The sequence below is a fragment of the Kitasatospora sp. NPDC023118 genome, assembly GCF_055560875.1.
In genome coordinates, this window is the sequence record NZ_JBVHHW010000003.1 from 56,468 (window position 1) to 167,896 (window position 111,429).

At 72.5% G+C, this 111,429-nt stretch carries 108 protein-coding genes, 4 tRNA genes and 2 pseudogenes (2 of these 114 only partly in view); 52 read left to right on the top strand and 62 right to left on the bottom strand.

The window, feature by feature from the left end:
* Nucleotides 1–719, bottom strand: partial view of a nucleotidyltransferase domain-containing protein gene (locus ACZ3UD_RS04670; RefSeq protein WP_465582174.1) — the 5' portion only. 34 nt of this gene lie to the left of the window's left edge; the window shows 719 of its 753 coding nt (coding positions 1–719); it begins with the start codon at nt 717–719; the stop codon falls past the left edge of the window.
* A 122-nt stretch (nt 720–841) separates the two neighbouring features.
* Between ACZ3UD_RS04670 and ACZ3UD_RS04675 the strand changes: the two genes are divergently transcribed.
* From ACZ3UD_RS04675 to ACZ3UD_RS04685, 3 genes are all read left to right on the top strand, one after another.
* The gene (locus ACZ3UD_RS04675; RefSeq protein ID WP_465582176.1) at nt 842–2,053 is read left to right on the top strand and encodes a DNA glycosylase AlkZ-like family protein; all 1,212 of its coding nucleotides are present in this window, start codon (nt 842–844) and stop codon (nt 2,051–2,053) included.
* 22 nt (nt 2,054–2,075) lie between these two features.
* Nucleotides 2,076–2,834, top strand: a complete 759-nt coding sequence (locus tag ACZ3UD_RS04680; protein WP_465582178.1) for an SDR family oxidoreductase — start codon at nt 2,076–2,078, stop codon at nt 2,832–2,834.
* Nucleotides 2,835–2,974: 140 nt separating this feature from the next.
* Nucleotides 2,975–3,670: a tyrosine-protein phosphatase gene (locus ACZ3UD_RS04685; RefSeq protein WP_465582180.1), complete on the top strand. Its 696-nt coding sequence runs from the start codon at nt 2,975–2,977 to the stop codon at nt 3,668–3,670.
* 26 nt (nt 3,671–3,696) lie between these two features.
* On the opposite strand, the gene ACZ3UD_RS04690 is transcribed toward ACZ3UD_RS04685, so the two are convergent.
* Both ACZ3UD_RS04690 and ACZ3UD_RS04695 read right to left on the bottom strand, forming a co-directional pair.
* A complete protein-coding gene (locus tag ACZ3UD_RS04690) occupies nt 3,697–4,215 on the bottom strand; it encodes an RICIN domain-containing protein (RefSeq protein WP_465582182.1) in 519 nt (172 codons plus the stop codon).
* Entirely contained in the window at nt 4,208–5,302 is a 1,095-nt protein-coding gene (locus ACZ3UD_RS04695) for a low temperature requirement protein A (RefSeq protein WP_465582184.1), read from the bottom strand. Before ACZ3UD_RS04695 ends, ACZ3UD_RS04690 begins: the two co-directional genes overlap by 8 nt.
* A gap of 170 nt (nt 5,303–5,472) precedes the next feature.
* Here ACZ3UD_RS04695 and ACZ3UD_RS04700 point away from each other — a divergent pair, with 170 nt between their 5' ends.
* A complete protein-coding gene (locus ACZ3UD_RS04700) occupies nt 5,473–6,627 on the top strand; it encodes a hypothetical protein (protein WP_465582187.1) in 1,155 nt (384 codons plus the stop codon).
* A 102-nt stretch (nt 6,628–6,729) separates the two neighbouring features.
* Entirely contained in the window at nt 6,730–7,065 is a 336-nt protein-coding gene (locus ACZ3UD_RS04705) for a hypothetical protein (RefSeq protein WP_465582189.1), read from the top strand.
* A gap of 11 nt (nt 7,066–7,076) precedes the next feature.
* Here ACZ3UD_RS04705 and ACZ3UD_RS04710 read toward each other — a convergent pair whose 3' ends face one another.
* From ACZ3UD_RS04710 to crcB (ACZ3UD_RS04735), 6 genes are all read right to left on the bottom strand, one after another.
* Nucleotides 7,077–7,910, bottom strand: a complete 834-nt coding sequence (locus ACZ3UD_RS04710; RefSeq protein WP_465582191.1) for a TIGR02452 family protein — start codon at nt 7,908–7,910, stop codon at nt 7,077–7,079.
* Between the two features lie 198 nt (nt 7,911–8,108).
* On the bottom strand, nt 8,109–10,421 hold the full coding sequence (locus tag ACZ3UD_RS04715) for a DEAD/DEAH box helicase (RefSeq protein WP_465582193.1): 2,313 nt from the start codon (nt 10,419–10,421) through the stop codon (nt 8,109–8,111).
* A gap of 194 nt (nt 10,422–10,615) precedes the next feature.
* Nucleotides 10,616–11,344 (bottom strand): hypothetical protein, encoded by a 729-nt coding sequence (locus ACZ3UD_RS04720; protein ID WP_465582195.1) that lies wholly within the window; start codon nt 11,342–11,344, stop codon nt 10,616–10,618.
* Nucleotides 11,345–11,474: 130 nt separating this feature from the next.
* Nucleotides 11,475–11,849 carry a fluoride efflux transporter CrcB gene (gene crcB, locus ACZ3UD_RS04725; protein WP_465582198.1) on the bottom strand — a complete coding sequence of 125 codons (375 nt, stop codon included), beginning with the start codon at nt 11,847–11,849 and terminating at the stop codon, nt 11,475–11,477.
* Nucleotides 11,846–12,214 carry a DUF190 domain-containing protein gene (locus ACZ3UD_RS04730; protein WP_465582201.1) on the bottom strand — a complete coding sequence of 123 codons (369 nt, stop codon included), beginning with the start codon at nt 12,212–12,214 and terminating at the stop codon, nt 11,846–11,848. The genes crcB (ACZ3UD_RS04725) and ACZ3UD_RS04730 overlap by 4 nt, the downstream gene beginning before the upstream one ends.
* Nucleotides 12,211–12,723 (bottom strand): fluoride efflux transporter CrcB, encoded by a 513-nt coding sequence (gene crcB, locus ACZ3UD_RS04735; protein ID WP_465582204.1) that lies wholly within the window; start codon nt 12,721–12,723, stop codon nt 12,211–12,213. The genes ACZ3UD_RS04730 and crcB (ACZ3UD_RS04735) overlap by 4 nt, the downstream gene beginning before the upstream one ends.
* Nucleotides 12,724–12,793: 70 nt before the next feature.
* Between crcB (ACZ3UD_RS04735) and ACZ3UD_RS04740 the strand changes: the two genes are divergently transcribed.
* The 4 genes from ACZ3UD_RS04740 to ACZ3UD_RS04755 all read left to right on the top strand — a co-directional run bounded on the left by ACZ3UD_RS04740 (nt 12,794) and on the right by ACZ3UD_RS04755 (nt 13,552).
* Nucleotides 12,794–13,135 carry a metallopeptidase family protein gene (locus ACZ3UD_RS04740; protein ID WP_380609050.1) on the top strand — a complete coding sequence of 114 codons (342 nt, stop codon included), beginning with the start codon at nt 12,794–12,796 and terminating at the stop codon, nt 13,133–13,135.
* 114 nt (nt 13,136–13,249) lie between these two features.
* Nucleotides 13,250–13,322: transfer RNA gene (locus ACZ3UD_RS04745), tRNA-Glu, on the top strand.
* 55 nt (nt 13,323–13,377) lie between these two features.
* Nucleotides 13,378–13,451: transfer RNA gene (locus ACZ3UD_RS04750), tRNA-Asp, on the top strand.
* 27 nt (nt 13,452–13,478) lie between these two features.
* A tRNA-Phe gene (locus ACZ3UD_RS04755) sits at nt 13,479–13,552 on the top strand.
* Nucleotides 13,553–13,829: 277 nt separating this feature from the next.
* Here the strand turns inward: ACZ3UD_RS04755 and ACZ3UD_RS04760 are convergent.
* Nucleotides 13,830–16,253 carry a helicase-associated domain-containing protein gene (locus ACZ3UD_RS04760; protein ID WP_465582207.1) on the bottom strand — a complete coding sequence of 808 codons (2,424 nt, stop codon included), beginning with the start codon at nt 16,251–16,253 and terminating at the stop codon, nt 13,830–13,832.
* 212 nt (nt 16,254–16,465) lie between these two features.
* The gene (locus ACZ3UD_RS04765; protein ID WP_465582210.1) at nt 16,466–17,440 is read right to left on the bottom strand and encodes a hypothetical protein; all 975 of its coding nucleotides are present in this window, start codon (nt 17,438–17,440) and stop codon (nt 16,466–16,468) included.
* Between the two features lie 372 nt (nt 17,441–17,812).
* On the opposite strand from ACZ3UD_RS04765, the gene ACZ3UD_RS04770 reads away from it, so the two are divergent.
* The 3 genes from ACZ3UD_RS04770 (at nt 17,813) to ACZ3UD_RS04780 (ending at nt 19,550) form a co-directional block, all read left to right on the top strand.
* A complete protein-coding gene (locus tag ACZ3UD_RS04770; protein WP_465582212.1) occupies nt 17,813–18,358 on the top strand; it encodes a Uma2 family endonuclease in 546 nt (181 codons plus the stop codon).
* 353 nt (nt 18,359–18,711) lie between these two features.
* A complete protein-coding gene (locus ACZ3UD_RS04775) occupies nt 18,712–19,128 on the top strand; it encodes a prevent-host-death protein (RefSeq protein ID WP_380761639.1) in 417 nt (138 codons plus the stop codon).
* Nucleotides 19,125–19,550, top strand: a complete 426-nt coding sequence (locus tag ACZ3UD_RS04780; protein ID WP_465582217.1) for a cytotoxic translational repressor of toxin-antitoxin stability system — start codon at nt 19,125–19,127, stop codon at nt 19,548–19,550. Before ACZ3UD_RS04775 ends, ACZ3UD_RS04780 begins: the two co-directional genes overlap by 4 nt.
* A gap of 73 nt (nt 19,551–19,623) precedes the next feature.
* Here ACZ3UD_RS04780 and ACZ3UD_RS04785 read toward each other — a convergent pair whose 3' ends face one another.
* From ACZ3UD_RS04785 to ACZ3UD_RS04800, 4 genes are read right to left on the bottom strand one after another with little or no spacing between them, the layout of a single operon-like run.
* Nucleotides 19,624–19,767, bottom strand: coding sequence for a hypothetical protein (locus ACZ3UD_RS04785; RefSeq protein ID WP_465582219.1), 144 nt, complete (start codon nt 19,765–19,767; stop codon nt 19,624–19,626).
* 54 nt (nt 19,768–19,821) lie between these two features.
* Nucleotides 19,822–19,971: a hypothetical protein gene (locus tag ACZ3UD_RS04790; protein WP_465582222.1), complete on the bottom strand. Its 150-nt coding sequence runs from the start codon at nt 19,969–19,971 to the stop codon at nt 19,822–19,824.
* 47 nt (nt 19,972–20,018) lie between these two features.
* Nucleotides 20,019–21,065, bottom strand: a complete 1,047-nt coding sequence (locus ACZ3UD_RS04795; RefSeq protein ID WP_465582225.1) for an alpha/beta hydrolase family protein — start codon at nt 21,063–21,065, stop codon at nt 20,019–20,021.
* 27 nt (nt 21,066–21,092) lie between these two features.
* Nucleotides 21,093–22,004, bottom strand: a complete 912-nt coding sequence (locus ACZ3UD_RS04800; protein WP_465582228.1) for a zinc-binding dehydrogenase — start codon at nt 22,002–22,004, stop codon at nt 21,093–21,095.
* A 246-nt stretch (nt 22,005–22,250) separates the two neighbouring features.
* Between ACZ3UD_RS04800 and ACZ3UD_RS04805 the strand changes: the two genes are divergently transcribed.
* Entirely contained in the window at nt 22,251–23,285 is a 1,035-nt protein-coding gene (locus ACZ3UD_RS04805) for a LysR family transcriptional regulator (RefSeq protein ID WP_465582231.1), read from the top strand.
* On the opposite strand, the gene ACZ3UD_RS04810 is transcribed toward ACZ3UD_RS04805, so the two are convergent.
* From ACZ3UD_RS04810 to ACZ3UD_RS04820, 3 genes are all read right to left on the bottom strand, one after another.
* Nucleotides 23,200–24,408 carry a serine hydrolase domain-containing protein gene (locus ACZ3UD_RS04810; protein WP_465582234.1) on the bottom strand — a complete coding sequence of 403 codons (1,209 nt, stop codon included), beginning with the start codon at nt 24,406–24,408 and terminating at the stop codon, nt 23,200–23,202. The genes ACZ3UD_RS04805 and ACZ3UD_RS04810 overlap by 86 nt on opposite strands.
* Before the next feature lie 98 nt (nt 24,409–24,506).
* On the bottom strand, nt 24,507–25,475 hold the full coding sequence (locus ACZ3UD_RS04815; protein ID WP_465582236.1) for a hypothetical protein: 969 nt from the start codon (nt 25,473–25,475) through the stop codon (nt 24,507–24,509).
* Nucleotides 25,472–25,990: a SigE family RNA polymerase sigma factor gene (locus ACZ3UD_RS04820; RefSeq protein ID WP_465582239.1), complete on the bottom strand. Its 519-nt coding sequence runs from the start codon at nt 25,988–25,990 to the stop codon at nt 25,472–25,474. Before ACZ3UD_RS04820 ends, ACZ3UD_RS04815 begins: the two co-directional genes overlap by 4 nt.
* Before the next feature lie 141 nt (nt 25,991–26,131).
* Here ACZ3UD_RS04820 and hrpA point away from each other — a divergent pair, with 141 nt between their 5' ends.
* Together hrpA and ACZ3UD_RS04830 are read left to right on the top strand one after the other, a co-directional pair.
* Nucleotides 26,132–30,109 (top strand): ATP-dependent RNA helicase HrpA, encoded by a 3,978-nt coding sequence (hrpA, locus tag ACZ3UD_RS04825; protein ID WP_465582242.1) that lies wholly within the window; start codon nt 26,132–26,134, stop codon nt 30,107–30,109.
* A 106-nt stretch (nt 30,110–30,215) separates the two neighbouring features.
* Nucleotides 30,216–30,289 (top strand) — tRNA-Asp (locus ACZ3UD_RS04830).
* 367 nt (nt 30,290–30,656) lie between these two features.
* Here the strand turns inward: ACZ3UD_RS04830 and bldC are convergent.
* Both bldC and ACZ3UD_RS04840 read right to left on the bottom strand, forming a co-directional pair.
* Nucleotides 30,657–30,863: a developmental transcriptional regulator BldC gene (bldC, locus tag ACZ3UD_RS04835; protein WP_014137253.1), complete on the bottom strand. Its 207-nt coding sequence runs from the start codon at nt 30,861–30,863 to the stop codon at nt 30,657–30,659.
* A gap of 487 nt (nt 30,864–31,350) precedes the next feature.
* Complete coding sequence (locus ACZ3UD_RS04840; RefSeq protein ID WP_465582244.1) at nt 31,351–32,253, bottom strand: DUF8083 family protein; 903 nt, start codon at nt 32,251–32,253, stop codon at nt 31,351–31,353.
* A gap of 208 nt (nt 32,254–32,461) precedes the next feature.
* On the opposite strand from ACZ3UD_RS04840, the gene ACZ3UD_RS04845 reads away from it, so the two are divergent.
* Both ACZ3UD_RS04845 and ACZ3UD_RS04850 read left to right on the top strand, forming a co-directional pair.
* A complete protein-coding gene (locus tag ACZ3UD_RS04845; RefSeq protein WP_465582247.1) occupies nt 32,462–33,619 on the top strand; it encodes a Glu/Leu/Phe/Val dehydrogenase dimerization domain-containing protein in 1,158 nt (385 codons plus the stop codon).
* A gap of 383 nt (nt 33,620–34,002) precedes the next feature.
* A complete protein-coding gene (locus ACZ3UD_RS04850; RefSeq protein ID WP_380609035.1) occupies nt 34,003–34,254 on the top strand; it encodes a DUF3073 domain-containing protein in 252 nt (83 codons plus the stop codon).
* Nucleotides 34,255–34,410: 156 nt separating this feature from the next.
* On the opposite strand, the gene purM is transcribed toward ACZ3UD_RS04850, so the two are convergent.
* The 3 genes from purM to ACZ3UD_RS04865 all read right to left on the bottom strand — a co-directional run bounded on the left by purM (nt 34,411) and on the right by ACZ3UD_RS04865 (nt 38,441).
* Complete coding sequence (purM, locus tag ACZ3UD_RS04855; RefSeq protein WP_387618686.1) at nt 34,411–35,496, bottom strand: phosphoribosylformylglycinamidine cyclo-ligase; 1,086 nt, start codon at nt 35,494–35,496, stop codon at nt 34,411–34,413.
* A gap of 139 nt (nt 35,497–35,635) precedes the next feature.
* Nucleotides 35,636–37,219, bottom strand: coding sequence for an amidophosphoribosyltransferase (purF, locus tag ACZ3UD_RS04860; protein ID WP_465582252.1), 1,584 nt, complete (start codon nt 37,217–37,219; stop codon nt 35,636–35,638).
* 331 nt (nt 37,220–37,550) lie between these two features.
* Entirely contained in the window at nt 37,551–38,441 is an 891-nt protein-coding gene (locus ACZ3UD_RS04865) for a diacylglycerol kinase family protein (RefSeq protein WP_465582255.1), read from the bottom strand.
* A gap of 126 nt (nt 38,442–38,567) precedes the next feature.
* Here ACZ3UD_RS04865 and ACZ3UD_RS04870 point away from each other — a divergent pair, with 126 nt between their 5' ends.
* The 5 genes from ACZ3UD_RS04870 (at nt 38,568) to metG (ending at nt 44,224) form a co-directional block, all read left to right on the top strand.
* Complete coding sequence (locus ACZ3UD_RS04870; RefSeq protein WP_465582257.1) at nt 38,568–39,851, top strand: adenylosuccinate synthase; 1,284 nt, start codon at nt 38,568–38,570, stop codon at nt 39,849–39,851.
* Nucleotides 39,852–39,974: 123 nt separating this feature from the next.
* Nucleotides 39,975–40,577 (top strand): GNAT family N-acetyltransferase, encoded by a 603-nt coding sequence (locus ACZ3UD_RS04875; protein ID WP_465582260.1) that lies wholly within the window; start codon nt 39,975–39,977, stop codon nt 40,575–40,577.
* A gap of 722 nt (nt 40,578–41,299) precedes the next feature.
* Nucleotides 41,300–42,148, top strand: a complete 849-nt coding sequence (locus tag ACZ3UD_RS04880) for a helix-turn-helix domain-containing protein (RefSeq protein ID WP_465582263.1) — start codon at nt 41,300–41,302, stop codon at nt 42,146–42,148.
* Nucleotides 42,145–42,357, top strand: a complete 213-nt coding sequence (locus ACZ3UD_RS04885) for a DUF397 domain-containing protein (protein ID WP_465582266.1) — start codon at nt 42,145–42,147, stop codon at nt 42,355–42,357. The genes ACZ3UD_RS04880 and ACZ3UD_RS04885 overlap by 4 nt, the downstream gene beginning before the upstream one ends.
* A 133-nt stretch (nt 42,358–42,490) precedes the next feature.
* On the top strand, nt 42,491–44,224 hold the full coding sequence (gene metG / locus ACZ3UD_RS04890; protein WP_465582269.1) for a methionine--tRNA ligase: 1,734 nt from the start codon (nt 42,491–42,493) through the stop codon (nt 44,222–44,224).
* A gap of 66 nt (nt 44,225–44,290) precedes the next feature.
* Here the strand turns inward: metG and cutA are convergent, their stop codons facing one another.
* From cutA to ACZ3UD_RS04910, 4 genes are all read right to left on the bottom strand, one after another.
* Nucleotides 44,291–44,620, bottom strand: a complete 330-nt coding sequence (cutA, locus tag ACZ3UD_RS04895; protein ID WP_465582272.1) for a divalent-cation tolerance protein CutA — start codon at nt 44,618–44,620, stop codon at nt 44,291–44,293.
* Nucleotides 44,621–44,775: 155 nt separating this feature from the next.
* A complete protein-coding gene (locus ACZ3UD_RS04900; RefSeq protein WP_465582275.1) occupies nt 44,776–45,699 on the bottom strand; it encodes a class I SAM-dependent methyltransferase in 924 nt (307 codons plus the stop codon).
* 61 nt (nt 45,700–45,760) lie between these two features.
* On the bottom strand, nt 45,761–46,720 hold the full coding sequence (locus tag ACZ3UD_RS04905; RefSeq protein ID WP_465582278.1) for an NAD(P)/FAD-dependent oxidoreductase: 960 nt from the start codon (nt 46,718–46,720) through the stop codon (nt 45,761–45,763).
* Between the two features lie 119 nt (nt 46,721–46,839).
* A complete protein-coding gene (locus ACZ3UD_RS04910; RefSeq protein WP_465582281.1) occupies nt 46,840–47,856 on the bottom strand; it encodes a hypothetical protein in 1,017 nt (338 codons plus the stop codon).
* 165 nt (nt 47,857–48,021) lie between these two features.
* Between ACZ3UD_RS04910 and ACZ3UD_RS04915 the strand changes: the two genes are divergently transcribed.
* From ACZ3UD_RS04915 to ACZ3UD_RS04925, 3 genes are read left to right on the top strand one after another with little or no spacing between them, the layout of a single operon-like run.
* Nucleotides 48,022–49,077, top strand: a complete 1,056-nt coding sequence (locus ACZ3UD_RS04915) for an aldo/keto reductase (RefSeq protein WP_465582283.1) — start codon at nt 48,022–48,024, stop codon at nt 49,075–49,077.
* Between the two features lie 59 nt (nt 49,078–49,136).
* Complete coding sequence (locus tag ACZ3UD_RS04920; protein ID WP_465582286.1) at nt 49,137–49,409, top strand: type II toxin-antitoxin system Phd/YefM family antitoxin; 273 nt, start codon at nt 49,137–49,139, stop codon at nt 49,407–49,409.
* The gene (locus ACZ3UD_RS04925) at nt 49,406–49,810 is read left to right on the top strand and encodes a PIN domain-containing protein (protein WP_465582289.1); all 405 of its coding nucleotides are present in this window, start codon (nt 49,406–49,408) and stop codon (nt 49,808–49,810) included. The genes ACZ3UD_RS04920 and ACZ3UD_RS04925 overlap by 4 nt, the downstream gene beginning before the upstream one ends.
* Before the next feature lie 63 nt (nt 49,811–49,873).
* Here ACZ3UD_RS04925 and ACZ3UD_RS04930 read toward each other — a convergent pair whose 3' ends face one another.
* Nucleotides 49,874–50,443, bottom strand: coding sequence for a GNAT family N-acetyltransferase (locus ACZ3UD_RS04930; RefSeq protein ID WP_465582292.1), 570 nt, complete (start codon nt 50,441–50,443; stop codon nt 49,874–49,876).
* Between the two features lie 23 nt (nt 50,444–50,466).
* Complete coding sequence (locus ACZ3UD_RS04935) at nt 50,467–51,384, bottom strand: NAD(P)-dependent oxidoreductase (RefSeq protein WP_465582295.1); 918 nt, start codon at nt 51,382–51,384, stop codon at nt 50,467–50,469.
* A 97-nt stretch (nt 51,385–51,481) separates the two neighbouring features.
* Between ACZ3UD_RS04935 and ACZ3UD_RS04940 the strand changes: the two genes are divergently transcribed.
* The 3 genes from ACZ3UD_RS04940 (at nt 51,482) to ACZ3UD_RS04950 (ending at nt 54,294) form a co-directional block, all read left to right on the top strand.
* Nucleotides 51,482–51,829, top strand: coding sequence for a winged helix-turn-helix transcriptional regulator (locus tag ACZ3UD_RS04940; protein WP_465582299.1), 348 nt, complete (start codon nt 51,482–51,484; stop codon nt 51,827–51,829).
* A 79-nt stretch (nt 51,830–51,908) separates the two neighbouring features.
* A complete protein-coding gene (locus ACZ3UD_RS04945) occupies nt 51,909–52,412 on the top strand; it encodes a GNAT family N-acetyltransferase (protein WP_465582302.1) in 504 nt (167 codons plus the stop codon).
* Between the two features lie 67 nt (nt 52,413–52,479).
* Nucleotides 52,480–54,294 carry an NHL domain-containing thioredoxin family protein gene (locus ACZ3UD_RS04950; protein WP_465582305.1) on the top strand — a complete coding sequence of 605 codons (1,815 nt, stop codon included), beginning with the start codon at nt 52,480–52,482 and terminating at the stop codon, nt 54,292–54,294.
* A gap of 69 nt (nt 54,295–54,363) precedes the next feature.
* Here ACZ3UD_RS04950 and ACZ3UD_RS04955 read toward each other — a convergent pair whose 3' ends face one another.
* Nucleotides 54,364–55,674 (bottom strand): M18 family aminopeptidase, encoded by a 1,311-nt coding sequence (locus tag ACZ3UD_RS04955; RefSeq protein ID WP_465582308.1) that lies wholly within the window; start codon nt 55,672–55,674, stop codon nt 54,364–54,366.
* A gap of 248 nt (nt 55,675–55,922) precedes the next feature.
* The gene (locus tag ACZ3UD_RS04960; RefSeq protein WP_465582311.1) at nt 55,923–57,752 is read right to left on the bottom strand and encodes an acyl-CoA dehydrogenase; all 1,830 of its coding nucleotides are present in this window, start codon (nt 57,750–57,752) and stop codon (nt 55,923–55,925) included.
* A 216-nt stretch (nt 57,753–57,968) separates the two neighbouring features.
* Here ACZ3UD_RS04960 and ACZ3UD_RS04965 point away from each other — a divergent pair, with 216 nt between their 5' ends.
* Nucleotides 57,969–58,472, top strand: coding sequence for an SseB family protein (locus ACZ3UD_RS04965; protein ID WP_380609006.1), 504 nt, complete (start codon nt 57,969–57,971; stop codon nt 58,470–58,472).
* A 122-nt stretch (nt 58,473–58,594) separates the two neighbouring features.
* On the top strand, nt 58,595–59,554 hold the full coding sequence (locus ACZ3UD_RS04970; protein WP_465582314.1) for a pirin family protein: 960 nt from the start codon (nt 58,595–58,597) through the stop codon (nt 59,552–59,554).
* Nucleotides 59,555–59,627: 73 nt separating this feature from the next.
* Here the strand turns inward: ACZ3UD_RS04970 and ACZ3UD_RS04975 are convergent, their stop codons facing one another.
* From ACZ3UD_RS04975 to ACZ3UD_RS04990, 4 genes are all read right to left on the bottom strand, one after another.
* Nucleotides 59,628–60,449 carry a protein phosphatase 2C domain-containing protein gene (locus ACZ3UD_RS04975; RefSeq protein WP_465582317.1) on the bottom strand — a complete coding sequence of 274 codons (822 nt, stop codon included), beginning with the start codon at nt 60,447–60,449 and terminating at the stop codon, nt 59,628–59,630.
* A gap of 380 nt (nt 60,450–60,829) precedes the next feature.
* On the bottom strand, nt 60,830–61,222 hold the full coding sequence (locus ACZ3UD_RS04980) for a DinB family protein (RefSeq protein WP_465582320.1): 393 nt from the start codon (nt 61,220–61,222) through the stop codon (nt 60,830–60,832).
* Between the two features lie 49 nt (nt 61,223–61,271).
* Nucleotides 61,272–62,573, bottom strand: a complete 1,302-nt coding sequence (locus ACZ3UD_RS04985; protein WP_465582323.1) for an amidase — start codon at nt 62,571–62,573, stop codon at nt 61,272–61,274.
* Between the two features lie 37 nt (nt 62,574–62,610).
* On the bottom strand, nt 62,611–62,841 hold the full coding sequence (locus ACZ3UD_RS04990) for a hypothetical protein (RefSeq protein WP_380609000.1): 231 nt from the start codon (nt 62,839–62,841) through the stop codon (nt 62,611–62,613).
* Nucleotides 62,842–63,025: 184 nt separating this feature from the next.
* Between ACZ3UD_RS04990 and ACZ3UD_RS04995 the strand changes: the two genes are divergently transcribed.
* Together ACZ3UD_RS04995 and ACZ3UD_RS05000 are read left to right on the top strand one after the other, a co-directional pair.
* The gene (locus ACZ3UD_RS04995; protein WP_465582327.1) at nt 63,026–63,982 is read left to right on the top strand and encodes an LAETG motif-containing sortase-dependent surface protein; all 957 of its coding nucleotides are present in this window, start codon (nt 63,026–63,028) and stop codon (nt 63,980–63,982) included.
* Between the two features lie 100 nt (nt 63,983–64,082).
* The gene (locus ACZ3UD_RS05000) at nt 64,083–64,901 is read left to right on the top strand and encodes an LPXTG cell wall anchor domain-containing protein (protein ID WP_465582330.1); all 819 of its coding nucleotides are present in this window, start codon (nt 64,083–64,085) and stop codon (nt 64,899–64,901) included.
* Between the two features lie 178 nt (nt 64,902–65,079).
* Here ACZ3UD_RS05000 and ACZ3UD_RS05005 read toward each other — a convergent pair whose 3' ends face one another.
* A complete protein-coding gene (locus ACZ3UD_RS05005) occupies nt 65,080–65,718 on the bottom strand; it encodes an ATP-binding protein (RefSeq protein WP_465582333.1) in 639 nt (212 codons plus the stop codon).
* A gap of 229 nt (nt 65,719–65,947) precedes the next feature.
* On the opposite strand from ACZ3UD_RS05005, the gene ACZ3UD_RS05010 reads away from it, so the two are divergent.
* From ACZ3UD_RS05010 to ACZ3UD_RS05060, 11 genes are all read left to right on the top strand, one after another.
* Complete coding sequence (locus tag ACZ3UD_RS05010) at nt 65,948–66,748, top strand: hypothetical protein (RefSeq protein ID WP_465582336.1); 801 nt, start codon at nt 65,948–65,950, stop codon at nt 66,746–66,748.
* Between the two features lie 200 nt (nt 66,749–66,948).
* The gene (locus ACZ3UD_RS05015) at nt 66,949–67,698 is read left to right on the top strand and encodes a YcnI family copper-binding membrane protein (protein WP_465582339.1); all 750 of its coding nucleotides are present in this window, start codon (nt 66,949–66,951) and stop codon (nt 67,696–67,698) included.
* Nucleotides 67,699–67,774: 76 nt separating this feature from the next.
* A complete protein-coding gene (locus ACZ3UD_RS05020) occupies nt 67,775–68,461 on the top strand; it encodes an SCO family protein (RefSeq protein WP_465582342.1) in 687 nt (228 codons plus the stop codon).
* Between the two features lie 73 nt (nt 68,462–68,534).
* Complete coding sequence (locus ACZ3UD_RS05025; protein ID WP_465582345.1) at nt 68,535–69,071, top strand: copper chaperone PCu(A)C; 537 nt, start codon at nt 68,535–68,537, stop codon at nt 69,069–69,071.
* A gap of 13 nt (nt 69,072–69,084) precedes the next feature.
* Nucleotides 69,085–71,103, top strand: coding sequence for a copper resistance protein CopC (locus ACZ3UD_RS05030; RefSeq protein WP_465582348.1), 2,019 nt, complete (start codon nt 69,085–69,087; stop codon nt 71,101–71,103).
* Nucleotides 71,100–72,374 carry an iron uptake transporter deferrochelatase/peroxidase subunit gene (gene efeB / locus ACZ3UD_RS05035; RefSeq protein WP_465582351.1) on the top strand — a complete coding sequence of 425 codons (1,275 nt, stop codon included), beginning with the start codon at nt 71,100–71,102 and terminating at the stop codon, nt 72,372–72,374. Before ACZ3UD_RS05030 ends, efeB begins: the two co-directional genes overlap by 4 nt.
* 133 nt (nt 72,375–72,507) lie before the next feature.
* Nucleotides 72,508–73,443, top strand: a complete 936-nt coding sequence (gene pheA / locus ACZ3UD_RS05040) for a prephenate dehydratase (protein ID WP_465582354.1) — start codon at nt 72,508–72,510, stop codon at nt 73,441–73,443.
* A 521-nt stretch (nt 73,444–73,964) separates the two neighbouring features.
* A complete protein-coding gene (gene serS, locus ACZ3UD_RS05045) occupies nt 73,965–75,239 on the top strand; it encodes a serine--tRNA ligase (RefSeq protein ID WP_465582357.1) in 1,275 nt (424 codons plus the stop codon).
* The gene (locus ACZ3UD_RS05050; protein ID WP_465582360.1) at nt 75,236–76,069 is read left to right on the top strand and encodes an HAD family hydrolase; all 834 of its coding nucleotides are present in this window, start codon (nt 75,236–75,238) and stop codon (nt 76,067–76,069) included. The genes serS and ACZ3UD_RS05050 overlap by 4 nt, the downstream gene beginning before the upstream one ends.
* 190 nt (nt 76,070–76,259) lie before the next feature.
* The gene (locus ACZ3UD_RS05055) at nt 76,260–76,991 is read left to right on the top strand and encodes a FadR/GntR family transcriptional regulator (protein WP_465582363.1); all 732 of its coding nucleotides are present in this window, start codon (nt 76,260–76,262) and stop codon (nt 76,989–76,991) included.
* Nucleotides 76,992–77,072: 81 nt separating this feature from the next.
* On the top strand, nt 77,073–78,311 hold the full coding sequence (locus ACZ3UD_RS05060; protein ID WP_465582366.1) for a CynX/NimT family MFS transporter: 1,239 nt from the start codon (nt 77,073–77,075) through the stop codon (nt 78,309–78,311).
* Between the two features lie 4 nt (nt 78,312–78,315).
* Here the strand turns inward: ACZ3UD_RS05060 and ACZ3UD_RS05065 are convergent, their stop codons facing one another.
* The 8 genes from ACZ3UD_RS05065 to ACZ3UD_RS05100 all read right to left on the bottom strand — a co-directional run bounded on the left by ACZ3UD_RS05065 (nt 78,316) and on the right by ACZ3UD_RS05100 (nt 84,712).
* Nucleotides 78,316–79,032 carry an ABC transporter permease gene (locus tag ACZ3UD_RS05065; RefSeq protein ID WP_465582369.1) on the bottom strand — a complete coding sequence of 239 codons (717 nt, stop codon included), beginning with the start codon at nt 79,030–79,032 and terminating at the stop codon, nt 78,316–78,318.
* A 100-nt stretch (nt 79,033–79,132) separates the two neighbouring features.
* On the bottom strand, nt 79,133–80,050 hold the full coding sequence (locus ACZ3UD_RS05070) for an ABC transporter ATP-binding protein (protein WP_465582372.1): 918 nt from the start codon (nt 80,048–80,050) through the stop codon (nt 79,133–79,135).
* Nucleotides 80,051–80,073: 23 nt separating this feature from the next.
* Complete coding sequence (locus tag ACZ3UD_RS05075) at nt 80,074–80,973, bottom strand: ABC transporter permease (RefSeq protein ID WP_465582375.1); 900 nt, start codon at nt 80,971–80,973, stop codon at nt 80,074–80,076.
* Nucleotides 80,957–81,934 (bottom strand): ABC transporter ATP-binding protein, encoded by a 978-nt coding sequence (locus tag ACZ3UD_RS05080; protein ID WP_465582378.1) that lies wholly within the window; start codon nt 81,932–81,934, stop codon nt 80,957–80,959. Before ACZ3UD_RS05080 ends, ACZ3UD_RS05075 begins: the two co-directional genes overlap by 17 nt.
* A gap of 179 nt (nt 81,935–82,113) precedes the next feature.
* On the bottom strand, nt 82,114–82,716 hold the full coding sequence (locus tag ACZ3UD_RS05085) for a hypothetical protein (RefSeq protein ID WP_465582380.1): 603 nt from the start codon (nt 82,714–82,716) through the stop codon (nt 82,114–82,116).
* A 265-nt stretch (nt 82,717–82,981) separates the two neighbouring features.
* Entirely contained in the window at nt 82,982–83,113 is a 132-nt protein-coding gene (locus ACZ3UD_RS05090) for a hypothetical protein (protein ID WP_465582383.1), read from the bottom strand.
* Nucleotides 83,114–83,120: 7 nt separating this feature from the next.
* The gene (locus ACZ3UD_RS05095) at nt 83,121–84,365 is read right to left on the bottom strand and encodes a hypothetical protein (RefSeq protein ID WP_465582386.1); all 1,245 of its coding nucleotides are present in this window, start codon (nt 84,363–84,365) and stop codon (nt 83,121–83,123) included.
* Between the two features lie 32 nt (nt 84,366–84,397).
* Nucleotides 84,398–84,712, bottom strand: a complete 315-nt coding sequence (locus ACZ3UD_RS05100; RefSeq protein ID WP_465582389.1) for a hypothetical protein — start codon at nt 84,710–84,712, stop codon at nt 84,398–84,400.
* Between the two features lie 78 nt (nt 84,713–84,790).
* Here ACZ3UD_RS05100 and ACZ3UD_RS05105 point away from each other — a divergent pair.
* Both ACZ3UD_RS05105 and ACZ3UD_RS05110 read left to right on the top strand, forming a co-directional pair.
* Nucleotides 84,791–85,027 (top strand): annotated as a pseudogene (locus tag ACZ3UD_RS05105) (LLM class flavin-dependent oxidoreductase); the annotation flags it as partial.
* 416 nt (nt 85,028–85,443) lie between these two features.
* Nucleotides 85,444–86,313, top strand: a complete 870-nt coding sequence (locus tag ACZ3UD_RS05110; protein ID WP_465582392.1) for an LPXTG cell wall anchor domain-containing protein — start codon at nt 85,444–85,446, stop codon at nt 86,311–86,313.
* A 397-nt stretch (nt 86,314–86,710) separates the two neighbouring features.
* Here the strand turns inward: ACZ3UD_RS05110 and ACZ3UD_RS05115 are convergent, their stop codons facing one another.
* The gene (locus ACZ3UD_RS05115; protein WP_465582395.1) at nt 86,711–86,845 is read right to left on the bottom strand and encodes a hypothetical protein; all 135 of its coding nucleotides are present in this window, start codon (nt 86,843–86,845) and stop codon (nt 86,711–86,713) included.
* A gap of 150 nt (nt 86,846–86,995) precedes the next feature.
* Here ACZ3UD_RS05115 and ACZ3UD_RS05120 point away from each other — a divergent pair, with 150 nt between their 5' ends.
* Nucleotides 86,996–87,193, top strand: a complete 198-nt coding sequence (locus ACZ3UD_RS05120) for a hypothetical protein (RefSeq protein WP_465582398.1) — start codon at nt 86,996–86,998, stop codon at nt 87,191–87,193.
* Between the two features lie 45 nt (nt 87,194–87,238).
* Nucleotides 87,239–88,126: an LLM class flavin-dependent oxidoreductase gene (locus ACZ3UD_RS05125; protein WP_465582401.1), complete on the top strand. Its 888-nt coding sequence runs from the start codon at nt 87,239–87,241 to the stop codon at nt 88,124–88,126.
* A gap of 91 nt (nt 88,127–88,217) precedes the next feature.
* Here ACZ3UD_RS05125 and ACZ3UD_RS05130 read toward each other — a convergent pair whose 3' ends face one another.
* On the bottom strand, nt 88,218–88,454 hold the full coding sequence (locus ACZ3UD_RS05130; RefSeq protein ID WP_465582404.1) for a hypothetical protein: 237 nt from the start codon (nt 88,452–88,454) through the stop codon (nt 88,218–88,220).
* Between the two features lie 54 nt (nt 88,455–88,508).
* Complete coding sequence (locus ACZ3UD_RS05135; RefSeq protein WP_465582407.1) at nt 88,509–88,739, bottom strand: hypothetical protein; 231 nt, start codon at nt 88,737–88,739, stop codon at nt 88,509–88,511.
* Between the two features lie 164 nt (nt 88,740–88,903).
* Here ACZ3UD_RS05135 and ACZ3UD_RS05140 point away from each other — a divergent pair, with 164 nt between their 5' ends.
* Nucleotides 88,904–89,746 (top strand): HAD family hydrolase, encoded by an 843-nt coding sequence (locus ACZ3UD_RS05140; RefSeq protein WP_465582410.1) that lies wholly within the window; start codon nt 88,904–88,906, stop codon nt 89,744–89,746.
* 64 nt (nt 89,747–89,810) lie between these two features.
* On the opposite strand, the pseudogene ACZ3UD_RS05145 reads toward ACZ3UD_RS05140, so the two are convergent.
* The 12 genes and pseudogenes from ACZ3UD_RS05145 to ACZ3UD_RS05200 form a co-directional block, all read right to left on the bottom strand.
* Nucleotides 89,811–90,065: pseudogene (locus ACZ3UD_RS05145) on the bottom strand (phosphate ABC transporter ATP-binding protein); the annotation flags it as partial.
* 158 nt (nt 90,066–90,223) lie between these two features.
* A complete protein-coding gene (locus tag ACZ3UD_RS05150) occupies nt 90,224–92,032 on the bottom strand; it encodes a sensor histidine kinase (RefSeq protein ID WP_465582413.1) in 1,809 nt (602 codons plus the stop codon).
* A gap of 63 nt (nt 92,033–92,095) precedes the next feature.
* Nucleotides 92,096–95,677: a thiol reductant ABC exporter subunit CydD gene (gene cydD, locus ACZ3UD_RS05155; protein ID WP_465582416.1), complete on the bottom strand. Its 3,582-nt coding sequence runs from the start codon at nt 95,675–95,677 to the stop codon at nt 92,096–92,098.
* Nucleotides 95,678–95,681: 4 nt separating this feature from the next.
* Nucleotides 95,682–96,707, bottom strand: a complete 1,026-nt coding sequence (gene cydB / locus ACZ3UD_RS05160) for a cytochrome d ubiquinol oxidase subunit II (protein WP_465582419.1) — start codon at nt 96,705–96,707, stop codon at nt 95,682–95,684.
* 38 nt (nt 96,708–96,745) lie between these two features.
* Nucleotides 96,746–98,308: a cytochrome ubiquinol oxidase subunit I gene (locus ACZ3UD_RS05165; protein WP_465582422.1), complete on the bottom strand. Its 1,563-nt coding sequence runs from the start codon at nt 98,306–98,308 to the stop codon at nt 96,746–96,748.
* 354 nt (nt 98,309–98,662) lie between these two features.
* Nucleotides 98,663–100,024: an oxygenase MpaB family protein gene (locus ACZ3UD_RS05170; protein ID WP_465582425.1), complete on the bottom strand. Its 1,362-nt coding sequence runs from the start codon at nt 100,022–100,024 to the stop codon at nt 98,663–98,665.
* A 279-nt stretch (nt 100,025–100,303) separates the two neighbouring features.
* Entirely contained in the window at nt 100,304–100,483 is a 180-nt protein-coding gene (locus ACZ3UD_RS05175; RefSeq protein WP_465582428.1) for an LAETG motif-containing sortase-dependent surface protein, read from the bottom strand.
* Between the two features lie 119 nt (nt 100,484–100,602).
* Nucleotides 100,603–102,114: a sensor histidine kinase gene (locus ACZ3UD_RS05180; RefSeq protein ID WP_465582431.1), complete on the bottom strand. Its 1,512-nt coding sequence runs from the start codon at nt 102,112–102,114 to the stop codon at nt 100,603–100,605.
* Between the two features lie 12 nt (nt 102,115–102,126).
* Nucleotides 102,127–102,954, bottom strand: coding sequence for a response regulator transcription factor (locus ACZ3UD_RS05185; RefSeq protein ID WP_465582434.1), 828 nt, complete (start codon nt 102,952–102,954; stop codon nt 102,127–102,129).
* A 185-nt stretch (nt 102,955–103,139) separates the two neighbouring features.
* The gene (locus tag ACZ3UD_RS05190; protein WP_465582437.1) at nt 103,140–103,634 is read right to left on the bottom strand and encodes a carboxymuconolactone decarboxylase family protein; all 495 of its coding nucleotides are present in this window, start codon (nt 103,632–103,634) and stop codon (nt 103,140–103,142) included.
* An 89-nt stretch (nt 103,635–103,723) separates the two neighbouring features.
* On the bottom strand, nt 103,724–103,984 hold the full coding sequence (locus tag ACZ3UD_RS05195; RefSeq protein WP_465582440.1) for a hypothetical protein: 261 nt from the start codon (nt 103,982–103,984) through the stop codon (nt 103,724–103,726).
* Between the two features lie 137 nt (nt 103,985–104,121).
* Nucleotides 104,122–104,856: a helix-turn-helix domain-containing protein gene (locus ACZ3UD_RS05200; protein ID WP_465582443.1), complete on the bottom strand. Its 735-nt coding sequence runs from the start codon at nt 104,854–104,856 to the stop codon at nt 104,122–104,124.
* A gap of 249 nt (nt 104,857–105,105) precedes the next feature.
* Here ACZ3UD_RS05200 and ACZ3UD_RS05205 point away from each other — a divergent pair, with 249 nt between their 5' ends.
* On the top strand, nt 105,106–105,768 hold the full coding sequence (locus ACZ3UD_RS05205; protein ID WP_465582446.1) for a DUF4097 family beta strand repeat-containing protein: 663 nt from the start codon (nt 105,106–105,108) through the stop codon (nt 105,766–105,768).
* 213 nt (nt 105,769–105,981) lie between these two features.
* A complete protein-coding gene (locus ACZ3UD_RS05210; protein ID WP_465582449.1) occupies nt 105,982–107,688 on the top strand; it encodes a proline--tRNA ligase in 1,707 nt (568 codons plus the stop codon).
* Nucleotides 107,689–107,878: 190 nt separating this feature from the next.
* On the opposite strand, the gene ACZ3UD_RS05215 is transcribed toward ACZ3UD_RS05210, so the two are convergent.
* Nucleotides 107,879–108,304: a hypothetical protein gene (locus tag ACZ3UD_RS05215; protein WP_465582452.1), complete on the bottom strand. Its 426-nt coding sequence runs from the start codon at nt 108,302–108,304 to the stop codon at nt 107,879–107,881.
* Between the two features lie 332 nt (nt 108,305–108,636).
* Here ACZ3UD_RS05215 and ACZ3UD_RS05220 point away from each other — a divergent pair, with 332 nt between their 5' ends.
* Together ACZ3UD_RS05220 and ACZ3UD_RS05225 are read left to right on the top strand one after the other, a co-directional pair.
* Complete coding sequence (locus ACZ3UD_RS05220) at nt 108,637–109,869, top strand: cytochrome P450 (protein WP_465582455.1); 1,233 nt, start codon at nt 108,637–108,639, stop codon at nt 109,867–109,869.
* Nucleotides 109,870–109,877: 8 nt separating this feature from the next.
* Nucleotides 109,878–110,072, top strand: a complete 195-nt coding sequence (locus tag ACZ3UD_RS05225; protein ID WP_465582458.1) for a ferredoxin — start codon at nt 109,878–109,880, stop codon at nt 110,070–110,072.
* Nucleotides 110,073–110,077: 5 nt separating this feature from the next.
* On the opposite strand, the gene ACZ3UD_RS05230 is transcribed toward ACZ3UD_RS05225, so the two are convergent.
* Both ACZ3UD_RS05230 and ACZ3UD_RS05235 read right to left on the bottom strand, forming a co-directional pair.
* Nucleotides 110,078–110,587, bottom strand: coding sequence for a GNAT family N-acetyltransferase (locus ACZ3UD_RS05230; RefSeq protein ID WP_465582461.1), 510 nt, complete (start codon nt 110,585–110,587; stop codon nt 110,078–110,080).
* Between the two features lie 118 nt (nt 110,588–110,705).
* Nucleotides 110,706–111,429 carry the final stretch of a transglycosylase domain-containing protein gene (locus ACZ3UD_RS05235; protein WP_465582464.1) on the bottom strand. 1,364 nt of this gene lie beyond the right edge of the window, so only the last 724 of its 2,088 coding nucleotides appear in the window; the start codon falls outside the window, past its right edge — the gene reads right to left on this strand; it ends in the stop codon at nt 110,706–110,708.

Sequence of the window (111,429 nt, forward strand, 5' to 3'; positions counted from 1 at the left end):
TGGGTGGACGCGCCGGGTTCCTGGGGCAGGGCTTGAGGCGGGGTGTAGTGGGCGGCACGGACGCGGCGGAGCCAGGCTTCGACGGGGCGTGGGTCGGGGGTGACGGGCAGGACGCCGGGGCGGGCGAGACGTTCGGCGGCGTCGGCGAGCAGGGATTCGGCGGTATCCGGGCGGTCGGCGATGCGTTCGCCGAGGTCACGGACGTGCTCGGGGTCGGACAGCCGGATCAGGTGGTGGCCGCTCTCGTGCAGCCGGACGGCCTGTTCGACCAGCCGGACCAGGTGCCTGGCGTGCTTGGCGGCCCGGCGGCGGGTGACCGGGTCCCCGGTGTCGCGGGTCAGCAGTTTGCGGAACTGCTGGTCGGCGTAACCGAGATAGGCCTTGCGGACGGCCGGCCCGCTGAGGAACGTCGAGCGGATCCCGACCAGTTCGCGACCGAGCGGGGTCACGGTCTCGTACAGGTCCTCCGGCAGCCAGACGAGTTCGGAGGCGGTCGGGTTGCAGGACAGCGCCAGGCGGCACCACTTGGCGGCCTCGTGCAGGGTGACGTCCGGCGCGGTGGTGACGTGCGACTCGGCCGGGCGGTGCAGGCCGTGCAACTCCTCGGTGGGGGTGGCGAACAGGCCCAGCCGGTCGACGTCCGAGCCGGCGTGGGCGAAGCCGTACGCGGTGGAGCCGACGATGCCGGACAGCAGGACGGTGCCGGGCGTGGCGGACACGGACGGACTCCTCTCGAACGGACGGGCGGCTACCGCACCCGCTCCGGAATCCTCTCCGGAACCGGCCGCGCCGAGCGAGCGATTTCCGGTCCGGGGTCCGCCCGGCCGCCGATACTGGCCCCATGGAGCACGATCCCCACCGGCAAGCCGCCGACGTCGAGAAGCTGCGGGCCTGGTGGTCGCACCGGCAGTGGCTGGACCGCCCGCGCACCGGGGTGTCCGCCGCCGAGGTGCTGGCCGCCACCGGCTGGGCCCGCTCGGTGGGCGGCGCGGCCCCGTACCTGGGCCTGTTCGCCCGGGCCGGGCTCGGCCGGGCGGCGGTGGATGCGGCGGTGGCCGCCCTGGAGGTGCACGAGCTGCCGTCCGCGCGCGGCTGTACGTACGTACTGCCGGCCGCCGACTTCGCGCTCGGCCTGGCGGCCGGCGCGGCCGCCCCGGCGGGTGAACTGGCCGCGGCCCAGAAGCACCTGGGGGTCACCAGGGACGAGGTCGAACAACTCTGCCTGGCCGTCGAACGGGTGCTGACCGCGGACCGGCCGCTGGACCCGACCACGATCCGGGAGGCGGTCGGCGACGCGGTCCGCCCGCTCGGCGAGGCGGGCCGCAAGCGCGGACTGGCGACCACCCTGCCGCTCGCCCTCGGGCTGATGCAGTCGCGCGGGCGGATCCGCCGGGTGCCGGTCAACGGCCGTCTGGACCAACAGCGTTACGGCTACGTCGGCTGGGACCAGCCGGTCCGCGGCGACGCCGTCGACCTCGCCCGCCGCTACTTCTCCTGGGCCGGCCCGGCCACCCTCAAGCACTTCCGCTGGTTCTCCGGCTTCACCGCCGCCACCGCCAGACGGGCCGTCGCCGAGGCCGGACCGGTCCCGCTCGCACCCGGCTCCGATCTCCTGCTGCCGCCCGAACTCGCCGAGGAGTTCGCGGGGTTCGAGGTGCCGAAGGATCCGCACTACACCCTGCTGGCCGGCATCGACGGCATCCACCTGCTGCACCGCGACCTGCCCCGGCTGCTCGACCCCGCCGACGCGGCCCGCCCGCTGCCGGCCGGAAGGGCCGGACGCACCTTCGGCTGCGAGACCGACCCGCAGACCCACCTGGTGCTCGACCGCGGCCGGATCGTCGGGCTGTGGGAGTACGACACCGAACGCGCCGAGATCGTCCACCAGCTGTTCGTCCCGCCCGACGACGCGCTGCGCGAGGCGGTCGCCCGGACCTCGGCCTTCGTCCGGGACGAGCTCGGCGACGCCCGCGGCTTCAGCCTGGACTCGCCGAAGAGCCGGGCGCCGAGGATCGCGGCGCTGCGGGCGGCGTCCCCGGGTGCCCGCGGCTGAGCTGCCGGGTAGCGTACCGATCATGTCGACCACCACCGACGAAGTCCTGATCGTCACCGGCGCCGGCCGCGGCATCGGCGCCGCCACCGCCCTGCTGGCCGCCCGCCGCGGCTACCGGGTCTGCGTCAACTACCGTACGGACGAGGCCTCGGCGGCGGCCGTGGTGGACGCGATCCGGGCCGAGGGCGGCACCGCCCTCGCCGTCCGGGCCGACGTCACCCGCACCGCCGAGGTGGAGCGGCTGTTCACCACCGTGGACACCGAACTCGGGGAGCTCACCGGACTGGTGAACAACGCGGGCACGCTGGAGAAGCAGTGCCGACTGGAGGACATCGACGAGGACCGGCTGAACCGGATCTGGGCCGCCAACATCACCGGCCCGTTCCTGTGCGCCGCCCAGGCCGTCCGCCGGATGTCCACCCGCTACGGCGGGCGCGGCGGCGCGATCGTCAACGTCGGCTCGGCCGCCTCCCGGATCGGCTCGCCGAACGAGTACGTCGACTACGCGGCCGCCAAGGGCGCGGTGGACTCGATGACCCGCGGGCTGGCACTGGAGGTCGCCGCCGAGGGCATCCGGGTCAACTGCGTCCGCCCGGGCCTGATCCACACCGACATCCACGCGCTCGGCGGCGAGCCCGGGCGGGTCGAGCGGGTCGCGCCGAACCTGCCGATGCGGCGCGGCGGGCAGCCGGAGGAGGTCGCCGAGGCGATCCTGTTCCTGCTCTCCCCGGCCGCCTCGTACACCACGGGGGCGTTCCTGGAGGTCGCCGGGGGCCGCTGAGGCCCCCGCCGGGCAGACCGGCTTGCGGTTCCCAGGGGGCGGGACTCGGCGGTTCGGCGGTTTCCAGGGGGCGGGGCTTCAGCGGACGGTCCCCTCCGGTTTCCTTCCGCCGATCCGTCCTCGCCCGTACGGTGGAGGCCATGACCGACGCCTTCATCGACATCCCCGGTGTGCGCAACTTCCGTGACGCGGGCGGGATCGGCGCCCTCCGCCCGGGCGTGCTGTACCGCTCCGGGTCCTTCCACACGCTCACCGAGGAGGGCGCCCGGAAGCTCAAGGACCTCGGCCTGCGCACGGTGATCGACCTGCGCAGCCCGGTCGAGCTGGAGGTCTGGCCGGACCAGTGGCACGGCCTCGACCACGAGACCCTCAACCTGCCGACCCTGCCCGCCAAGCGCGAGGACGTGGACCGGCCCTGGCCCGAGGACCAGGCCGACCTCTACATCTTCATGCCGGAGACCGCCGGCCCCTCGCTCGCCGCGCTCATCCGGCACCTGACCGACCCGGCGGCGCTGCCGGTGCTCGTGCACTGCGCGGTCGGCAAGGACCGCACCGGGCTCACCATCGCCGTCCTGCAGTCCCTGCTGGGCGCCTCCGACGCCGACATCGCCGCCGACTTCCTGCTGTCCAACCTCGGCCTCGGCCTGGACCAGGGCCCCGTCCCGTACGTCGACGAGACCGGCTCCGAGCGGGTCTCCCGCCCGGTCAGCGCCGAGCTCATCGCCTCCTCCCTCGGCTGGATCCGCACCCACCACGGCACCGTCCCGGCCTACCTCCACGCCCACGGCGTCACCGAGGCCGAGCTGGACGCCCTGCGCGCCAACCTCTCGGTCTGACCGCAGAGGGCCCCACCGACTACCGATTACCAGCGCTCGAAGCGCCACCACTGGGTCGGTGCGTCGACGTCCTCCCACTGCTGGACGCCCGCGTCCGGCTCCGCCGGGGCGGTCAGCGGCTTGCCGCTGATGAAGCTGGTGACGGTGTACGTCCCCGGCGCGTCGACGTGGGCCTCCAGCAGCCACTCCTGGGCGCCGAAGGCGTTGGCGGACCACAGCTGGATCGGGACGCCGTCGTCCGGGGAGGCGCCGGTGACGTCCAGGCGCTTGCCGCCGGCGGCGCTCTCGATGTGGAACAGCGCGCCGCCCGGGTGCACGGCGGTGAGCTGCCAGAGCTGGGCGTCGGAGCCGTCCTCCGCGCCCACGCGGACGCGGGCGCCGCTGCGCCGGGAGCCTCCGGCGACCTCCAGCAGCAGGCCGCTGCCGACGTTGCGGATCCGGTAGCGGCCGTCGGTGATCGCGAGGTCGGCCGCGCCGTCACTCGCGCTGTCAGTCGCTCGGTCAGTCGCTCGGTCAGTCGCTCGGTCACTCGCTCGGTCAGTCATGTCCGAAGTCTCCCACCGGGCGCCGACAGGCGGACTCGTACCCGAATACAGCGGCCAGCACCGCCACCACGGCGCCCACCTGGTCCAGCGCCGAGACCGCGGTGCCCAGCGGGACGGTCGCCAGGACCGCGGCGGCGCCGATCAGCCGGGGCAGGTGGGGGCGCAGGCCGAAGAAGCGGCGCACGGCGGTGTTCACCACCAGGTACAGCGCGATGCCCCCGGCCAGCGCGAGGGCCTGCGGGAGGGTGATCGCCGCGTCGGGGTGGGCGACCGCCGACTTCACCCCGGCGGCGAACAGCAGCACGCCGAGCAGCAGCCCGAAGTGGCCGAGGTAGTAGACGGTGACCGCGGTCCGGTTGCGCTCGGCGGAGGGCAGCGCGGCCATGCGGTGCTCGGCGTGCGCGTCGTCGTCGTATCCGAAGTACGCCCACCAGAGGCCGACGCAGACGGTCAGGCTGAGCAGCGCGACCGCGATCAGCGCGGGCCCGAGCTCGGTCGTCCCGGCGCCGACGCCGACGGCGATCACCGACTCGCCGAAGGCGATGATCATGATCAGTCCGTGCCGTTCCACGAAGTGGTCCGCGCGTAGCCGGAACTCGAGCAGTCGGGCCACCCGCGGGGTGACGAACTGCATCGCGAACGCCGCTGTCCAGAAAACGAGTTGGAGCGTCCCGGTGAGGTATCCGCCGGTCACCACCAGGGCGCCGACGACCAGGTTGGACGCGCCCATCCGCAGCACCGCGGCAGGTGTCACCTCGGCGACGATGAACATCCCGGTGTGCAGGGCGACCACCACCAGGTACGCCCAGCCGAAGGCGGCACCGCCGCCCTCGAAGGCGTGCGGGACGGACAGCGAGATCACCAGGAAGGCGCCCATCGCCAGCATCAGCAGCCCGCCCCGCCCGTGGGTGCGCGGTGGCAGCGCGTTGGTCAGCCAGATGAAGGCGTCGTACATCCACCAGATCAGCCCCAGCATCACCAGCACCTGGGCGAAGCCGCCGAGGGTGAGGTGGTGGACCAGGCTGCCGGTGAGCTGGGTGATGGTGAAGACGAAGACGAGGTCCAGGAAGAGTTCCAGCGGCGCCACCTTCAGAGCGGGCTCCGAGAACTCCTCGGGATCCCGGGCATCAGAAGCATCAGAAGCATCAGGAGATTCAGGGGAAACAGGGGACGCGGTCACCGCGCGAGTATCCCGTCACCGAACCGGAGCCCGGGGGCGTTTCCGACGGACGGACTCCGCCGCCTATGCTGCGGCGGATGTCCACCGAGCAGAACCCCGAGCGGAACCCGCAGCAGATCCCCGGGCCGATCCCCGAACAGACCCATGGTCAGCTTCCGCCACAGCGTCAGCAGCCCACCCTCCTCGACGCGGTGGCCGAGTTGGAGGCGGTGGTCGCGGCCGGGGACGACGAGCGCTTCGGCCCGGCCCTGGGCCTGGTCGGCGGACTGTTCGGCCCCGCCGAGCCGGCCGAACGGCGGGCGGCCGGACCCCGGCTGGCCGCGCTGCTGCCGGACGCCCCGCCGTTCCCCCGGGCCCACCTGGCCATGATCACGGGCGCCTGCGTGGAGTACGGCGCCGACCCGGTGGCCTGCTCCGGCCCGGTGCTGGCCGGCCTGCGCGGGGCGCTGACCGGCGCGCAGCGGCTCGTCGAGCGCTGGGCGCAGACGGGTGGCGGCCCGCTGCCCGACTGGGAGGAGGGCGATCCGGCCGAGGCCCACGCCCGGATCGAGGACCCGGCTCACCTCGACGAGTGGAACGCTCACCTGGCCGTGGCCGCCTGGTGGACGCTGCACCTGTGGCAGCAGGCCGCCTGGGCGGTCTACGCGCACGCGTCGGTCCGGGCCGAGGCCCGCGCCTCGGGCGTCACGGCCGTGCTGCTGGAGCTGGCGGGCCGGTACGAGGGCGGGCAGCACGACCTCAAGGGCCTGGCCCACCTGGCGCAGGTGCTCGACGACGAGCCGCTGCTGGTGCTCGACCGCCCCACCGGCACCGGCTACCTGCTGCGGATGAGCGGCCTGAGCGACACCTTCCAGCTGCACACCCTGCTCGCCGACCTGCTGATCGGCGGCGGCCACCTGCCCGGAGCCCCGCAGGACCCTGAGGTGGTGGCGCTGGCCCGGACCGAGTTCCTGGACGGCCGCCGGCTGATCGCGACCGGCGCCTTCAACCTGGTCGCGCCGGACGGCTCCTGGCTCTGGAACGAGGGGACGCCCGACGACATCCCGGTGCTGGACGGGGTGCGCACCCTGGTGCTGGAGCCGCTGCCGTACGAGCGCACCTGGTCGGCCGGGCGGCTCATCCAGGAGATCCCGGGCGACCTGCGGCTGGAGCGGGTGCTCGACCCGGCGGAGGCGGCGCGGCTGCTGGCCCGGATGGTGCCGGGGATGTCGGTGGTGGGGGCCTTCGGGTAGGAGGCCCCGGCCGGCCGCCGCGTTCGCCGGGTTAGGGTCGGAAACCGAGCCGCCCCTCCGGCCGCGGCCGTTACGAGTGACGAGTGACGAGTGGAGTCGACGATGGCGAAGGTCCCGAACGTGCTCCCGGCCGCCGCGCCCGCGGCACTGACCGCGGCGAGCGGTCTGGTCGGCGGTTACGGCGTCGCCCGCTGGAGCGGCCGGCGCGAACTGGGCGGCGCGGTGCTGGCGGTGGCGGGTGCCGGGGCGGCCGCGCAGTGGCGCCGGAGCGCGGGCACGGCCACTGCGGCGGCGCTGACCGGCCTGTACGTGGCGGCCTTCGGCGGCTCGCATCCGCTGGCGAAGCGGATCGGCGCCTGGCCGTCCGTCTTCGCGGTCACCGGTGTGGTCGCGGCCGCCTCCACGGCCGCGACGGTGCTGGCCGCCCGCAAGCGGTAGTCGGCCCGCGCCTACCGGACCGCCGCACCGAACCGGGCCTCGAAGGCCGCCCGGTTCGCCGAGACCGGTGAGCGGTCCCAGACCGCGAACACCACCCGCTCGAAGGCGGCCCCGTACCGGGCCAGCGCACCCTCGAAGGCCTCGGCGACCTCGGCCGGGTCGTTGCGGAACACCCCGCAGCCCCAGGCGCCGAGCACCAGGGCGCGGACCTCGTGCCGGGCCGCCGCCGCGAGTACCCGGACGGCCCGCTCGGCGAGCACCCCGCGGACGTCCGTACCGGGCGAGCGCCGTTCCAGCTGACCGGCGTTGGGCGCGGGCGAGGTCAGGAAGGTGACCGGGTACGGCCGGGCCAGCAGGGCCCCGCGCCCGTCCCGGATCACCGGGACGTCCGGCGAGACGATCACCCGGTGGCTGTACCGCAGGTCGGTCGAGGCCCGGTGCGCCTCGTAGTAGTCGGGCGCCTCCAGCAGGCAGGAGTACAGCAGCGCGCTGCGGCACAGGTCCTCCTCCTGGGCGCGGGCGCCGCGCAGGTAGCCGCCGCCGGGGTTGCGCGCGGAGGCGAAGTTCAGCACCCCGACCGGCCCGGCACCGGCCGCGACCAGCCGCCGGGCGGCCTCGATGCTCCCCTCGGCCGTCACCTCGATCCGCCCGGCGGCCGGGCCCGGCCCCGGCTCCCCGGAAGCCAGCAACTCGTCCAGCGCCTGCGGCGCGTACGACACGGTGCCCGCCTTCGCCGCCGTCAACTGCTCCCCCACCGGCACGAGTTCGCCGTCGGCCGTCCGGTAGCTCGCCCGCTCGGCGATCTCCTCGTTCACCCGAGCCACGTCATGCAGTCTGCTGCTCATGTCCGTGACGCTACGGGACTACCGCCGTGCCGCGCCACAGGTTATTCTCACTTCCAGAACAACACCTCGGGGGGCGTGCACACGGAGGTGTCGGGGGGTATCGGGGGAACACGAAGGGCCCGCTCCGGGGGACGGAGCGGGCCCTTCGTGTGGCCGGTCAGTCAGTGCGGCCGGCGGTCAACCACCGGCCGTACGACGTCAGTTCTTCCAGCGCGGCTTGCGGTCGTCGCGGCCGCCGAAGCCACCGCGGTCGCGGTCGAAGCCGCCACGGTCCCGGTTGAAGCCACCGCGGTCGGCCTGCGGACGGCCGCCGGAGCGGTGGTCGTCGCGGCGCGAGAACGGACGGCTGCTGCCGCCGCGCTCGTCACGGTCCCGGCCGAAGGACGGGCGGTCGCCGAAGGACGGGCGGTCGCCGAAGGACGGGCGGTCGCCGAAGGAGCGGGCCGGACGGTCACCGAAGGAGCGGCCGCCGCGGTCGTCACGGTCCCGGTTGAAGCCGCCCGAACGACGGTCGTCACGGTCGAAGCCGCCCGAGCGGCGCTCGTCACGGTCACGGCCGCCACCGAAGCCACCGCGGTCGCGGTTGAAGCCGCCGGAGCGGCGCTCGTCACGGTCGAAGCCACCGGAGCGGCGGTCATCGCGGTCACGGCCACCGCCGAAGCCACCGGAACGACGGTCGTCACGGTCCCGGTTGAAGCCGCCGGAGCGGCGCTCGTCACGGTCGAAGCCGCCCGAGCGGCGCTCGTCGCGGTCACGGCCGCCACCGAAGCCACCGGAACGACGGTCGTCACGGTCCCGGTTGAAGCCGCCCGAACGGCGGTCGTCACGGTCCCGGTCGCGGTCACGGTCCCGGTCGCGGTCACGCGCGAAGGCCGGACGCTCGGTGCGCGCCTCACGGTACGACGGAGCGCGCTCCTCCGTCTGCGGCGCGGCCGCGGGGGCCTCGGCGGCGGCCGGGGCCTCGGTCGCGGCCTGCTCGCCCGCCTCCTCGGCGGCCGGGGCCTCGTCCTCGATGCCCAGCTCGGCCCGCTCGCGCGCCGCACGGGCGGCCAGGCGGTCGGCCTCCTCGCGCAGCTCGGTGGCGCGGCGCTGGGCCCGCTCCAGCTGGCGGGTCATGTCGGCGAGCTCGCGCTCGGCGGCACCGGCGATGTTCGCGGCGCTCTCGGCCTGCACCTCGGTGAGCGAGCGGGCGCCGGTGATCCGGGCGACCTCGGCGTCGAAGGCGTGGTCCAGGATGTGGCGGCTGGCGTCGACGCCCGCGTCCTCCATCAGGCGGAAGACGCCCCGACGCTGGTGCGGCAGCACCAGGGTGACGACGGTGCCGGAGCGGCCGGCCCGCGCGGTGCGGCCGGAGCGGTGCAGGTAGTCCTTGTGGTCGCCGGCCGGGTCCACGTTGAGGACCAGGTCGATGCCGTCGACGTGGATGCCGCGGGCGGCGACGTCGGTGGCGACGACGACGTTGACGTAGCCGTCCTTGAAGTCGCCGAGGACGCGGGTGCGGGCGCCCTGGGTCATGCCGCCGTGCAGCGCGTCGGCCTTCACGCCGGCCTCGATCAGCTGCTCGGCGACGCGGTCGGCGCCCATCTGGGTGCGGACGAAGATGATCGTGCGGCCCTTGCGGGCGGCGATCGCGTTGGTGATCGGCGCCTTGTCCTTGGGCTTCACCACGAGGATGTGGTGGGTCATGGTGGTGACGGCGCCGGCCGACGGGTCGACCTCGTGGGTGACCGGGCTGTTCAGGTAGCGCTTCACCAGGGTGTCGATCTCGTTCTCCAGGGTGGCGGAGAACAGCAGGCGCTGGCCGCCGGCCGGCACCTGGTCGAGGATCTCGGTGACCTCGGGCAGGAAGCCCATGTCGGCCATCTGGTCGGCCTCGTCGAGGACGGTGACCTGGACGTCGTCGAGCTTGGCCGAGCCACGGTTGATCAGGTCGCGCAGGCGGCCCGGGGTGGCGACCAGGACGTCGACGCCGCGCTCCAGCGCGTAGATCTGGTTCGACATCGAGGTGCCGCCGCAGACCACCTTGAGGCGCAGGCCGAGCACCGAGCCGAAGGGCTCCAGGGCGTCGGCGACCTGCATGGCCAGCTCACGGGTCGGGACCAGGATCAGACCGCGCGGGTGCTTGGCGCGGGTGCGCTCGCCGTCGGCCAGGCGGGTCAGCAGCGGCAGGCCGAAGCTCAGGGTCTTGCCGGAGCCGGTACGGCCGCGGCCCAGCACGTCCTTGCCGGCCAGGGCGTCCGGGATGGTCGCGGCCTGGATCGGGAACGGGGTGGTGACACCGCGCTTGGCGAGGGCCCGGACGACGTCGTCCGGCAGGCCCAGGTCACCGAAGGTGATGGTGGGCTCGGCGGCCTCCGCGCTCTCCTCGGCGGTGTCGGCGGCGATCTCCTCGGCCATCTCCGCGGCCTCGGCGATCAGTTCGGTGTTGTCGGTGTTGTCGGTGGCGTCGGTGACATCGGCGGCGGCCTCGTTCGCGGGCATGGCGAAGCGGGCGTCGTCAACGAGAGACATGCAAAACCTTCCGGAAGTGGCACGCGCCAAAGTCCGGGTTCTGTTTCACAACCGCCTCTATGCGGTCAGCCACGGATCGCCGGAACGCGCCAAGGGCGCCAGATGGGAATAGGGCGCCAGTCAAATGGATCAAACGAACGATCTACCACCATAGAGCACCCTCGGGATCGGAAGCAAACGCCCTGGCCAGCTTGCTAATGCGTACCCGCATGCGGACTCGGGGCCGCGGAACCGGAGCTTCCCGAGGAGGGTTCCGGGGCCGGCGGGACGGTCGCGGCGGGCGTGGTGTGCTCCGGCTCGGGGGAGCTGGACGGGCGGCCGCTCGGGGTGGCCGACGGGGTCCCGGCCGAACCGCCGCCGGAGCGGCCCTCGCCGGTGCCGCCCGTCCCGCCCGTGCCGCCGGGGCCCGCGGTGCCTCCGGTGCCGGCCGGGGTGCCGCCCGGGTGCGGCGCGGGGCTCGGCCCACCACTCGTCGAACCGCCGCCGCCCGGCGCGCTCTCGGGAGCACCCGCCCCCGGTACCGGGACCACGCCGGCGACCACGCCGTTCGCGCCCGGCGCGACCTCACCCGCCACGGCGGCCGTGGCCCCGGCGGGCGCGTTCTCTGCCTGCAAGCCCCCCGGGCGCTCCGGGTGCCCCGCAACGCCCCCCGGGTGCCCGGCGCCCGGCGAGGCCGAGGGGCCGACCGTCGCCCCCGGCTTGCCCGCCGGACCGGCCTGCCCGACCGGGGCCACCCCGCCGTGCTTCTCCTCCGCCGCCGGACCGACCGACATGCAGCCGGTCAGCCCCAGCCCGGCCACCGCCAGCACCGCCGCCGCCCGTACCGCGCGCGACCGCCGCACCGCCGTCTCCCGCAGCGCCGTCTCCCGCACCGGCGCGGCCACCCGCGCCCGAACCGCCCGCACCGCCCGTACCGAAGCCACCGAGCTCCCTCTCCACCGCCCCACCCGGGCCGCCCACTGGCGCGCGGCCGCTTCCGGTGCCCAACGCGCGCCGGGCGCGGCGGGACACGGGCTGCACGGCAGTTCTCGGGCGGCTCCCGGCCGGGCCCGCTCAGCCCCAGAGCGCCGAGGCCAGCTCCGCCCCCGCGTAGACCGCGGCCAGGCCGGCCGCCAGGCTGCCGACCACGTTCGCCACCGCGTACCGCACGGCGCCGGACCCGGCCAGTCGCAGCGTCTCGTACGAGAAGGTCGAGAAGGTGGTCAGCGCCCCGCAGAAGCCCGTCCCGACCAGCAGTTGGACGTGCGAGGAGGCCGCGCCGGCCGCTACCGCCCCGGTCAGCAGGCCGAGCACCAGGCAGCCGAACACGTTCACCGTGAAGGTGCCCCACGGGAACACCGAGTCGTGCCGGGACTGCACCGCCCGGTCGCTCAGGTACCGCAGCGGCGCGCCGACCACGGCGCCCGCCACCACCAGCAGCCAGTTCACCGCGCTCCCCCGCCCGCGCCGCGCTCGGCCGCACGGCCCGTGTACCGGACGACCTCGCAGTGGTCCAGCACCACCAGCCCCTCGGCCACCAGCTCCTCCAGCTGCGGCAGGAACGCCCGCACCCGCTCCTCCTCGTCCACGATCACCACCGCCACCGGCAGGTCCTCACTCAGCGACAGCAGCCGCGCCGTGTGCACCAGCGACGAGGCGCCGAACCCCTCGATGCCCCGGAACACGCTCGCCCCGGCCAGCCCAGCCGCCCGCGCCCGGTGCACGAGCTCGCTGTACACCGGGCGGTGGTGCCACATGTCGCTCTCGCCCACCAGCACGGTCAGCCGCAGCGCCGGCCCGCTCAGCCGGCTCACCGGGCACCCCCGTCGCGGACCGGGCGGTGGATCAGACGCCGGGTCAGCACCGCCGCCGCCCACACCGCGCCGAGCGCGCCCAGCAGGGTCAGCCCCAGGTACGCCAGCCCGGGCCCCAGCCGCCCCGCCTCCAGCAGCCGGCGGACGTCCACCGAGTAGGTCGAGAAGGTGGTGAACCCGCCCAGCACCCCGGTGCCGAAGAACGGCCGCAGCAGCGGATGCGCCGGACGCCCCTCGGTGATCGCCACCAGGAACACCCCGATCACCGCGCAGCCGACCACGTTGATCAGCAGCGTCGTCCACGGGAACGCCGTCGGCCCGGTCTCCCAGCCCAGCCCGGCCGCGTACCGGGCCACCGCCCCGATCGCGCCGCCCGCCGCGACCACCGCCACGGCCGGCCCCTGCCCGCGCAGCACCGGCGGCCGGCTCCGCACCGCCGCCGCAGCCGGCGACCCGGTCCGCACCGGGCCCTCCGCGGCGTCGTCCAACGCGTCCTCCGAAGTCGTCACGGCCCCATCAAACACCGGCGTCCGCTGTCTGGCACACCGTCACCCGAGGCCCGACAATGATCCGGTGGAGATGACCCGGGAAGAGTTCGAAACACTGGTCAGCGACGCCCTGGACCAGATTCCCCCGCAGCTCGCCGCCATGATGGACAACGTCGCGGTCTTCGTCGAGGACGAACCCGACCCTGACGACCCCGAACTCCTCGGCCTCTACGAGGGCACCCCGCTGACCGAGCGCGGCGAGTGGTACGCCGGGGTCCTGCCCGACCGCATCCTGATCTACCGCGGCCCCACCCTGCGCCACTGCGAGACCCGCGAGCAGGTGGTCGAGGAGGTCCGCACCACCGTCATCCACGAGGTCGCCCACCACTTCGGCTTCGACGACCACGAGCTGGACGAACTCGGCTGGTCCTGACCCCGCGCTTGGGCCCCGACCCCCACCCGGCCCAAACCCGTTTTGGCGATCCGCCCCGCATCCCATATGCTTCTCGACGTCCCCGAACGCTGGAAACAGCGGGACAGGCCGCAAGCCCTCATCGTCTAGTGGCCCAGGACGCCGCCCTTTCAAGGCGGTAGCACGGGTTCGAATCCCGTTGGGGGCACGCAGTACCGTAGTAAAGTGCAGTGCCGCAAGACCTTGGTGGTTCGCCACTACAAGGTCCCGTGGAGCAGTTGGTTAGCTCGCCACCCTGTCAAGGTGGAGGTCGCGGGTTCAAGTCCCGTCGGGATCGCTCGTCTCGCAAGAGACGGTGCAGTACGGCCAGGTAGCTCAGTTGGTACGAGCGTCCGCCTGAAAAGCGGAAGGTCGCCGGTTCGACCCCGGCCCTGGCCACATCGCCTGACCAGGCACGGTGCCCTCGAAGCAGATAGCTTCGGGGGCATTTTCGTGCTGTTTGACGCCAACGGAACGGCGGACGGTCACCATCCTTCCGCCCGACAGCGAGTACCAACAGTTCTGGACCGAAGGCCACTGACACGCTGCCCTCGCTGCCGATTCAACGCGCCCAGCGTGCTGAGCTCCTGCCCCGAGTCAGGGAGCTCCGAGGTGACTTCACCGCCACGGCGCGGCGCACGTCGCCCTGTCCGAGCGCTTGGGGCGATCCCTCTGGTCACCGGCCGGCCAGCAACGCGCTCGCCAGCGCGGTGGCGGTGCTCGGCCCCTTGCCGTGGCGCGGTCGTGCTCCGGACAGTGACGGCATGCGCTTGGGACCGCGTTCCCGGCGGGCCTTCTCGATGACCGTCGTCCCGGTCTCCGCCTCCAGCACGGGGGCGTAGCCGGCGGCCCGAAGCGCGGCGAGGGTCGCTTCGGGCTCGGCCGTGCTGATCAGCACGGTCGGCGCGATCCGTCGCAACCCGAGCCTGGACAGCGCACGAGCCGCGGCGAGCTCCGACACCAGTGCCTCGTCGTCGGAGCGGATGCAGCAGGCGGAACGCACCACTCGCATCCGGCCGTGGGTCCGCGCGGTGTCCTTGATCAGGTACTCCAGGGGCTGCGGAAGCGGCCGCCCGCCCTCGGAGACGTCGGCCAGCCGAGCCAGCAGGTCGGCGGCGTCCAGTCCGGAGTCCAACGCCCGGCGGACCGCCGCAGGGGTGATCCGCCACACCACGGCATGGCCCTCCGACTCCCGGTCCGCACAGGCGGCCAGCAGGTCGGTCAGCTCCGATGCGGCAGCTCCGGCGACCACGGCCGTAAGGTCCGCCTGGAACCGGGCGGTGGTCTGCGGCGCGGGCAGCAGCGCGTCCAGGGCTGTGGACAGCTGCCGAACCGCGTCATCCAGAGCAGGACGGTCGCGCAGCGCCGGCCCGGCGCCCGGAACGGCGGGGAAGTGACGGTGTGCACCCGCCCTCAGGAGCCCGAGCACGGCGTGCCCGAGCGAAGTCAGCGCTCCGTGGGCGACGACCCCGAACAGCTCCGCCTCCGCCAGGGTCGCCTCGACCCGCTCAGCCTCCCACGAACCTTGGGCGAGGGCGGCCGGGCGGAACCAGGCCGCCGTGGCGATGAGACCGGCGAGAGCGGTCGCCCGAGCGCGAGCGGACTTGCCGGTGGGGACTCCGTGCCCGGCCGGGAGGGTGGCCAGAGCCTCCAGCACGGCATGGCGCAGATCGACAGCCTCGCCGTCCTCCGGCGTGACCAGCGCGACCGGGGTGTCATCCTCGTCCGGCCAATAGCTGAACACCTCGGGCACCACCGCCCAGGTGGCGACGAGCGGCAGCAGCCGCTGAGCGGGTGGAGCCGCCAGCCACTCGTCGTACCGCTCGGTGGGCAGCACCCGGGCAGGTGGCTGGGATTCCGTCCGACGCGCGCGGCCCCGTCCTCTCGTCGGGGCCTCCGCTTCCTCGGCGCAAGGGGTGATCAGGTCCGCGTTGTTCGCCAGGTCGAGCCACAGCCGGACTTGTTCCTCCGGCATGCCGACCGCCTTCGCCAGCCGGCGGGTGTCCCGGACTGCGATTCCGCCCGCCTTGCGCACAGCGAGCGGCTGCACGGCCACCTGGCGGAGCATCAGCTCGACCCGGGAGGCCGCCTCGGCCAACGCCGCCTGCGCCTGGCTCTCGACTGCACCAGCCGGGATCTCCACCGTGCCCTCGACCGGGGGCGGGGCAGACTGGTAGCTCGGCGCGCGGTCGTGGTCGCGCAACGCGTCGGCCACCTCGCGCGGCAGTTCCGCCAGGTCCTCATCTACCGGAAGGACCAGGCCGCGGGCGGCCAGCCAGTCCGTGCCGGGATCTCCCGAGCCGCCTTCCCGGAAGGTGAACTTGCCTCCGGAGCCCGGGTAGAAACCGCCGTACCGGGAGACGAAGCAGTGCGTGCGCAGCAGTGGCGGGCCCGGGACCAGTTTGTCCAGCAGGTCCAAGGCCTCGGACGGCGCCTCGGCGGCCATGGCGCGCACGCGCTTCGCGTCTCTGAGCACGTCCACAATCTGCCGCTGCGCCTCGTCTCGGGTCCGCGCCTTCGCGAACCCCAGCCCCTGCGCGATGCGGTGAATCTCCGGAGCGTTGAAGGCCTCGGTGAGCAGCTGTTCGGCGGGCCGACCGTAACCGCCGCCTTCACCCGCCTGGCGGTGGACCAGGATCGGAACGACAACCCTGCTTCCGGACGAGGGCAGTACCAGGGCCCGCTCGGTCAGCCGGGACAGCGCGGCCTCGGCCGCGGACCGACCCGCGCCGTCGAGTTGCAGGAATCGGAAGAGCTGGTCCCGGGTCACGGACCGGTCAGCGGGGTCGACCGCAGGCGCGTCGAGCCGTGGTGAACGGCCGCCGTAGCCCATGAACAGGTGATGAGCAGGCGGAACAGCCGGTAGCGGACCGTGCAACCGCTCGGCCAAGGTCGCCACAGCGACCAGCAGTTGAAGGTCCCCGAGGCTGGTCTCGCTCAGCCCCAGAGCCGTGGAGGCGTCCGTCAGCAGGTGGCCGGCCAGGTCGCTCAGGCTCGCCACCCCGGCCGCGTAGGGAAGTTCGCGCTGCTCCAGCAGTTCGGTCAGCTGCGAAGGAGTACGGTCGGCCAGCCAGATCGCGAGGCTTCGTGCGGCTTTCACCGCCCCAAGCGTAGTGAATCGCCAGCGGGGACGGGACCAGAAGTTTGAAGCCAGGGACCATCCACCGTCGCTTGACGCCGACGCACACCGAAGTGGACGAGGCCATCCGATGACGCACTCTCCCCCAGCCTTCGGCTGGGTGGCGGTCCCTCCCGGCCGAAGGCGGGGGGCGTGCCCCCAGCGGACGGTGGTCCCTCACGAAGTGACGGGCGTCAGCCCCGCAGCGCCCGGTCGTCGAGCCGGCGCAGCAGGCCGGGCAGGTGCCGGTACTGCTCGCGGAGCGCGGCCACTCGCTGCCGGAACTGGAGGCCGCGCCCGACGTGGTCACAGGCGTCACGGAGTTCGACCAGGAGGGCCACGGCGACGTCGTAGCGGGCCGCCTGCTTACGGGCGACGTGGTTCTCGACCTCGCGCCAGATCGCTTCCTCGTCGGTAGCCAGAGCGGTCAGCTTCGTCGCCCGCGCCTCGGCTCGAACCCGCTCAGCGCGCTGCCGGCGTTCGGTGGCCCGCGCGTGCGCTGCGTCCAGCAGTTCTGCGGCCGAGCGCTGCCCCGGCACAGTCACGGCAGACGGTTCGCCGCGCAGCCGGCACACGAGTTCGGCTCCCAGCTGAGGCTCATCCCCCAGCGCGAGGCGCAACAGGAGGTCGTCCTTCTCCGTCTCGGGAAGTGCGGCGATCAGCGGCGCCAGCTCCTTCTTCCCGGGCCGCTTCCGAGGTGCGGGGGCGGGCGGGCTGGCCTGGGCGGCGACCGCCAGCAGGTCGGCGTCGACCCGCAGGAAGTCCGCGAGCGCCCGCTGCGGTGCGGTGAGCCGGTCGAGCCCGGCCGGGACCGGGGGCTCGACCGCTGCCCGGTACTCATCCTCGTCGTCCTCCTGGAGTGCCCAGGCGCCGATGGCGGACAGCCATGCGAGGTACAGGGCGCGGCAATCCCCGGCGGCCAGCTCGGCCCGCATCCCTGCGATGACACCGAGCGAGTCCTCGGCGCCCTCCTCCCAGTCCCCGCCCTCATCCTCGCTCCGCAGGTCCAGGACGAGGTGGGTCTTGGTCGTCCAAGCCTCGACGTACTCGTCGAAGCAGTACGGCTCCAGCGCCGACAGCGTGAGCTGTCCCTTGGGCACGCGCAGGATCACCTGGTGGGTGCCCCAGTTGGTCAGGTAGAGGTGAGCGTCGTAGAACTGCTCCACCATCCGCCGAGGGTCTCCGCGGAAGTTGCCCACTGATATTCGTTGGTGAAACTGGTCGCGGTGATCCGGGCCCGGGTGGACAGCGACCGCAGCTGCTCCTGCTCCTCGCTGGTCAGCGGCCGGTCGATCGCCAGGAACTCCTAGTACTGGTACTCACTCATCGCTGCGACCCTAGCGGGACCCCCGATCCCCGATGATGAAATCCGCCAAGCCCGAGGCAGACATACGCCCACAGTCAGCTGCCGCGCCGGCAGCTGACGGGACCGGCCCGTGCACTTCTCGGCTGAACCCGACGCGGAGATGAAGGACCCGGCCAACGGCGGACTCGCCGACTAGGCTGGAACATCGTCTGACTCACCCGGAAGGGCACCGCGCATGAACCCCGAGCACTTCGCGCTCCTTGAAGAGGCCCGCAGGAGCCTGCCAGACGGATTCAAGGTCGAACTCTCCGGCGACACCATCGTCATGATGGTCAGCCCCTCGGGTATTCACCAACGGAATCTCTTGGTGGTGCGCCGCCAGTTCGACGCGCACGCCCCGGCAGGACTACTGCCCAGCGAGAACACGGACCTCGTCTCGCCCAATGTCGGCAAGAGCCGCAATCCCGACCTGACGTACCTGCCGGACGATGCACTCACGACCAGGGACAACCAGGTTCCTGCCGAGGTTGCTGCGATTGCCGTCGAACTGGTCTCACCGTCCAACCCCGAGAACGACTGGGTGGGGAAGGTACGGGACTACCCGCTCATGAGAATCCCTCTCTACCTCGTGATCGACGCAAGGGAGAAGGCGGTCACGCTCTTCAGCCGACCCGACGGCACGAAGTACCACCGCCGCGAGGACATCGCGTTCGGCGAGACCATCCACATCCCGGAGCCGTTCGACTTCGAGCTGATCACGACCGGCCTGCTCCCCTACTGAGCACACCCAGCACATGCGAAGCTCCGCCGGTTGACGCCAACGCCGACGCCAACCGGCCCGAACGACGGTGTCCGAAGGCGGCCTTCCACGGACAGCAGGATCTCCCGAACTGGGGGCATATCAACGCCCCGGCTTGGCCTGAAAAGCGGAAGGTCGCCGGTTCGACCCCCGGCCCTGGCCACATCCTGACCAGGCACGATGCCCTCGAAGCAGATAGCTTCGGGGGCATTTTTGCGTTGTTTGACGCCAACGGGACGGCGGACGGTCACTGGCCTCTCACCCAAGGAGTACGTGACGTACTTGACGTACTTCACGGTCGGCGCGACCCTGATTCTCGGACGAGGAGGCTCCCCATGACAGCGGTCCACTACGAGAGCTACACCGAAGCCCGAGCGCACCTGAAGGACCTACTGGACGCGGCAGGGCAAGGCCGGGTCGCGACCGTTCGCCGGGACACCGGGTACGCGGCGGTAGTCGACGCGGGACGGCTGCGCCACGCCCTCACGCTGCTGTGCCCGTCCAAGGCCGAGGTGGTCGCCGAGGGCGGCGGCTGGTCGGTGTTCTTCCCTGGTCTCCCGGTCGCCGCGGACGGCGGCACGTTCGATGAGGCCATCGACGAGATGGTCGACGCGCTCCGCGAGTACGCGGAGGACTGGCAGGACCGACTCCTGAACGCCCCGAACCACCGCGACAACTGGGGCCTGGTCCAGCTGATCGGCCTCAGCGACGACGCACAGCTCCGCGACTGGCTGCTCGGAGTCGCGAAGTGACCTGGCCTCAGCCGACACGCGAACGGCACGAGCAGTTCTGCAAGGTTGAAGGCTGGGACCGCGTACGTGACGCGCGCGGCCGCACCGGCACCCACCACATCAGCTATGAGTTCGGGCTCCCCGACGGGCGGATCCTGCGTACTCGGGTATCGCATCCGGTCGACCGCACCGCGTACGGCGCGAGCATGTGGGCGCACATCCTCCGCGATCAGCTGGATGTGACGGAGGATGTCTTCTGGCCGTGCGTCCTGGACGGCACGCTTCCCGATCGAGGCGCGCCCGAGCCACCACGCGAGGCGCTTCCCGTAGATCTGGTCCACATGCTGATCAATCGCGTCGGACTCACCGAGGACCAGGTCGCCGAGCTGGACAAGGCCCAGGCGATCGCGCGACTCCAGCAGTTCTGGACCGAGGGGCACTGATTCCGGTCGCTGGATCGCGGCCCGGAGCCACCCGATCTCCCGCGGCGAGCCCCACGCGCGGGAAGGACGGGCGTCAGCCCCGCAGCGCCCGGTCGTGGAGCCGGCTCAGCAGGCCGGGCAGGTGCCGGTACTGCTCGCGGAGCGCGGCCAGCCGCTGCCGGAACTGGAGGCCGCGCCCGAGGTCACAGGCGTCATGGAGTTCGCCCAGGAGGGCCACGGCGACGTCGTAGCGGGCCGCCTGCTTACGGGCGACGTGGTTCTCGACCTCGTGTCAGATCGCTTCCTCGTCGGCGGCCAGGGCGGTCAGCTTCGTCGCCCGCGCCTCGGCTCGAACCCGCTCGGCGCGCTGCCGGCGTTCGGTGGCCCGCGCGTGCGCTGCGTCCAGCAGTTCTGCGGCCGAGCGCTGCCCCGGCACAGTCACGCGTCGACCCGCAGGGGTGGGTCTTGGTCGTCCAGGCCTCGACCCCGTCAGGCGAGCCGGGCGGCGAGCCAGTCGGCGGTGGCGGGGAGCCAGTCGGGGAGGGCGGTGCCGAGGAGGTGGTTCCCGTGGGGGACGAGGAGCAGCTCGGCGTTCGGGGCCTCTGAGGCGAGGGCGGTGGCGTTGGTGACGCCCGGGATGCGGTCCTCGCCGCCCTCGACCACCAGGAGCGGGAGGGTGATCACCGGGGCGAGGGCGGTCAGGTCGACCCGGGCCGCGAAGGCGCGGGCCGCCTCGGGGCCGCCGCAGCGCTGGGCGAGGGTCTCGGTGACGAACGGCACCAGGTGCTCCCAGTCCAGCCGGTACGGGCCGCTGACCGTCACCGCGGCGCGCAGCCGCGGCTCACGGGCGGCGGCCGTCGCGGCGTAGTAGCCGCCCAGGCTGAGGCCGATCACGGCGGCGCGGGCGGGGTCCAGGCCGTCGTGGTGGGCGATCGCGTCCAGGGCGCGGCCGACCACCCGCTGGTAGTCCGGCTCCGGCGCGCTGGTGGCGGCCAGGACGCCCTGGCCGGGCCCGTCGATCGCGAGCACCGCGACGCCCCGGGCCAGCAGGGCCTCGGCGACCGCGTGGAACTCCTCCTTGCCGGAGTCCATGCCCGGCACGACCACCACCACCGGGGCGGCCTCCCCTGCCGGGGCCGGGCGGCGCAGCCAGCCCGCGAAGCCCTCGCCCTCCACCCGCTCCGCGGTCGGCTCCAGCAGCGCCAGCGCCCGCCGCATCGCCGCGTCGGCCTCGGCGGCGAGCCGGGCGGCGGCAGCCCGGTCGGGGTGCGGCAGCAGCCCCGCGACGTGGAACCAGCGGGCGGCGTCGCGGTAGGCGGTACCGGCGGTGACGGTACGGCCCTCGGCGGCGGCGCGCTCGGCCAGGGAGGCGTACCGGCGCCCGGCGGCGGCGAAGACGGCCGGCCAGTCGTGGAGGGAGGTCAGCGGGGCGGTCACCCGGGCGTACTCGTACGGGTCGAGGCCGGCGCCGTGGACGCGGGGGCGGTTCTCCTCGATGAAGGCGGGCAGCTGGTCGGGGGTGTCGAGGAAGGACACGGTGGGGATTCCTTTCCGGAAGAGGTTTCAGGCGACGGTCAGTACGGCCTTGCCGCGGATCCGGCGCTCGCGCAGGTCGGTGAGCACAGTGGCGGTCTGCTCCCAGGGCGCGATCCGGCCAAGCTCCGGGGTCAGCCGGCCCTGCTCCGCCAGGCGCACCAGGGTGGCCAGGTCCTCGCCGTCGGGCACGTCGGAGTCGGCGTAGTGGAAGTGCCGCAGGGTGGCCGACTCGGGGCCCTTGAAGAAGTCGAAGAAGTCGAGCGTGGCGGGCGTCCGGGAGGCCTGGCCGAACCAGATCAGGGTGCCGCGCCGGGCCAGCCGGGCCAGCGCGAGCGGCAGGGCGGCGCCGCCGGTGGACTCCAGCACCAGGTCGTACGGGCCGCGCGCCGCACCGAGCTCGTGCAGCACCTCGGCCGCCCCCAGTTCGGCCAGCCGGCGGCCGCGCTCCGGGGAGGCGGTGACGACGGTCAGCTCGGCCCCGGCCGCGGCGGCCAGCTCGGTGAAGTAGTGTCCGACCCCGCCGGAGGCCCCGGTCAGCAGCACCCGCCGCCCGGCCAGCGCCCCGGCGGCCCGCAGCAGCCGCAGCGCGGTGAGGCCGGCCAGCGGCAGCGCGGCGGCCCGGACCGCGTCCAGGCTGTCGGGCAGCTCGGCGAGCGAGGAGGTCGGCACACACACGTACTCGGCCCACCCGCCTGCCGGCGGATGGCCGACCACCCGCCGGCACACCCCGGGCCCCGACCCGTCGGCGGCGGCCTGCACGACCAGCCCGGCGACGTCCTTCCCCGGCCGCCAACCGGGCCTGGGCGCCTCCAGCTGGAACGTCTCCCCCCGGTTCACCGAGAAGGCCTCCACCTTCACCAGCGCCTCCCCGGCCCCCGGCCGCGGCTGCTCCACCTCCGCGAACCGCACCGCCCCGCCCGCCGCCACCAGCGCCTTCATCCCCGCACTCCCTCCGCTCGATCGGACCCCCAGCTCACCGCGCCCGCCACCGACCGGTCCAACAACCGTCGACGGGTGACGACAACCGACGGTTGTCACGCGAGGAGGAAGGGGGTGCGACACGCGGCCGAAAGTCGCCGAACACCGCGAACGCGCCTCCCACGGCGCCTCCCACTCCGCCCCCCACTCCGCGCCCACCCCCCGGCGGGTAACCCCCGCCCCTCCTCCACCGCCTAAGGTGCCCGGGTGGATCTGGATCTGGCGCAGGTGCGGGCGTTCGTCGTCACGGCCGAGGAGTTGCACTTCGGGCGGGCGGCCGGGCGGTTGGGGATCAGTCAGCAGGGGCTGTCGAAGCGGGTGGCCCGGTTGGAGGCGGCGCTCGGGGTGCGGTTGCTGGAGCGGGACGCCCGGGGGGTGGGGCTGACCGGGGAGGGGCGGCGGTTCCTGGAGCCGGCGCGGCGGGTGCTGGCGCAGGGGGAGCGGGCGGTGGCGTCCGTGCAGGGGGCCGGACGGCCGCTGCGGGTGGATGTGTGGGGGCACCTGTACGCGCCGATGCGGACGCTGGCGCGGGCGGTGGACGCGGCGCCGGGGCTGGAGGTGGAGCCGGTGCCGGGGCGGGATCTGCCGTCGGTGGCGGCGGCGTTGCTGCGCGGGGAGTCGGACGCCGGGTTCGGCCGGGTGCACGCCCTGCCGGACGGCGCCGACGCCGGGCTGACGCACCGGCTGGTCCGTCTGGAGCCGGTCGACGCCCTGCTGTCCACCGACCATCCGCTGGCCGGCCGCGACACCCTGAGCCCGGCGGAGCTGCGCGGCAGTGTGCTGCGCTATCCGGCGGCGGTGGACCGGCTGGACTTCCTGACCCGCTTCGCCGCCCGTTTCGGCATCACCGACCGGGTCGGCTCGACCAATCTGGGCCTGGAGCACTTCGTCGACCAGGTCCGGGCCGATCCGACCTGTTTCTCGCTGGTCCCCGCCGACGGCCCGCTCCCCGACCGCCCGGGCGTCCGTACCGTCCCGCTGGCCGACCCGACCCCGCTCTACGCCTGGTCGCTGCTCTGGCGGGCCGACGCGGGCACCGACCCGCACCCCCGGCTGGAGCGGCTGCTGGAGGCGTTCACGACGGAGGCGGCCCGCAGCCGGTGGCTGGAGTACGACCCGGCCCGCGACTGGCTCCCGGACGCCGACGAGGCCGCGCTCACCCCGCCACGGCCTGGTACGCGAGCACCTCGAAGTCCCGCGCCACCGCCGGTGGGGCGGGGCTCTCGAACATCCGCTGGGTGAGCAGGACGCCGGTCAGCCGTTCGGCCGGGTCGTTGAACCACACCGTGCCGAGCCCGCCGTCCCAGCCGTAGCGGCCGGGGGCGGCGAGGCCGGTGCGGCTGGTGGCGACGGAGACGCCGAAGCCCCAGCCGGTGAGCTCATCGCGCCCCAACAGCGGTGCGGAGTCAGCGAGCTGGACTGCGCTGAGGTGGTTGGTGGTCATCAGCTCGACGGCCGGCCGGGAGAGGATCCGGACGCCTCCCGCTCCCTCGCCGCCGGCCAGCAGCATCCGGGCGAAGGCGAGGTAGTCGTCCAGCGTCGAGACCAGGTCGCCGCCGCCGTCGTCGAGGCGCGCCTGCCGGGCCCAGGCGCTGTCGGCCGGGTCGTCGTACGGGACGAGCCGGCCGCTCGCCCGGTCGCGCACGTACTCGACCGGGAGCCGGTGCAGTTGGTCGGCGGGGACGGTGAAGCCGGTGTCCCGCATGCCGAGGGGGTCGAGGACGCGCTCGCGCAGCACTTCGCCGAGCGGCTTGCCGCAGGCGCGGGCGAGCAGGATGCCGAGGACGGTCGAGCCGGTGTGGTAGTGCCAGCCCGCCCCGGGCTGATGCAACAGCGGCAACTCACCGAGGCGGCGCAGGAATTCGTCGGGCTCGGGGTAGTCCGTCCGGGGCGGCCGGACGTCGACGCCGCGTTCGGCCGTCGCCCGGGCGATCGGCGCGGACGGCGGGAGCATCGCGAAGCCGTAGCCGAGCCCGAAGGTGAGCAGGTCGCGCAGGGTGATCGGCCGGACGGCGGCCTCGGTGTCGTCGAGCTCGCCGTCCGGCCGGCGCAGCACCCGCCGGTCGGCCAGCTCGGGCAGCAGGTCGTCGACCGGGTCGTCCAGCCGCAGCCGGCACTCCTCGACCAGGGTGAGCGCGGCCACCGCAGTGACCGGTTTGGTCATCGAGGCGATCCGGAAGAGGGTGTCCCGCCGCATCGGGGCGCTGCCGGCCGTGTCCAGGCTGCCGAGCACCTCGACGTGGAGGTCGTCGCCGCGGGCCACGGCGGCCACCAGGCCGGGCACCTGGCCCTGTTCGACGTGCCGGGACAGGACCCCGTGCAGCCGGCCCAGCCGGCCCTCGGACAACCCCGTCGCACCGCTCATCGGCCACCGCCTCACCCGTCGTTGACGCCATGTCACCCACCGGCGTCCACTGTGGCGCACGGCACCGACAATCCGGGGCGGGAAACGGCGGTGGCGGCTCAGCTGGTGCGGAGCCAGTGGTCGGTGGTCCGCACGACCGAACCGTCCGCGGCGTAGGCGGTGAAGGTCTTGGCGTCGGAACCCGGCTTCGCCATGATGCCGTACCAGCGGAGCGTGGAGTCCCCGACCGCGACCGGCACCACCTCGGTGGAGCCGCCGGTCTCCCAGGTGATCACGACCTTCGCCACCTCGGGCCTGACCCCTTCGATCACCACCGGTGGCAGACCGGACCTCTTCCCGTCCTTGAGGCCGAGCGACGCGCCCGCGCCGGCGACTCCCCCGCCCTGCGGCCCGCCCGGCTCGTCGACCACGTGCACGGAGTCGTCCGCCTGCCGCTTGCCGTCCACGGTGTAGTAGAGGTTGGCCAGGTCGTAGTGCGGGACCCAGTTGCCGGCGTCGTCCTGCGGGATCAGCGATGGCGGGTTCGGGTTGCCGGTGGGGTTGCCGGTGAGCCGCTCCGCGCGCACCAGCTTGTCCTGCTGGAGGGCGTCCCGCACGGTGGTGGGGCCCGGCCACTCGGCGACCCAGGCCTGCCAGGTGTGGCCGTTCGCAGTGCCCTCGCCGACCTTGACGCGCATCGGGGTGAACGGGTCCCGCGCGGCCCCGGCCGGGGCGCCCGAAGCGGCCGGAGCGGTTGCCGTGGCCGAGGCGGACGGCGTCTCCGACGGCGTCCCGGGGGTAGCGGAAGCCGCAGCGGTGGAAGGGACCGCCGTGGAAGGGCCGCCCGCCACCGGCGAGGAGCCGCCCGTCGCCCGCCCGTACCCGCCGAACGCCGCGCCCGCCCCGGCCACCGCGACGACCATCGCCGCGGCCGCCGCCCCGGTCAGCAGCCGCCGGCGCCGCAGCCGGCGCCGCCCGCCGGCGACCAGCCGGTCGTACGGAACGGCCCCGATCTCGACGCTCCCGGCCAGGTCGCCCAGCCCGTACGACGCCGCGGCCTCGGCCCCGGCCATGTCCTCGTTGCTCATCTTCCGCCTCCGATGGTCGTCAGCCCGTTGAGTGAGGAGGCCTCCCGGAGCTTGGCCAGCCCCCTGGCCGCCTGGCTCTTCACCGTCCCGACCGAGCAGCCCATCGCCGCCGCGGTCTGGGACTCGCTGAGGTCCTCCCAGTACCGCAGCACCACGGCCTCGCGCTGGCGCGGCGGCAGGGCGGTGAGCGCGGCGAGCAGCACGGCCCGGTCGTCCGGGTCGGGCCCGCTCGGCGCGGGCCGTTCGGGGAGGGCGTCGACCAGGTGCTCGGCCGGTCTGCGCCGGAACCGCCGGGCGTGCTCGTTGATCAGGATCCGGCGCACGTAGGCGTTCGGGTCGTCGGCCGCCCGGACCCTGCCCCAGGCGACGTAGGCCCGCTCCAGCGCCTGCTGGACCAGGTCCTCGGCGCCGTGCCGGTCCCCCGCGAGCAGATACGCCGTCCGCAGCAACCGTGACCACGCACTGCCGGTGAACGCCCGGAACTCCTCGTCCCGTGCGGTCTTCTGGGCTCCCATGAGCACCTCCTCAACCCCCCGGAGCCCGGAACCCCCGCCGACCGTTGCCTGCCGTTCGCGATTCCGCGCCGGCGGCTGTGACACTGGAGGGGCTCGAAAACCGAGGTGCGCTCCGCCGTGCCTCCTTGCGAACCTAGAGGGATGCCCGCAGTGAGTTCTCCCGTAGTCCAGTCCGCCCCCGCACCCGCCGAGGGTCCCGGAATCGGTGAGCTGGCCGCCCGCCTGCCCGAGCTGACCCTGCGCGACGAGGTGCGGCTCGGGCGCCGGCTGGAGGGGGCCCGCCGGGTCCGGAAACCCGAGGCCCGGCAGAAGATCGCCGCCGAGATCGCCGCCGACATCGACCGGGCCGAGCTGCTGGTCGAGCAGCGCCGGAACGCCGTCCCGGAGATCAGCTATCCCGCCGAGCTGCCGGTCAGCCAGAAGAAGGACGACATCCTGGAGGCGATCCGGGACCACCAGGTGGTGATCGTCGCCGGTGAGACCGGTTCCGGCAAGACCACCCAGATCCCGAAGATCTGCCTGGAGCTGGGCCGCGGCGTGCGCGGCCTGGTCGGCCACACCCAGCCGCGCCGGATCGCCGCCCGTACGGTGGCCGAGCGCGTCGCGGAGGAGCTGAACAGCCCGCTCGGCGAGGCGGTCGGCTGGAAGGTCCGGTTCACCGACCAGGTCGGCCAGGACACCCTGGTCAAGCTGATGACGGACGGCATCCTGCTGGCGGAGATCCAGACCGACCGCGATCTGCGCCAGTACGACACCCTGATCATCGACGAGGCCCACGAGCGCAGCCTCAACATCGACTTCCTGCTCGGCTACCTCAAGCAGCTGCTCCCGCGCCGTCCTGACCTCAAGGTCGTGATCACCTCCGCGACCATCGACCCGGAGCGCTTCGCCCGGCACTTCGGTGACGCCCCGATCGTCGAGGTCTCCGGCCGTACGTACCCCGTCGAGGTCCGGTACCGGCCCGTCCTGGAGGAGGACGAGGACGGCGACGAGGCCGACCGCGACCGGGACCAGGTCCAGGCGATCTGCGACGCCGCCCAGGAGCTGCAGGACGAGGGCCCGGGCGACATCCTGGTCTTCCTCTCCGGCGAGCGCGAGATCCGCGACACCGCCGACGCCCTCACCAAGCTGAAGCTGAAGAACACCGAGATCCTGCCGCTGTACGCCCGGCTCAGCTCGGCCGAGCAGCACAAGGTCTTCCAGCACTCGCGCAGCCGCCGGATCGTGCTGGCCACCAACGTGGCCGAGACCTCGCTGACCGTCCCCGGCATCAAGTACGTGATCGACCCGGGCACCGCCCGGATCTCCCGCTACAGCCACCGCACCAAGGTGCAGCGGCTGCCGATCGAGGCGATCAGCCAGGCCAGCGCCAACCAGCGCAAGGGCCGCTGCGGCCGCACCTCGGACGGCATCTGCATCCGGCTGTACTCGGAGGAGGACTTCCTCTCCCGCCCCGAGTTCACCGACGCCGAGATCCTGCGCACCAACCTGGCCTCGGTGATCCTGCAGATGACGGCGGCGGGTCTCGGCGACATCGCCGCCTTCCCCTTCCTGGACCCGCCGGACTCCCGCAACATCAAGGACGGCGTGCACCTGCTGCACGAGCTGGGCGCGCTGGACCCGGAGGAGAAGGACCCGCGCAAGCGCCTGACCCAGCTCGGCCGCAAGCTCGCCCAGCTGCCGGTGGACCCGCGGATGGCCCGCATGGTGCTGGAGGCGGACCGCAACGGCTGCGTGCGCGACGTCATGGTGATCGCCGCCGCGCTCTCCATCCAGGACCCGCGCGAGCGCCCCGCCGAGAAGCGCCAGGCCGCCGACGACCGGCACCGCCGGTTCAACTCGGAGACCTCGGACTTCCTCTCCTACCTGGCGATGTGGCGCTACGTCCGGGAGCAGCAGAAGGAGCTCTCCTCCTCGGCCTTCCGCCGGATGTGCAAGGCCGAGTTCCTGAACTACCTGCGGATACGGGAGTGGCAGGACGTCTACACCCAACTACGCACCGTAGCGAAGCAGTTGGGTGTCACGATCGAGGAACCCCACCCCGACGCAGAGCCGGACGCGGACCGGATCCACCAGTCGCTGCTGGCCGGCCTGCTCTCCCACATCGGCCTGTTCGACGTGGAGAAGCGCGAGTACGGCGGTGCGCGCGGCGCCCGCTTCGCGGTCTTCCCGGGCTCGGGCCTGTTCAAGAAGCCGCCGCGCTGGGTGATGTCGGCCGAGCTGGTGGAGACCTCCCGGTTGTGGGCACGGATCAACGCCAAGATCGAGCCGGAGTGGGTCGAGCCGCTGGCCGGCCACCTGGTCAAGCGCAGCTACAGCGAGCCGCACTGGGAGAAGAAGGCCGGCGCCGTCCTGGCGTACGAGAAGGTCACCCTCTACGGGATGCCGGTCGTCGCCCAGCGCAAGGTCAACTACGGGCGAATCGACCCGGAGCTCTGCCGGGAGCTGTTCATCCGCAACGCCCTGGTCGAGGGCGACTGGGAGACCCACCACAAGTTCTTCGCCGAGAACCGCAAGCTGCTCGGCGAGGTCGAGGAGCTGGAGAACCGGGCCCGCCGCCGGGACATCCTGGTGGACGACCAGACCCTGTTCGACTTCTACGACGCCCGGCTGCCCGACGACGTCGTCTCCACCCGACACTTCGACTCCTGGTGGAAGAAGGCCCGGCACGAGCAGCCGGACCTGCTGAACTTCGAGAAGTCGATGCTGATCAACGACGCCGCGGACGGCGTCACCGAGGCCGACTACCCGGACTACTGGCAGCAGGGCAAGCTGCGCTTCAAGCTGACCTACCAGTTCGAGCCGGGCAGCGACGCGGACGGCGTGACCGTCCACATCCCGCTGCCGGTGCTCAACCAGGTCACCGCGGAGGGCTTCGACTGGCAGATCCCCGGCCTGCGGGAGGAGCTGGTCACCGCGTACATCAAGTCGCTGCCGAAGGCGATCCGGCGCAACTTCGTCCCGGCACCGGACTTCGCCAAGGCGGCACTGCGCCAGGTGACGGACCGCCAGGAGGCGTTGCTGCCGTCCCTGGAGCACGCCCTGAAGCGGCTGACGGCGGTCACCGTGCCGCCGGAGGCCTGGGACGACGAGCGGGTGCCGGAACACCTCAAGGTGACCTTCCGGGTGGTGGACGGCCGCCGCAAGCTCGCCGAGTCCAAGGACCTGGAGGAGCTGCGGCTGAGGCTCAAGCCGAAGCTCAAGGAGACCCTCTCCTCGGCGGCCTCCGGCCAGGGCATCGAGCAGGGCGGGCTGACCGCCTGGCCGGCCGGGCTGCCGGTGCTCCAGCGCACCTTCGAGCAGCGCTCCCGCGGCCACTCGCTGCGCGCCTACCCGGCGCTGGTGGACGAGGGCGCGTCGGTGGGCGTCAAGCTGTTCGACACCCCGCAGGCGCAGGCGCAGGCGATGTGGGAGGGCACCCGCCGCCTGCTGATGCTGACCGTCAACTCCCCGGCCAAGTCGATCCAGGGACGGCTGGGCAACCAGGCGAAGCTGGCGCTCTCGCACAGCCCGCACGGGTCGATCACCGCGCTGTTCGAGGACGTGGTGTCGGCCGCGACCGACCGGCTGATGACCCTGGCCGGCGGCCCGGCCTGGGACGAGGCGGCCTTCGGCAAGCTGCACGACAAGGTGCGCGCGGACCTGTACGACCTGTCCGCGGACACCACGCTGAAGACGGCCACCGCGCTGATCGCCTTCCACAAGGCCTCGACCCGGCTGAAGTCGGTGAGCAGCCCGGTGCTGCTGAACGCGGTGAACGACATCCGGCTGCACCTGGCCTCGCTGGTGCACCCGGGCTTCGTGACGGCCACCGGCTGGCAGCGGCTGCCCGACCTCAAGCGCTACCTGCTGGCGGTGGACCGCCGGCTGGAGGCGCTGCCCAACCACCCCCAGCGGGACGCCCAGCAGCTGCTGAAGGTCCAGCAGGTGCAGCAGGCGTACGGGGAGCTGCTGGCGGCGGTGCCGACCGGGCGGCAGCCGTCCGAGGAGGTGCGGGCGATCCGCTGGATGATCGAGGAGTTGCGGGTCAGCTTCTTCGCCCAGTCGTTGGGCACGCCGAGCCCGGTCTCGGAGAAGCGGATCATGAAGGCGATGGACGCCGCGCGGGCCGCGCTCTGAGCTGCGGGTGGGCCTTCAGGAGCCAGTTCGACCTGGGGGCCCACCATGGGCTACGATCTGTCTTGTTCGCAGCGCGGCAAGCGAGTGAACGAGATCAGAAAACTCTGGTCCCGTGGAGCAGTTGGTTAGCTCGCCACCCTGTCAAGGTGGAGGTCGCGGGTTCAAGTCCCGTCGGGATCGCCGCAGTGCGAGAGGCCCGGAACCGTCAGGTTCCGGGCCTCTCGCTTTTCGCCGTCCGGCTCATACCCCGGACCAGGTCCAGACCACAAGTGACGGACCGTGTGACCGTCGTCACCCGCCTCCTCCGGAGATCGGCCCCGGAACGGCCTCTCGGAGAGCACACTAATTTAATATGTAAAATTGCACTGCTATTCACTGTAAATCCCCCCCACCCCATGCGCATCAAATCGTTATGCGGAGTTCAACATTCCGAGGCCGGAAGGGATCCGGAAGGGATCCGGAAGCCGGCCCCCGGGCACGACAAAGGGGCCGCCAACCGGACCCGGCGGAGTCCGGTTGGCGGCCCCTTTGAAGAGCCTTTGGCCTATCAGGCCTCAGTGCGCTGAGCGGGAATCCCGGCCAGCAGAGCGCGCACCTCCGCCTCGCGGTAACGGCGGTGACCACCGAGCGTGCGAATCGACGTCAGCTTGCCGGCCTTGGCCCAGCGGGTGACCGTCTTCGGGTCCACGCGGAACATGGTGGCAACCTCTGCCGGCGTCAGCAGCGGCTCAGCATCAGGGGTACGAGCGGTCATGAGCGGCCTCCTCGGGAGAACCGAACCAGGGCGGTTCTATCCTTCAAATTCTGCACCTTGGCCCGCGATGCCCGAAATGGCATAGACGGGCCGAGTCGGTTATAGGACGAACGGCTTGTCCTGGTGTCTACAACTACACCATCCGTCCAGCCCTATCGACCAAACCGCCAAAATTGACCCCTCACGGGTTCAAGGCCGACGGATGGCGATGGACCACCCCATAACGGACAGTCACACGATAGTGACGTCCGGTTACGAGGGGACCAGACCCTCCGTTTCCCCGCAAAGCACGCATTGACTCCAGAACCACCCAAAAGTGGGCACGCTCACGTGAAGTTGGGCTGGTTGTCCCATTTTTGCACATAGGGGTAAGTTCGCGTCAACGGTGAGTAGTGTCACGTTCGACAGCTATTGACCCGAACCAGGACCTTGGTCATCGGCGTTGTGGACCAACGACCCCTCACAGTCATACACGGGCGGTCGGACGTCAGTTCGCGTACCGCAGCGCCTGCACCCGGCGCCACCGCACCGTCAGCTCCCCGTACACGCGCAAGGCCTCCGCGGTCTCCCCCGCCCGCAGCGCGCGCAGCCCCTCCTCCAGGTCCCCCGCCGAACGGTCCGCCAACAGCCGCTCCGGCCCCAGCAGATGTACCAGCCCCCCGTAGTCCAACTCCACCAGCGAGCGCGGGTGGAACTCCTCCAGCCACCGCCCGACCTGCTCCGCCCCCCGCACCAACTCCCCGTCCGGCACCCCCTCGCGCAGCACCCGGAAGGCCCGCGCCACCCGCCGCCGCGCCTGGGCCATCGGCACCAGGTAGAACAGCGCCGCCGGCCGCCCGCGCTCCCCCGCCACCCCTTCCACGCCCACACCGCCCGGAACGAAGCACCGGTCCTCGTCCCCGAACGGCAGGAACCAGCGCACCGGCACCTCCCACCGGCTGGTCAGGATCCACGGCCGGGCGTCCGGGTGCTCGACCCGCCAGCGCTCCCGGTCCGCCTCGGCGGCCGCCCGGGCCACCGGCGGCACCGCGGTGTCCAGCAGGGCCACCGGAGCCCCCGCCCGCAGTTCCTCCAGGGCCTGCCAGCTGCGCAGCCTGGTCGCCCACGGGCAGACGTACAGTACGCCGTCCACCACCCGCAGGTACGCCCGCCCGCTCTCCCGCTCCGGCAGCGCCCGGGGCGTCCGGGCGGCCAGCTCCGCGAGCGCCTCCCGCTGCTCCTCCAGCACCGCCTCGGCCACCGGCTGCGCCGCCGCCACGGCATCCGGTCCGTGCTCCGCCGCGTACACCTGCCAATGCGCCCGCTCGGGCTCCGGGTACGCGGCCAGCGGCTCGTAGACCCGCAGGTGGGCGGCGTAGGGCGGCTGTACGGAAGTGCGTACGACGGTCACGTCCTGCATGGTCGCACGCGCCGCCCGGCCCCGGGAGGGCGCGCCCCCGGAACCGTTCGCGCCCGCACCGCGCACTCCCTCTCATCTCACCCCTCGGACAACCGGCACAAGCTCGGACAAGAGGGCGGATCGGCGGCCCGCGCGCGACTACTCTTCGCCTTAGGCGCCCGCACCACAGCAGCGGGCCTTCGATACTGGAGTCACCACAGTGACCGACGTACAGACCCCCGCCACGCACTCCGCACCCGGCGTGCTCAGCAGGATCTTCCGTACCGAGCAGGACGGCGCCCCCGGCGACGGCCACGAGCAGGTCGTCCTCTGCCACGACCGCAGCTCCGGACTCAAGGCGATCATCGCCATCCACTCCACCGCGCTGGGCCCGGCCCTCGGCGGCACCCGCTTCTTCCCGTACGCCTCCGAGGAGGCGGCCCTGGAGGACGCGCTGAACCTGTCCCGCGGGATGTCCTACAAGAACGCGCTCGCCGGGCTGGACCTCGGCGGCGGCAAGGCCGTCATCATCGGCGACCCGAACAAGGACAAGAACGAGGCGATGCTCCGGGCCTACGGCCGCTTCGTGGAGTCCCTGCGCGGCCGTTACATCACCGCCTGCGACGTGGGCACCTACGTGCAGGACATGGACGTCATCGCGCGCGAGACCGAGTTCGTGACCGGCCGCTCGCCCGAGCACGGCGGCGCCGGCGACTCGTCCATCCTGACCGCCTTCGGCGTCTTCCAGGGCATGCGGGCCTCCGCCCAGGCCCGCTGGGGCCAGCCGACCCTGCGCGGCAAGCGGGTCGGCGTCGCGGGCGTCGGCAAGGTCGGCCACTACCTGGTCGGCCACCTGGTCGCGGACGGCGCCACCGTCGTCGTCACCGACCCCTTCGAGGCCGCCGTCAACCGCGTGCGCGCCGCCCACCCGGAGGTGGAGGTGGTCGCCGACACCACCGCCCTGCTCCAGGCCAAGCTGGACGTCTACGCCCCCTGCGCCCTCGGCGGTGCGCTGACCGACGCCACGGTCGCCGCGCTCGGCGAGTTCGGCACCTCCGTCGTCTGCGGCGCGGCCAACAACCAGCTGGCCCACCCGGGCGTCGAGAAGGACCTGGCCGGCCGCGGCATCCTGTACGCCCCCGACTACCTGGTGAACTCCGGCGGCGTGATCCAGGTCGCCGACGAGATCGAGGGCTTCAACTTCGAGCGGGCCAAGAACAAGGCCACCAAGATCTTCGACACCACCCTGGAGATCTTCACCCGGGCCGCCTCCGACGGCATCCCGCCGGCGGTCGCCGCCGACCGCCTGGCCGAGAAGCGGATGCGCGAGATCAGCGCGCTGCGCACGGTCCTGCTGCCGCACGCCCGTCGCGCCTGATCGGACCCGGTGCGGTGATCGGATGCGCGGGGGGTTCCACCCTATGGCCCCCCGCGCATCACGATGTGGAACCGGATTCTCACTTCTCCGCCCGAACGGGTGATCCGAAGTCCCCCCAGGGGGGATAATCAGTCTTGGAACGACGGACCTCAGACACCTCCGGACAGCGCGCAAATCGCCGCAAAACCTCCCCTGACCTGGGAAGACCTGGTCTCGGGTGCGGTCGGTGCGCGCCACGTCACACCGACGACGTACCGTCCAGCGGCGGAAACAGGTACCGTTAATGCTCCAAGGGACGGTCCTCCCATTCGGGCAGGCCGGTCCTGATCATGAACACGTGTCAGACTCGGGGCCGTGAGCCCCATCGTTGAGGGGGTCGACCCATGGGGCGCGGCCGGGCCAAGGCCAAGCAGACGAAGGTCGCCCGCGAGCTGAAGTACAACAGCGGCGGGTTCGACGCTAACCGTCTGTCCAACGAGCTGGGCGTATCGCCGTCCACGCCTTCGATCGAGCCGGAGCCGATCGAGGAAGAGGACGACGACCCGTACGCGGAGTACGCCGCCCGCTACGCCGTCGACGACGAGGACGACAACGAGCCGGGTACCGGGCCGTCGCAGGCCTCCCGCCGCTCGTAATCCACAGCTTCGCCGGACCGGTCCGGGCGCCCTGGGCGCCGGGCCGGTTTTCGGCGTTCCCGGACACCGTCCGTACCGTCCCCCTTCGGGGACGCAAGAGGGCCCCTCCGGCGCACCGGAGGGGCCCTCCCACGGGTCGGGGGCGGATCAGCCCGCTCAGCCCGCCGTGAAGCCCTCGTAAGCGTTGTAGAGGGCCGCGCCGCCCTCGTGCTCGTCGGTGCGCTCGACGATGTCACCGAGCAGCCAGGCCTCGACGCCGCGGTCCTCCAGCAGCGACAGCACCACGTCCACCGAGTGCGGCGGGACGACGGCGACCATGCCGACGCCCATGTTGAGCGTCTTCTCGATCTCCAGGGTGGCCACCTTGCCGACCTCGGCGACGGTCCGGAAGACCGGCAGCGGGGTCCAGGTGCCGCGGTCCAGGCGGGCGTGCAGGCCGTCCGGGATGACCCGGGCCAGGTTGGCCGCCAGGCCGCCGCCGGTGACGTGCGAGAAGGCGTGCACCTCGGTGGCGCGGATCAGCGCCAGGCAGTCCAGCGAGTAGATCCGGGTCGGCTCCAGCAGCTCCTCGCCGAGGGTGCGGCCGAACTCCTCGACCTTGCGGTCCAGCTTCCAGCCGGCCTCGTTCAGCAGCACGTGGCGGACCAGCGAATAGCCGTTGGAGTGCAGGCCAGAGGCGGCCATCGCGATCACCACGTCGCCGGCCCGGACGCGCTCGGCACCCAGCAGCGCGTCGGCCTCGACCACGCCGGTGCCGGCGCCCGCGACGTCGTACTCGTCCGGGCCGAGCAGGCCCGGGTGCTCGGCGGTCTCGCCGCCCACCAGGGCGCAGCCGGCCAGCGCGCAGCCCTCGGCGATGCCCTTGACGATCGAGGCGACCCGCTCCGGGACGACCTTGCCGACGCAGATGTAGTCGGTCATGAACAGCGGCTCGGCGCCGCACACCACGATGTCGTCCACGACCATGCCGACCAGGTCGTGGCCGATGGTGTCGTGCTTGTCCATGGCGGCCGCGATGGCCACCTTGGTCCCCACGCCGTCGGTGGCCGAGGCCAGCAGCGGCCGCTCGTAGTTCTTGAAGGCGGAGACGTCGAAGAGGCCGGCGAAGCCGCCGAGACCGCCGACCACCTCGGGGCGGTTGGCCTTCTTCACCCACTGCTTCATGAGCTCGACGGCGCGGTCGCCCGCCTCGATGTCGACACCGGCGGCGGCGTAGGTGGCGCCGTTCTGGTTGGTGGTCACTGCGTGCGGCCCTTTCGGGTCTGGTGGGGGTGGTTCGTTGCAGCGGAGGGGCATGTCGTCCGCGGACGACGTCCCGACCGCGTCCCCGGGGCGGGAACAGCGGTGGGGCCCCGGTTCGCGGGACCCCACCGTGGGCTCGTTACGGGCGGCGCAGCGCGTCGGCCGCGCCCGCCCCGCCGAGCAGCGACTGGACGCCGTCCAGGTCGGTGCCGCTGGTCGGCTTGCCGCGGACGGCGGGCGGCTGCTGGCCGCCCTTGATCTCGGCCTCCAGCAGGAGCTTGCCGAGCAGCGCCGGGTCCGGCAGCTCCATCGGGTACTCGCCGTCGAAGCAGGCCCGGCAGAGCTTGTCCTTGGGCTGCTTGGTGGCCTCGATCATGCCGTCGATCGAGATGTAGGCGAGCGAGTCGGCACCGAGCGTGCGGCCGATCTCCTCCACCGTCATCCCGTTGGCGATCAGCTCCGCGCGGGTGGCGAAGTCGATGCCGAAGAAGCAGGGCCACTTCACCGGCGGCGAGGAGATCCGGATGTGCACCTCGGCGGCGCCCGCCTCGCGCAGCATCCGCACCAGCGCGCGCTGGGTGTTGCCGCGCACGATCGAGTCGTCCACGACCACCAGGCGCTTGCCGGCGATGACCTCGCGCAGCGGGTTCAGCTTGAGCCGGATGCCGAGCTGGCGGATGGTCTGGCTGGGCTGGATGAAGGTGCGGCCCACGTAGGCGTTCTTCACCAGGCCGGAGCCGTACGGGATGCCGCTGGCCTCGGCGTAGCCGATCGCGGCGGGGGTGCCGGACTCGGGAGTCGCTATCACCAGGTCGGCCTCGACGGGGGCCTCCTTCGCCAGGCGGCGGCCCATCTCCACGCGGGAGAGGTGCACGTTGCGGCCGGCGATGGAGGTGTCGGGGCGGGCCAGGTAGACGTACTCGAACACGCAGCCCTTGGGCTTCGCCTCGGCGAAGCGGGAGCTGCGCATGCCGTTCTCGTCGATGGCGATGAGCTCGCCGGGCTCGACCTCGCGGATGAAGGAGGCCCCGCAGATGTCCAGCGCCGCCGTCTCGGAGGCGACCACCCAGCCGCGCTCCAGCCGGCCGAGCACCAGCGGGCGGATGCCCTGCGGGTCGCGGGCGGCGTAGAGGGTGTGCTCGTCCATGAAGACGAGCGAGAAGGCGCCCTTGACCTCGGGCAGCACGACCTTGGCCGTCTCCTCGATGGAGAGGTCCGGGTGGCCGGCCAGCAGGGCGGTCACCAGGTCGGTGTCGTTGGTCGCGGCGGTCCGGCCGGAGCGGGAGACGTGCTCCTCGCCGGGCAGTTCGGCGACCATGGCCGCCAGTTCGGCGGTGTTCACCAGGTTTCCGTTGTGCCCGAGGGCCAGCGAACCGTGCACGGTCGCCCGGAAGGTCGGCTGGGCGTTCTCCCAGACCGAGGAACCGGTGGTCGAGTAGCGGGCGTGTCCGACGGCGATATGCCCGTGCAACGACCCCAGCGAGGCCTCGTCGAAGACCTGGGAGACGAGTCCCATGTCCTTGAAGACGAGAATCTGGGAGCCGTTGCTCACTGCGATGCCCGCGGATTCCTGACCGCGGTGCTGCAGGGCGTAAAGGCCGAAGAACGTGAGCTTGGCGACCTCCTCGCCGGGAGCCCAGACACCGAAGACGCCGCAAGCGTCCTGGGGGCCTTTCTCGCCGGGAAGAAGATCGTGGTTGAGTCTTCCGTCACCACGTGGCACGCCTTCGAGTCTAGGGCAGTTGGCACAGGCCTCCGGAACCCGGGACTGGGGGTTTGTCCTGCGGTCTCGGAGTAACGCGCGTAGACAAAACCCCTTACGGGCTGGGGATTTCGGGTGGGGGGAATTCCGGCGGGTGCCGGTTGGCCTTGTGGTTCGCGCCTGTTGGGGAGTTCGGTGCGCAGTTCCGTACACGGAGCGGTGGTTGTCGGGACGGGAGCGAACGTGAGCCTGCTCACCCGGGGTTCAGTCGGGGTTCACGCGGGGGCTCCCTCGGCGGGAGCCGTCACGCGAGCCGTCAAGCGAGCCTGTGCGCGAGCCTGAGCGCGAGCCTTTAGGCGGCCGGCAGCAGCAGTCCCCAGGAGCCCGGGTGCACCGTCCAGGTCCGGGCGCGGACCGGCCCGACCGGGTGGCCGTCCGCCTCGTAACCGAAGCCGCGCCCGACCACCGAGACGCTCGCCGCCCGGACGCGCACGAGGGCGCCGGACGCGCGGACCACCACCTCCAGCACACCCGCGCCACCCACCGGGCCGCCCGCCGGACCGTCCGCCGGGCCGCCCGCCGGACCGTCCCCGCCGCCCGGCAGCGACAGCTGGACCAGCCGGACCGGCCGGTGCACGTCCGCGAGCAGCCGGCCGTCCGCCTCGACCCGGACCCGGGGGCTGTGGTCGGTGGCCTCCGGGGTGAGTGCGTTCGCCTGCTCGGCCGCAGCCAATTTCGCCCATAGCGAACGCCAGCCGCCCGGACGGCCCACCAGCCGACGGGTACCGCCGCCCGTGATCCGCACCCCTCCGAGCGCCACCCCGCCACCGTCGTCCACCAGCAGGTCGAAGGTGCGCGGCGCGCCCGAGAGCACCGCCCGCGCGGCCCGCACCGGCTCCCCCGGCACCCCGAGCGCCCGGGCCGTCGCGAGCTCCGCCGCACGCCCGACCGGAACCATGCCCACCGGATCAGCGCCCAGCTCACGGTGGCGATGCAGGGCCTGCAGCACCCTCTGCAAGGCGAGATCGGAACCGATCACCACCGGTCGCCGCCGACCCCGGTGTGAAAGCACCCGGTCGAGTTCGGACGGGCTCTCCGGATAGACCACCTTGACGTCCGTACCCCCGCAGAGCACGTCCTTCGCGATCCGCACCGACTCGCCGTCGGTCTGCCGGGCCACCGGGTCGAGGAGCAGCAGAATCGGCTCGGGGCCGCTGGTTGCAGGCGTGGACAGCGACGACACGACCGGTCCTTCCTCAGGTAATCTCTCGGTGCAAGAGCCCCTTGCGCCATTGCGCCAGGGGCTTCGTCTATCTCGGGGCAGACAGCGGCCTACGCAGGATGCCCCAACCGGAAGGGGTGTACGCCTGTGCCGGCACTCGTGCTCGTTGGCGCTCAGTGGGGAGACGAGGGCAAGGGGAAGGCCACCGACCTCCTCGGCGGCTCCGTCGACTACGTCGTCCGCTACCAGGGTGGCAACAACGCCGGTCACACGGTGGTCATCGGTGACCAGAAGTACGCCCTGCACCTGCTCCCCTCCGGCATCCTCAGCCCGAACGTCACCCCGGTGATCGGCAACGGCGTCGTGATCGACCCGGCCGTGCTGCTCTCCGAGCTGGCCGGCCTGAACGAGCGCGGCATCGACACCTCCAAGCTGCTGATCTCGGGCAACGCCCACCTGATCACGCCGTACCACCGCACCCTGGACAAGGTCACCGAGCGCTTCCTCGGCAAGCGCCGGATCGGCACCACCGGCCGCGGCATCGGCCCGACCTACGCGGACAAGATCAACCGCGTCGGCATCCGGGTCCAGGATCTGTTCGACGAGTCGATCCTGCGCCAGAAGATCGAGGCGGCGCTGCACGACAAGAACCAGATCCTGGTCAAGCTGTACAACCGCCGCACCATCCCGGCCGACCTGGTGGTCGAGGAGTACCTGGGCTACGCGGAGAAGATCAAGCCCTTCCTCGCCGACACCACCCTCGTCCTGGACGAGGCGCTCAAGGCGAACAAGGTCGTCCTGCTGGAGGGCGGCCAGGGCACCCTGCTCGACGTCGACCACGGCACGTACCCCTTCGTGACCTCGTCGAACCCGACCGCGGGCGGCGCCTGCACCGGCGCCGGCATCGGCCCCACCAAGATCGACCGGGTCATCGGCATCCTCAAGGCCTACACCACCCGCGTCGGCTCCGGCCCGTTCCCGACCGAGCTGTTCGACGAGGACGGCGAGGCGCTGCGCCGCATCGGCGGCGAGCGCGGTGTCACCACCGGCCGTGACCGCCGCTGCGGCTGGTTCGACGCCGTCATCGCGCGCTACGCGACCCGGGTCAACGGCCTCACCGACTTCTTCCTCACCAAGCTCGACGTGCTGACCGGCTGGGAGCAGATCCCGGTCTGCGTCGCGTACGAGATCGACGGCCAGCGGGTCGAGGAACTCCCCTACAACCAGTCGGACTTCCACCACGCCAAGCCGATCTACGAGACGCTGCCGGGCTGGAACGAGGACATCAGCAAGGCGAAGACCTTCGCCGAGCTGCCGAAGAACGCCCAGGCGTACGTGAAGGCGCTGGAGGAGATGTCCGGCGCGCCGATCTCCGCCATCGGCGTCGGCCCGGGCCGGGACGAGACGATCGAGATCAACTCGTTCATCTGAGCCCGAACGCTTCGAGGGCCTCGCGGGACGCACCGTCCCGCGAGGCCCTTCGCTTTGCCCGGCCACATTGCACTAGCACATAACTCCATTGCCTCTAGTGCAGAGTCGCGCTACGTTCGGATCATGACCTCGAAGCCGCCCACGCCCGTCACCCTCACCGGCCGCCACATCCGCCTGGAGCCGCTGGAGCGCCGCCACCTCGCCGACCTCTGGGCCACCGTCGGCTCCGAGCCCGAGGTCTGGCGCTGGACCATGAACCTCCCGCCCGCCACGGAGGAGGAACTCGGCGGGATCCTCGACGCCCGCATCGCCGAAGCCGCCGAGGGCGAGTGCGTCTACTTCGCCGCCGTCGACCTCGCGAGCGGCACCGCCGTCGGCATCACCGGCTACCACGACTTCAGCACCAGGGACGAGTCCGTGGAGATCGGCGGTACCCTCTACGCCCGCTCGGTCTGGCGCACGGCGGTCAACACCGAGGCCAAGCTGCTGCTGCTCACCCACGCCTTCGAGGACCTGGGCATGGGCCGCGTCTTCTGGAAGACCGACGCCCTCAACGAACGCTCCCGCAACGCGATCCAGCGCCTCGGCGCCCAGTTCGAGGGCGTCTTCCGCCGCCACCGCCTCCGCCCCACCGGCACCTGGCGCGACACCGCCTACTTCTCGATGCTCGCCGACGAGTGGCCCGCCGCCAAGTCCCGTCTGACGGACCGCCTTTCCCGCGGCTGACCGTTCACGCGCCACCCACGGTCGGGACCACAGCGCTTTGCCATAGCTGCCGATCGTTCGACGCCCCACTCCTGCGAGAGGGCCCCGACCATGTCCAGGCTCCGGCCGCTCGCCCGCGAGTCGTCCGGAGCCTGTCGCAGGAGGGGATTCCGGGAGGAGTCCGAAACGGTGATGTGCGGCGTCCCGCCCCGGAGTTCATCGATACCACCCCCGTGAAGGTGGGGCCGGCTAGTCGCGGTCGCCGCGGGCGGAATGGCGGGGGGCGAACGCCCGCTTCGCGGGGCGGGGTAGCCGGGGTTGCATGTTGACCAGCCAGACCAGCCAGCCGACGAAAAGGACGGCGAGGAGAAGAGCCGACAATCCGGCGACCAGGAGGGCGTTCACCGGGTTGCGGAAATGCGGCGGGGAGGAGGGGGCGGAAGGCGGAGAGGCGGGGGAAGGGGCACGGCTGTCTCCGGTCGGTGATGCCGAACGCCCTGGCCATGCATCGTGTGCAATTGCGGCTGATTGGCAGGGCTGATTGGCGACTTGGCGACTGTTTAGGCGACAACAAGTCAGCGAGTGACACGTACGACCTTAGAGTCGGGGTGCCAGAGTTGCTACCGAGGGAGTGGACGTTCACTCCATCGGGGGGTATCCCCCAGTTCGCTAGCTAGGGCCTGGTGTCCACGGCACACTTCACCGGAAGCATCGACCGAAGCCGCGATCCGGAGAAGAGAGTCATGCCACCCCGCTTGTCGCCGACCGTGCGCCAGCAGCGCCTTGGGATCGAGCTGCGCAAGATGCGCGAACGCGTGGGCGTGACGCCCAAAAGCCTGGCCGCCACAATCGGCACCGACCTGCCCAAGATCTCCCAGATGGAGAACGGGAAGTCGGGCATCAGCGCCGAACGGCTGCGGATCTGGGCGCGCGCCTGCGGCTGTGCCGAAGGCCCGTACCTGGACGCCCTGATCGCGATGACACAGGACCGGCGGAAGTACTGGTGGGACGGCTTTCGGGGCCGGATGCCGAGCGGGATCGTCGACATCGCGGAGATGGAACACCACGCGGTCTCGCTGTCCATCCTCAACAGCACCTTCGTTCCCGGCCTGCTGCAGACCCCGGCGTACGCGGCCGCGGTGTTCGAGCGGCTCCCCGCGCACTTCCGGCAGGAGGCGGAGGCCCGGATGGCATTCCGGATTCGGCGCCAGCAGATCTTCGTCGACCGTCCGAAGCCGTACAGCGCGATCCTGCACGAGTCGGCGCTGCGGATGCAGTTCGGCGGTCCGGAAGTGCTCCGCGAGCAGTTGCGGAGCCTGCTGGAGAATTCCGAACGGCCCGGGCTGGAAATCCGGGTGATCCCGTTCAGCGTCCCCACCTACACCGGGTCCGGGGAGAGCCTGTATCTCGCCCGCGGGCCGGTCCCGGAGCTGGACACCGTCCAGATCGACCTCTCCCACGGGCCGAAGTTCGTGCACACCGAAGCCGAATTGGCCTCCTACCGCCGGATCAAGGAGAAGACCGCGGCGATCGCGCTCGGGACGGACGAGTCCCGGGACTTCATCCGGGCCTTACTGAAAGACTTCTCATGAACGTGTGGCTGAACGTGTGGCGCAAGTCGTCGGCCAGCGGTGAGAGCACCGACTGCGTCGAGGTCAGAGCCACCGGTGGGCTGGTGGAGATCCGCGAGTCGGACCGGCCCGAGGCGATCGTGCGGACGACGCCGCGCAAGTGGGCGGCGTTCGTCCGCGGGGTGAAGGCCGGGGAGTTCGACCGGTACGCCGACTTCACCCGGCCGTGAGGCCGCCGCCCGTACGGCGCGGCCGCTGCGCGGGCCACGGCGGCGGTAGGCTTGGCAGCCCACAGTGGCCCCCTGCGCCTGGCACAGCACTCCGGGTGGGGTGCGCGTGCGGGAGAAATCGGAGCATCCGAGGATGGCTCGGCACCTGATCACCAGCGCCCTTCCGTACATCAACGGGATCAAGCACCTGGGCAACATGGTCGGGTCCATGCTCCCGGCGGACGTCTACTCCCGCTACCTGCGCCAGCGCGGCCACGAGGTGCTCTACATCTGCGCCACCGACGAGCACGGCACGCCCGCCGAGCTGGCCGCACAGGAGGCCGGGCTGCCGGTCGCCGAGTTCTGCGCCCAGGCGCACGACGCCCAGAAGGCCGTGTACGACGGCTTCGGGCTCTCCTTCGACCACTTCGGCCGCAGCTCCTCACCGCAGAACCGGGAGATCACCCAGGAGATCGCCCGCGAGCTGCAGCGCAACGGCTTCATCGAGGAGCGCTCGATCCGCCAGGTGTACTCCAACGCCGACGGGCGCTTCCTGCCGGACCGCTACATCGTCGGCACCTGCCCGCACTGCGGCTACGACAAGGCGCGCGGTGACCAGTGCGAGAACTGCACCCGGGTGCTGGACCCGACCGACCTGCTGGAGCCGCGCTCGGCGATCAGCGGCAGCTCCGACCTGGAGGTCCGGGAGACCCGGCACCTGTTCCTGCTCCAGTCGAAGCTGACCGAGGAGGTCGAGCAGTGGATCGCCGCCAAGGGCGACGACTGGCCGGTGCTGGCCTCCTCGATCGCCCGCAAGTGGCTGACCGAGGGCCTGCAGGACCGCTCGATCACCCGTGACCTGGAGTGGGGCGTCCCGGTGCCGGCCGACGTGTGGCCCGAACTGGCCGCCGAGGGCAAGGTGTTCTACGTCTGGTTCGACGCCCCGATCGAGTACATCGGCGCCACCAAGGAGTGGGCGGACGCGGCCCCGGCCGGGCAGCTGCGGGACTGGAAGTCCTGGTGGTACGAGGCCGACGAGACCGTCCGCTACACCGAGTTCATGGCCAAGGACAACGTCCCCTTCCACACCGTGATGTTCCCGGCGACGGTCCTCGGCTCGCGCCGCCCGTGGAAGAAGGTCGACTACGTCAAGGCCTTCAACTGGCTGACGTACTACGGCGGGAAGTTCTCCACCAGTCAGAAGCGCGGCATCTTCACCGACGTCGCGCTGGACCTGCTGCCGGCCGACTACTGGCGCTACTTCCTGATGGCGCACGCACCCGAGTCGGACGACTCCAGCTTCACCTGGGACCTCTTCGCCTCGGTGGTCAACAAGGACCTCGCCGACACCCTCGGCAACTTCGTCAACCGGGTGCTCTCCTTCAGCCGCAAGCGCTTCGGCGACGACGTCCCCGGCGGGCGCGCCTCGGGCGAGACCGAGCAGCGCCTCGGCGAGCAGATCGCCGCCCTGCTGGCCGAGTACGAGGCCCAGCTGGACGCGCTCAACTTCCGCAAGGCGGCGCAGGGTCTGCGCGCGCTGTGGAGCGCGGGCAACGCCTACCTGGACGAGAAGGCGCCCTGGCTGCAGGTGAAGACCGACCCGGAGGCGGCGGCGCTGACCCTGCGGACGGCGATGAACCTGATCCACCTGTACGCGGTGGTCTCCGAGCCGTTCATCCCGACCGCGGCGGCGGCGATGCGCGGCGCCTTCGCCCTGCCCGAGGACTCGCCGGCGGCCACCCGCAGCTGGGTCGACGCCCAGGAGGCGCGCTCGCTGGACCTGATCCCGGCGGGGACGGCGTTCACGGTGCCGCCGGTGCTGTTCGCCAAGATCACGGACGAGGACCTGGCGGCCTGGACGGCGCGTTTCGGCGGCGCCGAGGGCTAGTCGGGAGCTGGTCCGGAGCTGGTCGAGAGCCAGTACGACGTGGAGCAGGAGGAGTCGCTTCCTGAGCTACCCGGCCGTCTCCTCCGCGACCCAGGCCAGGTAGCCGGGGCTGCCGGAGACCACCGGCACGGCGATCACCTCGGGCGTCTCGTACGAGTGCCGCCCGGCGACGAACCCGGCGAGGCGGTCGGCGAGTTCGGCCCGGGTCTTGAGGTCGATCCGCCACTCCTCGGCGTCCCGCACCTCGCCCTCCCACCAGTACACCGACCGGACGGGGTACACCTGCGCGCAGGCCGCCAGGCGCTCCCGCACCACGGCGGCGGCCAGGGACCGGGCCCGCTCCTCGCTCTCGTGGGTGGTGGTCACCACGACGAAGCCCTGCTGGTTCGCTGTCATGCGCCGACGGTATCCGTCCCACCGGCGGTATCCGTCGCACCGGCGGTATCCGTCGCACCGGCGGCGCCCGGAGCGGCGACGGTGAGCCCGGAGCCCCGCCGCCGCGGCCTCGGAAGCGCGGCGACGGGGCGGCTCGGGTGCCCGCGGGCCCGGCGTCAGGGCCGGCGCGCGGTGTGGACGGTCATGGCGGAGAGGTAGAAGGCGTCCGGGCGGTTGAGGATGCCGGTGGGGGCGTCCTCGGCGAGGAGGGCCTCCAGGGTGGCACGGTCCTCCGGGGCGAGCGCCTCGGCGAGCTGGTCGTGGCGGCGGCCGAGCTGGGCGTGCAGGTACTCGCGGACAGGCCGGGCGAGCGGCGCCGGGTGGTCGACCAGGAAGGTGCGGGTGCCGCTGGGGACGAGTCCGGCCCGCCGCAGCATGGCCGGCCAGTCCTCGATCTCCTCGGCGGTGTCGGGCAGTTCGGCGCGCATGGCGCTGAAGCCGTCCTCGTGGGCCGCGTCCAGCCGGGCCTGGAAGCCGGGCCGGCCGAGGCCGAAGTCCCGGGGCAGGAACCGCGGCGGCAGGCCGCTCTCGGCGACGGCGAGCAGCCCGCCCGGGCGCAGCCGCGCGCCCAGGGCGGTGAGCGCGGCCTGCTGGTCGCCGAGGTGGTGGATCGCGTTGCCGGACCAGATCAGGTCGGCCTCGCCGAGCTTGTCGAACTCGGCGGGCAGATCGGCCTGTTGGGTGCCAAGTCGGCCGCCGGAGCGGGTCCGGGCGCGCTCCAGCAGGGCGGCCGACTGGTCGACGGCGACCACCTCGGCCGCCGGGAAGACCTCGGCGAGCAGCCCGGCGATCACCCCGGGACCGCTGCCGACGTCCAGGACCCTCCGTACCCCGCCCTCGCCGGGCAGGCCGGACAGGCCGGACAGGCCGGGCAGGCCGGACAGCCAGCGCGCGGCCTCGGTGACGGCCGCGGCGCGCAGATCGGCCTCCCGCTCCAGGTGGGCCGCGAGGGCGTCCCAGTCGAGGTCGGCGGCGGGAACGTGGCCGTGGCCGTGCTGGTGGCCGTGGCCGTGCTGGTGCTGGTGCTGGTGCGAGGACATGGCCTCTCCTCCCGGGTCGTGAGGTCGTGGGGTTGTCGGCGGGGCGACGAGAGCTTCCCGCTCAGGCGGGCGCGGCGGCGCCGGACGCGCGGTGGCGGTCGACCACCTGCCCGACCTCCTCCGCCGTGAGGTCGTGGTCCAGCGCGAAGGCGGCCGCCGCGCCCATCCCGGCGGCGGTGACCACCTGGGCGCGCGGGTCGGCGACGTTGCCGACCGCCCAGACACCGGGCAGGCTGGTGCGCCCGGTCCGGTCGGTGGTGACCCAGCCGTTGTCGTCCCGTTCGCAGTCGAGACCGAACAGCAGGGCGTCCCGGGGCACCGGCCGCGGGAAGACGAACACCGCCTCGCGCGGCACCACCTGTCCGTCGGCGAGTTCCACGCCGCGCAGCCGCCCGTCGTCGGCGACCAGCCGGACGATCCGGCCCTCGACCACCCGGACGCCCCGGGCGGCGAGCCGCTCGCGGTCGGCGTCGGTCAGTTCGAGGGTGTGCGCGAGCAGCAGCACGTCGGCCGACCACTGCCGCAGGGTCAGCGCCTGGTTGACCGCCCCCGGGCCGGTGCCGAGCACGCCGAGCGGGCGGTCGCGGACCTCCCAGCCGTGGCAGTACGGGCAGTGCAGCACATCGAGGCCCCAGCGCTCGGTCAGGCCCGGAAGCTCCGGCAGCCCGTCATGCAGCCCGGTGGCGACGACCACCCGGCGCGCGTGGAGCACCGGCCCGCCCGCGAGGTGCACCACGAATCCGGCTTCTTCGGCCTCGATGTGCTCGACCCGTCCGTCGATCAGCTCCACCCCGTACCGGGCGACCTCCTCCCGCCCGACCGCCAGCAGTGCCGCCGGGGACATGCCGTCCCGGCTCAGGTAGCCGTGCATGTGGGCGGCGGGGGCGTTGCGCGGCTCGCCCGCGTCCACCACCGCGACCCGCCGTCGGGCCCGGCCCAGCACCAGGGCGGCGTTCAGTCCCGCCGCTCCGGCGCCGACCACCAGCACGTCGTGGCGCTCCGTCGTCCTCGTCTCGCTCATGGCGCTCACCTCCGTCGCCAGGCTGCGACCGACCATCCCGTGTCGGCAAGCTTTGTTGCCGGCTCAGCAAACACCTCCCCGCTCACCTCCCTGCCCACCTCCCCTCCAGCCCCTCCCCCTCATGCGCCGGTCCGCCGCCAGTACGAGCGGGTGGCCACCGCCAGCGCGACCCCGTACCCGGCGAACGCGCACATCCCGACCCAGGCGATCTGCAGCGCCTGCCCGGCCGTCGCGAACTCGCCCAGCCGGATCTCGGTCACCCCGGTCGCGCACAGCGCCAGGTAGCCGATCCCGACCAGCCCGTACGGCACCAGCGTGGCCGCGCCGATCAGCGCCGGAGCGAGCGGCAGCCAGCGCGGGACGCGACGGCCGCGCAGCGGCAGGGTCCAGCGCGGGAAGACCTGCCCCCACGGCCGCACCAGCCCCCACAGCAGGAACACCCCGATCGCCGCCAGCAGCACCGTGCCGTCCAGCCCCCAGCGCTCCAGGGTCAGCCAGATCCCGGACGAGCCGTTGTGCAGGTAGCTCGCGTACATCTGGTCGCCGCTGATCCCGGCGAAACTGCCGCCGAGTGCCCAGATCAGCTTCATCGCAACGTACGGTACGAAGGCCAACGTCCCTGCGCAGGCCGCGAGTTGGACGGTCTCCGGAGCTGTTGAAGGGGCTCCTGAAGGGGTCTTCGAGCGGGCCGTTGGGGAAGCCGTGGACGGGGTCGTGGACGGAGTCGTGGACGGGACCCCCTCCGGACCGCCGGCCAGCGGGCCGCGGGAGCGCGCGTTGGCGGCCAGCAGCAGCGCCCCGGCCGCCGCCAGCGCCTTGTGCACCGCGGCCGGGACGCTGTCCACGGCCTGCCCGAACAGCAACGTCACCACGTCCATCAGCAGGCTCCAGGCCGCCACCACGGCCAGCCCGCACAGCACCCACAACACCCCGGTCAGCCACTGCGCCGACCGCAGCCGTACCGCCGCGCACCCGGCCGCGACCACCGCCAGGCCCACCCCGACGACCACCCACCCCAGCCAGGCGCCGCCGAGCAGCGCGGTCCCGCTCAGCGCGCAGCCCAACCCGAACCCGCCGTAGCCGACCCCCCAACCGGCCACCGCCCAACCGCTCCTGACCCACCCGTGCTTCACCATGGCCCCAGGGTCACCCGCGCCGCCGCACCCCGGCCTCCGCCGGGGCGACGATCCGGCTCCCCCGCCGGAGGGATCCCCGGACGCCCCTTGCCCTGGAGTGCACTCCAACTCCTAGCCTCTGAGCCACCACCGCGTCACCGACCCACCAACAGGGGGAACACAACCATGCGCTACCGCGTTCTCGGCGGCACCGGCATCGAGGTGAGCGCCTACTGCCTCGGCACGATGATGTTCGGCGCGATCGGCAACCCGGACCACGACGACTGCGCCCGGATCATCAACGCCGCGCTCGACCGGGGCATCAACTTCGTCGACACCGCCGACATCTACTCGGCCGGCGAGTCCGAGGAGATCGTCGGCCGGACGCTGGCCGCCCGCGGCGACCGCGACGACATCGTGCTCGCCACCAAGGCGCACTTCCCGATGGGCGAGGGCCGCAACCGGGGCGGCAACTCGCGGCGCTGGATCGTCCGCGAGGTCGAGGAGAGCCTGCGCCGGCTGCGCACCGACTGGATCGACCTGTACCAGATCCACCGGCCGGACCACACCACGGACATCGAGGAGACCCTCTCCGTCCTCGGCGACCTGGTCCGGGCCGGCAAGATCCGCGCCTTCGGCTGCTCGACCTTCCCCGCCGAGCAGATCGTGGACGCCCACCACGTGGCCGAGCGCCGCGCCCTGCCGCGCTTCCGCACCGAGCAGCCGCCGTACTCACTGCTCGCCCGCGGGGTGGAGCGGGACGTGCTGCCGGTGGTGCAGCAGCTCGGGATGGGCGCCCTGACCTGGGGCCCGCTGGCCGGCGGCTTCCTCACCGGCCGCTACCGCAAGGGGCAGGAGATCGACCTCACCCGCGGCCGCGCCGCGATCAACCCGGGCCGCTTCGACCCGGCACTGCCCGCCACGGCCGCCAAGCTGGACGCGGTCGAGGCCTTCACCGAGCTCGCCGGGGAGCTCGGCCGCACCCTGCCCGAGCTGGCCGTGGCCTTCCCGCTGGCGCACCCCGCGGTCACCTCGGTGATCCTCGGCCCGCGCACCATGGAGCAGCTCGACTCCGCCCTCAAGGGCGCCGACCTACTCCTGGACGACGCCGTCCTGGACCGGATCGACGCCGTCGTCCCGCCCGGCACGGACCTCTACCAGGCCGACGGCGCCTGGCAGCCGCCGGCCCTCACCACCCCGGGCCTGCGCCGCCGCCCCACCGCCGAGCGCTCGGCGGGCTAGCCGAGGACGGACATCGAGACACTGCTACACGGTGCATTACAGCGCGATACAATGGCCGCATGAAGACCATCACGCAGCGCGAACTCGCGGCGCGGTCCAAGGCCGTACTCGACGACGTCGAAGCCGGCGAGATCTACCACATCACTCGCAACGGCACTGAGATCGCCGAGGTCCGTCCGATCAGCAGCCGCCGCCGATTCGTCCCCGTCGAAGAGCTCCAGCGGAAGTGGCGGAACGCACCGGCCGTCGACGCGGCACAGATGCGTGCCGAAGCCGATGCCTTCTACGGCGACGAGGACCGGGTCGGCGACGACCCGTGGGAGCAGGCGTGACCGAGCGGCGCCAACGCGGGCTTCTCGACACCTGCGTCGTCATCGACCTTCCGCAGATCGATCCGCAATTCCTGCCGGTCGATGCGGCACTGTCATCCATCGTGCTGGCCGAACTCGCCCAGGGCGTAGCCATGGCGAAGGACCCGGTGCAGATGATGGCCAGAGCCCAGCGACTCGCAGACGCCGAGGCCGAGTTCGCCGCCCTGCCGTTCGACCGAGCGGCAGCTCGACGCTTCGGCACCCTGGTCGCACTCACGCTCCAGGCCAAGCGGGACCCCCGCCCCCGCCGCATGGACCTGATGATCGCGGCCACAGCCGCCGCTCACGGCCTGCCGCTGTACACCCGGAACGGGGCTGACTTCGCCGGCCTTGACCAGGGAGTCGAAGTCATCGTGGTCTAGGCAGTCATCGTGGTCCAGGGCGACCGCCCGACGGCGCGGCCAAGCGGTCGCCCCGCGTCCGGCTCACCCCCTCGGCGCGGCGAAGCAGTGGACGAGGACCGTACGGCCGGAGGCCCACCGCTGCTCGCCGCTGCCGAGCAGGGTCCAGCCGAGGCGGCGGTAGAGGGCAACGGCGGCGGTGTCGGTGGCGAGCACGTCGAGCACGGGGTGCAGCCCGAGCGCCCGCGCATGCACCACGGCGCGTGCCAGCAGGTGCGCGCCGGCGCCGTGGCCGCGCGCCGTCGGGGCGACGTACAGGCGGCCGATCACGGCGGTCAGCTCCGGCCGCCCGCCGGTCCGCAGGCTCCACAGCCCGGGGGCGGCATCGCCCGGGGCGCTGCGGGAGAGTCCGACGTGCCCGGTGATCCGGCCCGCCGTCTCGGCGACCCAGGCGGCCAGCAGGCCGTCCGGGGTGAGCCAGGCGGCGGGCCGCTCGGGCCAGTCGGCGGGGTAGCCGTCGACGGTGTGGACGTCGGCCAGCACCCGGACGCAGTCGGCGAGGTCGGCGGCGCGGCGCCGTCGGACGCCCGCCCCCGGACCGGTCCGCCGAGATCCGGACGCGACGACGTTGGCGCGTTCTTCAAGGTCAGCCATGCCGGTACGTTACCGGCCGCCCCTCACCGTCGCAGCAGGTCGACGACCCCGGTCAGGTCCTCCTCGCCGCTGCCGATCTCCAACCGGCGCTCCATCAGCCGGAAGTAGGGCGCCAGCAGTTCGGGGCTCACCCCCTGCTCCTCGGCGGTGCGCAGCAGCGTGCCCTTGCCCGCGACCTGCATCGCCAGGCTGGACACCACGTCCTTGGTGTAGTCGCCGCTCTCCAACTGCTCCGCGGTCGTGGCGACGGTCCGGGACATCGCGGTGAGGTAGTCGCGGAGCAGCGGCGCGAGCTCGCCCGGCGCGACGGCCTCGTCGCGGATCAGCGCGAAGGCGTGCGCGACCCCGGCGAACATCCCGTACATGGCGCTGAGCAGCGCCACGTCGTGCAGCGCCGCGTACCCGGCGTCCTCGCCCACGTACCGGGTGTCGGCCGGGGCGGCGAGGGTCGCCCGGTGCTCCTCGAACAGCCCGACGGAGCCGCTGTAGAAGACGTACGGCCCGGTCGCCGGGACGCCGATCATCGGCGGGACGGCCATGATCCCGCCGTCCAGGTAGCGGGCGCCGCGCCGCTCGGCCCAGGCGGCGCGGGCGCGGGCCTGCTCGGGGGTGCTGGTGACCAGGTTGACCAGGTCCTTGCCGGCCAGGTCGGCGCCGGCCAGCGCCTCGTCCACGGAGGCGTCGTCGAGCAGGCAGACGACGACCAGCCGGTTCGCCGCGACGGCCTCGGCGGCGCTGTCGGCGACGGCCGCGCCGCGTACGGCGAGCGCGTCGGCGCGCTCGGTGGTGCGGTTCCAGACGGTCAGCGGGTGCCCGGCGGTGAGCCAGGCCTCGGCCAGCGCGGTGCCCATCGCGCCGAGGCCGAGCAGGGTGAGCGGGGCGGGCTGGGTGGGCAGGACGAGCGGGGTCCGGCGGGATTCCTCAACGGTGTTCTGTGCCATGCCGATCAGCCTCCGCGCCGGCCCCGGAAACGATCAAGTACGCACTTCGAAGTGGGTGGTTACCCTGAGGTGAGGATCGAGGTCGGAAGGGGTGGGCATGGCGACCGTGCCGAGGCCGGGGGCGTACGTCTGCGGGATCGACGCCGCGATGGACGTGATCGGCGGCAAGTGGAAGGTGCTGATCCTGTGGGCCCTGGGCGAGCGCCCGTGCTGCCGCTTCGGCGAGCTGCGCCGCCTGGTGCCGGGGATCACCGAGAAGGTGCTGGCCGCCCACCTACGCGAGCTGGAGGCGGACGGCATCGTGCACCGGGAGGCGTACGACGAGGTGCCGCCCCGGGTCGAGTACGCGCTGACCGAGGCGGGGCGACACCTCAACGCGGCGCTCGCGCCGCTGGGGCGCTGGGGGCGGGAGCACGTCCTGGGCGGGGCGCCGCACCCGCGGTGACTCAGTGTCCGTCGAGCCCCGTTCGACCCGACCCCACCCGCCGCGGAGCGGCGCCGCGCCGCAGCGGTTCAATACCGCCATGCGACCCGACCTCAGCACCCCGCTGCGCAGCGAGCGCCTCGACCTGCTGCCGCTCGTCCCCGAGCACGCCGACGAACTGGCCGCTGCCCTCGCCGACCCCGCCCTGCACACCTTCACCGGCGGCCGCCCGGCCACCCCCGAGGAGCTGCGCGCCCGCTGCGCCCGGCTCGCCGCCGGCTCCCCCGACCCGGCCGAGACCTGGGGCACCTGGGTCCTGCGGCTGCGCGCCGACGACGCCCTGACCGGCTACGTCCAGGCCACCGCCCGCCCCGAGGCCACCGAACTCGCCTGGGTGGTCGGCACCCCCTGGCAGCGCCGCGGCCTCGCCACCGAAGCCGCCCGCACCCTCCTCGCCCACCTCACCACCTTCGGCACCACCACGGCCGTCGCCCACATCCACCCCGACCACCACGCCTCCACCCACGTCGCCCACACCCTCGGCCTCCGCCCCACCCCGCACACCCAGGACGGCGAAATCCGCTGGCAGGCCGACCTTTCGTAGCCGGCAGCCGCCGAGCCCCAACCCCCACCCGGAATGCCCGCCACCATCGATGGGGTTGGATACAGCCATGGCATCTCGTGCACGTGTCCGCGCCCCCGAGCTGGTTGGCGCAGGTGGATGGCTCAACACCGGTGGTAAGGATCTGTCGTTGGCAGACTTCCGAGGTCGCATTTTGGTACTAGACTTCTGGACCTTCTGCTGCATCAACTGTCTGCACGTCCTCGACGAGCTCCGCGAGCTGGAGGAGAAGCACCGCGACACCGTGGTGATCGTCGGCGTGCACTCGCCCAAGTTCGTGCACGAGGCCGACCACCAGGCCGTCGTCGACGCCGTCGCCCGGTACGAGGTGCACCACCCGGTGCTGGACGACCCGGCGCTCGCGACCTGGAAGCAGTACGCCGTCCGCGCCTGGCCGACGCTCGTCGTGATCGACCCCGAGGGCTACGTGGTGGCCCAGCACGCCGGTGAGGGCCACGCCCACGCGATCGCCCGCCTGGTCGAGGAGTTGGAGGCCGAGCACGCCGCCAAGGGCACGCTGCGCCGGGGCGACGGCCCGTACGTGGCGCCCGAGCCCACCGCCGGGGACCTCAAGTTCCCCGGCAAGGCGGTCCGGCTGCCGAACGGCCGCTTCCTGGTCGCCGACTCCGGCCACCACAGCCTGGTCGAGCTGGCCGAGGACGGCGAGACGGTGGTGCGCCGGATCGGCGACGGGCAGCGCGGCCTGGTGGACGGCGCCAGCCCCAGGTTCAGCGAGCCGCAGGGCCTCGCGCTGCTGCCGGAGGGCGCCGACTACGACGTGGTCGTGGCCGACACCGTGAACCACGCGCTGCGCGGCGTGCGCCTCGCCGACGGCAGCGTCACCACCCTGGCCGGCACCGGCCGCCAGTGGTGGCAGGGCTCGGCGACCGAGGGCCCGGCCCGCGAGGTGGACCTCTCCTCGCCCTGGGACGTCGCCTGGTTCGACGGCAAGGTGTGGATCGCGATGGCCGGCGTGCACCAGCTGTGGGCGTACGACCCGGCGGACGGCACGGTCGGCGTCGCGGCCGGCACCACCAACGAGGGCCTGGTGGACGGCCCGGCCGCCGAGGCCTGGTTCGCCCAGCCGTCCGGCCTCGCCGTCTCCGCGGACGGCGGGAAGCTCTGGGTCGCCGACTCCGAGACCTCCGCGCTGCGCTTCGTTTCACGTGGAACCATGACGGTCCAAACCGCCGTCGGCACCGGCCTGTTCGACTTCGGCCACCGTGACGGCGCCGCCGACCAGGCCCTGTTCCAGCACCCGCTGGGCGTGACCGTGCTGCCGGACGGCTCGGTGGCCGTCGCCGACACCTACAACCACGCGCTGCGCCGCTTCGACCCGGCGAGCGGCGAGGTCAGCACCCTGGCCACCGATCTGCGCGAGCCCTCCGGCGCGGTACTGGTGGACGGCGACATCGTGGTGGTCGAGTCGGCCCGGCACCGGCTGACCCGGCTGCGGCTGCCCGAGGAGGCCGTCCAGGTCGAGTCGGTGGCGCACCGCACCCAGCGCGCGGCCACCGAGGTCGCGCCCGGCGCCTTCCGACTCGACGTGGTCTTCGAGGCGCCGAGCGGCCAGAAGTTGGACGAGCGCTACGGCCCGTCCACCCGGCTGCTGGTCAGCGCGACCCCGCCCGAGCTGCTGGTCTCCGGCGCCGGCGCGGACTCCGCCCTCTCCCGCGAGCTGGTGCTCTCCGACCGGGTCACCGAGGGCGTGCTGCACGTCTCGGCGATGGCGGCCTCCTGCGACGACGACCCGGAGATCGAGTTCCCGGCCTGCCACGTGCACCAGCAGGACTGGGGCGTGCCGGTGAAGCTGGTCGCCGACGGCGCCCGCCGCCTCCCGCTGGTCCTGGCCGGGATGGAGTAGCCGGGCGAGCGAAGAGGCGGGGCCCGGCGGACATCACGTCCGCCGGGCCCCGCCTCTTCACCAGGAGCCTCAGCCCTCCAGGAACGCCTTGACCGCGCTCGCCAGCAGGTACGGGTCCTCCGCCCCGCACAGCTCGCGCGCCGAGTGCATGGACAGCGCCGCGATGCCGCAGTCCACCGTCTTGATGCCCAGCCGCGCCGCCGTGATCGGGCCGATGGTCGTCCCGCAGGGCATGGCGTTGTTGGACACGAAGGTCTGCCACGGCACGCCGGCCTTCTCGCAGGCGGCCGCGAACACCGCCCGGCCGACGCCGTCGGTCGCGTAGCGGTTGTTGACGTTGACCTTGAGGATCGGCCCGCCGTTCGGCATCGGATGGTGGCCCGGCTCGTGCCGCTCGGTGTAGTTCGGGTGGACGGCGTGGCCCATGTCCGAGGAGAGGCAGACGGTGCCGGCCAGCGCCCGGGCACGGTCCTCCGGGTTCCCGCCACGGGCGTGGATCGTCCGGTCGATCACGTTGCCGAGCAGCGGGCTCTGGGCGCCGGTGTCGGACTCGCTACCGGTCTCCTCGTGGTCGAAGGCGGCCAGTACCGGGATGTACGGCAGCTCGACGCCCTCGGCGGCCGCGGTGGCGACGGCGGCGAGCGCGGCGGTGGCCGCGTGCACCGACAGCAGGTTGTCCAGCCGCGGAGCGGCCAGCAGCTCCCGGTCGCGGCCCAGGTAGGAGGCGGGCTGGACGTCGTGGGTCATGAGGTCCCAGCCGACCACGTCCTCGACGGCCAGGCCGGCCCGCTCGGCGACGAAGCCGATCAGCGAGCCCTCGTCCACCGGGCCGAGGCCCCAGATCGGGGTGACGTGGCGCTGCCGGTCGAGCTTCATGCCGTCGTTGACCTGGCGGTCCAGGTGGATGGCGAGCTGAGGGACGCGCAGCAGCGGCTCGTCCAAGTGGACGAGCCGCGCGCTGCCGTCCTTGAGCGCGAGTCTGCCGGACAGGCCGAGGTCACGGTCGAGCCAGGTGTTCAGCGGCACCCCGCCGTAGATCTCCACCGCGACCTGCCGCCAGCCCGCCGAACCGGTGTCCGGCAGCGGCTTGACGCGCAGGTTGGGCGAGTCGGTGTGGGTGCCGACGATGCGGAACGGTGTCTCCGGGCCGGCCCCTTCCGGCAGGTACCAGGCGATCAGCGCGCCGGCGCGGATCAGGAAGCGCCCCCCGGCCGCCCCGTCCCAGGCGTCCGTCTCGGCGACCTGACGGAACCCCGCCTTCTCCAGGCGCTCGGCGGCGCTCGCGACCGCGTGGTACGGAGACGGCGAAGTGCCGAGGAACGCGATCAGATCGTCGGTGTGCGTCCGGTCGAAGAATGCCCGTCGGGCGGCGGTCGACATACTGCTCCTGGGTCGAGGGAGGGCCGAAGCCGGATGGGGAGTCGGCTTCGCACCTTGAGCATATGCCCGTACACGGACATGGCATTCGTAGCTCATCCGCGCGGAACCCGGACACACCCGGCATCCGCGCGCGCCCAACTCCCCACCGTCCGGGGCACTACGGAGCACCTGAAGAACACCGAAGGGCCCGGTGGCAGCCGGGCCCTTCGGTGTGAGGGTTTCGTCAGGCGGTCAGAAGGGGGTGCGGCCTAGAAGGCCTCCTCCGCCAGCTCCATGATCTCGTTGTCGATGCCCTCGGCGATCGCCCGCTGCGGAGCGACGGTCGGGAGGATGTTCTTGGCGAAGAAGCGGGCCGCCGCGACCTTGCCCTGGTAGAACGGCACGTCCTTCTCGGAGGCGCCGGCCTCCAGCTTGGCCAGGGCCACCGCGGCCTGACGCAGCAGCAGCCAGCCGACCACGACGTCGCCGGAGACCATCAGCAGGCGGGTGGTGTTGAGGCCCACCTTGTACATGTTCTTGACGTCCTGCTCGACCGAGGAGAGGTCGGCGAGCAGCTTGCCGATGATGGCCTCCAGGTCACCGGCGGCCGTGGCGAGCAGCTTGCGCTCGGCGGCCAGGGCGTCGCCGCCCTCCTCCGAGCCGAGGAACTTCTGGATCTGCTCGTTCAGGGCGGTCAGCGCCTGGCCGCCGTCCTTGACGATCTTGCGGAAGAAGAAGTCCTGGCCCTGGATCGCCGTGGTGCCCTCGTACAGGGTGTCGATCTTGGCGTCGCGGATGTACTGCTCGATCGGGTACTCCTGCAGGTAGCCGGAGCCACCGAAGGTCTGCAGGGACTGGGCGAGCTGCTCGTAGGACTTCTCCGACCCGTAGCCCTTGACGATCGGCAGGAGCAGGTCGTTGAGGCGCTCGGCGGCCTCGTCGCGCTCGCCGCGCAGCTTGGCGGCCATCATGTCGTCCTGGATGGACGCGGTGAACAGGACCAGCGCGCGCATGCCCTCGGCGTAGGCCTTCTGGGTCAGCAGCGAGCGGCGCACGTCCGGGTGGTGGGTGATGGTGACGCGCGGGGCGGTCTTGTCCAGGAACTGCGAGATGTCGGCGCCCTGCACGCGCTCCTTGGCGTACTCCAGGGCGTTCAGGTAGCCGGTGGAGAGGGTGGCGATGGCCTTCGTGCCGACCATCATGCGGGCGAACTCGATGATCTTGAACATCTGGCGGATGCCGTCGACCTTCTCGCCGAGCAGCCAGCCCTTGGCCGGGTGCTTGGCACCGAAGGTCATCTCGCAGGTGTTCGAGGCCTTGAGGCCCATCTTGTGCTCGACGTTGGTGGCGTAGACGCCGTTGCGCTCGCCGAGCTCGCCGGTCTCCCAGTCGAAGTCGAACTTGGGGACGATGAACAGGCCCAGGCCCTTGGTGCCCGGCTTACCGCCCTCGGGGCGGGCCAGCACCATGTGGATGATGTTCTCGGACATGTCGTGCTCACCCGAGGTGATGAAGCGCTTCACGCCCTCGATGTGCCAGGAGCCGTCCTCCTGCTTGATCGCCTTGGTGCGGCCGGCGCCCACGTCGGAGCCCGCGTCGGGCTCGGTGAGGACCATGGTGGAGCCCCACAGGCGGTCGGTCATCCGCTTGGCGACCTCGAGCTGCTCCTCGGTGCCCTCCTCGGCGATGACGCCGGCGAAGGCCGGGCCGGAGGAGTACATCCAGATGGCCGGGTTGGAGCCCAGGATCTGCTCGGCGAAGGCCCAGATCAGCGAGTTCGGGGTGACCTGGCCGCCGATCGACTCCGGGATGCCCAGGCGCCACCACTCGGCGTCCATGAAGGTCTGGTAGCTCTTCTTGAACGTGGCCGGGATCGGGGCGGTGTTGGTCTCCGGGTCGAAGACCGGCGGGTTGCGGTCGGTGTCGGCGAAGGACGCGGCGAGGTCGTTCTCGGCGAGGCGCGCGATCTCGCTCAGGATGTTCTTCGCGGTCTCGACGTCCATGTCGGCGAACGGTCCGGTGCCGTACACCTGGTCGCGACCGAACACCTCGAAGAGGTTGAACTCCACGTCCCGCAGGTTGGACTTGTAGTGACCCATGGCCTGTTTTCTCCGGTTCGTCGCTTCCGGGTGACCGCCTCTTTTCGGGCGCCCCGTACCCACCAGTAGGCATCATGATGCTACCCAGCGGTAACTTGGGCAAGCCCCTGGCGATGAATCACCTATGAACGTGGTCACGTCCCACAAGCCGGGACGACCACTCCTTGTCAGGATCGACGCCAGCGCGGGCGGGTGCGCTCCCGCTAGCCTGTCCGTGTGTACGGATATGACCAGAACGCATACCCGGGCGACCCCTACCAGCAGCAGGCGGGTCCGCAGCCGGGCATGAACGGCATGCCCGGACCCGACGCGTACGGCGCACAGGGGCAGGCGTCCCAGCAATCGCTGTACCCCGAGCCCTCCCCGCCGTCGCTGGCGGACGCCGTCCGGGCCTTCACCACCGGCTCGATGGCGGTCGAGGACTTCCAGGCGATCTTCATCACCTCGAAGGTGCACTGCCCGCGCGGCGACCGCCCCGGCTTCCTCGCGCTGCACAACACCCCGACGCCGGTGATCCCGATGTTCAGCTCGCTCAAGGAGCTGCGCCGCTACGCCGGCAAGGACTCCAAGCACTTCACCGTCACCGGCGCCGAGGTCCTGGACCTGCTGCCGACCGGCTACGGCTTCGCGCTGGACATGGAGGGCGAGCACCGGATGGTGTTCGACGCCAAGGCGGTCGAGCAGATGGTCGACTTCACCATGCGCCGGATGTACGGCTGACCCATCCTGGAGAGGAGCCCCGCGCTCCTCCGTCGCTACATAGTTCAATTTTCAACTTGCTTGTTGTTGAGCATTGAACTACCCTCGTGGACGTAGGCCAGAAACCCCCGAAGGAGGCCGACATGCCCGCCGTGACCGTCGACAACCCGCTGACCCTTCCGCGTGTCACCACGCCGGACCCGGCCGTCGCGAGCGCCCGGCCCGTCCTCACCGTGGCCACCGCGCCCGAGGGCTACGAGGGCGAGGGCTTCCCCGTCCGCCGCGCCTTCGCCAAGATCAACACCAGGTACCTCGACCCGTTCATCATGATGGACCAGATGGGCGAGGTGGACTACGCGGCCGGCGAGCCCAAGGGCACCCCCTGGCACCCGCACCGGGGCTTCGAGACGGTCACCTACATCATTGACGGAACGTTCATCCACCAGGACTCGCACGGCGGCGGTGGCGTCATCACCGACGGCGACACCCAGTGGATGACGGCCGGCTCCGGTCTGCTGCACATCGAGACCCCGCCGGAGTCGCTGGTGATGTCCGGCGGCCTGTTCCACGGCCTCCAGCTGTGGGTCAACCTGCCCGCCTCGGACAAGATGATCGCCCCGAAGTACCAGGACATCCGCGGCGGCAGCGTCAAGCTGCTCAGCTCCGAGGACGGCGGAGCGCTGCTGCGGGTGATCGCCGGCGAGATCGACGGCCACCAGGGCCCGGGCGCCACCCACACCCCGATCACAATGATCCACGCGTCGGTCAACCCGGGCGCCCAGGTCACCCTGCCCTGGCGCTCGGACTTCAACGCCCTCGCCTACGGTCTGGCCGGCACGGGCTCGGCCGGCCAGGAGCGGCGCCCGTTCGGGATGGGCCAGGCGGTCGTGTTCGGTGACGGCGACTCGATCACCATCCGCGCCGACGAGGCCCAGGACTCGCGCAGCGCCAACTTCGAGGTCGTCCTCCTCGGCGGTCAGCCGATCCGCGAGCCAGTGGCGTGGTACGGCCCGTTCGTGATGAACAGCCACCGGGAGCTCCAGCAGGCCATGGAGGACTTCCAGGCCGGCCGCCTCGGCACCATCCCGACCGACGCTCACTGATCCGCCCCGACGGGAGCGCCGCAGGTTCCGACCTGCGGCCCTCCCGCCGTTTCGCCTCCACCCACGGGCCCGGCTACAGCAGTGCGTAGACCGCCGAGGCGTCGTCGTGGGTCTTGCCGCGCGGCCAGCGCTCGCAGGTGGCGTCCGCCCGCTCCACCTCGCGGACCTGGGCGATCAGCTCACCCGGGCCGGACTCCGCGAGCAGCCGCAGCACATCGCCCCAACTGCCCAGCCCGAAGCGCTCGGTGTAGCGCGAGGCGCCGTCGGTGAGCGCGGCCAGCGCGTGCAGCCGGTCCAGCCGGACGAAGCCGGTCTCGGCGTGCTCGGCCGCACGCGGGCTGGCGGCCGCGATCCACGGCCCGCTGCCCCGGTTGCGGGCGGCGCGCACGGCCAGTGTGTACTCCAGGTGCAGCGCGGTCCGCTCGGCCGAGCCCGGGACGGTCGCCCAGACCTGGCGGCGCAGCCCCTCCCCGCCGGGGAAGCGCTGGTTGTCCCCGATCACCTTCGGCGGGCCGTCCTTGAACTCCAGCACCAGCAGCGAGTCGCCGAGCACCAGGTACTCCAGCGACTCGCCGTGCCGCCGGGCCGCGACCACCATCGCGGCGGGCGTGTTGGGGTGGGCGAGGTCGCAGCGGCCGCCGTGCAGCGCGGCCGTCTCCACGATGGCATCGGACAGGCACTCGGCGATCGAGCGGTCCACGCGGTCGGTGAGCCGGGCGAGCAGGTGCACCCCCAACCGGCGGACGTACCAGGCCGTTCCGTGCCGGCACCCGGACTCCAGGCCGGCCGGCGAACTCGCGCCGTCCAGCAGGACCAGCGCCTCCGGTGAGGCCGCCGCGAAGTCCTCGCTCTCCCGGTCGGGCCGCCGTGCTTCCCCTGCGAGCTGTAGCTGCATCCCGACAGTGTGGCCGCAGCCCCCGGCCCGCGCCCAGACCCGTGCGTCGGTGTGGCGCGGGCCGGGGCCCGCTGTCCGGTGGCATCGGGGGCAATTCAGCCATACCGTCGGATAGCGACCGGACAATTCGGCCGATCAGGGCCGGTCAGGTTTGGGACCACCTTCGGGTGTCCGACCGACCCGGGACTGACGAGGAGCGGAAGATGTTCTGGCAGTTCATCGTGGTGCTGGCCGCCTCGCTCGGCTTTCCGACCGCTGCGCTGTTCTTCCTGATCGGCGGTCCGCGCTTCCCGGACGAGAACCGGGAGCGGAAGGCCTAGTTCGCGGGCACGACCTGAGCGGGCGCGACCTGAGCGGGCATGACCTCAGCGGGCACGACCTCAGGAGGCCTGCCAGGCCGGGTCGCGGCCGAGCAGCGCCAGGACGCGGTCGAACCGGCCGGCGCCGCCGCCGGGTTCGAGGCCCGGACGGAAGGCCCGGCCGGGCGCCCGGGCCTCCGGCGTGTTCGGGACGGCCTCGGTCACCGCCGACAGGGCGTCGGCCAGGGCGTCGTCGCCGTCCACCGCCGCGACCAGGGCGTCGGCCAGGGCGTCGAGCGCGGCGGCGACGTCCCAGCCGTGCACCAGGGAGTCGAGCAGGTGGAAGCCCACCGCCTGGGCGAGCGGGAACGGGCCGCCATCGCGGATCTCGGGCCGCCAGAGCGCCCGGTCGACGGCGGCCGCCTCCCGGAAGGCGGCGGTGAGTTCGGCGCCGGTCCGGCAGAAGACGCCCACCGGGTCCGCCCAACGCCCTTGAGTCCAACGCCCTTGAGTCCAACGCCCTTTATTCCAACACCCCTTCCAGCGCGGCAGCTTGGGCGAGCAGCCGCTCGTCGCCGCCCGCCGCGCCGACCACCTGCAGGCCGAGCGGCAGCCCGGCCGCGGTCCGGCCGGCCGGCAGGCTCAGCGCAGGCAGCCCGAGGAAGCTCCACGGCAGCGACATCACCGTGTCCCCGGTGCTGCGCAGGCCCTGCGGCGCACCGCCGGTCGCCGAGGGCGCCAGCCACAGGTCCACCCCGGCTTCGGCGGTCGCCGCCGCCACCCGCTCGCGCAGTCGCTCCCGGAAGTCCAGCGCGGCGGCCCGGTCCTCGGCCGCCACGCCCTGGCCGACCCGGATGCTCGCCACCGTCTCCGGCCGGTACAGACCGCCGAACCGGGCGAACCAGTCGGCGTGACTGCGGGCCAGCTCGAAACGGTTCACGGTCTGCAACTGCCGGATGATCTCGGCGAAGTCGGGGAACAACGGCACCCGGCGCACCGTCGAACCGGCCTGCTCCAGCCGTTCCACCCGCTCCTCGAAGACGCGCAGCGCGGCCGGTTCGGCCCGCTCCAGGTACGGGCCGTCCGGCACACCGAGCACGGGCGCGTCCGGCACGGGGCCGGTCCGCCAGTCGTCACAGAGCAGCGAGGCCGCCAACGCCGCACCCGCCAGATCGGCGGTGAACACCCCCAGGGTGTCGAAGCTCGGCGCGTTCGGGATCACGCCCGCGATCGGGATCCGCCCGTACGTCGGCCGGAACCCCACCACCCCGCAGTACGCGGCCGGGCGGATCACCGAACCGACCGTCTGGGTGCCGATCGCCAACGGCACCAGCCCCGCCGCGACCGCCGCCGCCGAACCGCTGCTGGAACCGCCCGGGGTGTGCCCCGGATGGTGCGGATTGCGGGTCGGGCCCGGGGCGCTCGCCGCGAACTCGGCGGTCACCGTCTTGCCCGCGACCATCGCCCCCGCCGCCAGCAGCCGGTCCACCACCACGGCCTGCGGGCCCGCCAGCACCCCCGGCGGCAGGGCGGATCCACCGTGCGTGGGCAGCCCGTCCACGTGCACGATGTCCTTGACCCCCACCGGCACCCCGTACAGCGGCGGCCGCCCGGCCGGCTCCGGGTACCGCGCGGCCAACTCCCGCGCCCGCGCCCGCAGTCGGCCATGCCGCCCGGGCTCCGACACGAAGGCGTGGATCAGCGGATCCACCCGCTCGACCAGCGCGCAGAAACGGTCCACGTGCTCGGGCAGGCCCGGCGCACCGGACCTCAGCCCGGCGGCCGCACGAGTCAACGAGCGCGGCCGGACGAGGGATTGCTCCATGCCGAGCACGGTAGCGCCGATCACGACGGCGCCGGCCTCAGGGGTGCTCGGCCGCCAGGTAGGGCTGCTCGCGCAGGAAGTACGCCCCGCAGGTGTGGCAGCACAGTTCGGGGGTCCTCCCCCAGTCCACCGCCTCCCGCACCGGCGCCCCCGGATCGAGCTCGCGGCCGCACATCGCCACGCTCTGCCCGCCCCGGACCATGTGCCACAGCCGCACCCCGCCGGCCTCGCCGTCGGCGCCGTACTCGGCTCGCATCTGGTGCATCATGCACCCCATCGTCCGACCGCCTCCGGAGCCCGGCAACCGGGGGCTCCCTCCCCCACTCCCCCGTCGAGATCCAGCCACCGCCGCCCGATAGGGTACGCGGGCTCGACTAGCGCCGACGGCGTCCGCCGAAGCCCCGAGTCGCTCAAAATCAGTCACATTTCACCCAAAGCTGGAGCCTTGTAACGTGCGCTCTTCCCGCCTGCTGGCCTCCGCGGCCCTGGTCGCCCTCACCTTCGGCGCCACCGTCGGCGCCGCCACCGCGAGCGCCGTCGGGGTCCCCGCGACCCCGACCGCCACCGCGGCCCCGAGCGTCACCGCGACCGCGCCCGCGACCGCGCCCGGCACCCCGGCCCCGACCGCCACCGCCCCGGCCACCGCCAAGCCGACGAACCTGCCGTCCCTCCCGGCGCCGACGCCCACCAGCAGCGACCGCTGCCACGGCGGTGTCTACCAGAGCTCCCTGCTCAAGGCCACCGGCACCGGCCTGTACGGCACCACCCTGGTCAAGGGCGGCCCGGCCGCCGAGGTCACCGTGACCTGGGAGAACAAGAGCGGCGTCGACCTGCCCGCCGTCCACAACTCCTACTACGTCACCGACGAGTTCGACGGAGCCCGCCCGGTCGAATGGAACACCGGGTTCTTCGACGTCCAGCTGAACACCGGCGACGGTTGGAAGCCCGTGCAGCTCAACGACCGGAGCCTCCGGGTCCCCGACTTCAAGCTGGCCAAGGGCGAGAAGCTCACCTACAAGGTCCGGATCGCCGCCACCGCGAAGGCCCCGGTCGGTCGTTACGGCGCGAACTACGAAGCCGGCTCGGACGCCTTCGACAACGACAAGGTCCCCACCCCGGCCAACAACAAGGCCCAGGCCTGCACGCAGTTCCTCGACGACTACCTGGGCGAGTTCCACGTCGCCGACGCCGGCGGCGCCACCACCCCGGCCGCGATCCCGGCCTCGGCCTCGGCCTCCGCCTCCGTCTCCGCCTCGGCGTCGGCGTCGGCGTCGGCCGGTCCGGAGTTGGCCCACACCGGTGCCGACTCCAACACCCTGCCGATCGCCCTCGGCGGCGCGGCGGTGCTGGCGGCCGGTGCCGGCACCCTGTTCGTCCTGCGTCGTCGCAAGGCCGGCGCGCACGGCTGATCCCCACGGGATGAACCCGAGGGGCGCGGACAACCGTTCGCGCCCCTCGGCGGTCTTCCCCCGGAGAGCGCACACCCGACCCGACCGCTGGAGCCCATCGATGCGACCCGCCCGCCTTCCCGCCGCCTGCACCCTCCTCGTGCTCACCGCGGGCCCGGTCGCCCTCGGTACGGTTCCCGCCCTCGCCGCCGACTCCTCGCCCACGTCGGCGCCGTCGGCAACCTCGGCAACGCCCTCGCTGACGCCGTCCGCCCCGGCCCCGAGTGCCACGACCGGCCCCACGGACGCCCCGTCCGGCAGCGCCACCCCCACCGCGACGCCCTCGGCCACCCCGACCGCCACCGGCTCCGCAGCCGATTGCCCGGAGGGCCCGATGGCGGTCACGATGCCGGTCACCGGCAGTAGCACCACCCCGGGGCAGCTCGCGGTCACCTTCGACAACATCAGCACCACGACGGTCAAGGAGCTCGCCACCACCGTCTCCCTCGCCGACGGCGGCAGCGACCTCAGCTCCGAACTGCGCGCCCCCGGGGGCACCTGGAAGCCCCTCACCGTCTCCGGGACGCCGACCAACGCCGGCACCTACCAGCTCGCCCCGGGCCAGAAGCTCACCCTCCAGCTGCGGGCCACCGCCCTCGGCGACCACCGCCTCACCTTCACCGCCAAGTCCGAGGTCCTTCCGTCCGGCTCCGCCCCGGCGAAGAAGTACACCTGCCCCCAGCTCACCGCCACCTTCACCTACGCCTCCGCCTCCGCCTCCGCCAACCGCACCCCCACCACCCCGCCCGCCGGCCCCACCCGCCTCGCCGACACCGGCGCCGGCACCGCCAGCCGCCCCCTCGCCATCGCCGGCACCACCGCCCTCCTCCTCGGCGCCACCCTCGTCTTCCTGACCCGCCGCCGCCCCACCGAGGACTGACCGCCGGGTGGTGCGGAGCCGCGTGCCCCTACGGCACAGCGGTGGGCGGGCAGCCGGAACGCCGGTTGCCCGTAGCCGCCGTGCTCCGGCGGCCACGGCCCCCGAGGATGCGCGAGACGTGACCAGCCCGGTCCGGCCGTGAAGCGGTCCGGCCGTGAAGCGGCGACGCGGGCCGGGGTCAGGAAGCGGCCCGCAGCAGGGCGTCGTCCTGCCACTTGAGGATCTTGTCGAAGCTCACGATGGCCCCCCGGAGGGGGTGGTTGCGGAGCTGGACGTGGTCGGTGAGGGCGTGGATGAGGAAGAGGCCGCGGCCGGATTCGGCGGTGAGGTCGGGGAGGGTGTCGAGGTCGACCGGGCGGAGGGTGGGGGCCGGGGGGCGGCAGGGGAGGACGTGGGTGTCGTAGGGGTGGCCGTCGCGGCGGGGGCGGTGGGCGGCGAGGATGCGGGCCGGAACGGTGGCGCGGCCGCGGCGGGAGCGGCGGGGCCCTCGGCCGGGCGCGGCGGGGCGGACCGGGGTGGGGGTGGCCGGGCGGCGGGCGAGCGGGGCGGCGGGGGCCGGCAGGCCGGGGCCGGAGTCGGTGACCTCGATCCGCAGGCGGTCGCCGCTGATCGAGGCGGTGACCTGGAAGCCGTCCTCGGGCCGGCCGGTGGCGCCGTGCTCGACGGCGTTGGCGCAGGCCTCGGTGAGGGCGACGCCGAGGTCGTCGGCGATCTGCGGGTCGACGCCGGCCGTCGCCATGGCACCGAGCAGGATGCGCCGCGCCAGCGGAACACTGGCGGGGTCGCGCTTGAGGTGCAGAGTCCACCAGATGTCCACGGGAGGTCCCTCCTGGCTGCGGCTCCACATACAACTAGGTATCTCCGGGCGATTCGGCGGTGAACCGTGCCCGGGGGCGGCTACCGCCCGTTCGGCGGATGGACTGGGGACGGGGTGTGTGCCGAAGGGCGCACACGTGGTGGTGCACGCCGCCGCTGAACGGGGCATTCGTAGGGATTTCCCACCCTGCCCGTGTCAGCGCTGTACGCGATGAGATGATGGCCCGGCCATGACTGCCCTCCCCGCCGCCCCCGTCCCGGGCGCCTCCGTACCGGTCCGGCCGGTAGGGGTCGCCGCCTGGGATCTGCGGCTTGCCCGGGCGGTCCCGTTCGCGCTGGTGTGCACGCTGATAGCGGCCGCCGGGCACGCCCTGGCGGGTGGCGGCGACGTGCCGCCGACCGCGCTGGCGACGGGTTTCGCCGCGGTGCTGGTGCTCGCGGTGGCCTGTGGTGGACGGGAGCGTTCGCTGGCGGCCATCGCCGGGGCGCTCGGCGCGGGGCAGCTCGGACTGCACTGCCTCTTCCACGGCTTCGGCGGCGGCGGCATGCACCACGGTGCGATGACCATGCCGCAGGCGGCCGGCCGGCTGATCTGCAACGAGGCCCGCCCGGGCACGCTGGTCGGCCTGCCCGGCAGTGCGTCCCCCGAGCAGTTGGTCTCCTCGGCGGGCCTGGACCCGCACGCGTACGCCGTCGCGCCCTGGTGGCAGGGCGGCGTGTTCGGGATGACGCCGTCGATGCTGGCCGGGCACCTGGCCGCCGCGCTGGTGGCGGGCTGGTGGCTGCGGCGCGGCGAGGCGGCGCTGTGGCGGCTGGTGCGGGTGGCCGCGTCGGCGGCCCGGGAGCACTGGGCGGCGCCGCTGCGCTCGGCGTTCGTGCTGGTGGCCGCGCTGCTGCGCGGTCTGTTCGGCGTGGCCGGTCCGGCCCGCCGGTTCGGGGCCAGGGGCGGCGAGGGCCTGCTTCCGGCCGGTGCGGTGCTGCGGCACAGCGTGGTGCGGCGCGGTCCGCCGTGCGGGGCCCTCGCGTACTGACCCGGTGTTCCCCGTGCGTGCCCGTAGGGCCGTACCGGGTTCGCGGTGAGGTGCGCGGTGTCCGGGCCGTTCCCGTCCGCCACAGGGACGGCGGCCCCAGGCTCTGCCCCCAACGTCACCACACGCGGTCCCCGCCGAGGCACGGTTCCCCCGTCGCCCGGCAGTGCGGGCCGCCGAGCTCCGATCGGAGACCCCGCATCATGCGTTCCCTTCCCGCCCGCCGTCTCGCCGCCGTCGCCCTGACCGCCGCCGCCTCCGTGGTGGCGCTGGCCGGCCCCGCCTTCGCGCACGTCACCGTGAACCCGGGTTCGGCGGCCCAGGGCGGCTACACGGCCGTCGACTTCCGGGTGCCGAACGAGAGCGACACGGCGAGCACGGTGAAGCTGGAGGTCAACCTCCCGCTGGACCACCCGCTGGCCTCCGTCCGGACCCTGCCGCTGCCGGGCTGGACCGCGAACGTCGAGAAGTCCAAGCTCGACAAGCCGATCAAGGTGCACGGCAGCGACGTCACCGAGGCAGTCTCCAAGATCACCTGGACCGCCGACGCCGGCACCAAGATCGCCCCCGGCCAGTTCCAGGAGTTCCGGGTCTCGCTCGGGCCGCTGCCGACCGACTCCGACAGCATGGAGTTCAAGGCCCTGCAGACCTACGACAACGGCGACGTCGTCCGCTGGATCGACGAGGCCCAGGCCGGCCAGCCCGAGCCGGCCCACCCGGCCCCGGTCCTGAAGCTCACCAAGGCCGCCGGTGGCGACGACCACGGCGTCACCGCCTCCCCGGCCGCCGGCACCCACGGGGACGGCTCCGACCACGCCGCCGCCTCCGGCGACACCAAGTCCAGCGACAGCACCGCCCGTACCCTCGGCGTGGTCGGCATCGTGGTCGGCGTGATCGGCACCGCCGTCGGCGTGCTCGGCCTGCGCCGCAAGAGCGGCGGCTCCGCCTCCTGATCCCCGCGCCGGCGGGGCCGTGCCCATGCCCGGGTGCGGCCCCGCCGGCGGTCCACCGCAGACGATCGGAACACCCATGCCCCGCACCACCCGTACGAACGGCGCCATCCGCACCACCCGGCTGGCCGGCGCCGCCGCCCTCGCGCTGGCCGCCGCCCTGACTCTCTCCGCCTGCGGCTCCTCCGGCGGCGGCTCGACCGCCGCCAAGGTCACCCAGCAGAAGGAGGACACCCCGTACCAGGGCACCAAGCTCGCCAAGAACTTCGAGAAGCCCGACCTCCAGCTGACCGACACCTCCGGCCAGCCCTACGACCTGCGGCAGCAGACCAACGGCAAGGCCACGCTGCTGTTCTTCGGGTACACCAGCTGCCCGGACGTCTGCCCGACCACCATGGGCGACCTCGGCGTGGCGATGAAGGCGCTCTCGGCGGAGGACCGGAAGAAGATCAACGTGGTCTTCGTCTCCACCGACCCGCAGCGCGACACCCCCAAGGTGCTGCGCACCTGGCTGGACTCGATGGGCAGCGACTTCATAGGCCTCACCGGCGACCTGGAGAAGGTGAAGACCGCCGCCAAGTCGCTCGGCATCATGATCGAGGACCCGGTGGTCAACGCGGACGGCACGGTCACCTCCACCCACGGCGCCCAGGTGCTGGCCTTCCTCCCCTCGGACGACAAGGCGCACGTGCTCTACATGAGCGGCACCGAGGAGAAGACCTACGAGCACGACCTGCCGCTGCTCGCCAAGGGGGTTGCGGCGTGAGCGAGCGAAGCGAGCGAACCGTCAAGAGGTGCGCGTTGCGCGAAGCGCCTGCCGAGCGCAGCGAGGTGGGCGCATGAGCGAGCGCAGCGAGCGAACCGTCAAGAGGAGCATGTCGACGACGGGCAGCCGACGGTTCCGCCGGGCGGCCCTGCTGGGCGCCGTGGTGGCCACCGCCCTCGGCGGCGGCGCCATCCTGGCCGCCTGCGGGACGAGCGGCCAGGACGGCGCCGGCGACGCGGGCCCGGCGAAGCTGAGCGTGGCCGACTCCTACATCCCGCTGCCCCCGGCCGGCGGGATGGGCGCCGGCTACCTGACCGTCCGCAACGACGGCGGGCCGGACCAGCTGGTCAAGGTGACCAGCCCGGCCGCAGGCTCGGTCACCATGCACCGCTCGACCGCGTCGGCCATGGAGCAGGTGGACAGCCTGGACGTGCCCGCGCACGGCGCGTTGCAGCTCGCCCGCGGCGGCACCCACCTGATGATCATGGGGTGGCAGAAGGCCCCCGCCCTGGGCGACGAGCTGGAGCTCGACCTCACCTTCGCCAAGTCCGGCACCATCTCGGTCAAGGTGCCGGTCAAGGAGCTCACCTACCGGCCCGGCCAGAGTTAGGGGACCCGCCAGCATGCAGAAGGCCTCGCACCGCCGGACCGTCCCCCTACGCATCGCCCCCCGACGCGTCGTCGGAGCGCTCGGCACGCTCGGCGTGCTGCTCGCGCTGATGCTCGCCGGCGCCGGACCGGCCTCCGCCCACGCCACCCTGGACTCCACCGACCCGCGGCAGAACTCGGTGGTCGCCACCGCCCCGCAGGCGGTCACGCTGACCTTCAGCGAGACGGTGTCGCTGTCCAGCGACTCCGTCCGGGTGCTGGACCCGGCCGGCAAGGCCGTGGACGCCGGCAACCCGGCGCACGCCGACGGCCAGGGCAACACCGCCCGGGTCGCGCTGAACAGCGGGCTCGCTAACGGCACGTACACGGTGGCCTGGCGGGCCGTCTCGGAGGACTCACACCCGGTCGGCGGGGCGTTCACCTTCTCCATCGGCGCTCCCTCGGACACCTCGGTGTCCGCCACCGAGCTGCAGGGCGCCAAGGCGGACGGCCTGGTCTCCGCGCTGTACGGCACCGGGCGCACCGTCGCGTACGCGGCGTTCGCGCTGCTCGCCGGGGTGGCCGCGTTCGTGCTGGTCTGCTGGCCGGCCGGCGCGACCCGGCGTCCGGTGCAGCGACTGCTGATGACCGGCTGGACGGCGCTGCTGGCCTCGACCGTCGCGGTGCTGATGCTGCGCGGCCCGTACGAGCGCGGCTCGGGCATCGGGAAGGCGCTCGACCTGTCGCTGGTGCGCGCCACGCTGGACGAGCGGATCGGCACCGCGCTGGCCGCCCGGCTGCTGCTGCTCGCGGCGGGCGGGATCTTCCTGTCGCTGCTGGTCGGGCAGTTGGGGCAGCCGCAGCGGCCCGCCCCCGCGAAGGCCGGGGAACCCGACGAACACACCGAGGACGCCGAGGACGCCGAGCTGCGCGAGCTGGAGCAGCGGGCCGCCGAGCGGCCGCAGCGCGAGGCCCGGCTGGGCCTGGGCGTGGCCGGGCTGGTGCTGGCGGTCGCCCTCGCGGCGACCTGGGTCGGCGCCGACCACGCCTCGGTGGGCATCCAGGTCTGGCTGGCGCTGCCGTTCGGCATCCTGCACCTGATCGCGATGGCGCTCTGGCTGGGCGGGCTGGCCTCGCTGCTGGTCGGGCTGCGCGAGGGCGTCGGCGCCGAGGTGGCGGACCGCTTCTCGAAGGTCGCCTTCGGCTCGGTGGCCGTGCTGGTCGTCACCGGGATCTACCAGTCCTGGCGGGGCCTGGGCAGCTGGGGCGCGCTGACCGGCACCGAGTACGGGAAGCTGCTGCTGGTGAAGACCGGCTGCGTGGTCGTCATGCTCGGCGTCGCGTGGATCTCCCGTACCTGGCTGGCCCGGCTGCGCTCGGCCCCGGCCGAGGCGGCGGAGGTCGAGCGGGCCGAGGTGCCCGAGCCGGTCGACGCCGCGGCGCACGACGGGGACCCGGTCCGGCAGGCGCAGCTGGCCCGGCAGCAGGCCGCCCGGGCGAGCGCCGGGCGCGACCGCGGGCTGACCCCGACCCGGGCCGGGCTGCGCCGCTCGGTGCTGGTCGAGGCGCTGGTCGCGGTGGCGGTGCTGGTGGTCACCACGATGCTCACCAACTCCCCGCCCGGGCGGGTGGCGGGCGAGATCAAGGCGGCCGGGAACGCCGCACCGGTGGCCGGCGGGTCCGCGGCGGCTCCGCAGACCGAGCCGGGCCGCACGGTGGAGCTCAAGCTGCCGTACGACACCAAGGGCCGGACGCCGAACGCCAAGGGCACCGCGACGGTCACCCTCAACCCGGCCAAGACCGGCCCGAACGAGGTGAAGCTCGCGCTGGACGGTACGGACGGGAAGCCGGTGGACATCCCGGAGGTGCAGCTCGCCTTCACCCTGCCGGACCGCGACCTGGGCCCGCTGCCGGTGGCGCTGACCCCGGAGGGCACCGGCCGCTGGAGCGGCACCACGCAGCTGCCGCTGGCCGGCACCTGGGTGGTCTCGGTGCAGGTCCGCTCCTCGGACATCGACCAGACCACCCCGACCCAGCAGTTCAAGATCGGGTGAGCGCGGTGAATCAGAAGGAGAAGGGCCCAGCGGGCTTCACCCGCCGGGCGCTGCTCGGCACGGCCGGCGCCGGACTGCTGGTCGGCGCCGGGGCCGGGGTATCCGGGGCGGTCGCCTACGACCGCCCGTCCGACGACCGGGCGGACCGGGCCGGCCAGAGCGGCGCGCTCGGCGCGGGCCGGGTGCCGTTCCGCGGCGAGCACCAGGCCGGCATCCTCGAACCGCAGCAGACCAGGGTCCAGCTGGCCGCCTTCGACCTGGCCGACGGGGCCGGCCGGGACGGGCTGCGCACCCTGCTGCAACGCTGGACCAAGGCGGTGGACCGGCTGACCGCCGGGGAGCCGGCCGAGGAGTTCGACAACCAGGTCGCGCTGGACGCCGGGCCCTGCTCGCTCACCGTCACGGTCGGCTTCGGCGCCGCGCTGTTCGACAAGGCCGGGCTGTCCGACCGCCGCCCGGCGGCGCTGGAACCGCTGCCCGCCTTCACCGGCGACGCGCTGGACGCGGCGCGCGGCGAGGGCGACCTGTTCGTCCAGATCGGCGCCGATGACGCCTTGGTGGCGGTGCACGCGCTGCGGACGCTGCAGAAGCTGGCGGCCGGGACGGCGGCGCTGCGCTGGCAGGCGGCCGGCTTCGCCCGTACCCCCGGAGCCACGGCGCGGCCGATGACCGGACGCAACCTGATGGGCCAGATCGACGGCACCAACAACCCCAAGCCGGGCGAGGACGGCTTCGCCGGCAAGGTGTTCTGCGCGGCCGGCGGGGACCAGCCGGCCTGGCTGGCCGGGGGCTCGTACCTGGTGTTCCGGCGGATCCGGATGCTGCTGGACCACTGGGAGGAGCTGCCGGTGGAGCGGCAGGAGCGGGTGATCGGGCGGCGCAAGGCGGACGGTTCGCCGTTGAGCGCTCCGGCCGGCTCCGGCGAGGGCACCGCGGTGGACCTCTCCGCACAGGGCCAGGACGGCGCTCTGGCGATCCCCTCCGACGCCCACGTGCGGGTCGCGGCCCCGGCCGGCAACGGCGGGGCGACGATGCTGCGGCGCGGCTTCTCGTACCACGACGGCCTGCTGCCGGACGGCTCGCCGGACGCCGGGCTGCTCTTCCTCGCCTTCCAGGCCGACCCGCGCAAGGGCTTCACCCCGGTGCAGCGCAAGCTCTCCCGGGGCGACGGGCTCTCCCGCTTCCTGCGGCACGAGGCGAGCGGGCTGTACGCGGTGCCGCCGGGAGTGCCGGCCGGAGGCTACCTCGGGCAGCAGCTGCTGGAGGGGTAGTTCGGCAACTGCGGTCCCGGCCACTGAAACGCTTTCATGCCGGGGCCGCGGAATCGTTATGGTGACTGCTTCGGCACCACCCCGCTCATGCGGCACCCCGCTCAGGAACTGTCCCACTGGCAACGGAGGCGTCATGTCGGCCACCCGCTACACCTATCTCGGCCCGGCCGGCACCTTCACCGAGGCGGCGCTGCACACGCTGCCCGAGGCGGCGACCCGGGAGCTGGTGCCGCTGTCCTCGGTGGCGCTGGCGCTGGACGCGGTGCGCGGCGGGGAGGCGTCCGGGGCGTTCGTGCCGATCGAGAACTCGGTGGAGGGCGCGGTCACCGCGACCAACGACGAACTGGCCGCCGGCAGCCCGCTGATGATCTACCGCGAGGTGCTGCTGCCGATCGCCTTCGCGCTGCTGGTGCGGCCGGGCACCGAGCTGTCCGGGATCAAGACGGTGACCAGCCACCCGGTGGCCCAGCCGCAGGTGCGCCGCTGGCTGGCGGCCAACCTGCCGGACGCCAGGTGGGAGTCGGCCGCCTCCAACGCGGACGGCGCCCGACTGGTCGCCGAGGGCCGGTACGACGGGGCGTTCGCGGGCGAGTTCGCGGCGCCGATCTACGGGCTGGACCCGCTGGTCAAGGACATCGCGGACGCGCAGAGCGCGACCACCCGGTTCGTACTGGTCGGCCGCCCGGGGCGGGTCTCCTCGCCGACCGGCTCGGACAAGACCTCGATGGTGGTCTGGCTGCCGGACGACCACCCGGGTGCGCTGCTGGAGCTGCTGCAGGAGTTCGCGGTGCGCGGGGTGAACCTGATGCGGATCGAGTCCCGGCCGACCGGCGAGGGGCTGGGCAACTACTGCTTCCTGATCGACTGCGAGGGCCACCTGTCCGAGCGCCGGGTGGCCGAGGCGATGATGGGCCTCAAGCGGATCAGCCCGCAGGTGCGGTTCCTCGGTTCCTATCCGCGAGCCGACCGCCAGGTGTCCAAGCACCGGCGGCCGGGGACCTCGGACGAGGATTTCGCCGCGGCGGCGGACTGGCTCTCCCGCGCGCTCGACGGGCGCGGGGACATCTGAGCCCGGACATCCGGGCAACATCTCTTGTCTTTCTGACCTTTTCCGACTGTTATCGTCCGGGCCGATCAGCCGGGGCGAGTGACCGTTCCGTCGTCCACAGGGGCGCCCCGGGCCGGAGGCCGCTGTCCACAGGCCTCCCCGCTGTCCACAGCCGAAAGTTATCCACAGGCCTGGGGATGAGTCGACAAACCGGTATAGCCATTGCGCAGAACCGGTCGGACCATCGGTTTGCGTCGCAGAGGCAACTAATCGGACCAGAGTCACCCACTTGCCTGCAAATCACCCGTCTGAGTGCTTCAATTCCCTCGCCCGAGAGGGTCGAATGGGGTTTGAAACCTCAATTCCGTGGTTCCGGCGAGCGGACGCCGATCCTCCCCATCAATCCACAGCCCCGGCCCCAGGCCTGTGGATAACCCGCCCCCGGAGAGTTCCCCACAGGAGTTATCCACAGGCCCGGGTGAGTTATCCCCAGGGGAAAACCGGTACCGGTGGAGGAACGCCCGCCCGGTACGCTAGGCCCTGTGATTGACCTTCGCCTGCTCCGTGAGGACCCTGACCGAGTACGCGCCTCGCAGCGCGTCCGTGGCGAGGACGTCGACGTGGTCGACGCCCTCCTCTCCGCCGACGAACGGCGCCGGTCCTCGGGCAGCCGCTTCGACGAACTGCGCAACGAGCAGCGGGTGCTCGGCAAGCAGGTCGCCCAGGCCAAGGGCGAGGAGAAGGCCGCCCTGCTGCAGCGCACCAAGGACCTGGCCGCCGAGGTCAAGGCCGCGGACGCCGAGCAGAGCGCGGCCAAGGAGGAGGCGGACCGCCTGCTCCGCTCCCTGGCGAACCTCATCGACCCGGCCGCCCCGGTCGGCGGCGAGGAGGACTTCGTCACCCTGGAGGAGATCGGCACCCCGCGCGACTTCGCCGCCGAGGGCTTCGAGCCCCGCGACCACGTCGAGCTGGGCCAGCTGCTGGGCGCGATCGACACCGAGCGCGGCGCCAAGGTCGCCGGTGCCCGGTCCTACTACCTGACCGGCGTCGGCGCGCTGCTGGAGCTCGCCCTGGTCAACATGGCGATCGCCCAGGCCACCGCGGCCGGCTTCATCCCGATGATCACCCCGGCCCTGGTCCGCCCGGCCGCCATGGACGGCACCGGCTTCCTCGGCCAGGCCGCCGAGAACGTGTACCACCTCGGCGACGAGGACAAGTACCTGGTCGGCACCAGCGAGGTCCCGCTGGCGGCGTACCACATGGACGAGATCATCGACGCCGAGAAGCTGCCGCTGCGCTACGCCGGTTACTCGTCCTGCTTCCGCCGCGAGGCCGGCACCTACGGCAAGGACACCCGCGGCATCATCCGCGTCCACCAGTTCGAGAAGGTGGAGATGTTCGTCTTCACCACGCCCGAGGACGCGGAGAACGAGCACCGCCGCCTGCTCCAGTGGGAGAAGGACTTCCTCAACGCGCTGGAGCTGCCGTACCGGGTGATCGACGTCGCCTCCGGCGACCTCGGCTCCTCGGCCGCGCGCAAGTTCGACATCGAGGCCTGGATCCCCACCCAGGGCAAGTACCGCGAGGTCACCTCGACCTCCAACACCACCGAGTACCAGGCCCGCCGCCTGTCGATCCGGATGCGCGAGGAGGGCAAGACCCGCCCGCTCGCCACCCTGAACGGCACCCTGGTCGCCGTCCCGCGCACCATCGTGGCGATCCTGGAGAACCACCAGCAGGCCGACGGCTCGGTCGTCGTGCCCGAGGCGCTGCGGCCGTACCTCGGCGGACGCGCCGTCATCGAGCCGGTCAAGTGACCTCTGGCGCACACCCGAGCGGTGGCGACCTGCCCTACCGGCTGGTCGCCACCGATCTCGACGGCACCCTGCTGACCAGCGAGGAGACCGTCTCCGAGCGCACCCGCGCCGCGCTGGCCGCGGCCGTCGGCGCGGGCGCGCTGCACATCATCGTGACCGGGCGCTCGGCCGTCTGGGCCCGCCCGGTCTTCGACGAGATCGGCTACACCGGGATAGCGGTCTGCGGCCAGGGCGCCCAGGTCTACGACGCGGGCGCGCACAAGCTGCTCACCTCGCTCACCCTGGACCGCCGGCTCGCCGCGCTCGCGATCGAGAAGATCGAGGCCGAGACCGGCCCGCTGGCCGTCGCCGCCAACCAGGACGGCCTGGACGGCCAGGTGCTGGCCGGCCCCGGCTACGAACTGCTGATCGGTTCCGACCTGCCGGTCGTCCGGGTCGAGCGCGACGAGCTGCTCGCCTCCCCGGTCAGCAAGCTCTACATCCAGCACCCCGGCCTGACCGACGACGCCCTCGCCGAGGCCGCCCGGCACGCCGCAGGCGGTCTGGTCGGCGTGGTGATGGCCGGCGCCGGCGTGGTCGAACTGCTGCCGCTGGGCCTGTCCAAGGCCACCGGCCTGGCCGTCGCCGCCCGCCGCCTGGGCGTGCGCGCCGCCGACACCATCGCCTTCGGCGACATGCCCAACGACGTCCCGATGTTCGGCTGGGCCGCGCACGGCGTGGCCATGGCCAACGCGCACGAGGAGCTGCTCGCCGTCGCCGACGAGGTCACCGCGAGCAACGACGAGGACGGCGTCGCCATCGTCCTGGAGCGCCTCTACCCCGCGCGCTGAGGCCCGGAGGCCGCGGTGATCGCCAGTACGCCGGGGGCCCGGTGGACCTGGCGGTCCTGCGGACGCGAACTGACGGACTGACTGCTCCGGGAGGGATCGGAGAGGGTTCACCCCGCAGTTGTAGGATGACCGGGCAAGTGGTTGTAGGATGACCGATGACTGATCGGCGGTGTGCGAAGGGAGGCCCGGAATGAGCGGCGACGGCAACAGCCTGCAGGCGGCCGGGCGGCGTTCCCTGGTGGACACCGCGATCGACCAACTGCGCGAGCAGCTGGCCGGCGGAGCCTGGCCGGTGGGATCGCAGATCCCCACCGAGCACGAGCTGGCCGAGCGGCTGCAGGTCGGGCGGAACACCGTGCGGGAGGCGATCCGGGTGCTGGTGCACGCCGGAATGCTGGTCTCCCGGCAGGGCGAGGGGACCTTCGTACGGTCCACCAGCGACCCGGCGGCAGTGCTGCGCGGGGTCCAGCGCTCGGGCATCCGGGACGTCCTGGAGGTCCGCGCGGCGCTGGAGACCGAGGGCGCCCGACTGGCCGCCCTGCGGCACACCCCCGAGGACGTCCGCCGGATGCGGGCCGCGCTGGCCCGTGAGGCCGAGGTGTTCGCGGCGCACCCCGAGCGGGCGAGCCGCGAAGCCACCGTCGAGCACGACCTGGAGTTCCACACCGCCGTCGTCGAGGCCGCGCACAACCCGGCGCTGACCGAGGTGTACCGCTACTTCGGCGCCTCCGTGCGCGAGGCCATGACCTCCGCCTTCGGCGACCACGACATGCCCGAGGCGGTCGTGGCCACCCACGAGGCGCTGGTCGACGCGATCGAGAGCGGTGACCCGGACCGTGCCGAGGCGGCGTGTCGTGCGCTGCTCGCCGGTCCGACTGCGGCCGTCGAGCAGCTGCTCGCCGCCATCGCGGCCCGGAAGTAGGACGGCGCGAGCCCCTCTCCCGCCGTCCGCGTCCTCCCCCGGTATTCACAAACCAGGCAGTCACGAAAGAACAGCACACCCATGGCCGTCACCCGTGCCCAGCAGCCGGTGGTCACCACCCCTGCCCCGCTCCCCCTGCGCTCCCGGCTGGCCCACCCCGCCCTGCTGCTGACCGGCATCGTGCTGGTCGCGCTGAACATGCGCGCCTGCCTGGCGGCGGTCTCCCCGATGGTCGGCGAGATCCAGCGGACCTTCGGCCTGTCCGCCACCGCGAGCGGGCTGATCACCACCGTCCCGGTGCTGTTCCAGGGCGTCGGCGCCCCGCTCACCCCCCGGCTGACCCGCCGCTTCGGCGCCGAACGGGTGGTACTCGGCGCGGTGCTGGTGCTGGGCGCGGGCGTGCTGCTGCGGGTGCTGCCCTCGGTGTACGCGCTGTACGCGGGCTGCGTGGTGATCGGCGTGGCCATCGCGGTGCTGAACGTGTCGATGCCTGGCCTGGTCAAGCGGGAGTTCCCGGACCGCGCCGCGACCATGACCGGCGTCTACTCGACGACCATGCTGGTCGGCGCGACCCTCGCCGCCGGAACGTCCGTCCCGCTGGAGCACGCGCTCGGCGGCGGCTGGCGGGCCTCGCTCGGCGCCTGGTCGCTGCTCGCCCTGGTCGCGGCGGTGGCCTGGCTGCCGCAGGTGCTGCGCTCCCGGCAGGAGAAGGCGGCGGTGGCCGCGGCCGCCCAGCCGGGCAAGCCGATCGAGGGCATCTGGAAGTCCCCGCTGGCCTGGCAGATCAGCCTGTTCATGGGCATCTCGTCGCTGCTGGTCTACACCCTGGTCGCCTGGATGCCGACCATCCTGGCCGACCACGGCATGGACCGCGGCCAGGCCGGCCTGGTCTTCGCCTTCTCCAACCTGGTGCAGGTGGCCGGCGCCTTCCTGGTGCCGCTGATGGCCGGCCGGATGACCAGCCAGCGCGCCCTGGCGGTGACCATGGCGGCCCTGAACGGGCTCGGCATCGCCATGCTGCTGGTCGCGCCGGTCTCCGCCGCCTGGGCGTCGGCGGCCGTCCTCGGCGTGGCCCAGGGCGGTTCGCTGGGCCTGGGCCTGGCGTTCATCGTGCTGCGCACCGGCACCGCGGCCGGCGCCGCCCAGCTGGGCGGGATGTCGCAGGCGATCGGCTATCTGGTCGCCGCGGCCGGCCCGGTCGGCGCCGGTGCGCTGCACCAGCTCACCGGCGGCTGGGAGGCCACGCTGGCACTGATGCTGGTGCTGGTCCTGGTGGTCGGCGCGGCCGGCTGGGGTGCCGGGCGCAACCGGACCCTCTGAACCGTCACTCCTCGGCGGCGAGGGTCAGCCCGGCGAGCTTCACCGAGGCCAGCACGGCCGCCGCGGCGGTGACCACCAGCAGCAGCGGCACGGCCGCGCCGAACGAGACGTCGGCGCCGACCACGGTGTCCCCGGCCACCGCCTCGGCGACCGCCCGGCCCCACTGCTGGATGCTCAGCGTCCGCGCGCCCTCGACGAAGTTGCCGATCAGCGACTCCCAGATCAGCGCGTACGCCAGCCCGGCCACCACCGCGTGCCGGGTGACCACGCCGAGCAGCAGGAACAGCGCGCTGTACGCGACCCCGGCGACCAGCACCGCGACGGTGTAGCCGAGCGCCACGCCGTCCTTCGTGCCGTACAGCAGCAGCCCGGAGACCAGCGTCGGAACGGCGGCAAACACCCAGACGGTGCCGATCGCGACGGACAGCTTGGTGGTGACGATCTGCCGGCGCGGCAGCGGCTTGGCCAACAGGTAGACGATCGAGCCGTCGTCGATCTCGGTGGCGATCACCCCGGTGCCGACCACCAGGCCGAGGATCGGGACGAGGGTGCCGAGGTCCAGCTGGCCGAGGATCTTGACGGTCAGGCTGTGCGCGTCGCCGCTCGACCCGGCGGCGATCGCCGAGACGATCAGCAGCAGGGCCGGGGCCACCAGCAGCAGGGCGCCGCGGCGGCGGCCGAGCAGGCCGCGCAGGGTCAGCCTGGCGACGGTCGGGTTCATGGTCGGTCGGCCCCTTCCTGGGTCCGGTGGGTGACGTGGATCCGGGCGTGGATCCGGGCGTGGATCCGGGCGTGGATCCGGGCGTGGATCAGCCGGGGGGTCATGCCGAGACCAGGTACGAGAAGACGCTCTCCAGCGACTCGTCCGCCGGGGAGACGGTGTACAGCCGGATGCCGGCCTCCCGGGCGACCCGGGGCAGCAGGGTGGTGAAGCCCTGGAAGTTCACCGCCTCGATCCGCAGCGCCCGCTCCCGCTCGTCCACCTCGATGCCGGTGGTGGAACCGTCGGCGATCAGCGCGGCGGCGAGCCGGCGGTCGTCGCTGGAGCGGACCAGGTAACGGTGCGGGCGGTCGGTCATCAGCCGCCGGATCCGGCGGAAGTCGCCCGAGGCGGCGTGCCGCCCGGCCACCACGACCTCGATGTGCCGGGCCAGTTGCTCGACCTCCTCCAGGATGTGGGAGGAGAACAGCACCGTACGGCCGTCCGCGCCGAAGCGGCGCAGCAGCTCCATCAGCTGGAGCCGCTGGCGCGGGTCCATGCCGTTGAAGGGCTCGTCCAGCAGCAGCACGGCCGGGTCGTGGACGAGGGCCGAGGCCATCTTGACCCGCTGCTTCATGCCCTTGGAGTACGTCCCGGTGCGGCGGTCCTTGGCGTACGCCATCTCGACCAGGTCCAGGGCGCGCCGGGCGGCGGCGCCGGGCTGGGGCAGGCCGTGCAGCTCGGCGTTGGCGAGGACGAACTCCCAGCCGGTCAGGTAGTCGTACATCGACTCCCGTTCCGGGACCAGGCCGATCTGCCGGTACACCTGCTGGTTGCGCCAGATCGGCGCGCCGTCCAGGGTGACCGTGCCGCTGGACGGGGCGAGGAAACCGCTCATCATGTGGATGAGGGTGGACTTGCCCGCGCCGTTGGGCCCGAGCAGGCCGGTGATGCCGGGGCCGACCGACATGGTGATGTCGTTGACCGCGACCACGTTCCCGAACCAGCGGGAGACCTTGTCGATGCTGATGGTGGCCATGCCGCCCTCTCAGACGTTCCTGCTCAGACGTTCCTGTAGCGGCGCAGCAGGAGGCGGTACGAGCCGACCACCATCGCCACCGCGACCAGTGCGAACACCACCAGGCCCAGCCCGCCCGGGGCGTGCCGGCGGTCGAGTCCGGTGCCGAGGTCGAACACCTCGTTGACCACGGCCTCCACCAGGCCGTTGGGCGAGATCAGCGCGGTCCACTGGGCGGCGTCCGAGCCGCCGGGAGTCGGGTTGCCGATGCCGACCGCGATCGCGGCCACCGCCGAACTGACCGCCAGGTAGCCCATGATGGCCGCCACCCCGAAGCCCCGGCGCGGGGTGCTCGCCGCGATCACCAGCGCGACGGAGGTCGGCACCAGGGCGTACAGCGCGGCCGCCGCCAGGCCGTACAGGAAGTGGCCGGTGTTGTGCGCGAAGTCCATCCCGCCGAGCAGCGCACCGATGTAGAGCACCAGCAACGGGGCTGCCATCAGCAGGAGTTGGGCGCAGGCCATGGCGGCGAACTTGGCCCGGACGTAGTCGGTGCGGGTGATCGGGCGGGAGAAGTAGAGCGGGACGGTGTGGTACCGGAAGTCCCGGGAGAGCAGCACCGGCGCCTGGGAGGCCAGGAAGACCGAGACCACCAGGCTGAGGCTGGAGAGGTAGCCGGCGTACTCGACCGGGAGTTCGTCCCGCTTCATGGAGAGCGCGAGCGCCACGAAGATCACCGCGGGGACGGTGACCACGCCGAGCATCAGCATCGGCAGCACCTTGGACTTTCCGGAACGGCCGAGGCCGTAGGCGGCGCGCAGGCTCTGGGTGAAGAGCGAGCGGGTCGCGTAGGCCCGGCCGAGCCGGGGGCCGGTGTAGCCGCGGTAGCCGATGTCGTGGATGACACCTGTGTCGGCGGGCCTGGTGTCAGGAGGCTGCGGCATCGTCCGTCCTTCCCCTGCTGTCCTGGTCCTGCCGGGTGTCGGTGAAGAGTTCGGCGACCCGGTGGCGGCGCTGCTCCAACCGGACCAGGCCCAGGCCCAGTTCGGCGACGGTGTCGCGGATGGTGTCGTAGGTGTCCTCGCCGGCCAGCCGGACCAGCAGCAGGTGCGAGCCCTCGGACTGGACGGTGAGGCCGGCCGCGGCGAGGCGTTCGCGGACCTCGGTGCCGGGCTCGGCGACGGCGTCCTCCGGGTGGTCGGTGACCTCGACCGCGAGGACGGCCGTCGCCTCGGTGAAGGAGGCGGTGGAGGAGGAGCGCAGCAGCTTGCCGCCGTCGATGACGACCAGGTGGTCGCAGGTGCGCTCCAGCTCGCCGAGCAGGTGGGTGGTGACCAGCACCGAGATCCCGAAGTCGGTGTGCACCCGGCGGATCAGCCCCAGCATCTCGTCCCGGCCGGCCGGATCGAGGCCGTTGGTCGGCTCGTCCAGCAGCACCAGCTCGGGGTCGTGCACCAGCGCCTGGGCGAGCTTGACCCGCTGCTTCATGCCGGTCGAGTAGCCGCCCATCGGGCGGTACCGCTCCTCGTACAGGCCGACGTGCCGCAGGGTGTCCGCGGTGCGCTCACGGGCGGCGGTGGCGGGCAGTCCCGCCATCCGGGCCATGTGCACCACGAACTCCGTCGCGGAGACGTCCGGTGGCAGGCAGTCGTGCTCCGGCATGTAACCGACCCGCTCGCGGATCTCGGAGCCCTGGGTGGCGATGTCCAGGCCGAGCACCTCGCCGCGGCCGGAGGTCGCCGGGGCGAGCCCGAGCAGGATCTTGATCAGGGTGGACTTGCCCGCCCCGTTGGCCCCGACCAGCCCGACGACCCCGGGCTGCACCTCGACGGTCAGCTGGTCGAGGGCGGTGACCCGGGGGAACCTCTTGGTGAGGCCCTCGGTCTTGATGACAGCAGTGGACACACGCTCAACGTAACGGGCTTGCGTCGCAAGGGCTATGAGCGTGAATGACGAAGCCTCCTGCTGCTGCGGTATGACACCGGGACGGATCTCCCCTAGGGGGCGCGGACTCGGAACCGACCTGTCCTCTCGTCGAATCGCTCACCGTGCGGCGAGCGCCCCGGCGCCGTACCGACGTCGCGTCAGGAGCTCGGACGCTCCCACATCTCGACGACCTTGCCGGACGCGTCGATCGCGACCTTGTAGGCGCCGGCCGAGCAGGGGTACGAGCCCTTCTGGTTGCCCGGGGTGGCGATGCACTCGTTGATGTGCTTCGCCAGGTCGGCCGCGTTGACGTCCTTCGGCGCGGCCACCACCGACTTGAGGTGGCCCTTGGCGGTCGGTGCGAACGGCGCGGTCTTCTCGGCACCCACCGCCTCGAAGTTGACGTCGTCGACGCCACAGGCGTCCTTGGTGTCCTTGTAGGTCAGCGTCGTCGCGCTGGTGCCCTTCACCGGGATGATCCACTTCTGCCCGGCGGGCAGCGGGGCACTGGTGCAAAAGCCCTCCGAGCCACCATCGGTGGGCTTGCCGGTCGGGGCCGGCTTGGCGGTGCCGGTGGCCGGGGCGGCGGTCGGCGAGGCGGCGCCGCCGGTGGCGGGCGCGGCGGTGGCGGGCGCGGCGGTGGCGGTGGCGGTGGTGCCGCCCGCGCCCTGGTCCGACGAGTCGTCCGGGCCGCAGGCCGCCAGGGCGAACGCGGCGGTGGTGACCAGAGCGGCGGCGAGCAGCCTCCTGGAAGCAGACATGACGAAAGAACCCCCGTTTAACGCATGATCAGATGCAGGTGCGGCGGACAGACTAGCTCCTCACCCCGACGGCCCCCGAAGATCACCGTCCGGCCGAGCGCCGACGGCTTCCAGAACTGCGACGTGGCCCCCTCGGCAGAACTGCGACGTGGCCCCCTCGGCTGGTCGGTCGCAGCCCCTGGTTCTCCAGAACCGCGACCAGCGACGTGCGCGTTGCGTCGTGCAGCAGCTGGTAGGCGCCGATCGCATCGAAAGAAACGACCGCCTACGCTGCCTTGAGATGATTCGACGCCTGGGCGAGGAGATCGTCGGCCTGCTCCCGGCTTGCGGGCACTCGCTCCAGTTCCTTGCGCGCCAGCATCCCCTCGACCGCCGCGCGGCCCTGCCGCCACTTCATGTCTTCTCTACGGGTGACGGGGCCTGCGGGGCGCGCGCCGCGCTCTGGTGAGTTTCGGCTGTCGGCCGCCGGCGGCGAGTTCGCTGAGGCGCTCGCCGATCACGGAGAAGCCAGGGCGTGGCTCGCTCTCGTAGTACCAAGGCTTGCGCCGGCGAAGCAGCTCGTCACCGTGCTCGGTCCAGGTGAATCCGGGCTTCCGCAGCAGCTTCCGGAACACCTCGTCGACGGTCTCCGGGTGGGCGGCGGCCAGCCGGCGGATCGGCAGTGGCGCGATCGACTCCTCGCGCAGGTACACGCGCAGCAGGTCCTGGCGCCGCTTGCGGCCCGCGAGGGCCGGGTCGGCGAAGAGGTCCCGCAGCATCCCGTAGTCCGGGTAGAAGTTGAGCCCGTCGACGTCGTCGTAGATGACGCCGACTGTGTCCGATTCCGCGAGTCCTTGCGGTAGTTCGAAGGCCGGGAAGTCCAGGCCTGGGAGCCGCCTGCCCCGGACTCGGTCGGGATGCTCGGCGACGGCGGCCTGCTGCCGGTGCCGGTAGTAGGCGTTGAGCCGATCCTCGACCTCGGCAGGGGGAAGGACCAGTTCGTCGCTGCCGCAGAACTCGATGAACGCGGCCCGGTCCTCCCGCATCGACTCCCATCCCTGCTCGATCTTCTCGGGGTTGCGGAAGACCAGTTCGGGGTGGATGGTGGCCAGTTGGAGTGCGGCCCGGGCGATCTCCGTGGCGCTGGACTTCGGGTAGTGCGACATCGCCCCGGAGATCAGCCATGCCCCGTCGGCCGAGTGGACGGGTACCAGGCAGCTGAGGAGGAATCCTCCCCTGGACACTCCGCGGAAGGCCGCCCGCCCGACGTTCGAGTAGGTGCGGTACTCCAGGTCGTCGACCAGGTTCAGCAGGACGACGGCGTCCCCGTCCTTGCGCCGGATCTCGAAGACGCCCTCGACCGGGTCACGCCAGCCGAGCAGCATCGCCCGGTCGGCTTCGGTCAGGTCCCGCCGCCCTGCGACGAACCGGTCCACCACGGTCGAACCGTCCGGCAAGCGGTACCGCAGGATGAAGTTGTCGGTGATCCGGATCGCATCGCCTTCCTCCAACTGCCGCTGAGGCCCGGCGGCCTCCAGGAGGAGGGGCGTCAACCACCGGTCGAAGCGCGCACTCTGGGCGAAGGCGACGAGTTCACCCTTCAGTTCGGAACTTCGCTCGATCAGGCGTCGCAACGATGCCTCGTCCTCGCTCCGTACAGCGACAGCCATGCGAGTCCTCCCGGTCTTGAAGGTTCCGACGCTCACTGCGCCCAGTAGTAGCGGTACGCCTCGACCCACTCCGCTCCGTCCGGAGCCGGTTCCGGCAACGGAAGGTCCAGCAACCCGATCGTCTGCCGGAACTCACCGCGGGCGCACAGGGCGACGATCCTTCCGTCCCGTGAGAGGTCGATGCCGCGCACGGTCACCTCGACGCCCAGCACCGAGGTGCTGAACGGCACCGCCAGGTTCTCCTCGACGACGGTGAACAGAGCCGACACTTCCTCGTGCTCGTCGTAGGTGTCGACCGTCGCCTCTTCGACCAAGGCGGCCAGTTCTCGTCTGCTCAAAGTGCCCACGCAGCTACGCTAGCCGACCTGCTCGCGCCGACTCACTGGCGGTCCGAAGCCCCGCCGATTCGCGCGTATCGTCACTGCATGCGCTTGAGTACCGTTATCCTCCCAATCCACCGGTGGAGCGAGGGACAGAAGATCTGGCGGCGGGCCGAGGACCTCGGGTTCCATGCCGCGTACACCTACGACCACCTCTCCTGGCGGTCGTTCCGCGACGAGCCGTGGTTCGGGGCGATTCCGACGCTGACGGCGGCCGCGGCGGCCACCGAGCGGATCCGGATCGGCACCCTCGTGACGTCGGTCAAGCCTCGTTCACCCATCGCGGGCTGACCTGCGACTTCACAGGGGGCGTGGCTGAACCGTCGACAGGTGGTGCCGCTGTGGAAGTGGAGCCTGTGCGTCCACGGACACGGGTTCGGAGAGTCAGCGCCACTTGGGCGAGTGCTCGGTTGGGGCGGCCCGGGGCATCCGTAGCCTCGATCGGCGCGAGATGGTTCGGGTTCGACTTTCCTTCAGGAGTACGGACGGCGGTCCAGCACGCGCCTCCGGCCCGAGGCCGGTCTCCTGGGAATCCCAGCTGGTCTGGCAGGCAGTTACGCACCAGTGACACTTTCGTCGCGGCATGCGAACCACCTCCCTGACAAGATATTCACATCGCAGCCACCGGGCCTACGAGAAGTGGCCGAGCGACCATCACCTTCCAGTCACGCCAGGTATTTCCTCGGGGGATCCCAGTCATGTCCGCGCGCCAGTCCGTCCGCCGTTCCCGCCTGCTCGCCGCCGCCACTCTGACGGTCATCACCAGCGCTGCCGCCCTGGTCCCGGCGACCGCCTTCGCCGATGCCCAGCCCTTCGCCACCGTCGCGGTCGCCCCCACGGTGAGCGACACGAAGCCCCTGACCGCCGGCCTGGAGCAGACCGCAGGACAAGCCCCGCTGGTCCGCGACGGCGCCGGTGCCGACCTGAAGCTGACCGTCACCAACAACTCCGACCAGGTACAGGACTTCCACCCCACGGTCACCGTCGCCCCGAACGCCGCGATCCCGAAGGACTGGGAGTGGATCGACTTCACCGCCACCGCCCTCTCGGCGCCGGCCAGCATGGGCACCAGGAGCTTCGGCAGTGACAACGCCTTCACCGGCTACGTCCTCCCCGCCAACAGCATGACCCGGGTCCCCTTCCACGTCCCCGCCCACACCACCTACACCTGGACCGTCACCGTCAAGGTGAAGTCCGCCCTCCCCACCAACGACACCACCCTGAAGGTCGCACTCCACAACGACCTGAACACCAGCACCCAGACCGACCCGCTCACCCTCCAGGTCGCCGCACCGATTGACACCCCGGCCGACACGCCGTCGGCCACCCCGAGCGCGGCCCCGAGTGCGGTCCGGTCCGAGACGGCCGGCACCCAGGTCGTCCCGGCGGCGTACACCTCCTCTTCCCCGTCGGCCACGACTGGCACCACCCCGACCGACGTCTCCCTGGCCAGCACCGGCGGCGGTAGCGACTCCGGCGCACTCGTCGGTGCCGGCGGAGCTCTGGTGCTGCTCGGCGCCGGCGCGGTCTTCTACGCCAACCGCCGCCGTACCCAGGCCCAGGACTGACGCCGGTCGCCCGGAGCGGCCAGGTACGCGACGCATTCCTCGCGTACCCGGCCGTCCCCGCCGGCTCCGACAGGACTGCCGGGGCTTGATCAGCTCGGTCTTGAACAGGCCGATCGTGGACTCCATGAGGGCGTTGTCGTAGGCGTCGCCGACGGATCCGATCGAGGCTGCGATGCCGGCGGCGTTCAGGTGTTCGGCGAGCCGGAAACTCGCGTACTGCGATCGGGCATCCGGATGATGTATCAACTCGCCTCGCCACGGGAATCCGTCACGGTCGCGCCGCCACAGCGCCATGTCCAACGAATCCAGCACAAGCCGGGCTCCTCCGAGGTCGCGGCCGACCAGCCGACGATGCGCCGGGAGAAGGCGTTACGGCGCCGATGATGCCGGGTTCGCATCAGGCGTTCGGCGGTGCAGCGTGCCACTCTGTGGCCTTGCCGGCCAGCTCCCACCAGACCTTCCGGGCCCCGTAGACCCCGTAGTCGGCGTCGTGAACGTCCTTGATCCGCTCCTTGGGTTCCCGGTCTCGCACGGTGCGGGCGGCGGGCGAGGCCAGGCGCTTGTGCTGCGCGTAGTAGGTGGAGGGGGCGATGCTGCCGCGTGCTCGGTGAGCACGCGGCAGATCGGCTCGACGTCGCCGAAGCGGCCCCGGTGCTCGTCGATGAACGCTACGAGCGCTGGCGTGGCCGGCGACGCCTGCCGTCGGGACAGCCAGGGGCTTGAGCCGATGCTCTCCGCGATCCTGGTCCTCAAGGAAACCGGCAGGCCTGCTGGCCAGTCCTTCGAGCTTGCCAAGGGAGCTCTGTTCTATCGGACGGCTTCGGACTGGTCCTGGAAGCGCGAGCGCGCACGCGTCCTCGCGCGCTACCGCGAGAGCTGAAACGCTCTCGCAGCCTGTTGGATTTCGCAGCGTAGGGTCGATGCCATGCGACTGAGTACGGTGATCCTCCCCATCCACCGGTGGGGCGAGGGGCAGAAGATCTGGCGGCGGGCCGAGGACCTCGGGTTCCACGCCGCGTACACCTACGACCACCTCTCCTGGCGGTCTTTCCGGGACGAGCCGTGGTTCGGCTCGGTCCCGACGCTGACGGCGGCCGCGACGGCCACCGAGCGCCTCCGCCTGGGGACGCTGGTGACCTCGCCGAACTTCCGCCACCCGGTGACGCTGGCGAAGGAGCTGATCACGCTGGACGACGTGTCCGGCGGGCGGCTGACGCTCGGCATCGGCGCCGGCGGCACCGGCTTCGACGCGACGGCGATGGGCCAGGAGGCCTGGTCGCCGAAGGAGCGGGCGGACCGCTTCGGCGAGTTCCTGCCACTGCTGGACGAGCTGCTGCGGGGCGACGCCACGACGCGTGAGGGCACCTACTACTCGGCGGTCGAGGCCCGGAACGTCCCCGGCTGCGTGCAGACCCCGCGGGTGCCGTTCTACGTCGCCGCGACCGGCCCGCGCGGACTGAAGCTGGCCGCCGAGTACGGCCAGGGCTGGGTGACGTACGGCGACCCGCGCGGCCCGGCGGACGTGCCGGTGGAGCAGGCGCCCGAGGTGATCGCCAAGCAGATCGAGAAGCTGACGGCGGCCTGCGAGGCGAAGGGCCGGGACGTCGCGACGCTGGAGAAGGTGCTGCTCCAGGGGTCGACGGCGGAGAAGCCGCTGCAGTCGCTGGGCGCCTTCGTGGACTGGGCCGGGAAGTACCGGGAGCTGGGCATCACCGAGCTCGTGATCCACTGGCCCGTCCCGGACTCGATCTTCGAGAACGACCTCGCCGTCTTCGAGCAGATCGCCACCGAGGGCCTCGCCCAGCTGGGGTGATCGAGGCCGCCACGGCCGGCCGGTCCTGACAGAGCCCTGTGCGGCCGTGACGACGGCCCGCACAGGGCTCTGCCGGATCCCCGTACCGGCATCAGCGGGCGGCGAGCGGCGAGTACTCCTGGCCGGTGCCGCCGGTGTCGGACCCCACCGGCCTGATCGGATCCCCGGCGCGAAGGACCCCGCCGACGACGATCCGGGCGACGACGATCCGGGCGCGCAGTCCGCCGCGGTGGACGAGTCCGCGCGGCACGCCGGTGACCCGCTCGCAGGAGTCGCCGCAGTACATCGCCATGTCCTCGATCCGGCCCTCGGTACGGGTCGACGGCACGCTCGCGCCGGCTGGCGCTACTGGGTGCGGCGCACCGAGCGGTCGTGACGACGGCTACGGGTGCGGGCGGGTGCGCTGGGCGGGGAGGGCGGGGGCCGGGTCCGGGGCGCGGCGGGCGAGTTCGGCGAGGGTGTGGAAGAGGACCTCACCGAGCAGGACCGGCTCGCGGGAGGCGACGGGCATGTCCGGCTCGTCTGGCATGTCCGGCTCGTCGGGCTCGTCCGGGAAGGCGGCGGTGGAGCTGCGGGTCGGGGACGTCTCGTCTCGGAGCTGGCTTGTGGGCATGGCTCTTCCTGCCGACGGGGTGACCGGGATCAGTCCTGCCCGTTCGGCCCGCACCGACACCCCGGACAGGGGCGAATCGGCCGGAAACGGCGTGTGAAGGGCCGGAAGCCGTCCGTACGATCAGGGCTGCGGCCCCCGCCCTGGACGGTGACCCGGCGGCACCGATGGGCGAAGATGGACCGGTGACCGAACCCCGCACCGCTCCCCGCCTCATCGCCACCGACCTGGACGGCACCCTGCTCTGCACCGGCGGCACCGTCAGCGATCGCACCGCGGCGGCCCTGGCCGCGGCCGAGGCGGCCGGGATCCAGGTGGTGTTCGTGACCGGGCGGCCGCCGCGCTGGATGCAGCAGGTGAGCCCGCACATCGGCGGCCACGGGGTGGCGATCTGCTCGAACGGCGGCGCGATCGTGGACGTGCGGCGCGGCGAGCTGGTGGAGTACTTCCCGATGGCGGCCGGGACCACGCTGGCGGTGGTCGAGGCGCTGCGCGCCAAGCTGCCCGGCACCGCCTTCGCCTTCGAGCACGCGGACGGGTGGGCCCGCGAGCCCGAGTACGAGGTGCTCATGTGGGGCGACGACATGGTCTGTGCGGTCGGCCCGGCCGAGGAGCTGCTCGGGGACGGCGGCCCGGTGCGGGGCCTGTTCAAGCTGCTGGCCAAGCACCCGGACCTCGACCCGGACACCTTCCTCGCCGAGGCCCGGACGGCCGCCGGTCACCTGGCCGAGATCACCCGCTCCTCGCCGATCCCGCTACTGGAGATCAGCGCGCCCGGCGTCACCAAGGCCAGCACGCTGGCCCGTTGGTGCGCCGAGCACGGGATCGACCGCGGTGAGGTGGTGGCCTTCGGCGACATGCCGAACGACCTGGAGATGCTGGCCTGGGCCGGCACCGCGTACGCCGTCGCCAACGCGCACCCGGCGGTGCTGGCGGCGGTGCCGCTGCACACCGTGAGCAACGAGCAGGACGGCGTCGCGGCGGTGCTGGAGGAGTTCCTGCCCCGGTAGCCCCTGGCAGCCCCGGCAGCACCCGGCACCCGGCACCCGGCACCCGACCGGCCCGGTAACCGCCTTAACCGAAGCGGCCGTTGACGTAGTCCGAGGTCCGCTGGTCGCGCGGGTGCCCGAAGATCCGCCCGGTCGGCCCGGCCTCGACGATCCGGCCCGGGGTGTCGTGGGCGGCCAGGAAGAACGCGCAGCTCTGCGAGACGCGCTGGGCCTGCTGCATGTTGTGGGTGACGATCACGATGGTGAGCCGCCCGCGCAGTTCGGCGATGGTCTCCTCGACCCGGCGGGTGGAGGTCGGGTCGAGTGCGGAGCACGGCTCGGAAGCGTCCACTGCCTCCTCCGTCCGGTTTCCCCTCCGAGACGGATGACAAGCTATGTGTGCACACGAAAGCGCCGACAGCCCAGAACGTTCACAACTTGCGCCGTTGGTCGGGAAGTTCTCCCTCGTTCAGCTCTCACCTAACGCTTGTCGCGCACCTACAGGCGGGCCGTCCAGCACACCGTCGTCCCCTTCCGGTAGGGCCCGCACTCGTGCCAGGCGGCCCCGCCGAGCGCCTCCGCCCGGCGGGTCAGGTTGAGCAGTCCGCTGCGCCGCCCGCCCGCCGGGATGCCCACCCCGTCGTCGGTCACGGTGAGCAGCACGCCGGGCCGCCCGCCACGGTCCAGCGACTCGGGGTCGCCGCCGACCGGTCGGCCGCCGTCGTCCAGGTGGACGGTGGCGTCGACCTCCACGCCGACCCGGGAGGCCCGCGCGTGCCGGGCCGTGTTGGAGAGCATCTCCCGTAGCGCGGCCAGGAGTTGGCGCCCGGTGTTCTCGCCGACCAGGCTCTCCACCGGCCCGACGAAGCTCACCGAGGGCTTGAAGCCGAGCGCCGCCGCGGCCTGGCTGGCCTCCCGCAGGACGCGGGTGCGCAGGGTGTCGGGGGCGTCGCCGTGGTTGTCGTGCTGGAGGGCGTAGATGGTGGTGCGGACCTCCTGGATGGTGGCGTCCAGTTCGTCCACCGCGTTGCCGATGCCGACCTTCACCTCGGGGACGACGGCGCGCCGGGCCGCGCTCTCCAGCATCATCCCGGTGGCGAACAGCCGCTGGATCACCAGGTCGTGGAGGTCGCGGGCGATCCGGTCGCGGTCCTGGAACACGGCGAGGCGCTGCTGGTCGCGCTGGCCCTCGGCGAGGCGCAGGGCGAGGGCGGCCTGCGAGGCGAAGGTCTCGGCGAGCTGCTTCTCGGAGTCGGTGAACGGCAGCGCGCCGCGCGGGCGCCAGACGCAGAGCCCGCCGAGCACCCGCCCGGCGGCGACCATCGGGACGGCCATGGACGGGCCGAAGCTGCGGGCGAGCCGGATCACCACGGTCGGGTCGCTGGACATGTCGTCCAGGTGGACGCTCTCCCCGGCCAGCAGCCGGGCGGCGAGACTGTCCTTGGGGAGCAGCTCGCCGCGGACGAACTCGGCGGCCTCGCCGGAGGCGTGGGCGACCCGCATCTGCCCGTCGCCCTCACCGGCGGGGCCGGTGGGCAGCAGGATCATTCCGAGCGCGGCGTCCGCCAGCTCCCGTACCTGTTCGGCGGCCACGGTCAGCGCGCCCTCGGCCTGCTCGGTGGAGAGCAGCGCGGTGGTGACGGCGGCGGCGCCGGCGATCCAGCGTTCGCGGCGGCGCCCCTCCTCGTACAGCCGGGAGTTCTCGATCGCCACGCCGGCGGCCGCGGCGAGCGCGTGCACCACCTGCTCGTCCTCGGGGGTGAAGGCGCCGCCACCCTTCTTCTCGGTGAGGTAGAGGTTGCCGAAGACCTCCTCGCGGACCCGGATCGGCACGCCCAGGAAGGTGACCATCTGCGGGTGGTGCGGCGGGAAGCCGGAGGAGCGCGGGTCGGCGCCGAGGTCGGCCAGCCGCAGCGGCTCGGGGCGGTCGATGAGCGCGCCGAGGATGCCGCGCCCGGCGGGCAGTTCGCCGATCTCGGCGGCGGTCTCGTCGTCGATGCCGACGTGGATGAAGTCGGCCAGGCCGTGCCCGCCCGGGGCGATCACGCCGAGCGCCGCGTACCGGGCGTCGACCAGTTCGGCGGCGCCGGTGGCGATCCGGTGCAGGGTGGCGTGCAGGTCGAGCCCGGCGCCGATGGAGACCACCGCCTCCAGCAGGCGCTGCATCCGGTCGGTGACCGCGGCGGCCGACTGCAGCCGCTCCGCGACCTCGGTGACCAGGGTGTCCAGCCCGAGCGAGGCGATCTCGGGCACCCGATGGGGTGTCGGCTCGGGGGCGGCCTCGGGGCGGTCTGGCGTGGGGTCCATGAAGAAAGCCTAGTTTGTACGGTTTTCAGCCGAAGGGAGATACGGTTTCTGCCGACGCGGCCGTCAGCGGCCCACCGGCTCCAGCAGCCCGTCCGCCTCCCGCTCCCGGCGCCACATCGCGTGCAGCCGCCCGTCCGGGTCGGCGACCAGCTCGGACCAGCGGCCGCGCTCGGCGACCCGGCCGTCGTCCAGCACCAGCACCTCGTCCACGGCGGCGTCGTCCAGCCCGGCGAGCCGGTGGGTGATCAGCACGGTGGTGCGGCCCTCGGTGGCGGCCAGCAGGTCGGCGGTGAGGGCGTCGGCGGTGGGCAGGTCGAGGTGCTCGGCGGGCTCGTCCAGGACCAGCACCGGGAAGTCCGCGAGCAGCGCCCGGGCGAGCGCGAGCCGCTGCCGCTGGCCGCCGGAGAGGCGGGCGCCGTGCTCGCCGACCATGGTGTCCAGGCCCTCCGGCAGGCCGTCCGTCCAGTCCAGCAGCCGGGCGGCGGCGAGCGCGGCGCGCAGCTCGGCCTCGTCCGCGCCCGGGCGGGCCAGCCGCAGGTTCTCCCGCAGGGAGCTGTCGAAGACGTGGGCGTCCTGGGCGCAGAGGCCGATCACCCGGCGGACGTCCTCGCCCGCGAGCGCGCGGCTGTCCACAGCCTGTGGACGACCGGCGGCGAAGGTGACGGATCCGGCGCCCGGCTCCAGGAAGCGCAGCAGCGCCAGGGCGAGGGTGGTCTTGCCGGAGCCGGACGGGCCGACCACGGCGATCCGGCGGCCGGGGGCGAGGTCGAGGTCCAGCCCGGTGAGCGCGTCCACGGCCTGCCCGGGGTGCCGTACGGTCAGCCCGCGCACCGCGACGGGCAGCGGCTGCTCGGGCAGTTCCAGGGGCTCGGCGGCTTCGGCGACGGGCTCCGGCGCGAGGAGCAGCTCGTCCAGCCGGGCCTGGGCGGCGCGGCTGCGCTGGCGGGCCTGGACGGCGAGCGGCATCCCGGTGACGGCCTCGAAGGCGGCCAGCGGGGTCAGCACCACCAGCGCCAGGCAGACCGGGGCGAGCGCCCCGTCGCGCACCCCCTGGATGCCGACGGCCGCCGCGCCCACCACCGTCAGCCCGGTGAGCAGCGCGATCAGCCCGGTGCCGAGCGCGGTGGTGGCGGCCGAGCGGGCGGCCAGCCGGGTCAGCGCGGCGTCGGCGGTGCGGACGGCGGCCAGCCGGCCGGGCAGCGCGCCGGCCACGGTGAGCTCGGCGGTGCCGGTGACGGCGTCCACCACGGCGGTGGACAGGTGTCCGCGGGCCGGGGCCTGGCGCCGCTCGGCGCCGGCCGACCAGCGGCCGGCCAGCGCGGGAACCAGCACGCCGGCGAGCAGCAGCCCGAGGCCGAGCACCAGCCCGGCGGCGGGCAGGAAGGCGCCCAGCGCCACCGCCGAGCCCAGCGCGACCACGCCGGCGACGGCGGCGGGCAGCCGCCAGCGCAGGTAGTGGTCCTGGATCGCGTCGACGTCGGCGACCAGCCGGGAGAGCAGGTCCCCGCGCCGGAAGGCGGGCAGCCCGGCCGGGGCGAGCTCGGTCAGCCGCCGGTAGACGGCCGCCCGCAGGGTGCCGAGGGTGCGCAGCACGGCGTCGTGCGAGACCAGCCGCTCGGCGTAGCGGAAGAAGCTGCGGCCGATGCCGAAGGCGCGGACCGCGGTGACGGCCATCATCAGGTAGAGCACCGGGGGCATCTGGGAGGCCCGGGAGATCAGGTAGCCGGAGGTGGCCATCAGGGCGACGGCGCAGCCGAGGGCGAGCGAGCCGAGCAGCACGGACAGTGCCAGCCGGGGGGCGGCGGGCTCGGTCGCGGGCTCCTCGGGCACGGCGGGGGCGTCGGCCGGCCGCCCGCCGTGCGCGAGCGGGGCGGTGACTCGCCCGCTCACCCCCGGGCGCTCCGACCCGGCACCGACGCTCTTCGCTCCCGCACTCCTTCCTCCGTCGGTCACTCGTCGCTCATCGCTTTCGGCACCGGCGCGCCCTTCGGCTCGGGGCGGGCACAGCCGTACCCGCTCGTCCGCGACCGCCAGCAGCGCGGGCCGGTGGGCGACGATCAGCACGGTGCGCGTCGGGTCCTCGGCGAGCGTGCGGACGGCGGCCACGACGGCGGCCTCGGAGGCGCCGTCCAGGTTGGCGGTGGGCTCGTCCAGCAGCACCAGCGGCCGGTCGTCGGCGAGCAGCACCCGTGCGAGCGCGAGGCGCTGGCGCTGTCCGGCGGAGAGCCCGGCGCCGTCCTCCCCCAGCCCGGCGTCCAGGTCGGTGACGAAGTCGAGCGCGTGGGCGGCCCGCAGCGCCGTCCACAGCTGCTCGTCGCCCGCGTCCGGCCGGTAGAGCCGCAGGTTCTCGGCGACTGTCCCGGCGAACAGGTGGGGGTGCTGCGGTACCCAGGCGATCTGCCGCCGCCAGCTCTCCGGTTCCAGCTCGGCGAGGTCGTACGAGCGCCCGTCGGCGGCGGTGATCCGGACGGTGCCGGCCTCGGGGGCGGTGAGGCCGAGCAGCACCGACAGCAGGGTGGTCTTGCCGGCCCCGCTCGGGCCGGTGAGGGCGGTGCTGGAGCCCGGACGCAGGGTGAGCGCGGCGCCGTCCAGCGCGGGCACGGCGCGCCCGGGGTGGCGTACGGTCAGGCCCTCGGCGGTGATCGCGGCGCCGGTGAGGGCGGGGGCGGGGCGGGTGCCGGCGGCGGGCAGCGGGGTCTCCAGCACCCGGAAGACCTCGTCGGCGGCGGTCAGCCCCTCGACGCTGGAGTGGTAGAGCGCGCCGACCTGGCGGATCGGGAAGTACACCTCGGGGGCGAGGACGAGGATCAGCAGCCCGGTCTCCAGGTCGAGCGAGCCGTCCACCAGCCGGAAGCCGATGGTCACCGCGACCAGCGCGACGGACAGCGTGGAGAGCAGCTCCAGCGCGAAGGAGGAGATGAAGGCGATCCGCAGGGTGCGCAGGGTGGCCCGGCGGTAGTCGGCGGTGATCCGGGCGATGGTGGCGGCCTGGGCGCGGGCCCGGTTGAACACCTTGAGGGTGGGCAGGCCGGCGACCACGTCGAGGAAGTGGTGGGAGAGCCGGGCCAGGGTGTCCCACTGGCGGTCCATCCGGGACTGGGTGGCCATCCCGATCAGCACCATGAACAGCGGGATCAGCGGCAGCGTCCCGGCGGTGATCGCGGCCGAGGTGAGGTCGGCGCCGACGATCCGCAGCAGCACGATCACCGGGACGACCACGGCCAGCGCCAGCTGCGGGAGGTAGCGGGCGAAGTAGTCGTCCAGCGCGTCGATGCCGCGGGTGGCGAGGGTGGTGAGTTCGCCGGTGCGCCGGCCCGCCAGGTAGGACGGGCCGAGCGCGGTGGCGTGGTCGAGCAGCCGCAGCCGCAGGGTGGACTTCACCCGGGCGACGGAGCGGTGCGCGGTGAGCTCGGTGAGCCAGCCGACCAGCCCGCGGCCGACGGCCGTCAGGGCGAGCAGCACCAGCGGGGTGGTCAGTTCGCCGAGGGTGGCGCCGCGCTGGAAGCCGCGGACGACGATCTCGGCGATCAGGCCGGCCTGGGCGACCACCAGGGCCGCGCCCGCCCCGCCGAGGAGCACGGATCCGGCGAGGAAGGCACGGGTGGTGCGGGCGTACCCGAGGAGTCGGGGATCGACCGGCTTCACGGCGTCAGGCCTGGTCGAGCGGGGCGGCCGGGTGGTGCCCGGGGATGTGCTGGACGCCGATCCGCTTGCGGAACACCCAGTAGGTCCAGCCCTGGTAGAGCAGCACCAGCGGGGTGAACACGGCCGCCACGACGGTCATCAGCTTGAGCGTGTACGGCGAGGAGGCCGCGTTGCCGACGGTCAGGCTCCAGCCGGGGTTCAGCGTGGACGGCATGACGTTCGGGAAGAGCGCCAGGAAGAGCATCGCGACCGCGGCCACGATGGTCGCCCCGGAGAGGACGAACGCCCAGCCCTCGCGGCCGCGCTGGTTGGCCGCCAGCGCGCCGATCAGGGCCAGCACGGCGATCACCATCGCGACCAGGCTCCTGGCGTTGCCGCTGTGCGCCTGGGTCCAGACCAGGAAGCCGAGGACGAGCACGGCGGTCGCCAGGCCCGCCTGCAAGGCGGCCCTGCGAGCGCGCTCGCGGATCTCGCCGACCGTCTTGAGCGCCGCGAACACCGCGCCGTGGAAGGTGAACAGGGCGAGCGTCACCAGACCGCCGAGCAGGGCGTACGGGTTGAGCAGGTCCCAGACGGTGCCGACGTAGTTCTTCTGCGCGTCGATGTCCACGCCGCGCACGATGTTGGCGAAGGCCACGCCCCACAGGAAGGCCGGGATGAGGGAGGTCCAGAAGATGGCCTCCTCCCAGTTGCGCTGCCAGCGGGCGCCGTCGCGCTTGGCCCGGTACTCGAAGGCCACGCCGCGGACGATCAGACAGACCAGGATGACCAGCAGCGGGATGTAGAAGCCGCTGAAGAGGGTCGCGTACCAGTCCGGGAAGGCGGCGAAGGTGGCGCCGCCGGCGGTCAGCAGCCAGACCTCGTTGCCGTCCCAGACCGGGCCGATGGTGTTGATCAGCACCCGGCGCTCGGCCGTGTCGCGGGCGAGCGGCTTGGTGAGGACACCGATCCCGAAGTCGAAGCCCTCCAGGAAGAAGTAGCCGATCCACAGGACCGCGATCAGCACGAACCAGACGTCGTGGAGTTGCATGTCAGATCCTCAGTTCCACGGTGGGGTGCGTCAGTACGTCAGTACGCGAAGGCGAGCGGCTTGTCGGCGTCCTCGTCCGCGGACGGGCCGCGCAGCGACGGGTCCTCGGCCGGGGGCCGCTCGGTCACCACCGGGCCGGCCTTGGCGTACGTGACCAGCAGCCGGACCTCGACCACGGCGAGGATCGCGTACAGCACGGTGAAGGTGACCAGCGCGCCGATCTGGGTGCCGACGCCGACGTTGGGGGAGACGGCGCTCGCCGTGGTCATCAGGCCGAACACCGCCCAGGGTTGACGGCCCATCTCGGTGAAGATCCAGCCGAAGCTGTTGGCGATCAGCGGGAAGCCCATGGTCAGGATGCCGATCCGCCAGCTCCACTTGGTGAGCAGCGGGCTCAACTCCCGCTTCGGGGTGAGCATCAGCCGGGGCACCTCGGTCTCACCGGTGCGGAACTCGGGGCGCAGGAAGAGCTTCCTGCGGGTGGTCCAGAGGCCGACCAGGCCGGCCATGAAGGAGGTCATCCCGAAGCCGATCATGAAGCGGAAGCCCCAGTAGGTCATGAAGACGCTCGGGATGTAGTCCTTGGGGTTGCCGCCGTGCGCGGCGGCCTCGGCGGCGGCGGTGTCGTTGATGCCGGGGACGGCGGAGCTGAAGTCGTCCTTGGCGAGGAAGGACAGGACCCCGGGGACCTCCAGCTCGACCGAGTTGTGGCCCTTGCTGACGTCGCCGACCGCGAAGATCGAGAACGGCGCGGGTGCCTGGGTGTCCCACAGCGCCTCGGCGGCGGCCATCTTCATCGGCTGCTGCTCGAACATGACCTTGCCGAGGGTGTCGCCGCTGAGCGCGGTGCCGGCGCCGAAGACGACCGCGATCACCAGGCCGAGCCGCAGCGAGGTGCGCATCACGGCGATCTTCTTGGGATCCGCGCTCTGTGCCCCTCCGCTCTTCACAAGCAGCCGCTTGGCCTTCCAGAGGTGGAAGGAGGCGATGCCGACCATGAAGGCGGCGCCGGTGAGGAAGGCGGCGGTCAGGGTGTGGAAGACGACGGTGAGGGTGGTGTTCTGGAACAGCACCTTGGTGATGTCGGTGAGCTGCGCCTTGCCGGTGGCCGGGTCGATCGCGTAGCCGACCGGGTGCTGCATCCAGCTGTTGGCCGCCAGGATGAAGTAGGCGGAGAGCACGGTGCCCAGCGAGACCATCCACATGCAGGCGCAGTGGATCTTCTTCGGCAGCTTGTCCCAGCCGAAGATCCACAGGCCGATGAAGGTGGACTCGAAGAAGAAGGCGATCAGCGCCTCCATCGCGAGCGGGGCGCCGAAGACGTCACCGACGAAGCGGGAGTAGTCGGACCAGTTCATGCCGAACTGGAATTCCTGCACGATTCCGGTGACGACACCCATCGCGATGTTGATGAGGAAGAGCTTTCCCCAGAACTTCGTCGCGTGGAAGTACTTCTCCTTGTTCGTGCGCACCCAGGCGGTCTCCAGCCCAGCGACGATCGCGGCGAGGCTGATGGTGAGCGGCACGAAGAGGAAGTGGTAGACGGTGGTGATGCCGAATTGCCACCGTGCAATGGTCTCGTGAGCGATTGCCAGTTCCACGTCGCCCTCTCTCCAACCGGCCCCTCAGGGCGTTTCCGGACAAACTTCACCTGTAGCCACAGACCGCTGCTCAAGCACACAAGCTTGTCCGCTTGTGAACGTGAACACGTTCACAAGGCTCAGTATCCATCATCCTTACGGCGGAACTGCAGGTGGGGTGGGGTTGACAGTCGTGTGCCATGCGTCACGGTTTGCGCTGCGGTCCGCACAGTCTGCGGACCGGGCGGGGGCCGGGGCAACGAACGACCGGGCGGACTGCGCGCGGCTCTTGGCCGAACCGGCGCTTGACAGGGTCGCGCCCCGCTCGCTTCGGCGAGCGGGGCGTGCTGGGCGGGTTCGGTGGCGGGCGGCGCCCTACGGTCGGCCCAGGAGCTGGGCGCCCGAGGCGGAGTCGGCGCGGGCCGTGAAGAACTCGGTGAAGCCGTTCAGGAACTCCTCCACCGTGATCCGCCCGTCCCCGTCGGTGTCCAACTGGCGGAAACCGTGCGACAGTTCGGCCGGGTGGACCCGCGGCCCGCCGAACACCGCGCGGTACTCGTCGAACTCCAGGAAGCCGCTGCCGTCGGTGTCGGCCGCGGCGAACACCGCGCGCAGAGCAGGAAGTAGGCCCTGCTCCAGATAGGCCTCGTCCCGGTCGCAGCCCGCCAGGGTGGCCGCGGTGAACTCCTCCCGGCTGACCCTGCCGTCCCCGTTGGCGTCCATCACCGCGCGCAGCTGCTCCCACCAGCCCTCGAACGCCTCGTACACCCGCGCCTCGGCGGCCTCGTCCAGCTCCAGCTGCCAGCACACGCCGTGCGCCATCGCCCGCAGGTCGTGCACGGTGATGTAGCCGTCGCCGGTCTGGTCGAGCACCTCCCGGAAGAACCGGTCCACCCGGGGCCCACGCGCGTCCCGACACGGCCGGAACCGGCGCGGCGGGCGCCCCTCCTCCGGGGAGCGGTAGCGCAGCCGGTCCGGGAGGAGCGGGGCGACGGCCCCGGCACCGCGGTGCAGCACGGCGGACAGCAGCGCGCCACGCCGGCTACGGGCCACCCCGAGCCGCTCCCGCACCACCGGCGGCAGGTCCGCCACGGTCAGCTCCCGGATCACCCGGGCGACGACCACCCGGGTGATCCGCCACCCGGCGTCCCCGAGGAACCACAGCCGCCGGGGGCGGGGCGCCTCGCGCAGGATGTCGTCCAGCAGGTAGCGGGCGGACTCGGTGAACTCCAGCCGCTCGCGGGCGTACCGGGCGAAGTAGGCGGGCAAGTCGGCCGCGGCCTTCGGCAGTTCCTGCTCGGGCAGTTCGAAGGCAGCGATCGCCTCCTTGAACTCGCCGTACGCCAGCTCCAGTTGCCGGGCGCTGTACGGGTCCCCGCCCAGGCGCCGCATCGCGACCACGCACTCGAACAGCGTCAGCAGCACCCACACCCGGGTCGCCGCGTCCCGGGCGTCGTACGGCTGCCCGTCCGGCGTCTCCCCCCGGATCCGCTTGTGCGCCCGGTCCAGCCGCGCGACCTCCCGCCGCAACGCCTCCGCGTCCTGGTAGAACAGCCGCCGGCCACTCCCGAGCGTGTGCTCGATCCGCCGCCACGGATGCGCCCGGTACGTCGAGTGCTCCTCCATCCCGGCCCCCACCACCGGATCCGCCACCTGCAACAGCAGCAGGCGCCAGGCGACGAGGGCGACCCGCCACTCGGACAGGTCGCGCTTGAACGACACGGCGGGGTCAGGCACGGCGCTCGCCGGTGATCTCCGGGCCGCTTACGAAGCCCTTGGCCAGCCCCTCCGGGATCACGGCCTCAGCAGCAAGCGCGCTCATTGGGACACCCCTTTTCCCGTCCAGTGTGATCAGCCCGTACGAGCTCGCACAAGCAACGGCAGCACGGTCGCACACGCCTGAGGGGCCGGTCGGGTGAACGGCAGCGGGTTCACTCGATCGAGGACTTTCGGGCCCGGAAACGCGGAACCGCAGGGCGGGCCGGGAGGGGGCCTGCCCTGCGGGAGCCGGGTGGGTCAGGAGGTGGAGCGGGCCGGCTTGCGGCGGGAGGCGTTGAGGGCGGCGACGCTCAGGCTGAGGGAGACGGCGGAGCCGAGGGCGAGGTACGGGGTGGCCGGGTTGGAGCCGGTCTCGGCGAGCTCGGCGGCGGCCGACGCCGCGGCGGCCTTCTCCGCCGTGTCCTCGGCCCGCTCCACCCACTGGAGGCAGGGCTCCGGATCGCGCTTGAAGGTCTCGAAGTCGGCCTTCGCGGAGATTCCTTACAATCCGTTCCAATTTCCGCACCGGTAAGGAAATTGATGAGTCGACAAAAGACTCAGGAGGCCCGGTCACCATTCGTCGGCAGTTCGACCCGGAACGTGGCGCCCGCGCCCGGTGCGGTGTCCAGGGTGAGGGTGCCGCCGTGGGCTCGGGTGAGGGCGGTCGCGATGGCGAGGCCGAGTCCGCCGCCGCCGCCGTTGTCGCGGCTGCGGGAGGCGTCGACGCGGTAGAAGCGGTCGAAGACGCGCTGGGCCTGTTCCTCGGTGAGGCCGGGGCCGGCGTCGGCGACCTCCAGCAGGCAGACCCCGTCGGCCCCACCGCCGACCCCGATCCGCACCGGGGTGCCGGGCGGGGTGTGCTTGACCGCGTTGCCGACCAGGTTGGTGACCACCTGCCGCAGCCGCGCCTCGTCGCCGAGGACGGGCGCCGCGCCGGGGGCGCCGGTGCCGGAGGGGCCGGTGAGGGCGACGGGGCGGCTCGGGTCGAGGGCGGTGAGGTCGTGCAGTGCGTCGGCGGCGAGGGTGCGCAGGTCCATCGGGGCGAGGTCGAGCGGGCGTTCCTCGTCCAGCCGGGCGAGCACCAGCAGGTCCTCGACCAGGGTGCCCATCCGGACGGCCTCGCTCTCGATCCGGGTCATGGTCCGCTTGACGTCCGCGTCGGTGGGCAGCGCGCCCATCCGGTACAGCTCGGCGAAGCCGCGGATGCCGGCCAGCGGGGTGCGCAGCTCGTGGGAGGCGTCGGCGACGAAGGCCCGCATCCGGGCCTCGGACTCGGCGCGGGCGGCGAAGGCCGCCTCGATCTGGGTGAGCATGCCGTTGAGCGCGATCGACAGCCGTCCGACTTCGGTGCCCGGGGAGAGTTCGGGCATCCGGTGGGAGAGTTCGCCGGCCGCGATCCGGGCCGCGCCCGCCTCGATCCGGCGCAGCGGCCGCAGTCCGGCCCGTACGGCGAAGAAGCCGAGTGCGGCGATCAGCAGCAGCACGGCGCCGCCGATCGCCAGGAAGGAGGTGCGCAGCTTGCCGATGGTGGCGTCGATGTCCTCGCGGGAGACGGCCACCATGACGTACGTCGGGGTGGTGGTCGGCGAGGCGTAGGCGCCGATGCCGGTGGTGGGGGTGCGGGGTGCCCGCAGCGGCAGCACCAGCACCCGCCAGCTGTGGTGGCCGCGCTGGTCGGGCAGGTCGAAGGGGACGTCCGGGGCGGTCCGGGTCGGGTCCAGCCCCGCCAGTTGGGGTGCCGGGTCGCTGTCCGAGACGGGCTGGACCATGAGCGCCTGGACCTTGCCGTCCGTGGACAGGTACTGCACCAGGTACTGGCTGGGCAGGCTGATCCGGCGCCCGGTGACGGCGGGCTTGCCGGCGTCCGGTGTGGTGAGCCGGCCGGGGGGTTTGCGGGACAGCGGCAGCCCGTACCGCTGGAGCTGTTCGTCCAGCTGCTCCACCAGCTGTGCCCGTACGGTGCCGAGCACGAAGGTGTCGCTGACCGCGAGCCCGGTGGTGACCAGCGCGAGGGCGAGGACCAGCAGCCGGGCGCGCAGCGACAACCTGGAGGAGAACCGGGCGAACACGGGCGGGTCCGGTCAGCCCTGCGGGGGACGGCGCAGCGCGTAGCCGATGCCGCGGACGGTGTGGATCAGCTTGGGGCCGTGGGCCGCGCCGGAGTCGAGCTTGCGGCGCAGGTAGGAGATGTAGGACTCGACGATGGAGAGGTCGCCGCCGAAGTCGTAGGCCCAGACGTGGTCGAGGATCTGCGACTTGGACACCACCCGGCCGACGTTGGCCATCAGGTAGTGCAGCAGCTTGAACTCGGTCGGGGAGAGCGAGACGGGGGTGCCGGCCCGGGTGACCTCGTGGGCGACCGGGTCGAGGCTGAGGTCGGCGACCATCAGCCGGCCGTCCTCGGCGGGCCCGCCGGCCCGGCGCAGGATCGCGCGGATGCGGGCGATCAGCTCTTCCAGGCTGAAGGGCTTGGTGACGTAGTCGTCCGCGCCGGCGGCCAGGCCCTGCACCTTGTCGCCGACGCCGTCCTTGGCGGTGAGGAACAGTACCGGCAGGTGGTCGCCGGGGTGCCCGTGCGCGGGGCCGGCGATCTGGCCGCGGGTGGTGCGCTCGCGCAGCTTCTCGACAACAGTGAAGCCGTCGAGGTCGGGCAGCATGACGTCGAGGACCACCAGGTCCGGGCGCTCGACGGCGATCAGCTCCAGTGCCTCGGTCCCGCTCGCGGCGGAGGCGACCCGGAATCCGGAGAAGCGCAGCGAGGCGGCGAGCAGTTCGCGGATGTTCGGCTCGTCGTCCACGACGAGGAGGAAGGCCTCGCCCTGGCCCCCGGCCACGGCGGAGCCGCCCGGTGTGGTGACAGTGCCTTGCACGGGGGTTTCGCCTCCTGGTCGGACGATGGCGTTCAGCATGAGGCTAGCTCTCGGAGGCTATGCGGCATGGATGAATGTTGGATTAACACCTTATCGGTCGGTTTTTGGGCGACAAGCCCGCAGGGGCGGGCTCGGTGGTGTGCGCACGGGCTTCGGGGCGCACGGGGAAGCCGACGGCCGGGGAGGGGAATCCCCCGGCCGTCGGCTTCCCTGCGCTCGGCGGCTCAGTCGCTCAGCTGTGCGGCGGCTTGAACGTGCTGACCAGCCTGGTAGCTGCCACCGGGCTGGCGGATCATGACGTTGGCGCGGTTGAACGCGTTGATCAGGGCGATGAGGCAGACCAGCGCCGCGAGCTGCTCCTCGTCGTAGTGCTTCGCCGCGTTCTCCCACACCTCGTCCGTCACCCCGCCCCCGTCGGCCAGTCGGCTGCCCTGCTCCGCCAGCTCCAGGGCTGCCCGCTCGGCGTCCGTGAACACCGTCGCCTCCCGCCAGACCGCCACCAGGTTCAGCCGGGTCGCCTCCTCCCCCGCGAACACGGCCTCCTTGAAGTGCATGTCCACACAGGCCCCGCACCCGTTGATCTGGCTGGCCCGCAGCCGCACCAGCTCCTGGGTCGCGTACGGCACGGTCGAGTCGGCGATCGGCTTGTTGGCCGCTATGAGGTGCTTGAAGACCTTGCCCATGACCGGGCTGGCGAAGACGTTCAGGCGGGCTTCCATGGTGTGCTCCCTCGGTGTCGCGCTTTCCGTTGCCGTCCCTTGAGACACGGCGGCCGGGCGGCTTGTGACAGCTCTGGACGTGTCCTGCGTCACTCCGTCCAGGGGCGGAGCTTCTCCCGGTTGCGCACCGCCCGGATGTGGGTGATCCGCTCGTCGGCGATCCGGAACGCGAGCACGGTGTCGGTGGCGCCGTCCTGCTGGGCGACCAGGCCGGGCCGGCCGTTGACGGTGCGCTCCAGCAGCGTCCTGCCGGGCACGGACCGGATGGCGTCGAGGAAGGACGCGGTCCGCTCGCTGCCCGAGAGCGGCCGCAGCCTGGCGATGACCAGGCCGCCGCCGTCGGAGATCACGGTCGCGTCCGGGTCGGGGAGGTCCGTCAGGGACTTGAGGTCCTTGGCCTCCCAGGTCGCCGGCGGCAGGCCGCCGCCGAGCGGCCGACGATCGCGGCCACTTCGGCGAAGGGGGACCGGAAGACTTCGAAGGTGGCTCAGTCGGCGCCGTCCGAGGCCGGTTCGGGCTTGCTGTGGAGGATTTCACGGGCCTGCTCGGCGGCGCGGGCGATGCTCTCGGAGACGAAGTCCATGAAGCGGGCGACGTTCTCCAGCCGCACGCCGGCCGGGGTGGCGGGGCCGAGGACCCCGGCGCCCTGTCGGGCGATCTGGACGAAGTGGGCGTTGGCGCGGGCCGTGGACATCATCGACTGGTACCAGACGTCGTCGTCGACCACGTAGCGCTCACGGCGGCGGTCGTCGCGCTCCCGGCGGACGAGGCTCTGGCTCTCCAGGAACGCGATCGCCTTGGAGACGGAGGCCGGGCTGATCTGGAGGCGCTGGACGAGTTCGGAGGCGGTGAGGCTGCCCTCGTCGGTGGTGAAGAAGCAGGCCAGCACCCGGGCCGTCATCTTGGGCAGGCCCGACTGGATGAAGACGGAGGCGAACATCTCCTCGTACTCGCGTACGGCCTCGACGTCACGCCCGTGCTCCGGCGAGGGTCCGCCCGTCTTCCGGGGCGCGGGCTGCCGGCGGCGCTGGGCGCGCTGTTCGGTGGCGCGGTGGGCGAGTTCGGCGCGGTAGCCGGTGGGGCCGCCGTTGCGCATCACCTCGCGCGTGACGGTTGAGGTCGGGCGCTCCAGGCGGCGGGCGATCTCCGCGTAGGCGAGGCCGTCGGCCAGGCCCAGCGCGATCTGCCGGCGTTCCTGCTGGGTGAGTCTGCCTCCCGGCATCGCGGCCTCCTTCGTGGCGTCCGTGGATGGCGCCAGCATAGCGTTCATTCTTCATCCATTGCAACGCTCCCAGGCAGCGCTCGTTGCATTCGATTCACACCCACTGCAACGATTTCACCGCATCTACCTGCAGCAATGGTGCTTTGACGCAACGAATGCGTTGCCAGATCTGCGAACGCAACGTAGCTTTTCCGTCATCAGAAACGACGGGCCGACACGGAGCCCGCCGCCGGAGAAGGAGAAGCAACCATGCACAAGTTCGCCACCGCCGCCCCGATCGCCGCCGTCCTGGACATCCCCGCCGGCCGCATCCAGTTCATCGCCGCCGACCGCACCGACACCACCGTCGAGGTCCGCCCCGCCAACCCCGGCAAGAACCGCGACGTCCAGACCGCCGAGCAGGCCGTCGTCACCTACACCGACGGCGTCCTGCGCATCCACACCGCCGAGCCCGCCAACAAGCTGCTGGGCCCCGGCGCCATCGAGGTCACCGTCCAACTGCCCGCCGACTCCCGCGTCCAGGCCCGCACCGACAGCTGCGAACTGCGCGTCGTCGGCCGCCTGGGCGACGTCGACTTCCAGGGCGCCTACCGCCAGATCAAGATCGACGAAGCCGCGAGCCTGCGCCTGAAGGCCGTCGACGGCGACATCGAGATCGGCCGCCTCACCGGCCCCGCCACCATCAGCACCGCCCGCGGCGACATCCGCGTCGCCGAGGCCGTACGCGGCACCCTCACCCTGCGCACCGAGATGGGCGGCATCACCGTCGGCGCCGCCACCGACGCCTCCGCCTCCCTCGACGCCGCCACCCCCTACGGCCGCATCACCAACACCCTGCGCAACAACGGCACCATCGACCTCGACATCCACGCCACCACCAACCACGGCGACATCACCGCCCGCACCCTCTGAACCCCGCCGGTCCCACCAGGACACCCAGCCGCCACCGACCGAACCGCCCGCCTCCGGGCCGCGTGAGGGCCACCTGCCCTCGCGCGGCCCGGAGGCGTTTCAGCAGGGATCAGCAGCGACCACCCCGGTCGAAATGGAGCGATTCGGTCGAGGCTCCGCCACTAGACTGCGGCGGCATTCCGCAGCCTTGCCGAGAGGACGGTGCCCGGTCCGATGCGTTGGTCCCAGCTGTACGTGCCCACCCTCCGGGAGGACCCGGCGGACGCGGATGCGGTGAGCCACCGCCTGTTGGTGCGGGGAGGCTTCGTCCGGCAGCTGATGGCCGGTCACTACTCCCTGCTGCCACTGGCGGTCCGTGTGCGCGCCAAGATCATGGACATCATCCGCGAGGAGATGGCCGCGATCGGCGCCCAGGAGTTCGTCCTCCCGGCGATGCACCCGGCGGAGATCTGGCAGCGCAGCGGCCGCTGGGGGGTGATGGGCGAGGAGATGTTCCGGCTCAAGGACCGCAAGGGCGCGGACCTGGCTCTCGGCATGACGCACGAGGAGATCTTCACCGTGCTGTCGCAGGAGCTGCGTTCGTACCGGGACCTGCCGCAGATCTGGTACCAGTTCCAGACCAAGTTCCGCGACGAGGCTCGCCCGAAGGGCGGGCTGCTGCGGGTGCGTGAGTTCACGATGAAGGACTCGTACAGCTTCGACGTCGAGCCCGCCGGGCTCGACCGCTCCTTCGACCTGCACAGGGCCGCCTACGAGCGGATCTTCGCCCGTCTCGGGCTGCCCGCGATCGCCGTGCAGGCGTCCAGCGGCAGCATGGGCGGCAGCACGTCGGTGGAGTTCATGAGCCCCTCGGAGGCGGGCGAGGACCTGGTGGTCCGCTGCCCCGGCTGCGACTACGCGGCGAACGCCGAGAAGGCGACGTCCGCCCTGCCCGTCGTCGTCGACGGCCCGGGACCGGACGCGCCCGAGCGGTTCGACACCCCCGAGGCCCGCACCATCGAGGAGTTGACGCGCCGGCACGACGTACCGGCCGAGCGGCAGATCAAGACGCTGGTGTACGTGGTCGACGGCCGGCTGACGCTCGTCCTGGTCCGTGGCGACCACAGCCTGGTCGAGCAGAAGCTCACCGACACCCTCGCCGCCTCAGCGGTGCGTCCGGCGACCGCGGAGGAGATCCAGGCGGCGCTCGGGGCCTCCCCCGGCAGCCTGGGCGCCGTCGGCGTCACCGGGCTGCCCGTCCTCGCGGACGAGGCCCTGCGCGGCCGTACCGACATGACCACGGGCGCCAACACGGACGGCGTCCACCTGCGCGGGGTGTCCGTCGAGCGGGACATCGCCGTGCGGCGCTGGGCGGACCTGCGGGAGGTGGCCGCGGGCGAGCCCTGCCCCCGGTGCGGTACACCGCTGAAGGTGGTGGTCACCATCGAGGTGGGCCACATCTTCAAGCTGGGCCGCAAGTACACCGAGACCCTCGGCGTCTCGGTGCTCGGCCCGGACGGCGGGCGGGTCGTTCCGATCATGGGCAGCTACGGGATCGGCGTGGAACGGGCGTTGGCCTCGATCGTGGAGACCCACCACGACGACAGGGGCATCGTCTGGCCGGTCGCCGTAGCCCCCTTCGAGGTGGCCGTCGTCGTCCTCGGCGGCTCCGACGAGAAGGTGACGGAGACCGCCGAGAGCCTCTACCGGCGGTTGCGGGGCGAGCGGGTCGACGTGCTGATGGACGACCGGGACGAGCGGCCCGGTGTGAAGTTCCGCGACGTCGAGCTGATCGGCATCCCCTACCGGATCACGGTCGGCGCCCGAGGCCTCGCCGAGGGGACGGTCGAGGTCACCACCCGGGCCACCGGCGAGACCTGGTCCGTCCCGGTGGCGGAGGCGGCGGAACACGTCCGGAAGTTGCTGACCGCCGCGGTGTGAGCAACGGGCGCGGCGGCCCCTTGCCGGACCTGGGCGCGGGTGGCGTCGTCGATCGGGTCGGTGAGGTAGGCGCCGTCGACGGAGACCGCGCCGAGGGTGCGGTGGGGTCCCCGGAAGGGCCGTACCGGCCGGAAACGCCGGATGGCCGGGTGCCGCGGGTGCGGACCGGCCATCTGCGGGGCGTGGAGCGTCAGTTGGGCTTGGGGAAGGCGGCGCTCAGGGCGGCACCACGGGTGAGGACGGCGACCGGGACCAGGGCGAGGGCGGAAAGGCCCTGGATGACGGCGTACCAGGGCGGGCAGAGGCCGGGGATCAGATCAACGCCGATGATGGCGATCGGCATCAGGGTGGAGAGGGTCCGGACGCGGTCGAAGGCCCGGTAGGAGCCCTCGGCGGCGCGGGCCAGGATGCGGAGCAGCACCAGGGCGATCGCGGGGAAGAGAGCGCCGCGGATCCACATGAACGGCGTCGTCCCGTGGCCGAGGAAGGCCGTCACGGCGACGGTGGCGAGGACGATGACGCCGACGGCGCCGAAGAGCGTGACGCACTTCTTCGCGGTGGTGAGGGCGTCCCGGGTGCGGGAGTTGTCGAGGTTCGCCGGCTCGATCGTGGCCATGGTGTCCGTTCCTCCGTGTCGTGGTGTCGTTGTGGCTACGACGCTACGGAGCGGGCGACCGGGCCGACACGGGTCTGGCCCCACAGCCGGGGTGGGTCCAGACCCACTCCTCAGGCCCGGCCGGCTCGGTACAGGCCCGACTTTGAACGCGCCGATGAAACGTCAACCATACTTAAACACACGCCTGTTGGGGTTTTCGGACCCTGCCATTCGCGAACGAAGAATCTGGCATGATTGATCCATTGATCCATTGATCCGTTGACCCCCGATCCGCACCGGGATCGATCAGCGCCGGCTCGACTCCTGGTCGCCTCGACGGGCGGAAAGTGAGGATGATCGTGACAGCCACCGGCAGCCGATCGAGCGAGGCCCCCGCCTATCCGATGGCACGCGACTGCCCCTACCGGATGCCCGACGGCTACGAACAGCTGCGCGCGGACGGACCGTTGTCACGGGTGACGCTGTACGACGGCCGGGAGGTCTGGCTGGTCTCCGGGAGCGCGGAGGGCCGCGCCCTGCTGCTCGACCCCCGGGTCTCCGTCGATGTCCGGCACCCGTCCTTCCCCGCCCTGACCCCGCAGTCCGCCGAGCAGGCCGAGGCCGGGTTCGCACCCCCGCTCAGCGGCGTCGACGACCCCGAACACGCCCACCAGCGGCGGATGGTGATCCCCGCCTTCGGCGTCCGGCGGATCGCCGCGCTACGGCCGAGGATCGAGGGGTTCGCCGAGGAACTGGTCGACGCGATGCTCGCCCGGGGCGACCGGACCGACCTGGTCTCCGCGTACTCGCTGCCGCTGGCCTGCGCGGCCAACTTCGCGCTGCTGGGCGTCCCTGAGGACGACGGGCGCTACATCGCGGAGCGCACCCGCCAGGTGCTCGCCCCCTCCGACGGGAACGCCCCCGGGGAGGCCGGGAAGCTCTTCGGCGAGATCCTGACCCGCCTGCGCGACCTCATCGCGCGCAAGGAGCAGCAGCCCGGTGCCGGGCTGATCGACGACCTCCTGGCGGTCCGGCCGGACGAGGGCGGCATGGCCGGCGACCAGCTGGTGGCGCTCTGCGCGATCCTGCTGACCGGCGGCGACGACACCACCTCCAGCACCATCGCCGCCGCGACCCTCGCCCTGCTCGAACACCCCGATCAACTCGAAAAGCTGCGCCGCGAGCCGGAGTTGATGCCCGGCGCGGTCGACGAACTCACCCGGCTCACCTCGGTCGCGGACGTACTGCCCCGCGTCGCCACCGCGGACATCGAGCTCGCCGGGCACACCATCCGGGACGGCGACGGCGTCCTCGTCTCGCTGATGCTGATGAACCGGGACCCCGACACCTGGCAGGAGCCCGACGCCCTGGACATCCACCGCAAGGCCGGCCGACACGTCGCCTTCGGGTACGGCATCCACCAGTGCGTCGGCCAGAACCTCGCCCGGGCCGTCATCGAGACGGCACTGACCGTCCTGCTCCGCCGCGTCCCCACCCTGCGGCTCGCCGTACCCGCCGACCAGGTGCGGGCCAATCCCCCGTACGTGCTGCAGGGCAGCCTGTCCGCGCTGCCGGTCGCCTGGTAGGAGGCGCTGTGGACATCGAGCTCGACACCGGCCGGTGCATCGGCTCGGCCATGTGCACCCGGCACGCGCCCGAGGTGTTCTCCCAGGACGACGAGGGCGTCGTGGAACTCCTCCCGGGCGGCGCGGCCCGGTCCGGCGACCCGCTGGTCCGAGAGGCGGCGGAGGCCTGCCCGGTGCGGGCCATCACCCTGAACGCGGGCTGAAGTCGTCAGCCGAGGGTGCGCTGCATCAGGACGGTGTCGATCCAGCGGTCGTGCTTGAAGCCGACGGCGGACAGCCGGCCCGCGTCGGTGAAGCCGTACCGGCGGTGGAGCGCGGCCGAGGCATCGGAGCCGGAGTCAGCGATGACGGCCACCACCTGCCGCAGGTCAGTCTTGCCACAGGCCGCCAGCAGGGCTTCCAGCAGGGCACTGCCGAGGCCTCGGCCGGTGTGGGCAGGTGCGAGGTAGATCGAGTTCTCGGCGGTGTACCGGTAGGCGGGCTTGGGCCGCCAGGGAGCCGCGTACGCGTAGCCGGCGACCTCGCCGGACGCCTCGGCGATCAGGAACGGGAGCCCCCGGGCGGCGAGGTCCTCGAACCGCTGCCGCCAGACGGCGGGCACGGGCGGCGTCTCGTCGAAGGTGATCACGGTTTCGCGGACGTAGTGCGCGTAGATCTCGGCCACGGCGCCCAGGTCGGCCGGGACAGCGGGGCGGATCACCACGTCTATGGCTGTCATGGCGGGGAGTGTAGGCCGTGCCGGCCCGGTGACCTTCGGTCGGGCGGGCCACGCGGTCCGAGCGGCGACCTGCCGGCGGCCCCTTGCGAGGAGCAAGGGGCCGCCGGTGTGGGCGTGGTCAGTGCTGCGGGCCGGTCGGGGTGGCGGTCGGCGAGCCCGTGCTGGTCCCGGTGCTGCTCGGGTCGGGCTTGGGCGCGGGGTCGGGGATGTCGACCATCGGCAGGGACTGCTCGGGCGTGCCGCGCAGGGCCTGGTTCATGGCATCCCGCCAGATCGGCCCGGGGCCGTCGGCGCCGAACACCTCGGTGTGGTACTTGCCGTTGATGGTGATGTCGCGCATCTCGACGCCGCCGGCGGGGCCGCCGAGCCAGACGGCGGTGGCGAGCTGCGGGGTGTAGCCGTTGAACCAGGCGGCCTTCTTGTGGTCCGAGGTGCCGGTCTTGCCGGCGATCTGCCGGTCGTCCTCCAGGTGGAGCGCCGCGCCGGTGCCCTTGTTCTCGGTCACGCCGTTCAGGACGGTGTTCAGCGCTTGTGCCGTCGTCTCGGAGAACGCCTTCTCACAGTGGCCGGCCGGGACGGGAACGTCCTTGCCCTCCACGGTGGTGATCTTGTTGATGGCGATCGTGTTGCAGTGCGTGCCTTCGGCGGCGAAGGTCGCGTACACGTTGGCCATGGTCAGCGGGCTCATCTCCTCGACGCCCAGGGCCATCGCGGGGACCTCCTCCAGGGGCTTGCCGCTGGCCTTGGTGGTGATGCCGAGCTTGTTGGCCATCTGCTTGACCGCGCAGAGGCCGATCTCCTGCTCCATCTGCACGAAGTAGGTGTTGACCGAGAGCGCCATC

Excerpts from the sequence above, each read along its gene's own strand:
- ACZ3UD_RS04675 (WP_465582176.1), top strand. The coding sequence starts at position 842 with ATGGAGCACGATCCCCACCGGCAAGCCGCCGACGTCGAGAAGCTGCGG.
- ACZ3UD_RS04680 (WP_465582178.1), top strand. The coding sequence starts at position 2,076 with ATGTCGACCACCACCGACGAAGTCCTGATCGTCACCGGCGCCGGCCGC.
- ACZ3UD_RS04685 (WP_465582180.1), top strand. The coding sequence starts at position 2,975 with ATGACCGACGCCTTCATCGACATCCCCGGTGTGCGCAACTTCCGTGAC.
- ACZ3UD_RS04690 (WP_465582182.1), bottom strand. The coding sequence starts at position 4,215 with ATGACTGACCGAGCGAGTGACCGAGCGACTGACCGAGCGACTGACCGA.
- ACZ3UD_RS04700 (WP_465582187.1), top strand. The coding sequence starts at position 5,473 with ATGTCCACCGAGCAGAACCCCGAGCGGAACCCGCAGCAGATCCCCGGG.
- ACZ3UD_RS04705 (WP_465582189.1), top strand. The coding sequence starts at position 6,730 with ATGGCGAAGGTCCCGAACGTGCTCCCGGCCGCCGCGCCCGCGGCACTG.
- ACZ3UD_RS04710 (WP_465582191.1), bottom strand. The coding sequence starts at position 7,910 with ATGAGCAGCAGACTGCATGACGTGGCTCGGGTGAACGAGGAGATCGCC.
- ACZ3UD_RS04715 (WP_465582193.1), bottom strand. The coding sequence starts at position 10,421 with ATGTCTCTCGTTGACGACGCCCGCTTCGCCATGCCCGCGAACGAGGCC.
- ACZ3UD_RS04740 (WP_380609050.1), top strand. The coding sequence starts at position 12,794 with ATGACCCGGGAAGAGTTCGAAACACTGGTCAGCGACGCCCTGGACCAG.
- ACZ3UD_RS04765 (WP_465582210.1), bottom strand. The coding sequence starts at position 17,440 with ATGGTGGAGCAGTTCTACGACGCTCACCTCTACCTGACCAACTGGGGC.
- ACZ3UD_RS04770 (WP_465582212.1), top strand. The coding sequence starts at position 17,813 with ATGAACCCCGAGCACTTCGCGCTCCTTGAAGAGGCCCGCAGGAGCCTG.
- ACZ3UD_RS04775 (WP_380761639.1), top strand. The coding sequence starts at position 18,712 with ATGACAGCGGTCCACTACGAGAGCTACACCGAAGCCCGAGCGCACCTG.
- ACZ3UD_RS04800 (WP_465582228.1), bottom strand. The coding sequence starts at position 22,004 with ATGAAGGCGCTGGTGGCGGCGGGCGGGGCGGTGCGGTTCGCGGAGGTG.
- ACZ3UD_RS04810 (WP_465582234.1), bottom strand. The coding sequence starts at position 24,408 with ATGAGCGGTGCGACGGGGTTGTCCGAGGGCCGGCTGGGCCGGCTGCAC.
- ACZ3UD_RS04815 (WP_465582236.1), bottom strand. The coding sequence starts at position 25,475 with ATGAGCAACGAGGACATGGCCGGGGCCGAGGCCGCGGCGTCGTACGGG.
- ACZ3UD_RS04820 (WP_465582239.1), bottom strand. The coding sequence starts at position 25,990 with ATGGGAGCCCAGAAGACCGCACGGGACGAGGAGTTCCGGGCGTTCACC.
- hrpA (WP_465582242.1), top strand. The coding sequence starts at position 26,132 with ATGCCCGCAGTGAGTTCTCCCGTAGTCCAGTCCGCCCCCGCACCCGCC.
- bldC (WP_014137253.1), bottom strand. The coding sequence starts at position 30,863 with ATGACCGCTCGTACCCCTGATGCTGAGCCGCTGCTGACGCCGGCAGAG.
- ACZ3UD_RS04850 (WP_380609035.1), top strand. The coding sequence starts at position 34,003 with ATGGGGCGCGGCCGGGCCAAGGCCAAGCAGACGAAGGTCGCCCGCGAG.
- ACZ3UD_RS04875 (WP_465582260.1), top strand. The coding sequence starts at position 39,975 with ATGACCTCGAAGCCGCCCACGCCCGTCACCCTCACCGGCCGCCACATC.
- ACZ3UD_RS04880 (WP_465582263.1), top strand. The coding sequence starts at position 41,300 with ATGCCACCCCGCTTGTCGCCGACCGTGCGCCAGCAGCGCCTTGGGATC.
- ACZ3UD_RS04885 (WP_465582266.1), top strand. The coding sequence starts at position 42,145 with ATGAACGTGTGGCTGAACGTGTGGCGCAAGTCGTCGGCCAGCGGTGAG.
- metG (WP_465582269.1), top strand. The coding sequence starts at position 42,491 with ATGGCTCGGCACCTGATCACCAGCGCCCTTCCGTACATCAACGGGATC.
- cutA (WP_465582272.1), bottom strand. The coding sequence starts at position 44,620 with ATGACAGCGAACCAGCAGGGCTTCGTCGTGGTGACCACCACCCACGAG.
- ACZ3UD_RS04900 (WP_465582275.1), bottom strand. The coding sequence starts at position 45,699 with ATGTCCTCGCACCAGCACCAGCACCAGCACGGCCACGGCCACCAGCAC.
- ACZ3UD_RS04905 (WP_465582278.1), bottom strand. The coding sequence starts at position 46,720 with ATGAGCGAGACGAGGACGACGGAGCGCCACGACGTGCTGGTGGTCGGC.
- ACZ3UD_RS04910 (WP_465582281.1), bottom strand. The coding sequence starts at position 47,856 with ATGGTGAAGCACGGGTGGGTCAGGAGCGGTTGGGCGGTGGCCGGTTGG.
- ACZ3UD_RS04915 (WP_465582283.1), top strand. The coding sequence starts at position 48,022 with ATGCGCTACCGCGTTCTCGGCGGCACCGGCATCGAGGTGAGCGCCTAC.
- ACZ3UD_RS04920 (WP_465582286.1), top strand. The coding sequence starts at position 49,137 with ATGAAGACCATCACGCAGCGCGAACTCGCGGCGCGGTCCAAGGCCGTA.
- ACZ3UD_RS04930 (WP_465582292.1), bottom strand. The coding sequence starts at position 50,443 with ATGGCTGACCTTGAAGAACGCGCCAACGTCGTCGCGTCCGGATCTCGG.
- ACZ3UD_RS04935 (WP_465582295.1), bottom strand. The coding sequence starts at position 51,384 with ATGGCACAGAACACCGTTGAGGAATCCCGCCGGACCCCGCTCGTCCTG.
- ACZ3UD_RS04940 (WP_465582299.1), top strand. The coding sequence starts at position 51,482 with ATGGCGACCGTGCCGAGGCCGGGGGCGTACGTCTGCGGGATCGACGCC.
- ACZ3UD_RS04945 (WP_465582302.1), top strand. The coding sequence starts at position 51,909 with ATGCGACCCGACCTCAGCACCCCGCTGCGCAGCGAGCGCCTCGACCTG.
- ACZ3UD_RS04950 (WP_465582305.1), top strand. The coding sequence starts at position 52,480 with ATGGCATCTCGTGCACGTGTCCGCGCCCCCGAGCTGGTTGGCGCAGGT.
- ACZ3UD_RS04955 (WP_465582308.1), bottom strand. The coding sequence starts at position 55,674 with ATGTCGACCGCCGCCCGACGGGCATTCTTCGACCGGACGCACACCGAC.
- ACZ3UD_RS04960 (WP_465582311.1), bottom strand. The coding sequence starts at position 57,752 with ATGGGTCACTACAAGTCCAACCTGCGGGACGTGGAGTTCAACCTCTTC.
- ACZ3UD_RS04970 (WP_465582314.1), top strand. The coding sequence starts at position 58,595 with ATGCCCGCCGTGACCGTCGACAACCCGCTGACCCTTCCGCGTGTCACC.
- ACZ3UD_RS04975 (WP_465582317.1), bottom strand. The coding sequence starts at position 60,449 with ATGCAGCTACAGCTCGCAGGGGAAGCACGGCGGCCCGACCGGGAGAGC.
- ACZ3UD_RS04985 (WP_465582323.1), bottom strand. The coding sequence starts at position 62,573 with ATGGAGCAATCCCTCGTCCGGCCGCGCTCGTTGACTCGTGCGGCCGCC.
- ACZ3UD_RS04990 (WP_380609000.1), bottom strand. The coding sequence starts at position 62,841 with ATGATGCACCAGATGCGAGCCGAGTACGGCGCCGACGGCGAGGCCGGC.
- ACZ3UD_RS05000 (WP_465582330.1), top strand. The coding sequence starts at position 64,083 with ATGCGACCCGCCCGCCTTCCCGCCGCCTGCACCCTCCTCGTGCTCACC.
- ACZ3UD_RS05010 (WP_465582336.1), top strand. The coding sequence starts at position 65,948 with ATGACTGCCCTCCCCGCCGCCCCCGTCCCGGGCGCCTCCGTACCGGTC.
- ACZ3UD_RS05015 (WP_465582339.1), top strand. The coding sequence starts at position 66,949 with ATGCGTTCCCTTCCCGCCCGCCGTCTCGCCGCCGTCGCCCTGACCGCC.
- ACZ3UD_RS05020 (WP_465582342.1), top strand. The coding sequence starts at position 67,775 with ATGCCCCGCACCACCCGTACGAACGGCGCCATCCGCACCACCCGGCTG.
- ACZ3UD_RS05025 (WP_465582345.1), top strand. The coding sequence starts at position 68,535 with ATGAGCGAGCGCAGCGAGCGAACCGTCAAGAGGAGCATGTCGACGACG.
- ACZ3UD_RS05030 (WP_465582348.1), top strand. The coding sequence starts at position 69,085 with ATGCAGAAGGCCTCGCACCGCCGGACCGTCCCCCTACGCATCGCCCCC.
- pheA (WP_465582354.1), top strand. The coding sequence starts at position 72,508 with ATGTCGGCCACCCGCTACACCTATCTCGGCCCGGCCGGCACCTTCACC.
- ACZ3UD_RS05055 (WP_465582363.1), top strand. The coding sequence starts at position 76,260 with ATGAGCGGCGACGGCAACAGCCTGCAGGCGGCCGGGCGGCGTTCCCTG.
- ACZ3UD_RS05060 (WP_465582366.1), top strand. The coding sequence starts at position 77,073 with ATGGCCGTCACCCGTGCCCAGCAGCCGGTGGTCACCACCCCTGCCCCG.
- ACZ3UD_RS05065 (WP_465582369.1), bottom strand. The coding sequence starts at position 79,032 with ATGAACCCGACCGTCGCCAGGCTGACCCTGCGCGGCCTGCTCGGCCGC.
- ACZ3UD_RS05070 (WP_465582372.1), bottom strand. The coding sequence starts at position 80,050 with ATGGCCACCATCAGCATCGACAAGGTCTCCCGCTGGTTCGGGAACGTG.
- ACZ3UD_RS05075 (WP_465582375.1), bottom strand. The coding sequence starts at position 80,973 with ATGCCGCAGCCTCCTGACACCAGGCCCGCCGACACAGGTGTCATCCAC.
- ACZ3UD_RS05085 (WP_465582380.1), bottom strand. The coding sequence starts at position 82,716 with ATGTCTGCTTCCAGGAGGCTGCTCGCCGCCGCTCTGGTCACCACCGCC.
- ACZ3UD_RS05090 (WP_465582383.1), bottom strand. The coding sequence starts at position 83,113 with ATGAAGTGGCGGCAGGGCCGCGCGGCGGTCGAGGGGATGCTGGCGCGC.
- ACZ3UD_RS05095 (WP_465582386.1), bottom strand. The coding sequence starts at position 84,365 with ATGGCTGTCGCTGTACGGAGCGAGGACGAGGCATCGTTGCGACGCCTG.
- ACZ3UD_RS05110 (WP_465582392.1), top strand. The coding sequence starts at position 85,444 with ATGTCCGCGCGCCAGTCCGTCCGCCGTTCCCGCCTGCTCGCCGCCGCC.
- ACZ3UD_RS05125 (WP_465582401.1), top strand. The coding sequence starts at position 87,239 with ATGCGACTGAGTACGGTGATCCTCCCCATCCACCGGTGGGGCGAGGGG.
- ACZ3UD_RS05135 (WP_465582407.1), bottom strand. The coding sequence starts at position 88,739 with ATGCCCACAAGCCAGCTCCGAGACGAGACGTCCCCGACCCGCAGCTCC.
- ACZ3UD_RS05140 (WP_465582410.1), top strand. The coding sequence starts at position 88,904 with ATGGGCGAAGATGGACCGGTGACCGAACCCCGCACCGCTCCCCGCCTC.
- ACZ3UD_RS05150 (WP_465582413.1), bottom strand. The coding sequence starts at position 92,032 with ATGGACCCCACGCCAGACCGCCCCGAGGCCGCCCCCGAGCCGACACCC.
- cydB (WP_465582419.1), bottom strand. The coding sequence starts at position 96,707 with ATGCAACTCCACGACGTCTGGTTCGTGCTGATCGCGGTCCTGTGGATC.
- ACZ3UD_RS05185 (WP_465582434.1), bottom strand. The coding sequence starts at position 102,954 with ATGCTGAACGCCATCGTCCGACCAGGAGGCGAAACCCCCGTGCAAGGC.
- ACZ3UD_RS05190 (WP_465582437.1), bottom strand. The coding sequence starts at position 103,634 with ATGGAAGCCCGCCTGAACGTCTTCGCCAGCCCGGTCATGGGCAAGGTC.
- ACZ3UD_RS05200 (WP_465582443.1), bottom strand. The coding sequence starts at position 104,856 with ATGCCGGGAGGCAGACTCACCCAGCAGGAACGCCGGCAGATCGCGCTG.
- ACZ3UD_RS05205 (WP_465582446.1), top strand. The coding sequence starts at position 105,106 with ATGCACAAGTTCGCCACCGCCGCCCCGATCGCCGCCGTCCTGGACATC.
- ACZ3UD_RS05210 (WP_465582449.1), top strand. The coding sequence starts at position 105,982 with ATGCGTTGGTCCCAGCTGTACGTGCCCACCCTCCGGGAGGACCCGGCG.
- ACZ3UD_RS05215 (WP_465582452.1), bottom strand. The coding sequence starts at position 108,304 with ATGGCCACGATCGAGCCGGCGAACCTCGACAACTCCCGCACCCGGGAC.
- ACZ3UD_RS05220 (WP_465582455.1), top strand. The coding sequence starts at position 108,637 with ATGATCGTGACAGCCACCGGCAGCCGATCGAGCGAGGCCCCCGCCTAT.
- ACZ3UD_RS05230 (WP_465582461.1), bottom strand. The coding sequence starts at position 110,587 with ATGACAGCCATAGACGTGGTGATCCGCCCCGCTGTCCCGGCCGACCTG.